Raw genomic sequence first — 99,777 nt, 5'->3', positions numbered from 1 at the left:
CATCCCCGGCATAGGCCTCGAAGGCGGTCTGTAGGTCGTCAAGCGCGTCGATCCACTCGTCCTTGTTCTTCTGTACAGTCTCGTAAAACGAGGGGCTGAACAGGTCTTCCATATCCACGTCCTCCAGATCGGCAAGTGTCTCGAGAGTGTCCAGCCGCGACGCTGTCTGCTCCCGGAAATCCGCGACGCGTTCGGCCGCCTCAACGGCGCGCTCCTGATTTTTTTCGGGCCACTCGCGAGGCTTGGATTCGGCAAGTTCGCCAAGCTGTTCTTCAAACACGCTGAGCTGTTCAAGGCCGCTCTCGCACCGTTCGTACTCCTCTGCGGCGTCGGCGCGCTCCGAGGTAGAAAGCGATTCATCGTTACGACGGCTGTTTGCGGCCGCTTGTCGTTCACGGAGGTGCGCCCGTCGTGGCTCGAGGTATTGGTTCTGTAGGCGGTCGAAGATGCTCGCGTCTAACTGATGGTAGTCGACGAGACAGCCGAAGCCCTCGCTCTTGACGTCAGAGACGAGCCGTTCGGTCGATAACCGCCAGAGGATTGGCGTTCGGTCGAACTTCGAGACGTGGTACTCGAACAGGTCGTCTTCGAGCCACGCTCGAAGGTTCGGGTACGCCTCATCGCTTGCGCTTCGATTTCCAAGTACCTCGTCGGCTTCCGCTAGGCGGTTAGTTGCATAATCGTCCCAGACACGCTCGAACTCCGCCTCAAGATGGGCAAGTAGGTCAATTTCGCCGCCGATGTTAGAGAGGGGAATGACCCCGTCGTCGGATTTATCGACAATATCGAGAACAAGATGGTGGACTAGATCTTTGACCATCTTCTCGAAATCGTCTGGTGTCCCAGTCACGGCATTGGGGTCTGGTACCTGTCTGTCATCAGGCGTCTCGACGGTTCTAAGGAATATTTCCTGTCGAACCTTCTCGAGAGCCGACTCGCTGATGTCTAGTGTATCGGTGATAGCTTTATCAGTACTTTGAGCGAGAGATTCGATCTGCATTTGATTTCGGCGACGACGCTTCTCCGCCTGTCGTGCGCTTTCTACAAGAGATTGATCTACATCTCCAGCTTCAAAGAGTAGCTCTGGCTCAACAGATGTCTTCTCTGTATGCGGATGTCCATAGAAGAAGCCTGAAGCGACATCCTCTGGGAGAAGTTCTGGGCCGATGTAATAGGGGCTCCCAATATTGTGGACATTCTGCTTTATGAAGAGTTCATATTGCTCCTTTGCGTTTTCACGGAGTTCATCTTGATTTTCAAGCTCCCGGAACCACGGTAGCATCCCGATATATCCGGACTCCCACTTCCGTTCGGGGGTAAGACATAGGATTAAACTATGGAAGATGTCGGAATTTAGCGCCCCAAGAAGTAGCCAAGAGTCAACATTATCCGCGAATAGCATATTACTCGCGTGTCCGAATAGACCACCGGGTGGGTAATATCCGAAGCGGCGACCAGTTCGTTTGATGTAAGCCCAAGTCAATCCCTCCCGGGTCTGGTAATCCATATTGCGAAGGACTGAGTTTGGAGCACGATCCACCTCAGCACCATTCCCGGCCCAATTTATTACTTCATCTACCTCTGGCAATACCCAGACGTCACCTCCTGCATTAGTGAATGGTCGGAAGTCATCACCCATTACCTCCCACTGTTTTCGGAGGAATCTATCGTTGTCTGCCGTCGCAAGTCCCTGTTTTACATCACCAATCCCTTCACCCGAAATACCGGGGACTTCTGGGTCTATTTTCAAATCGGTATCATGAAGATCGCGTACCTCGGATGGAAGGGAGTAGCAGATCGGGGTTCCCGGAATCCGATCGAACTCGTCAAGAGAAACTTCGAAGTAACGATCCACGTTATCCTGTGCATTCCCGAACGCAGTGTTCAGATACGTCGATTCTTTCTCTCCCTTCTCGCAATCGTGGAGCCTGATGAACGTTCCTGACGTACTTTTTCGATTTCCACTACGAACGACAGTTCCGACCGTCCCCACGGTCGCATTGTCGAGAATGCCATATCCGAACTCGGAAAGGAAATCAAATGAGCCTCGCTGTCCCACAAAGTCTGATCGGAACGACTCGAATGTCTGGTTGAATAGGAACGACCACGGAACGAGCATCCCTATCCGTCCGTTAGACTCTACAAGACGGTCACATACTTCGAAGAAGTTGATATAGTATTCTTGAAGGTAATCGTAATGATCGTTAGAGTATTTTCGAACCTCCTTCGGCATCCGGCCACGTGACCCGTAAGGCGGATTCATCAGCGAAACATCGTACTCTTGGGTCAGTACAACTAGTAGATTCAGGAAGCTCTTGAGGTTCTGTTCTCCGAACGAATCGCTCGTCCGTTCTTCGACGGCCCGCCGGAGAGCCTTCAAGAAGGAGTTCAACGACTGATGAGCCCCTTCGTTGTAGTCAGTGAGTTCGGACTGTGTCTTACTAGAGTCGAATACGTCCTCAAGTGTCCCACTCACATCGAGCAGGCTTCCGAGTGCCTCCGTGTGCTGAAACGTATCGATGATCTCGCTCAGCGCCTCGCGCAGATCAGTCCCCTCTCCAGTGATCTCGTCCAGCACTTCTGCACCTTCCTCGACCTCCGCCACGCGGGCGTCCGCACAGACGATGTCGACGTTGGGCATATCGAACTGGCCGTCTTCCTCTTCGGCACGCGTCCGGGCCTTCAGATACAGATTGAACGCCGAGAGCTGACACGATCGCAGGTCGATGTCGACGCCGTAGAGGTTGTGTTTGAGGATTTTTGCGGGGATCTCCGCTCGGTCGAGATCGTCCTCTTCTTCCCACCAAATTCGTTCCAACACATCGAACGCGTACAAGAGGAAATGGCCGCTCCCGCAAGCGGGGTCGATGACTCGCAATTCCGAGGGATGATCAAACTCGGGGGCGTCACCGGCTTCCTCGTCCGGGATAAGGTACGTACAGAGTTCGGGAACGGTTGGACTGTCCTCCGGCGTAACTAGGCGTTCCTTACGCTCTTCGGGATTGAGTGCCTCCGGCTCTGGTACCGTCGACTCCTGTCCTTTGGCTTCGAGATAGAGCTTCCCGAGAGAGTTGTCGGTGAGCATCCGGACAACCCAATGGGGCGTGTAGAACTGATTCGCCGGGCCCACGTCCTCCGGTTCGAGTGTGTTCTTTGCGTCGAGCGCTTCGACAACGGGACGGTTGTAGTACTCGTACACCCACCCCAGCACGTCGTCTCCTCGCCAGACCTCGTCGGAGACCTTGTCGAGCATCCCGCAGAGGTCTTCGAACGTGTCGTCGTCGGGATCGATCAGGCTGTAGACGGTCGAGCGGTCGAAGAGAATCTCGATCTCCTCGGCGAGGTCGTCGCATGCGTTCCGGTAGGCTTCGAGGACAGCCTCCTCCTCAAGCATGAACTCCTCGGTGACCAGTCGGTCTGCGGCCGGTGTGAGGCCGTCATCGCGGAAGGCCGTGACCTCGTCGTCGATAAAGTCCCGAACCTCCATACAGCGAAGCGCAGCCAGCCGATTGACGATCGTGTAGCCGACGCCAGTGATGTACTGCTTGTGGGCTTCGTCCCAATTGTGGCCATCGGCGGCTTCGAGTTCGATGGCTTCAACGAGGTCTTCCTGCTCCTCGCTCAGGGACGCGTCGTCGTCCGGCTTCTCGTCGAGATTGTACTCGTCCTCGAGCTGGTAGCGCACGTTCGCCTCGACGCGGTCGCGCATCTCGGTGACGACATCCTCGAGATGCTCGCGCTCTTCCTTGTCGAGCTGGGCTTTGCGGGGTTGAGTAGATTGTCCGTCCATACGAGAATCCGTGATGTTACAAGCAGAGTCAGCAAGATGTCTTGAAGATTGTCCATATCGGCCACCCTGCTTGCGCACATAGAGAACCTTCCCGCAAAACCAGTCATTTCGAAACAGGTCGATCTTGAGGTATGAGACTCTCAGGTCAGGTCGTCGGCACGTTCGTTCAAATTAACGAGTCTACGCACTAGCTGTTGAACCGGGAACAGCTCTCGGTGGTTGACATCTATCGTCCAGAACTCGACTTCGTTCTGGAACATATTTCCGAACTTCTCGTTGGTCTTCCTGTTGATCGTTTTTAAATTGCGAAGACAGGTCAGATTCGGAATGACAATATTGATCCGTTTGACGTTCACTCCCTCATACTTCTCTACTGTCCGGTTTATGGTCCGATGGTCGGAACCAAATAGTGTCTCGATTTCATAGACCTCTTTTGTCTTTGAATTGTAAACGTCCGGTCGAATCTCAGAGTGGGCCCAAGGCTCAGTTTCTGTCTGGACTCGCTCACGCATATCCTCCCAAGGGTGATCTCCCGCTGGATCCAGATTCTCCTGCCTGAGGAGAAAATCGACGACGAAGCACTTCAACAAATAATGGAGGTGTGATTCTTCTCCCTGATTGTGACTGGTAATCTCTTCAATTACACCGTGATCTGGCTCAATTTCCTGTTTGAATTTTTCTTCACCTGCGTGGAATAGCGTATCGAGATCACGCTGATCGGTCTCAAGATAGACCTCACCCCACGCTAGCCGAACGAGTTCTCGCTTAGCATCGTCAGGAAGGTCGCGTGCCCCGAGCGGTCGAATATTGATCGATTCGCGAATATCTTTTGTCGAACACAAGTGCTCATACAGAGCACCAGCAAATCGTTCATCGATAAAGAGCAAAAGATAGCCAAGAGTCTGTGTGAAGAACTCGTCAATGCGAAAGTGGAGACGCGTTAGATCAGCGTCACCCTTCTCTTCAATTAATTCTCGTGTAATTCCGTCCTCTTTTTTAACCCTACTGACGAACCCAAAGTATTCACTGTCCGAGTCGTCTAGTGACGAAATTCGATTCTGAACCCGAGTGGCTTCAACTGATTCCGCCTCTCCGGGAGTGAACAGATCCGCGAGTGGACGTCCACCTACGATTTGCCGAAACTGCTCTCGGCAGAGTGTTTCCAGTGTTTGCTTATATCGCTCGCTCTTTCTCGTCCCCGCCACGATGCAGACCGGTTCATCCATGCCGATAGAGCCCTCTGGCATTTCGAAAAGAAGGTCATAGAGATCCGGTGGAGTTCGCAAGCCAGCATTTCCAGCACCCCCATCGGAATCCTCTACAGGCGTGTTGATTTTCTCCCTACTATCCTTTTGTTTCTCTTCAGTTTCCGATACACTCTTGATCGCTGTATCTACCTCGGTCTGCGTTATCTCGGGATCATCTTCGATAGGCTCGACTTGCATGAGGTTTCGAGGAGGGAGGCCGACCTCTACGCTTTCGAGGGTGCTGTGAAGGGGCGTGACTGGTTGAATCCGCGTTGACTCCCAGATTCGTAGACGTGGCACGACAGGGTCAATCTCAGGGTGAGTTTTTTCGGGAAAACTCCTGCCGGTCTCAATCGTAACGGGGGTGATCCTCAGAGTCTCGCATAGTCCCGGCTTGTGCCGAACTACCGGGAGGGGTTCTGATGTGATGATGTGTGGCTGAATTCCGAATGGAAAGCGCTGGGGTTTCTGCGCATTATCGATCGCTTCTGCAGTGATCTTCTTGAACCCCACCGAATAGCTTGGCTCGGGAATTGGCTCTGCTACATCATCGCGCTGAATTTCTTCCTTTCTCTTTTCAGTATGCTTCGTTCGTTTCGCCGATTTCTTAGTCATCGCTGGGAAGGTTCGAGTCCACCACACCCGGATATTCCATTATCACACTCTCAAACCGAAACTCGCCGTTGCTATCCCGTAAGATATCCAGTTCGGATACTAAGAATCGCTTGATCTCCCGTATTCGACCATCCTCAACATCGGTGAGTTCCTCGATACGCTCCGTGTTGAGCCGGTAGCCATTCTGCTGGTCGCCGTACTTCCGCATCACGTTAAAGATCGACCTTATTTCTTCACCATAATTTGGCTCGCTAACGGCCATTTTTAATTTGTGGTCGATCCATTCACGGCGGGGATTCGGAATCTCTTGATCAAGGTATTCACTTAGAAGCCGCCGCCTTTCTTCATCATCGAAGAACTCCATAATGTCGTTGATCAAAGAAGACAGGTCGCTACTCGGGCCTCGGTGCTTAGTTGACACCTCCTCCTCACTAATCTCCAGTCCAAAACCATCTGTGAGGAACTCTTGGGTTTCCATTCGCTCGAAGAGTTCAGGATACGCGTAACGCATTTGTCGGCGCTCTTCGGGTAACAAATGAACCATCTGGCTCACATAGTTCCGAGTTGGTGAGATTGCCACCATCGCCTCAAACAGGTGTGAAAGGTGCTGTTTGAATTCCTCTTCAGAAACCGGGGCGTGCTCGGGTTCTTCTCGAGACTCTGTCTCGCTCATGTGCGATATTATCTACCACTAACACATAGAACCCCAGTACGGGACGAATAAATACACCTCCCGGCTCTCAGATTTTAGTTCACTGGTCTAGGCTCGAGTCTACCGCATCAACGCGAAGAGTCAGATACCGGAACTACTGGTTGTTGGAAACCGTGACGTCGGCCATGCAATTGAAACCAGACCATTCCATCGGATAACGTCCGTTCAGCCGTATCGGCTCAGCCATTCCAGCATCTCGAATCCAGTCACGTACCTGCCGTCACTCGAGCGTCTCCTCGACAGTTCTCCCCTCGTGGATGCGGAAGGCGTCGTGAAGTGATTCCGTCAGTTGAGCGACTCAATCACCATCACAGAGCCATCCGGTAGTTCATCCATGGCCTCCCGAATACGCCGTAGCTGCTCGTCAACACCTTCAAGCAACTGCTCGGCATCTTCGATCAATTCACCCACGCGTTCCTCACCCGGCGGGCTGGTTCCCTCTACCGAATTAACGACCTCTTGGGTGATCTCGTGGTCGGGATACTCAGACTGTAGTTCACTAGCGAGTTCCTCAAGTCGCTCATCAACCTCAAAGGGATTCTCTGCTTCGCCGAGGAGCTGTTCCACCTCCTCGATACTCGGCGGCTGCGACCGGCTAAGCATCTTGCTCACATCGGTTGTGACCGGATGGTTCGGATACTCTTCCTCCAGTCGTTCCGATGCTTCCCGAAGCTGTGACCACAGCGATGCCTCACCGTCGGCCGCTTCGAGAAGCTGCCGTGCGCGCTCGTACCGCTTGGCTTGCTGGATGATAGTCGGGTCGACGAGATCTTCCTCCAAGAGCGAACCGCCATTCCACGCAGTCTCGAAGAGTCGGTAAAGGTCGTTGATGGTGACACCGTCGAATTCGACGGCGACGCGGTCGGCAGTTTCCTTGCTGCTCACATCGTGAGCGAAAAGCCACGTTGTGAGACTGGAAACGACGCTCTCGGGCTCCTCCTCCGGCGGCGACTCTCCCGTGATGCGTTTGTACTGCTCGACGACGACGGTTCGTCTATGGGTGTCGGCCTTGTTGATTATTGCTCGAAGCTGATCGGCCTCGGGCACGTCACTACCGCCAACGATCGCTTGCATTTCTCCCGTAATGCCCGCTCCAGAGTAGAGCCGCTGCATCTCTATCGTCTGCTGGCTGAAACGTTCCCAGAGCGATTCGCTGTCTTCGCTCGATTGGAATAGATCTCTTGCCCTGTCGAAACGCTCGGTTTGCTGTTCGATCTCATCGAACACAAATTCATCTTTTTGAAGAGACTCGCCATCTAGTGCGGGCTGGAGAGCCGTCTCGAGTTTCTCTAGCGAGGCACTGTCACCGAACTCTCTGCTAACGCCCCGAAGGACACGTTTTATCAAAACACTATTATCATCTATCCAATCAGCCAGCTCCGAAAGCCATTCATCTGGGGAAGCTCCATTCGATTCTTCATTGATTAGTGTCTCGACGGTGTCTCGGATTTGCTCTGGGTCACCGGTTTCTATTGGATCAAACCGGATTTGTACGTCAGTCAGGCTCGTCTTGTTCCTGACCGCCCGGCCAATCTCACCCGGATCTTCAATTCGTTTGCCATCTCGACTGAGGGCGATTTCGTTGGCTGCTTCGAGTGTGATCAACAGAGCCGAGATGGACTCTCGTGGTGACCCGCGATACATACCGCCGCGCTGGACAGTCTGGACAAGCAAGTCTTCAGCACGAAGCGTGGTGTCATTGTGCTTCTTAAGGAATTCGTGACACCACCCATCAACGAGTTCTGCGCGGTCGGTATCCACACCGAGCGTAACAGCGTCTTTACTCGAGAGTGGCCAGTCATCAACGCCGCGGAAGAACCGCGCCATCTGCTTGGCATCCGGCACTTCCGTGATTCCGTTGGTCAGGACAAAGCGCGTCCCAGCGAACACGGACTGGACTTGTTGTTCGACAACCTGTTCGAACACATCTTCGTACCTGCCTTTCGTCCCACCGGTTCGGACATAGATGTCTGCGTCCGCCAGTTGCTCGCGAATCGTTGACTCGAGCGCCTGCTGTTCATCACGGTGGTCAGACTCTAACTCAGAATACGTTTCCGTCTCCTCTGAGAGGACTTCCTGCATCCCAATTACGTCTCGGAGGCGGTCGATCGTCGATTCCTGTAGATCGACGGCGACAAGAACATGCTCCCCTCCATCCCGCCCTTCGTTCGTCGATTGCCATGCCCCAACCTGATCGCTTACCTCGTCGTCACCAGCAAGCAGTCGTACACGGACAGCATCAAACTCTGGCGTCGGTGCTTGCTCAACCGGATCAAGGACTGAGTAGCCAAACCGGAGTGGGACTTTGCGCTCCCCTTCGAGGTCAACCTCGTGTCGACTGCCCTCAGAGAGGAGGAGGCTGCTCCCTTCCCGAAGAGTGTTCTCTAATTTGGCCGAAAGCCGATGTGACGGGATCTGCTGTGCGCGAGTCTTTGCTCGCGTCAGAATGTCTTCCTGTTCTTCAGAGACCAGCAGGTACTCTTCCTCGCCGCGGTCGTTCGTCTCCGTCAGCACCTTCCGATCATCAAAGAGATCGGAGAGCGCCGATTCGACATCATCTCGAACGGATCCGAACGACTCGTCAGTCGACTTGATCATCAGTCGGGCGAGGTTCGCCGGTGTGGATGGCACCTCAGATCGAATCTGATTCAGCAGGTAAAGTGCCTTCGCAAGGCGGACAGAGAACGCACTTTCATCGCCGCCAGCCGAGGGGATGAGTTTGTTCTCGACCATCTCCTGCACCCATAGCGGAATGTACGTCGTCTCTTCCACCAGCAGGTCGTACAACTCGTCCCACGTGACGAGTGCTCCGACCTGCTTGTCTCCCCACTCGAACCGCGTGAATAGCGAGCGGACGAGGATGAGCAACGCCCGACCCTGTACGTACTCCTCTTCGGTCACGCGTCCCCGTGGCATCAGTTGCTGAATCACCGTCCGGAGCAACCCGAGATCGTACTCGCGGAAGGGATACGACTCAACGGCATCCGGGTCGGCCCCGGCAATATCGGTGTATGCATCGAGCGTCAGGTCGGGCATTTCCCGGAGCGCGGATTCGACGACCTTTCCACCCTCGGTCTCCTTCTGTAGCCACCGCTTCCGGACGATGATCTCGGTGTCAGCACCCTCGAGCGGTTCTTGAGCGCCGTACCACGGCCGCTCCGTGACTGCGGTATCGTCGAACTCGCCGTGGATGCGCTCGATCGGATACTGTCCAGTCCCGATGACTGGCGGGTTGGGCCCGACACCCAACTCCGTCAGCGCTTCCATCGTCTCTTGGAACTCTCTGTAGCGATGCCGGCCATCGCCAATGAACAGCGCCACCTCGTCGAGCCCGATCAGCAATTCCGTCTCGGTCTCAGGCGTACTCAGCGACTCTTGCGCTGCTTCGACACGGTTGACAAGTTCGTCCGGGTCGAACTCGTCGGGGTCGACCTCCTCAATGGCGTCGTCGATCGACTGCTTGACCTCCTCCCGAGATTCGAACGGTGAGTCATCGAGTGTCGGAACGGCGTCGTAGAGCCAGCTCCGCAGCGACGCTCGCTCGTCGTACACATCTTCGAACGTCTGTCCCTCGTGTTCGATTTCCTGTAGCTGCTCCCAGCAGTCACCGTGGTTCATGTCGAGCTGCCATGCCCACTCGAGCAGCCAATTCGGGTCAGTGGGATACCCGAGTTCGCGGCCGATTGCCTCGTAAATGAGGTAGGGGAGTGGCGGCTCTTGTGACGCGTCCCGGTTGAGCAGGTTCAAGAAGACGGGCTTCAATCGGTCAACGTGAGAGTTAGCGACGCTCTCTCGGAAGGACTGGAAGCCCGGCCATCTGTTCGCCAGCTCTTCGCCAAGATCGGCAAACTCCGATTCGGTGTCTGCAGCGAACCCGATGAGCTTCAGAAGGTGCGTCTTCCCTGATCCGAACGTCGCGGAGATGTAGAGGAAGCGCGGTTCCTCGTGTGGATACTTATCGACAAGATTCCCGAGCGTGGTGAGCACGTCGCGAGCGCTGTCGGTCTCGTAGAACTCGCGAACGTCGTTTTTGGCTTGCGCTCTGGCGTTGACCTTCTGGACTTCCTCTAGTTCGCGAGTCGGAGACTGCTGGAAGATGTCGTGAATGCGTGTGTTAGTCATTGGAGATGCACCCCCTCAACCCGGCCGTCGATCTGGTGGGCCGGGTAGTAGTTGCGCGATTCCTCACCGAAGAAGCTCAGTTTGCCGCCGACGATGTCTCCGGGGAACGGAATACCGATCGTCGACTGGACGTTACGGCGATCGAGTTCGTCGAGCAGTTCTGACGCACGCGTGAACGGATAGAGGCTGCCGAGGTGCGTGAGGAGAACGACGTGTCGCTGCTGGGCTGGCGCGTCGATGTTCTCGACCATCACCGCAACAAGTTCCTCCGCTAATCGGTCTTGCATCGTTTCGGTGATGGTCGCTGGCTGGCTGTTCTCGCCGAGGTCGACCGCGAGTTCGAAGACGTCGGTTTCGACAAACAGCTCGTCCAGCCGGAGGGGTTGAACGGTTCCGTCATCTGGGAACTCCTCGGAACGATGCGGGTTCGTCGCCCACTCGGTGAGCCGTTCGGCGACCCGTCGCTCGTACTTCGGCTGGACGGGGACGATCACGAACGGATTTCGGATACCGCGCCGTCCGTCGGCGAACTGTGCGAGACGCTCTGTGAAGTCGTGGAAGGGACGTTTGGTCGTCATCGGATGATCACCCCCGATTCAGTCCGCTCGATACTGAGGTCGTGGCGTTCGACTAGCCGTTCGAGTTCCGAGTCCAGCGATTCGCGATCCGACGGGAGAACCCCAATCGCCGTGATCTCTGTAGGAGACTGATCTCCAACGAGTGTCTGTAGCTCCTCGAACGTATCTCGTAATTCGTCGATGTCGCTACCAGCAACGACGGCGAGGGGTTCGGTGTCGAGCAGTGTGTTTGTCGCTCGAATGAAGTCGTCAGCCTCAGTATTGGTCGTTCCACCGGTCACCGTCGAGACCACGTCTGAGACATCCTCGTACCACGATGCGGCGCGACGGAGTGGTGTGATGTATTTGCTCTCGAAGGCCGGCCGAACGTTCGACCCAAACTCGCTTGCGGGCTGGATCCACGGATGCTCCTGTAACTCGTCGACGAACGCATCGACCTCGGTTTCCGCTCGGAACGAGCCCCACGCGGTCTCGATCGCCTCGTCGAGGGCGGGTGAGGTAGTTTGAGCGTCGTTGAACCGATCCCAGCCATCGTGTGTCCACCATTCTCCTTCGTAGCTGTCGATGCTCTCGCGAAGCGTCTGGCTGGCCGTTTCGCACTCTTCGGTCAGCCAGTCGTACGACTGCTGGGCGAGAGTCAACTGCGAGTCGATTCGTGTGAGTGCCGGGAGACGCAAGCTCCACACTTCCTTGGCGTCGTCGTACCACTCCTGAGCGTCGTTGGTAGCTTCGACGACGTCTTCCCAGTCAGTGTCACGTGATTTGACGGCCTCTCGTCGGTCGGTTGCGCTCTGCTTCTCGGCTTCGAGCGCTTCCACGAACGATTCGAAGAGGTTACGAATGGCGCGCGTTTGGATGTCACTCTCGGCGACCAGTCTGACGTCTTCTACGAGACTCCCGAGTCGACCCGCGAGCGTGTCGTTCGCGGACTGGAGTCTAACGATTCCGTCCGGAATGGTCTCCGTCGAGTCGACGAATCCCCCCTCGCGAAGAATGCCTCGTACATCGCCATTCCCCGCGATCTTGAGACGCGTCGTCGTCAATTTGTTGAGGTCGATGACGGCGTCGAGTTCGAGGGAGTCGCCCGTTTCGTCGATCGGCAGAAAGTCCCCCTTCCGGCAGAGGCCCCAGATGATCGCACACAGCGCGGGGCGAGCGTCCTCGTACATTGGCTTCTTCTTCACGATGCCGTCGAGAATCGTTGCCATCGCGAGATTCCCGCCGCGTTGCTTCAACTGTCGGCCGGTGAAGGCGCGCACGTTATTCTGGATCGATCCCTCGTGCGTTTCAGGGTCTTCTGTCGCGACATCGATCTGCTGGGCCCACGTAGGGAGCGGGTCTTGTGCAGAGAGTCCCCGGAGTTCTTGTAAGTGCTCGTCGCCAACCTGCAACATTACGGGATGGAAGTCGTCGGGGTAGTTGACGTCGAGATACTCCTCGACTCCCGAAACCATGCCACCGATCTGATCGCCGCGATCTTTGACGTCGAACGTCCCACTCTTGAGCGCCTCGACGAGTTTGCTCTGAACACGAGCTGCGCGGTCGGAGAGGTCACGCTCGACGGACTGTGGGAGTGTGTGGTCTCCGACGGCATCTCTGAGCGACCACCACTTGATGAGACTGTCACGGAGATCGTCGAGTCCATCCTGTCCGATCGTCCACTCAAGCGGGTCGCCGTCGTAGCTGATGTCTGCTGCGGCGGGAGAAATCCCTTCGACGGCGATCTCGACATCGAGGGCGTCCTCAGCGTCGACGGTCGTGTCGAGTTCGCTCCCGTCGATACTGAATTCGTAGCGAACCGGATACTGCTCACCGGTATCCGGGTACTCAGCCGATGTCGGAAGTGAGAGGTCACGCACGATGTCCTCCCAGAGATACCCGTCCACGGCTTCGATGATGGACTGCCAGTCCGGGTTGTCGAGGTTTTTCTCGGAGGCTTCGATGATCTCACGCTCCTCCGGATGAGTGAACGCGTACTTCGGCCCGGTTTCGTCGTGCGTCGGCCGGATGAACTTTCGAAGCCGTTGGAGCGAGTCCTCAACGCGGTTCTCCATCTGGAACTGCGTCGGACCGTCGAGGTCACTCAACACGGCGACTGCGAGATTCCGCTCAGACATCGGAATCGTATCCGGAATGTGCTGGAGGAGTAACACGGCCTTCGCGACATCTACGTCGATCTTCTCCAGTTCACCTGCCTCGTACTGTTCTTCGATCTCCTCGATGACCCCCACGTCCTGTGGCGTGATGTCATCGAGTTCCGGTTCGATGAGGTCGTAGAAGTCAACCAGCGAAATGACGTGATCTTCGTTACCAGCCGTCATCCACTCTTCGAGAAGACCGTGAACAAGAGCCAGAATCGCCCGTGCGGTTCCCGAGAAAATCGACTTCGCCGGATCGTGGGCTTCCTGCCGGAGATTCGAGAGAATTTCGAGAAACAGCGGTGGCTGGTACGGCAAGAACGGGTAGAACTCGATGAGCCGCTCGCGGTCGATGTTGTCGAGCGGTGGGTCGGTGTTCTGTTCAATACCGGAGTATACGAGTAATGTCTCGGGCTCGTTACTGGTTCGGTTGAGGACGTGTTCCGTCTCTTCTCTTCCGGAGTCAGACTTTTTCAGGAGGCGCTGTGTCGATATCTCCCCAACGTGGCGGCTTGGAAGGCCAAATCGGTGGGGGAAGCGATCCTTGACGATACTGAAATCAGCCCCACGAGCTGCGAACTGTGGTTGGACGTCTTCGATTTTTGCCTGAGCGGTTGCCACCAATTGGATATCACCGTCACCAGTCTCGTCGACGCTCTCTGCAAGGGTCTGTAACTCGGTGAGCCGATCGAAGTCCGTCCCGATGAAGAGACTGACCTCGTCGAGCAGTAGTACGAGTTTGACCGGGCGTCCGAGTTCTTCTTCGCGATCGCTGCGCAGTTGTTCGAGGCGTCCAACCATGGCCTGTGGATCGAGATCGGACGGCATCAAGTCGTCTAACCCGTCTACCGTGCCGGTCTCTTGCTCGAAGAGAGTCGGGAGAACAACGTCTGCAAGCGCGTTGTACTGCTGAACGTCTTCCCAGTCGTACTTCTCGGGAGAAGCAAGCGTACTCTGGAGTGCGGTTTGAGTGTTGGCAGTCCGGTCGTTCCATGCGGCGGTCGTGCGGTACCAATCTTCGAAAAAGGCGACGTCGAGTTGCGACGAGAGCCCACCCTCGACACCGGTGAGTCGTTGCGATGTGTGAGCACCGCGGAGGACGATCTCGCTGAAGCTCAGTTTCTTTTGACCTTGATGTTTCAGGAGGTTCACTGAGATCGGGATGACCTCGTATTCATCATGAATCGATGACCACGTGGACTCGAGTGTATCCAGTTCCTGACCGTCCGTGAGCTGCGTCCAGACATCGTCGCGCTGTCGCAGCCAGTCACTATCCAACAGCCCGCGGAGCACACTGAGAAGGTGACTCTTCCCGCTCCCGTAGTACCCGTAGAGCCAGTAGTTCGCGCCCGATCGCATGTCCTCGGAACGGCCGAGCAGGCGCGAGAAGAAGTCAGACAGGAACTCCTCAGATTCTTCGGTCACGTGGTAGGTGTCGATCGATTCCAGCCGATGATCACGACCGTCATCTTCCCGGTCGATACGGACTGACTCCTCGAAATCACTCCCGACGTCGGCGGCGTACCAGTCTTCGTCCGTCATATCTCGCCCTCCCACGGGTCAGCCCAGCTGTATGTGTCATCAATCGGCTGGAGTTTCAGCTCACCGTGAATGCCGCTCGCTTCCCAGCTTGAGTCGTCGCTCACTCGTTCAGCTAAGGAGTCCCAGTACTGGTCCGGCTGGAAGAGGTAGAGCCAGCCAGTCGGTTGAGAAAGCCAGTCATCGCCGTGGGTTTCCCACGAGTAGCCTGACGCCACGAGTAGTGGCGTCGGTCCGAGGTTGGGAATTTGTCCTTGCAGGGTCTGTTGTGTATCGAGCACATCGATCTCCCGCATCACCGATCGGAGGCCTTCTCCCCAGCGCCGTGTTGTTGATTCCGCATAGCTAAACTCACTCCCGTCATCGTAATGAAACTCATTCAGGAGGCGCTCAATCGTCTCCTGATCGAAATTCAGCCCGTCGACACCAGACTTCAGAAGCCGGTCGACGTACCGGTGGGCGGCGTACTGTACGAGGGGGTCATCTTCGAGTAAGTAGAAATACAGTACCTGCGCTTTGTCGCGCACTGTTTCACACTGGTCAAGCACAGAGGGGAGTTGGACGATCGACGGGAGTTCACTGCCGACCGTCTTGAACCGGGAACTGAGAGCGCGATAGATCCCTTTCGAACTGCCGCGCGTACTCCGTTGGTCGACCCGTTCGTCGATCCATTTCTCCTCAACGACTGTCCAGTCCCGGTGCTTGGCGTACAACTGAGCAAGCGTCTCTGCTCGATCGACGAGGAGGCCGCATCGAGTAAGCGTCATCGACACTTCGTCGTGAGAAAATGTCGAGTCGAGCGACGATAGGGAAGCGCCCCTCCCGTCGGTGCGGAGAGTCATATGTCATCTCAACCCATTCACACCACTTAGTTGGTGACATCCTCGCTCGCTGTGAACACTAAGCAGAGATTTCCTGCAGTGTTATCAAGAGTGGGCGATCTTAACCAACATCACCATCTCAATAGCAGTTTTGTTGGTTAATTTTTCCACCTGTATCTGGTTTTCAAGCTGTATTGAAATGTTTAATCGCAGGGCTGAGGCGGCGATAAATCAAGTGACAGCGCCGCTTTGTAAAGATTACAGCAGCGGAACTAACCAATTTTTCGGTACGTGACGGTTCAGTCTACCACCACACCTCTCTTCCCTCTTGGTTGCATATATGCAAAGGCATTAAGTGGCTGTCTTGCATATACGCAAGTGGGTAGAGATAGATCATGTTCGAATCTGTCACCGACGCCGAAATTGAAGCCGCGATAGCACAGAAGGACGATCCCGACCACGAAGACGCCTACACCGTCGAGGAGATCCGAGACGTGCTTGACAAAATCAACGGATACATCGTCAACAACTGGAATCTCTACCAAGACGCGATCGACGTCGATGCCCAAGAGATTGTCCACGAGGACGACGGTATCATGGTTCTCGCGGATCACTCCGGTCACTTCTGGAACGAGCAGTTTAACGTCATGGACCTACCGGACGATGAGCACGGCATCCTGCAATCGATCGTCGTCTCACTCCACCACGACGCCGCACGCGCCAACTGCGATTTCTCGTGGTCGGTCGTCTACCCCGTCGTCGTCGAGAAGCCGAGTGCGTTCCGAGCTGGCGAGCAGCAGGTCCTCCGAGAGATCGCGCGTCGAACCGAAGAGTTCGGAAGCGTCGCGAGAGCGGTCGACACGCTCGCCACCGAAACGCACGGCTGGAACAAGAGCAGTTGGGCGAGCCTCACGGGACGGAACCCGTCGACAGTCAGTCGGACGACTGATAATTAACTAACTAGTATGGCAAATCAAGACCACCTTCTCCCGCCAGCATTGACGGTCTGCTCGCAGTGTGGTGCGGAACGCCGCTCGTTGTCCAAGCATTGGTCTCGCAGCGCGAGTTGCGAATATCCAAGCATCGATGAGAACCTCCACGAGTTTATACGAGGTTTACTACTTGGTGACGGATCTGTTGATGGACATAAGACCGCGATGATCGAGGTGAACTCTCGCAATCAACATCTTATCAAATGGATGCACGACCAGCTTGGTTGGCTCTCTCGCGGCGTTACCGTGACCCAACGGCAGGGAGACGATCTCTACCGGCTCCGAACGATGTCGCACCCAGATCTTGACCGGTATTGGACGTGGGCGACTGAGGTCCCGTCAGATTGGGTTTTGACACGTCGAGCGGCGCAACCGTGGTACGCCTGTGATGGCGCGATCTCCTTCACTGGGCACAATAACGACCAACGTAAGATGACTTTTTCAGCAACTGACGGCCAGTTTCGTGAAAGTGCGATATCGTTGCTCAACGAGGCTGGCTACGACGTAGGGGAGTGGAATCGACGCATATTTCTCCCTAAATCTCAGATCACTAATTGGCTAGACTGGCTGGGGGATCCCGTGCCGGGTGTGGAGCACAAGTGGGCCAAATCCCCGTCTGAATATAGTAGACGTTAGAAATAATTACTCACCTTGGGGATGAAGAGTTGATCAAGAGCAGTGTCGATTGCTGTTGTCAGCTCGTCGAGTGAGTCGAAAAAGCGGTTGCTGAGCGCTGCTTGGAGCTGTCTCCAGCATTCCTCAACCGGGTTCAACTCCGGCGAATATGACGGGAGCGTTACAAAGGCGAGGTCGTCACGGGCCGCGAGGTCTGTGACGGCCGATGCCTGAAAATACGGTGCTCCATCGAGCACAATGATCAAATCCTCTTCAAATTCTTCACATAGTGCTAAAATGAAATGTCTCGCGTGATCGGCGGTAATGTACTCTGTAAATCGAGGAAAAAAAAGCGATCTCCGTCCTTGGTGATCGCGCCGAGCAAGCACGTCCACTTTCTCTCACACAATATCGAGATAGCCGTTTGTGGTAGATTGTCTATTGGTACCATCTCAGCGTATATTGCGCAATTTGATTAGGCGGATTTTCTATTCTCTCGATGCCTAGTACGCAGCTCTCATCGACCGGCTGTTTCAGATGAGAATCTGTCCGAAGAAGAGGATTCCAACAGAGCCGCCGGACTCGAAGTTACTGATTGAAGAGTTGAACTCCTAGGTCGTTGCTGTTCCTCGCCGGTAGCTTGTGTATCACCTCCACCGTTTCAACGAGAAGTCCGCTTCGGCAGAACCGACAGGAGGACCTCCCCGTGGCTCGGGTGGCCCTCACCAAGATCACGAAGAGTCGATTCTGGGTCGCAATAGCGGCTTGGACGAGCAATCTCCAGTCGGGAGATATCTCCCCGACGCCGAACCGAATCTATAGGCGGAACAGGCCGAGTGCCTCGAGGCTTGGCTCCGAGACGGTCCACGTATGATATTTTCCAGACAGGATTGTGCGCCGCACAGATAGGGTACAATAGGCCCAAGGAAACTCTGTGCGAGCGCGCCGCTTCCAATCTCGCTTGCACGTATCCATGAGCAGCCAAACACCACGACACAAAGTCGAACGCGTTGCACAAAAATACGGGCTCGTCGGAATTGGAGACGAGCTGGTCGACAACTGGGGTTCGAAGCCGTCGGACAAGTCGGTCCGGGAGCTCGCAGCGGACTTCAATGTCGAAGTCACAGATGCTGCACTTCGCGGAGCCGGGGTCGTGCTTGACCGTGATGTCGTCAAGTCGATCGCTGAACAGCTTGCTGATGATGCAAACTCACTCACAGCATCGGCATTCACGGACCGTGACGTTGACCTAAAGACAGTCGGAGAGAGTCTGGTGACCTATCAGTCCGTCCACGACTACCTGTCTGACATCCGGAACGAAGAGTACACCGAATCTGTCCGGAGTAAATCCCAGCTGATCACCGACCTCCGGAAGTTGCAGGGGCGCGCTGAAACAGTCGATGCACAGACGGTGTCGAAACTCATTGCCCGGGAGGATGTCGATGGCCCTGCACCGAACCTCAACATCGATGTCACCGCACTGTGCCCAGTCTGTAATACCACGACGGACCTGCTGGACTATCTTGAGCATGGCGGGTGTCCGTCACCGGAGTGTTCAGATACCGCCTAGCAGAAGCTACTGAGTAATCCACCTCTGCGCTCAGTAGCTTCTCAGTCGCCGAGAGTAGGTTGTCAGTCCATTTTTCGATTGTATTCCCACGCTTGGGTGCGAACGAGCACCGGAAGGATGTCGAAGAAGCGTGGGCCGGGACTGATCACGCTGCCCTCATCCACTGTGAGCACGTCGAGCTCGACGAGCGGGCCGAGATGGTACCGCTTGAGGCTGTGGTACATCTCGGTTGCATCACTCCGTGGCACTTCGACCGCCCGCTCTTGTTGCTGGTAGGCGACGACGTGTGATGCGACATCCTGCAGTGGCATCTCCCATCTGCTGGCAGTCGCCAGACACCAGATCATCTGGCGGCGGCGAGAACTCGAGAGCAGTTGGTGGATGTCGGCATCCGATGTGAGGTGGGACTGATCACGGGAATCGATGTTACTTGTTGGTACTGCCATTGGATGTAGCGAGGGCGGTGAATTCGGCGTTAGCGAGCGGTTCAACACCAGCGACATGCCAGCCGCCTGTCGTCTGGGTATGTTCGATGAGCCACCAGCTCTGATTCTCGGTGTGTGGCCGGAGACGGAGCTTGCGGGCTGGACCAGTTGGTGGCTCAACCGACAGTTCGAAGCCAGTATCTGCGATCACTGCCCGAGAAAGCAGTGGGGGTGTGTACGACTGTTGAAGACCGTTACCGGCCTGATCGTGTTTGTTCATTGTCTTTTGTGGGCGAAACGAGCCCACCAATCAAGCACCACAAATGCGGTCCACAGCGCTCTCACTAGCGGCCACTCTCCCGTTTGTAAAACTATTCTGAGGGGATTGTGCGCCGCACAGACAGTACTGACGGGTCCCAACGGGTATGTGTGCGAGCGCGCCGCGGTGGCCCCACTCGTACACACCCATGAGCGAGACACCACAACAGCAGAAGATCGAACGTGTTGCACAGAAATACGGCCTCGAAGAGGTTGGAGACGAGCTGGTCACCTACTGGGTCGGCGACGGTCCAGATAAATCGGTTCGCGAACTCGCGGAATACGTCAATTTCCGCGTTACAGATACCGCTCTCCGGAACGCAGGCGTCATCCTCGATCGTGAAGTCGTTGAATCAATCGCTGAAAAACTCTCGGCAAGTGACGCGCCCCTCACAGAGACTGAGTTTGGCGATCACGATGTCGACTTGAGTGCGGTCAAAACGGATCTGGTCACCTACCAAACAGTGTACACGTACCTGCGGGAGGTTCGTGACATTGAGTACCCGGAGACTGTCCAGACCAAGTCCCAACGGATTGACGACCTTCGTAACCTCCACGGCCGCGTGGCGAAGGTGTCCCGGGACACGACGACCCAGCTGATCCAACAGGGCGATGTTGATGGACCTGCACCGCGCATTGAGGTTGATGCCACGGCGCTGTGTCTGGATTGCCAGACGGAGACAGACTTGCTGATCTATCTCCACAACGGCAGCTGTCCATCGCCGGAGTGTCGCAACAACGTGTGAACCGCTCCGGGGCTTGACCCCGAATTACTCGCCTTCTTCCTCTTTGACTTCCTCCCACGACTGAAGTCGTGGGCTCTCTCCTCTGTTCTCTGTAGGCCGTTATTCGCGAAGGTAGTTTAACCAACAACTCGCCCCATTTTGCCTGAAGTTGGTTAAATATTTCCTGTTCCTTCACCCGGACTCAAGCCGCGTCGAAACGTAGCTCATTATACCCGAAGAGAACTGTAGCTTGCTTCTCAATCAACTAGGTCACAACGGCCTCAGCTTAGGTGGGTAACCTGTGAGGAGAGGTATTCTTGGAGGGCGATGACTGTTTCTTCCGAGACAGCTGAGGCCCCGAAATCACTCCGAAATCCGTGTTTGAGTTCATCGCTTTCTAAGATCTCTAGTCCACGCTCAAGTTGCTCTCTGAGTGCATTATCATCCCCTCGCTGCAAGTGAGGCGTGACAGCGTCGAGGTCAATTTCTTCGGCCACTGCGAGGACATCTCGGAGATCTGTTTCACGAGCGCTGTGGAGTTTTGCTGCGATGAGGACTGCTCCATCGATAACCCTGGCAATTGTCGTCGCCGTTCTGCCGCTCACTTCCTGCTCGTGGCTGTGGTCATAGAGATAACTGAACGACCACTGTGCCTCTGTCTGGCGACACCCGGGCCCGTTCACTAGCAGGTCGAAGCCAATTGGCTGTTGCGGTGTGAGCCGTTTTTCGTACTCGATCACTTCGGTGTCGTAGAACCACTCCTTGGCGTGGTTGTCCATTTCTTCGAAGTCCCCCCGTTCAAGAAACTCAACGAACTCGGACTTTGAGTCTGGTGCGACGACGATATCGAGATCTGTAGAGAAACGAGCATTGAACGCTGAGACTGCGTAGCCGCCAACGAGAACGTATTTGTGACCCTTCTGCGTGAGCTCCTCAAGTAGTTCGATGAGTGCATCACTTCGGTTGGTGAAGCTCATGTTCGAGCTCGTTCTGTTGCTCGATACGTGACATCGAGGTTGAGGTCCTCGTACATCCGGTTGAGCATCGCCAGCGCTGACTGGAACTGGGCATAGTTCTCGTGCATATACTCGATGGACTCAGTCCGTGGAATTACCGGGTATCCCTCGACATGCTCAATATCGAGCGAGGGGCGTGGCTCGAGGACGATCTGCAGTGCCCCGTCCAGCTCGTCGCGGGGCTGTCGCTCAAATACGGTGGGAAGGCCAAACGAGTCAAAAAACGCTTCCCACGCGTCGACATCTTGCTCACGAACAGCGAGGAACAGTGGATAGTCATCTGGGTTCCGCCCAACTTGGTAGCCGCCTTGAGTCCACACGTAGACGGCGTCGATCCGCGTAAACGCGAACGGCCACTCACCAAACTGTGGGATGACGTAGGCCTCGTCGATGGAGGGGGAACTGACACCGGCGCTGGCAGCGACGAGTTCGCGCGCTGCGTCGCGGACGCGCTCGTCGACGACGGTGAGGCCGTCATTATACGAAACATAGCCTGCATCTTCCAGCTGATTGACGGCCTGTCTCACCGTCTCGTACGGTATGTGGAGGCGTTGAGAGACACGGCGGATGGAGTCGCCACTCTGGATGGCAAGGAGAGTCTGGGCCGCCGTGTTGTTTAATACCTCATACATCTTATATTTACCAATAATCCGGTAACAGTTAAAAATCTTTCTTGATTGATAGTGAAGCCACTCGCTCCATTCGTCTCAAAAGTCGTCGTGAACCTACCAGAAACACGCAGAGCGGGGGAACTGCTTCGTGGCCAGCCCGGGAGCTTCCCGCTTCGATGAGGCCACGTACGGGAATCAACGACGAGTCTCTATGAGCTCTCAGAGCGGTCGCAATCCCTGCAGACGTGGATCGGAAACATCACCGGCTTCAAGGGCTAGAAATCGGCTCACCAGACCCAATGAGGGTGCGAACTCGACGTGCAAGAACCGCAGACGGCAACTGGCCATGAACTGTCTCTCGGACACACCCGAACGTCTCGACTGAGGTGTGAATTGTCGCTGCCGGGCCGAGCTCTTGACGGAGAATATGCTCGTAGGCGGCGATCTGGAGTTCGTATCGCGATTGCGTTGCGTCGAGTGACTCATTCAACGCAATTTTGAGATCGGCCAACTGCCACTCACCATCGCCCAGATCGATGAGGATGTCGGCCTCACCATGAACTTCAACCTCAACCCCACCAGCGGTCACGAGTCCGCTCAAATCGTGGTCGACGTAGACAGCCTCCGCCGCTTGGATCTGTGCCCACAGGTCGGACGCGAGGAAGTCCGACACGACTGATGCGTGGTAGAAGCTGACGAGGCCACCACGCTCAGAATCTGGCAACATCTCGATCGACTGCGGCGTCACCTGTTTCATCGCGTCCCGAAGTGCTGTCAGAACGGGGGTGCTCCACATATCGATCTCGGCGGCCGGCATGTCTATCTCGGTGAGGGTGAGCAATGCGTCGTGGAGACAGGTTCCGACGGCTTCTGGCCCAAGCGTCTCGAACGTGATCGGGAGGTCCGCAGACACGCTGTCGGTCTCCGTGTGAATCGGCTCGTCGAGGAGGTGGGCACCCACGGTGGCGGCGACGTCGTCAGTCAGCGGATACGCCGTACTCGGATCGAGAAAGCGCGGGACCCACGGCTCCAACTGGTCGCGACGGGGTGGAACCACACTCGTCATCGATCGCGGCGTGTCGGGCGTCACACGCGTCACACCGCCGTCGACGTCATTCACGCCGATCGTGAGATCGCCGGCACTGGACGGCTCGTCGATCGGATATGTGGCTGTCTGTCCGGGTGAAAACCCGAGTGTCTCATCCAGCGTATCGAGCCAGCGGTCACGCGGCTGGGCCGTGCCGGGCAACCTCTTGGGAAGCGGGATGACGAGATGGTCACGCGCCCGAGAGAGCGCCACATACAGGAGCCGCCACGCTTCCCCACGCATGTTGGCCGCCACGGACTGGAGATGGTCGGGCCCAAGCAGGTGCGGGCCCCCACCGGCAGTGTCGTCGAGCCAGTGCTCGGTCGCCCACCGCAACCCGACATCGCGTGATGCGACGCCCTGTCGATCTCGACCGCCACCGCTTGGCGTGTAGAGTCCCCCATCAAATGGTGGCAGTTCGATCTCGGGTGCTGTCTCGACGTTTGTCGGCGGGGCCAACGCCGCAACGTTACCCTGTGTGATGAACCGCTGGGAGAACGGGCCAGTGTCCCAGAGCTTGAACCCCGGCGTTGCAAGCACAATTACGTCGTCTTGATCGCCTTTTAACCGGTGGACCGTGCTGAAAACGACGTCGGCATCGTCGGTCACGCTCGGGATATCTGGCCCCTTGTGCGGGGCCGCCCGAAACGGCGCAAGCAGATCACCGAGGTCGCCCGGTGCATACTGCGTGTCAGATTCCCACTCTTCGACAGTATTTGTGAGCGCGTCGAGCGCGGCCACCCGTTGTGCTGCCGACAGCTCGGTGAATTGGTCGCCCGGATCGGCTCGAAGGGCGAGCTGCTCGATGATGTCTTCGAGATATGTCGACGCTGGAACGCGGTGAAACCGCCCCAGCTGATCGCGAAGATCGCGCAGGCCACAGAGAACGTTCCGGGTGTCGGCGTCGAGGTCGTCGGCGGCACAGATGGCGTCGAGGTCGTAATCCGCCCGCTCGAACCGGTCGTGAAATGCTGTGAAGTCGAACGGCGAGTCCGTCAACAACGCGCGTGTCTGGGCTCGATCAGTTGGTGCAGTGAGCCAGTCACAGACAGCAAGGACCGCCTTGACCACGGGACACGCAAAGAGCCTCGAACTCGCGTTTTGCACGGTCAAGCCCGCGGCCTCGAACGCGTGCTTATACGCCTCCATCCGCGTTCGCTTTCGAAAAACGACGGTGATCGACTGTGGCTCACCGGTGTCATCCGTTAAGGTCCCATCAGCGATCCCACGAGCGAGATACTTCGCAAGGATGTTTGCCTCACCAGTACCCCTGTCAGGGTTGACCCACTGCGTAGAATCCGGGGTAGTACCACCAGTGAAGGCTGCGACGTGGATGCTTGGATCGTCGGTGGGGTTTCGATCTGCGTCGAGGCCGGGGTACGTCGTCTCGAAGTCGCTGAGTCCGCCGCGTTCCGGGTCATCGAAGACGGACCGCATGATGGTGTTGATGCCGGCGGCGATGTCTGGGGTCCCCCGGTAGGTCGTTGCGGCCGTCACCGTCGCATGGGTGTCCCAGTCGATACCGAGATACCGGCCCTTCTGGGAGGCGCTCGCGAACAGCGACGGATCGGCGTGTCGCCACAGGTAGACGCTTTGGAGTGTATCGCCGCACGCGAGGACGCGCATCGAGGAAGTGACAAGCTGGGACAGCGCCGCATGCTGGATGGTGGAGACATCTTGTGCTTCGTCGATGATCACACTATCGAGCCGCGCGTGGTACCGCTGACGAAGGGCTGTGTGCTGGTCGGTGGTCGGCCCATCGCCATCGACTGGCCAGTCACCCTCGAACACGCTTGTGACGGCAAAGGCGACGTCGGTGTGAGAGACCACGCCATACTCACGAATTAGGCTTCGGTACTGCTCGCGATACGCCTCGAGGACGTCACCAAACGCTGTCAGCGTCCCGTCCCACGCGTCGTAGAGTCGCTGGTCAGCAGCCACAATATCCTCCCACTCAGCTGCTGAGAGGGCGGCGTCGGTGTCGGCCGCGATGTCGGCGTCGGCGACGGCTGCAATCGTCGCCACGATATCCTCGCGACCGGTCGTTCGTCCTTCGGGATACACCGAGTCCTGTGTGGTACGGAGTTTGCGCTCGAAGGCCGCCGTCGAGAGCCGCTGATCGCGACAGTACCGCACGGCGTCAGCAAGCATCTCCTCAGGAGTAGCTGACCAGCCGTCATCCGGATATGCTGCTTCCAACGCGGCGATTGCGTCTTCGTGGGCGGGATCGCTCGCGACGGCGTCGTAACACGCTTTGTGCACCGTTGCCAGCAACGCCTCATTCCCAACTGTTGGTGTCTCCTCGAAGCCGAGATCGGTGGCCAGCTCGCCGAAGACATCACGCAACACGCTATCGACAGTGCCGATAAACGGCGCGTGTCGGACCCGCGTCACGAGATACGCGACGTCTGACTCGGTGAGGGACGCCGCCTCGGGGATCAACTCATGATCCACAATCTCCCGAATGTGTTCACAGACCGCCGGCCCGATCGCGGCCGCCTCGTTGGTGGTAAACGACATGACGGCCACGCTCTGGGCGGGTGTCCGATCGCCGCTGGCGTACCGCCGAATGATGGTTTCAGCCGCGATTCGCTGGACGGTCATCGATTTGCCAGCGCCGGCGACACAGTTCATCGCGAAGAGGCCCGACTCGGCGTCAACAAAGCGATCCCTGATTGTTGCCTGTGCGTTCCGGAGCGTGCGTGGGTCGTCGTTACTCATGAGATGTCTCGCTGGGTGCTGGGTCAGAGTCCCCACTCGCAGGGAGGAGCGCGGCAATCGCTGGGGGAAGCTGTGGTGTCGTGCTCACCAGTTGGGTACGGGCCTGCCCGGAGACGGTCTCCATGTTGAGTGATGCAAGAAACGGCGAGGGGTGGACATCGTCGCCGTCGCCGGTCTGTGTGTACCGTGTCACGATCACCCCACGCTCGGCGGCACGCATCGCGTCGGCGAAGTGATCGCGATCGCGGCCCTCGCCCCACATGGTTCGCGGCGCAACGATGTCTGTCTCACCAGCCCCAGAGAGGACGGCTTCCTGCAACTCGGCGGGAACGACGCTGTCAGTCTGGGCCGGCCACTCAGCAGCTGTCGCACCGACCGCGATAACGATTGGGACAGACAGCGCCCACACGTCGTTGGCCTCCATGATGTCGATGGCGCGTGCGTTTGAGTGTTCACGGCGGCCCGGGCGTTGTGTCGCCAGCAGCTCACACAGCTCCCGGACCGCGTCCCACGACCGCGAGACGGTCCCATCAGCAAGCCACTCGTCGTATTTGTGCGTGACTTGCTCGACGAGCCGTGTGACCCTGACCGTTGCTCGCGCGGCCGTCTCCGTCGTCATGAGCGCCGGTGCGTCCGCCTGCTGGCGGGCGGGCACGCTTGTCTCCCGGTACGCGTCGATCGAAGGCCCCAGAACGGCTCCAACTGTCTCGGGCGTGGGTTCGGGCTCACAATGCGCCTGTAGCCAGTCACAGTAGGTTGTGAGTCGCTCGTCGGTGGTGTGTGTCGGTATCGTCGCGGCCCACTCGGCGATCGATCGACGTCCGGAGGGAAGGGCCTCGAGGTGTGCGTGGATCGTCGACTGCTCGAGCGGCCACCCGGCTGCGTCTGTGGGCGGTGCCCACCGCTGTGTCAACGGTGCCAACAGGGGTGTGGCGGCGACGTCGCCGTCGGCAAAGAGCGTACAGAGTGCCTTCACCAGCGCGTACGGCTCTGTGCGGGTGACGCGTAACTGTGTCCAGAATACTGGCGTCACCCCGTATTGGATCGCTGCCCGGGTCAGTGGCTGTTCGTATGGATCAAGATCGCGAGCCACGACGGCGATGTCGCGGACATTCACCCCACGATCGCGTACCTCGCTGATCGTCGCCATCACGGCACGCGCCTCCTCGCGACGCGTCGGTGCAGGAAGTTCGACAACGGGACATGACGGTGCTGACAGCTCACCAGCGAGTCCCGTGCGGTGGGCGTGGGTCACAGAGTCACCTCCTGCCCGGGGTCCTCAATGGACAGGAGGTCCGGGAGTCGTGTTGTGAGGTACTCTGCGGTTCCGGGCCGGAGGTGGAGTTCGATATCTGCCGTCGTTGCCGTGCAGAGCCCATGGAGGAAGTCAACCTCTGGGGCCGGGATGCTACTCACACCAACAAACGAGATCCGCTCGATATCGGGATAGCGGTCGGTCCATCCCCCGTCGCCGCCGTCGAGGCGGCGCGTCGCTCGACGGAGGAGTGCCGTCTTCGAGACCATTTTGACGGTCCGATCGCGAAGCCACGTCTCGACGGCGAGGCCACCATCAACCAGTGTGGTCGCCTCGTCCGCAATCGGGCCTGCAAACGCATCGGTGACGTTGCGGAGCGCCGCAATCCGGTCAGGATGGAAGTTCGTCATCGATTCGAGTTCCACGCGGATCTGTTCGAGTTGTTGGGGGCCGGTGTCGTGCTGTGTGGAGAGTAGTGGGTGGAGTCCCAGCGGCTGGTCCGTCGGCTCCGACGGGAGCGACTGCAAGAGTGCAAGCCGATCGACGCGATCGAGGCTCGTCGGCGTCGTGTCTGCGGCTGTAAGCAGTTTTTCTGCAACCGTCTCTGGATCGACGAATTCAAACGCATTCTGCGGCCGTGCACGCTCCCGAAGCCGCCGTTGCAGGTTCCGTCGGTGGAGTTCGGTCGGTGCCAACACGAGTTCTGTCGGCGTCGCTGTGCGGTCAGCACGCTCGAGGAGTCGTTCCTCCTCGCCGCAGTAGGTCGAGATTTGCGAGGCAGCGTCTTGTGCAGTCGTGTGGAGGCGGAGTGTAGACATCAGCGAGATCGGAACTTTGGGTACGACAGGGTGGATGTAAGTCTCTCGCCCCGGAGCGAAAGTGGACGAGCGATCTGTCGGGCCATTCGACCAGTGTCGGGCGAGTTGAGGGGTCTCACGACAGAGAGACCATCTGGAAAGCGTCGGTGAAGCGTGGACCCCGCATCAGCCCACTCGCTGTCTCGTCGATGACGTCGGCCTCATCAAGTTCGGCGATCGTCACAAGAATCGTCTCAGTGCATGTGGCATCCGTCTCTACGGCGGCGGGAGTGCCGTGATCGAACGCGGTGAGGAACTGTGCCACCTGCTCGTGGCTCACGGGTTCTTCAAGCGTGGTGAGAAGCGTGAGAATCCACCACGCGTCTTGCCGGGCAACAAGCGTGAACAGTTCCAGTTCGTATCCTGTGGAAGTTGGGTCAGTCATAGCTGGTCGGCTATCACCACCCTCACAAACAGCCCACTGCACGTTCGCTACAGCTTCACGACCGACGGTTCGCCAGTCGCCATCACGTTGGTGTTGCTCAACCCGCCACCACCCCGGTCCATCAGTCCGGTATTCGTAGCGGATTCGACGTGTTCCCTGATCCTCCAGAGAGTACTCGATACAAACTAGTGGGGCCGAGCGGATGTCCGAGAGAGACCAATTTGTACTTTCCACATTTAATCTCGACTCGAACTAATATATAAAAGGAAATGCTAGAACGGGTATTATTACGACTATAGAAGGCTACAATATACAATTAATATCAAAATTAACATATGGATAAAACTATTTAAAATTGAGGTTAGCTGACTTAGAGCTTGTAACTAGAGAATACACCACATATAAAAATATAATATTGGTGACTAGAAATATAAATGCATCATAGATTAACCAACATGCGAATGATACCCACTTCTGCGTTGGTTAAAACAAATCGCTCCCGTGTAGATTTGTGGGACTAAACCAATCCAGCTCTGCCAAAATCCTCAATTGATAGTCTGTTCTTGAGGCCGTGTTGAATACGGAGTACGCGGCCAACACCGAACTAGGCTCAAGAAGGGCGACCGTCGTCCAGACTACCCTAGTTGCCACCCTACTGACGTTTGTAGTTACGCCGATTCTGACTCCGGCGCGTACCATGCTAAGAGCGCTCCAAGCACTCCAAGGACGCCAGCGACGAGGAAGGCCGTCTCGTAGTTCGTAGCGTCGATGAGTCGCCCGGCCGCGATGGGTGAAATAAATGCCCCCGCGAGGCCGACGCTCGTGAGGAAGGCAACGGCCGTCGCGGCGACGGCCGGCTCAACCAGTTCACGGACGTACGCGAACACGAGCCCGAGACAAAGCTGGACGGCGAAGCCGGCGACGAGCAGCGCTCCGACGACGACGGGGACCGTTCGAATCGCGGTAAACCCCGCGATGACGGGCGTCGCCACGAGGAACGAAAGCAGGACAATCGGGCGGCGGCGACCGCCGAACAGGGTATCCGAGAGGACGCCGCCGGTCACCCGCGAAACCACACCCACGGCCGGGAACAGCGCGACGAGCGCGCCGCTCAACTCCAGTGACAACTGCAGGTCGTCCGTGAGATACGACGGTGCCCAGCTGTTGACGAACAGATACAGCGCGTACCCGAGAAAGCCGAGGAGCCCAACTATCCAGACGCGGCGGTTCGTGACGACATGGCCGAGATCAGTCAGCGTCGGCGCTGACGTTCCGGTCGCGTGCCCACCACCGCGACTCATTGGCCAGAAAATAAGCAACCCCACGCATGCGATACCCGTAAAAATCGGGAAGATCGCCGGCCAGCCAAACTGTTCGGCGACAATAGGGCCAGTAACTTGCCCAATAGCGAAACCGACCGGCCCGCTCGCAGTGAACGTGGCCACGGCCGTCCCCTGCCTCGCGGGACCGAACGACCGTCCGACCATGTCGATCCCCGCGTTCCAGACGACGACGTAGGCGACACCACCCAGAACGCGTGAGGCGACAAGTGACCAGTATGCGCCAGCGGTCGCGGCCTGCCACCCCCACGCGCCGGCGACGAGCAACAGCCCAACCGCCACCGCGATGGCGTACCGGGAGTTTGTCCGGTCAAGCACGATTCCAACCGGAATGCTCGCGAGGACTGCTGTCCCGAACAGGACACTCACGAGGAGCCCGGCCTCCGACGGGCTCACCCCTAATGACTCCCGAATGAGCGGCGTCACGCTCGCCGGGACGAGTTCGTAGGCGGCAAGCGACACGGACATCAGAATCGCGCCCGTGAGCAGCCCCCAGCGAGCGCGATCGCTCGTCACGGCCGTCGTCGCATCACCGGCAGTGTCCTCACTCGACACGCCACCCCTGTTCCCCTCGCCGTCTTATGAACATAACGCGACGCGTTCGAACTCCCGCTTGTCGTACCGAATCAATATACCATCGAATGGACGAAATATCAGGCCGTCATCTGCTGCATCCATCTACTGTATCTCGCACACCGATCCTATCAATTCCCAAGGATCTCAACAAAGCCGAACTATTGGTACTCCGCATGGCCGGTACTATTGCGGAGCAGAACGGTTGTAAATCAGATGTACTTACTGCTCAATAGTCCTCATACCAGCAGCTATCTGCGTGGCACATCCTGAAAGTGTCATGACTACCAATCCCCGTTTGAGCTGTCCGAAACGTAATACCTCAATTGTGAGTCAGAGTACTAAAACATCTAGTAATCTCCGAACAAAATGGAGTTTCATATCACCGGTCCAATCCCCGCAGGGTAATCGAGGTAGAAACTCAGAGGCTCATACGATCTTTGGCTCTTGGCGGCGGCGAAACGTCTTGTTAGGAACGGCGACCGTAGCAGCAGGAGCCGTCGGTATCACATCGATTTTACCACCACGAACTGACGGTGGGAACAACACAGTTGCCGGTCAGCAGTCTCCTGAACCGACGGCAGACCCGACATTAATCGCCCATCGAGGCTTTGCGGGAGAAAATCCCGAAAACACCCTCGCTGCCGTGCGGGCAGCAACTCGTGAAGATGGGTCTGGAGAGCGCGCTGATATGATCGAACTTGATGTGGTACCAACAGCTGACGGTGATGTCGTGGTGTTTCACGACGACCACCTTGCCGGTCGTGACGGGACAGGTATGGGCCTCACCGATACCTCGGGCGTCGTCTGGGAGACGGGTACTGAAACGGTTACGAGTGCAAAAGTACTCCAAACTGAGGAAACGGTGCCGAAGCTCGATGATGTACTGGAATCAATTCCGAACGATGTTGATGTCAATATTGAACTAAAAAATCCCGGAAGTTCCGCACTTCGTTTCGATGAAAAACTAACTAGTGACGAACTCGAAACTCAACAGGAGATTTGGCGTCCGTTTGTTACCCGTGTTGTCGATATTGTTGAGGGGTACGATCACGAGGTAATCTTTTCGTCGTTTTATGAAGCGGCACTCGCTGTCGTATCAGAACAGTCAATGGCGTCAGTTGCGCCCCTCTTGTGGGAGTCAATTGAAGACGGGCTCGCAATCGCCGAAGCGTATGACGCCGATGCAATTCACCCACCGGTGGCGATGATCCGCGGGACCCCGTTTTTCGACGATTCACGCTTTGGTGATGCGAATCTCGTGCGAAGGGCACGGATTCAGGATCGCGCGGTCAACGTCTGGACCGTCGAGTCGTGGTATCAGGCGGATCGTCTCATTGAAGCCGGCGTAGATGGGTTGATTGCTGACTATTCTACCCTTCTGGCTGAGTGAGCGGTCGTTTTGTAATGGCCGGATCTGCTGTAATCCTATTCTTCAGACTTATTATTATCTGAAACAGCTGGTCACTGAAGAGTGCCCATTGGCCACTGTGTTCGTTACGAGATTCCGACTCATCGATTACTCATAAAGTCACCATGGTGTACACCGGCACAGTCTTACCCGCATTGAGTGTCTCTTAATACTATGACGGTCAACTCTCCGAGTACGAAGAGTGAGTTAGAAGATTCACTCGACATACTCGTTCGGCGGGCGCATCTTAACGGTGTGACCGTGACTGGTGGGTATGAGCTTATTGATGTTAATGAGTCTACGCCAGACTGGGATCTCACGATCATCCACCTGAAGTGAGTCGCAGTTGTCTGATGTCTGCTGGCTTTGCGCTCGAACGAAGACAGAAATCACTCCTGTCCACCTGTACTGAACGATCTACGGTCGATACTTCCGGAGTTGCGCCGTTGAACTGATCGTAATATCGCGCTTACGTAATGGATAGATTCTTCCCGTGGAGTCAGCAAATATCTCCTATGGATCAGACTGTCCTTAATCAAATCATCGGAGCCATCGCCGGTGAAGAGGGAGTTGATCCGATGAAGCTGGATATTTCCCTCCAACGCCATGTGGCAACAGACGCGATACAGGATTTGGTGAATCACGAAAGCGACGCTTGGCGCTTACAATTCGAGACACCAAATCATGTCGTAGAAGTTACAGGTAATGATAAGATCATCGTCGATGGAACACACACATCCACCGTACTGAACGGTTCGTGAGTCCTCTGTATTGACCGCAACCGGGTTGGATTATATCACTTTCTGAGGATTTCAACAGAGCCAACACAGCCTAACAATCCAGATCACTCGCAATTACCACCGAGTGTTGCGGAGTAATATATATCCCACTTAGGTAACCTATACGGGCGTATAGAACTATTAGCAGCGGTTATGACTGATGTTTGGATACGCAGACATGTATGGCACCAGATGCCGAGGAGTCGACTGGGATCTCACGTCGAAATACACTCACGACCACCGGGGCCGCGCTTGCTGCAGCAACTGGTCTCGCCGGGTGTTTGGGTGGAAACGACGGCGGGAGCAGCGCACAGTTTTCGCCGATCGCAGAGGAGCTTACCGTTTGGCACGCGATGGGGGGAACCAACGGAGAAACCCTCGATCAGATCGCTGCAGACTTCGAAGAACAGTCTGGGATCGGCGTGAATATGGAGTTTCAGGATTCCTATGAGAACGTCCTGACAAACACCCTTTCAGCGTTCGATTCCGGGAACGTCTCGGACATGCTGCAAGTCGACTCCCTGTTCGCACAACAAGTACTCGACACGGATCAGGTACGGCCTGTCGAAGAGATCCTTCCCGACGACTTCGACGCCGACATCTTCCTCGATAACGTCGCCGAGTTTTTCACTGTTGACGGCGAGCTCGCCTCGCTTCCGTTCAACAACTCAAATGCGATCATGTACATCAACCGGGACGCCTTCGAAGAGGCCGGGCTTGATCCCGACAATCCGCCACAGACGCTGGCTGAGGTTCGCAGTGCATCGGAACAGCTCGTCGACCAAGGCGTGACACAATACGGGATTACGTGGCCGAACCACGTCTGGTTCGTCGAGACGTGGTACGGGTTCGAAGGTGAGTTGCTGACAGACGCCGAAAACGGCCACGCTGGAGAACCATCGGAGTTCCGAACTCCTGAGGCCACCTACGACCTCTACGAGTGGTGGAAGGGTATGGCCGACGACGACCTCTACACCAACCCGGGAATCGAGGCGTGGGGTGAAGCAACCTCGCTGTTTATCGAACAGGAGGCCGCGATGGTGTTGACAAGCACTGCCTCGGTCGCCGGGCTCATCGCCGACTCCGAGGATTTCACCGTCGACGCCGCGCCGTACCCAAGCATCAGCGACACTCGTGTTGGCCCTGTGATCGGCGGTGCCTCCTTCTACGTTCCTGATGGGCTTCCCGAGGACCGATACACCGAAATTGGACAGCTACTCGAATACATGTCTCAGCCAGCGGTCCAAACCGAGTGGCACAAAGGATCGGGATATTACCCAATAACGCAGCCGTCAGTCGATGCGCTTCGTGAAGAGGGCTGGTTCGAAGAGAATCCGATGTACAGCGTAGCGCTTGACCAGCTCCAGAACGGTGACGCAAGCAACCCGGCAACAAAACGGGCGCTTCTCGGCCCAGCGCGGAACGTTCAAACGGTCATCCAGAATAAGTCGGTCGACATCCTGAACGCAGACAATATCGACGCCGAGATTGAGGCACTCAAAACGGAAGTCGACAGCGTGCTGTCCGAGTACTACAACTGACCGCGGAGCTACACGTATGTCCACACGCGAAATTTTTGACAGTCGGATCCAGTCCGGACTGCTGCTGTTGCCAACGCTACTCGTCTCGGTTGTCTTTCTGTATTACCCAACAGCGCTTGCTGTCCGTACGAGCTTCTTTGACTCCAGTTTCGGTCAAGGCGACGAGTTTGTCGCCCTCGAAAACTACGTCACGCTCCTCACCGACCCGGGGTATCACTCAAGCTTACTCCTTTCAATACTCTTTGCCGCCGTTGTGGTGGTCGGCGTCATCGCCGTGTCGCTGTATCTTACGTTCCTCATTCATGAGGTTGACACAGGACAGGGGCTGTATTTGATTTCCGTGATCTGGCCGTATGCACTCCCACCCGCCGTCGGCGCACTCGTATTCCTGTTCATCGCACATCCGACGCTTGGTGTGTTGACCGGTCCGATCGAAGCGGTTGGGGTTGACGTCAACTGGTTCAATAACGGTCCACAGGCGTTCGTCGTCGTCGCGCTCGCAGCGATATGGAAACAAATCGGATATAATGTGATCTTCATGATCGCAGCGATGAACAACGTCCCGAACACCTTGACCGAGACAGCAGAGCTTGACGGTGTCACCGGACTCCGGCGGCTCGTGTCAGTGTACGTGCCGATCATGACGCCGACTCTATTTTTCCTCGTGATCATCAATACCATCTACGCGTTCTTTAGTACGTTCGCGTTCGTCGATCTGCTTACGAGCGGCGGCCCCTCGAACGCCACGAACATCCTAATCTTCGACCTGTATCAAGAGGGGTTCTCCTTCTTCAACTTCGGCGTTGCGTCCGCCAAGTCTGTCGTGTTGTTCCTACTCGTTGGCGTGTTAATGTTCGTACAGTTCCGGGTAACAGACGAATACTCCTATTACGGTGCCTAACATGGGTGAGCTACTCCAATACGCGAAACGCCGCGCTGACTCGCTCCGTGGCGACAACGTAACTAAAACCACGTACGACGCGAAGCCGGGGACACATCTCCAGCTGTGGCTGCTCGTGTTCGCAGTGGTATTTCCAATTGCCGTTGCAGTAATTGTCAGCACCAAACAGACGGGTGTGGTCACGAGCCTTGGTGACCTCCTCCCGGGAAGCTATGCTGTCGAAAACTACCGTGAGGCGCTGGTTGATTACCAGTTCGGACGCTTCATGTGGAACTCGCTGGCAATGTCGGTCGTTATCGTTGTCGGGAAGCTCGTTGTATCGGTATTCGCAGCGATGGCGATCGTCTACTACCGCGTCCCGTACAAAGACCTCGTGTTCCTGTTCATTCTGTTCACACTGCTGTTGCCGGTCCCCGTGCGGTTTATTCCGCTGTTCCAGTTGATGAACGACCTCGGGTGGAGTAACACCATCCTCGCAATCACCGTGCCGTACATCGCCAGCGCCACGACAGTGTTCATCCTGCGTCAGCACTTTCTCTCAATCCCGACTTCAATCGTCGAAACGGCGAAACTCGACGGTGTCGGTCCACTCCGGTTCATGTTGTTCGTGCTGATACCGATGTCGAAAGGCGTCCTCGTTGGCGTCTCGATCATCATGTTTGTCTATGCGTGGAATCAGTACCTCTGGCCGCTGATTATCATTGATTCGGAGGCGAATCAGGTCGCACAGGTCGGTTTACAACTGCTTCAAGGCGACGTACAAGGCGGACAGCTCTCATGGTCGCTCGTGATGGCCGGTTCAACGTTGACCCTGCTACCGCCGCTGCTGTTGATGATCGTGTTCCGCAAACCGCTACTGGAGACGTTTAGCATCCAACAAAAATAACGATGACAACCGTAACACTACAGAACCTGCGCAAGGAATTCGACGATGTCGTTGCCGTCAACGGAATCGATCTTGAGATCAACCACGGTGAGTTCCTCGTGATTGTCGGGCCGAGCGGATGCGGCAAAAGCACGACACTACGTTTACTCGCCGGTCTTGAATCGACAACCGACGGTCGAATCGAGATGAACGGTCAAGACGTCACCACCGTCGAGCCAAAGGATCGGAACGTCGCGATGGTGTTCCAAAACTACGCGTTGTACCCGCATATGACCGGGCGACGCAATATCACCTTTGGAATGAAATCGAGCGGTGATTTCACCGACGAAGAAATTGATCGTCGCGTAACAGAGGCGGCCGATACCCTTGATATCGCTGATCTTCTCGATCGAAAGCCCGATGCGATGTCCGGTGGTGAACGGCAACGCGTGGCGCTCGGCCGCGCCATCGTTCGTGACCCAGATGCGTTCCTGATGGACGAACCGCTCAGTAATCTTGATGCAAAACTCCGGATCCAGATGCGTGCGGAACTGGCTCGGCTCCACTCCACGCTAGAGACAACGACAGTTTACGTCACCCACGACCAGACAGAAGCGATGACGCTTGGGGAGCGAGTCGTCGTCATGAATGATGGGCAAATCATGCAGGTTGACGAGCCACAGGTCCTGTACGACTTCCCGGCGAATCGATTCGTCGCAGAGTTTATTGGCGATCCAGCGATGAACATGATTCCCGTTGAGATCCAAGACGGACGCGCTGTCCACGAAACATTTGAGATTCCCCTCCCCTCCGGCACCGACCAGCTCAAGTCGAACCAGAATGGGGTAGGTGACGTACAAGTCATCGATGGTCAGCGTGCGATCCTTGGTATCCGACCCGAAGATCTTCACCTCTCGGATGCACAGACGGATGGCCAGTTACCGACTATCAACGCGGAAGTGAACGTACGGGAACCGCTTGGAGACAGTCTGCTCCTCCACTGTTCAATTGGTAGCACGTCATGTAACATTCAGGCAGAACCACGAACCCAAGTTACTGCTGGCGAGACGGTGTCAGTCACCTACGACCCCGCGCGTCTCCACTTATTCGATGCTGAAACAGGCGAGGCGCTCTATCACTCTGAGTCACGACAATCCACCAGCGAGCAGGCACCGTCCAAACTTTCCACTTGACATTCCCCTCACGCTGAAGATCACCGATTCTCACGGCACCGCACGCTGACTTGGGATGGTTACGGAGAATGGAGGAGAAAGCCTCGCGCTTTACAGTAGTTGCCGAATCAAATCTCGTTCCGTACTAACCGAGCTGTTGGGTTCGCACATTTCACGATCGTAGCGGATTTTTGCTGTGACAGATTCAGTGAGAGAGAGGGAACGCCGCGTTAGCGGCGTTTCCGGGCGATGCTTCTCCGCAATAAGGCGTACTCACCGGTCATCCCGGTCAGAGTCGAGTGTGAACTCAGCCGTAGTCTGTTGAGAGAACGAACCTACGGAAGATCCGTGTTGATATCTGCGGTGTCTCTGGAACTGTTTCAGCTGAAGCTAACACGTTGGCTAACACCCACAGATTGTACAACGACACCGCGAACAGAAAGTAGAACAGTCTTACCGAGAACGTCGGCGATGACGTTCTCGGGAGGAAATCGCCGAGCTGTCGATATGACGTTTCGATCCCCCAGCGGCGGCGGAATGCCGCCGCGTATGCTCTTGCTGTCGATGAGTCCACATCTAAATTCGTCACGAACCAGACGTGCTCGTCTTCGCTTGTGCGGTGCGGAACCGCGAAGACTGTGACATCTACCGACGCTGTTGGTTTGCGCTTTCGCTGCATCGTGTACTCGTCAGCAACCGTCTCAGCGCCGGCGCTGAGACGGTCTTTCATTCCACTACTCGGACGCGCACGCACGATATACTCGACATCCTGCTGTTCTAACTCTGCGACGACGTGGACTTGGTAGAATCCACGGTCGAGGTAGACGTATCGAATGGAGACATACTGTTTGGCTGTCTCGAGCAAGGAACGAACGGCTTCGCGCTTGGCGCGAAAGCCGTTCGCGTCCATCGGGACTACCGCAAGCGTAAATCGCGTGCGAGGAGCGACGATACACAATGTTGCGAAGCAAAACGCCTTGTTCGTTCCGAGATCTGGGTACGTGGTTAGGACGTGGTCAGTGTCGGCAGATCCGTAGAAGCGCCACTCGTGGAGATCGATGGCAACATCGACGAACGCGGGAAGTCGGCGCTGAGACCGGAGGACTTCGAACACTCGATCTCGGACGCCATCGAACTGGTCGGTGATGGCGTCTGTAGAGAGATTGCGCAAGTGATACAGCAGCGATTTAGCGAGCGAATTACGCGCCGTAGCGGTGATATCGACGTGCTCGTCACGATCAAGCTGGAGCGTTTTCCCATCCGTATTTGCGAACTCCTGATCAAACGCAATCCGAGAGAGGATTTCTTGGAAATCCTCTCTCGTGTACTTCCCACACGGTTTCACGCCGAATTCGAGCTCTGGGAACAGCACCGTCGACGCAGCACGGCAAACCTGTTTCGCCTCAGCTGTCTGGATCATCTGTTGACCAACACAGCCCAGCATCAAGAGCCTCAGTCAGGTTCGGCAACTACTGTTCAGCGCGGGGAGGATGTCAAGACGATACGTCCCTGTATGGACAAATCATCGTTTGGGGTAGTTCATCGCCTATATCCAGCTAAAGACAAGCTCGTTGACTCGATTGAACCACGTAGTGGGTGTCACCATCACTTTGATCCATACGCGTCGTTAAATTCCCGTTCACGGCGCATCAGCTCCTCAACACCGTGCTTGAGAATTCCCTGCCCTATTGCGGTCGGCCGATAGTACGTATAGAAACCTTGGCTGTCAGCGGTTCGCCGCTGGCGCTTGTCGACGAGCCCGACATCGACCAGTTCGTTGAGATGGTAGTGGAAATTGTGGGATTTGACATCCACCGCGGCCTTGAGATCGGCAGCACTCAGTTCGTCGTTGGCGACGAGAGTGCGGAGGATCCGGAACCGGGTCGGGTGGCCGATCGCCTGTTGCATAGCGAGATACTCTTCAAGCGTCAGCCCGCTCTCTTCGGGAAGCGGCGGTTCCGGCTGCCGAACCTCCTCTGTTGGCTGGCGATCAGTTTCGGACATTTGGGGGTGACTTGGGTGATAGTTGTGATACCACGTACTTAGTCGTTCTCGACTAGAATATTCCTTAAAATACCGGTGTTTATTCGCTGCGTACGATCACGCGCACAACGCACGGTTGGACAGCAGGCAATACGGCAGCGCTGGATGGCCGAGACCTCCTTTTCGGCCATCAAGCGTCGGTTCGGTTCCGCTGTCCGTCCTCGCGCGTGGTACCGCGAGTTCCGAAAACTCGTGTTGACCGCCGCAGTCTACAATCTCGAACAAGCATTCAAACAGTGATCCCGACGCTGTCATCGGATTCAACAAAACACTCCTTGCAGAAAGATAGATGAGTCTATCAGTTGTTTAACTGCCATGGTCGGTACCGGTGGATCGGTTAAGATACAGCCTGCTATACCGCTTCAGCGCGGTCGCTGATGGCTTCGAATATCTGCGGAACGAATGCCTCGGCGAGCGGCGACAGTTCGTAAACCCGCGTCTGTCCGTCGCGGAATTTACCGACGAGACCCGCATCTTCCAGTGTGTTAAGGTGGTGGTACAGGTCGTTCTGGCGTCGATCAAGCAAGTCTGCAAGCTCTCCACTTCCGATCTGGCCCTCCTGAGCCAGTAGATACAGGAGCGTGAATCTGGTCGATTCGCCCATCGCCTTGAATCGCTCCGCCTCACGCTCGAGGTCGAGAGAATTGTTGAGCAGTTCCGATTCGATTCGGTCGTATCCCTCTGGACGGGCTTCAACGGCCTCTTCTCGCTCATCTCTCACTCGTTCACGTTCACTCATACGTACTCGTTGAGCGGCGAGACTAATATACTTAATCGTTGTTAAGACATCTGAGAAACAGTATTGATATGATGGGAGGGCTTCGAGACGAAGATAACGCAATGTCTAATCTCGAGACGTACGAAGGAACACCGGTTCGAGACGTCATCATTGAATCCATCTCGTGGGCAAATGATTCCGATGTACTCGTATTTCTGATGGGCCCATATCGCCTGCTAGATCCATCGTATCTCTATCCCAACGGCGACGACTATCCACTACCGCCTGATCCACTCGCTCCCGAGGACGACGATGTTGCTCCCGACGAGATTCAATCGACACTCAGATCGATTTGTCGGGAAGTGTCGAACGAAACACAAGCAACGCTCTTCATCGCGAGCGATGTTGATATTCCGACAAAACAAAATGTCGCGGGTGAGGCCCTCGATGAACCCGGAATGGCGGTAATCGACCAATCGGTTGCGTTCGCGAACGCAAGTGAGGGAAACGTGTTCGTCTTCACGAAAGCTGGTCTCACGACCGGGGCTGGTGCTGAAGCAGGCGCAGTTCCGGAGTACTTCCAACTTCGAGACCCCGAATCACGTCTACGTGACCCGAAGACGTTCTGTATCTTCTCTGAAGCCGAACGGAGTAGTGATGACACGAATACGTACAATCCGACGTTTAGCAGTGCGTCCATCGATGAGATGGATGATGCGTACAGTCTTCGATTCCGATACTTCGTCAATCGAGAAGAGCTAGAAGACAAGCTCATTGATTTCATTGAATCGTACGTCACTCCGTTGTCTCATAATTGAGCGACTCTCTGTGCGAGTGCAGAATTCATCGATAAGCATCCAATGGGTGTCGTCAAAGCACGTTTGGACCAACTGCCAGATCTGGTTCAGACGATAATGTGGGATAGCGGAACAGCTACTAGTGTCGATTGCTGAACCGCCTCGAAGTTGTCGTCGATGGCTCGCCAGTGGTCATCGTGGCGAAGCTCGTAGCTGTCGGCGTCCTCGGCCAGTTCGTGAAGCGCGCCGGTACCGACATCGAGCAGCGTCATGACGAGGAGGCCCGGCGCGGTGTGACACGGGAGCCCGTCGCCGGACTGTAGGCTCGTCCCGGTCGTCGGCACCTACACTTCAGGCGGAGGAGGAGGCCAATCACTGTCTACCCGGTTACAAAACCCCCCTGTCCGCATCGTCCGCTCGCTCCGTTATTTAAATACTCCCCGGGCCCCCTTGTCCGCATAAATCTACAGAAACAGGGGGAGGGGGTATTTTTCCAGTTCATCAACAGTTAGTTAGACGCGGTGTAGTGATTTTTCGAACGATAGAGACGTTATGGCGTGGACTGTCGGATCGTCGTAAACGGCCATCGGCGCGGTGGCCCGGGGCACTGCTGCCTGCTATCTTTGTAGATTATGCGGACATGGGGGGCCCGGGGGGGTCCCGTCTAAAATGTTCATGTGTTAGTCTCGAAAGAGCCACCCGCCTCCACGACCAGCAACTCCCGCCCATATCAACCATACTTGTTCTAACCCCGTGGTAACACAACGATTTTTTGTGGACACCCCCACACCACGTTTCCGCCGTAAGTCAGAAAAGAGGGGGTGCGGGGTCGAAATCGCCGTTGATACTCGTGGAAATGCCGACTCACGCGCTAAGCCACGGGAAAAACGACGAAACCACGATAGGCGACCTCTACCTTGCTTTCGCATCTTCATCGCCGAAGACGCTTCGGCTCTTCAGTATGCCGAAGATGGATTACGGTAGGGTAGGGCGGCGGAGTGTAAAGTCGAGAGGAAAGCGGCATTTCTTTTTGATTCAGTTATACGAACGATTCGTACGTTACAGCGTCTAATTACGGCACAAGTAGGTTTTTTACTATTCCCGGCTCAAATATCTCGTCTGAGATAGCGGCAATTTACTACATCCTCCGATCCCCCCTCCCCGGCGGGTTCCAACTTACGGCGGAAACGTGGTGTGGGGGGGTTCCGTCTCACCTCAGCTCCAGTGTGGTTCCCCGATCGGCACTCTCAACGACCAATTGACATCCTCCCCCGTGCCGCCGGTGATTCTCAATCTCGAGGTCTCTACATCGCGCTCGGCTGACGACGCTGCGCCTGCATGAGTTCCTCGCTGAGTAGTTAGAGTTCTCTGCAGAGGAGACCGAGACAAACGTCGAAGACCTTCCGATACCAGACCCTCTCGACGACCGCGCCGTCGAAGAGTTGCGTCTCAGTATTAACCAACACTGGCGCACTTGATAGTAAGTTTGTTGGTTAACTATCTCGCTTCCCGATGTCGGTTGGTTCCGTGCTCGTCGTGGTCGTAGTACGTCCGTGGCCGGTCTGTGATCACTCCGAGCAGCACCACGGACCGCCTGCGCGTCGACAGTCTGTTGCCACCCGCGCTCTCCCAGACACGAGGGGCCACGAACACCACACCGCAGCCGGTGATCTCTACAATGTCGAGTTCCTCGAGACGGAGGACCGGCTTGTCGTGTTCTGGGCGAGCACGGACGAATACTGGGACGCCGCCGACGGCGATCCGCCCTGCCCGCACTGATCGAACACCACCGACATCAATACCCCGACCATGACCAAACTCCACATCACCGTCGGCGACCGAGAACGGCTCCGCCAAGACGCGCTCCAGTTCGCCCACGACGTCGCCGAAGACGATCGCGAAGTGCTCCACTCTCGTCCGGATAAGGGCAACGAGTGGATGCAGATAGTGTGCGGTGCGATCAACAGCGCGATCGACGATGTCAACATCGGCCCCTGTCCGTTCTGCGGCGAGTACGCACGTCTCACCGACGAGTACGCCCGTGGCGACATCTGTGACGACTGCCGTTGATGGAGAATAACACCTCGGGGATCTAACTGCAACTTTTTTTGCGATCAAAAAACCGCCATTCTCGTCTTTGCCCGTTCTAACTTTCTCTAAACACCGCGTTGCGACCGCGTTTAGCGACACAGACACAACTAGCGACACAAGCTAGTACAACTACGGTTGGGGAGAAGTGAAAGCGGAGGCGGCTTTCCGGTGGTGTAGAGCATGGTGTTAGTCCCCCTCTCCGTCACCGCGGTTTTTTGGCGAATAAAAACTCCCCTGTTCGATTTTCTCCATGCCGACGCGGAGTTTCTTCTTCCCCGTTCCCGACACGAGTTCGAAGGCGTCGTGAGCCTCAACGTCCTTCCTGTCGCCTTGAGCCGCCGCGGTCATGATCGTATGCGCGTAGCTGTCGGAGATCCCGTCGTCCTCTCCCGGCGTCGAGAACAGCGCCTGCACCTCGGTGTAGGTCATCCGGTACTCAGATTCCGAGTTCTCGTTTTTCTGGACGAGATGTTTCCGCACCATGATGACGCGGTTCTTTTTTGTGTTCTTCTTTTCATCGACGACGTCGCCGAGCGAGTCCATCTGCTGGCTGATCTTCTCGACCGTCGCGTTCACACGCTGGTTCGTTGCACGCTGCTCACGCGCCGCGTCAGGCAGTTCATCAACGAGCACGCGATTGACACCGCAGAGATTCGCGACGGCTTTCTTCAGCATAGCATTCTCCTCACGGAAGTTGTCCAGCTGCGTTGAGAGGGCATCCTGCCGCGCCTGCATGTCTTCGAGCTCGGACTGCGAGATCGTCGTCTCTGCATCTGTCGCGGACTGACTCTCTGATTTTTGGACGGTCTCGGTGTCCTGCTCTGCTGTGAGTTCATCTTCACCGATCACTTCTTCGTCTTTGGAAGTCACGCCTTCCACAGCTCCGGCGAGGATAAAGCCAGAGCCGGTATAATCTAACTCGTCTTCTTCTCTGGCAGTGTCGATAAGCTCTGAGGCTTCTTCGACATCAGCGGCGTCGGTGCCGATCTCGACGACTGTGGTCAACTGCGACCAACTCATCTCGGTGCTCAGGCCATCTCCGAAGCGTGTCCAGAGCGACTCCCAGTCGATCGACTCTGCGGGCTTGTGTCCGTTCGTCTCCGACGGCGAGTCCGCGCTCATGCCGCCGGAACCTCCTGAATGAGCCGGCAACGAGGGCACTCGCGCCGATCATCGCCGGGGGTGTCTATCTCTGATGAGGCTGGCAAGATCGCGTCACAGCGACTGCAGATGTTTGCGGACTGCCTGTCGAGGGCCTTGATCAGTTCTCTGTCCGATTCCGCCTTCTGTGTGGTCGACATTGGTTGTGGGTCAGGCTGCTGACTATCGCACGATCCGACGAGTTCTGAAGCATCACACCCTGTCCACCCCATGACAGAGCTGTCGCTCCGCAGTATAGGGCAAACCTTAAGACCCGCTCCAACCACACAAAGAGTGTCTAAGTCCTGTGTGGTTGGGGCCTGTGGCGTGCACCACTTGGGTCCGTGTGATGCGATGGGGGATTTCTCCCCCGCGATATTTTCTCCGACTAGGGCATGTTGTATTTTGGCGACGGGAGCAACCTTAAACGATTGGGTGGGTTCCGACACCTGTCTGACGGTCATGGCTCCCCTCCTCGAATCTCTGCCAGCCGCTGGTTGAGCAGCCCGACGCGCTTCGGCCGTGGCTAGTCTCTCTCGACCTCGACGTCCAGCGCGGCTTTGAGGTGCTTCTCCGAGTCCATGTTCCAAACGCGGACGTCGAAGTACTCGAAAGAGGTGTCGTGACATCGCTGTGCCCAGCTGTCGACCGGGATCAGGTGACGCCACGACATCGACTCGGTGATGTCTTCAGAGATCTCACCCGCGGTCTCCGACTTACTCATCGCGATCACCTAGCGCTCGCAGCTGGCGGACGCCGCTCAGCTTCGCGAGCTCACGATTCAGCTTGTCGTTCTCGGTCCGGTCGAGTTCCTGAAAGCGATCGCGGTAGTGAGACTCGGCGGCGTCGAGGCCGTCGCGCTCAACGCGGACTAGCTCCATCCAGTCGTCAGAGCCGTCGACGGACGTCACTCGACACCTCCACGCAGTATGACCTCGAGCTGGCGCTCGGGTTCCATCCGCTCGATCGTGGACTCTGCTTCAGACTGCGACATCGCCTTCGGAACCGTCTCGATCGCGCCGTTTTCACCACTCCGAGCGTGGACACACGCCGGGCAGTGCGGAACCGTCTCGTCGTCGTCTCCATACGCACGCACTAGCTGACGCGCACGCGTCGTCGTATGCCACTGCGTGATGTCTGCCCACATTCACACCGAAGCGCTGTGAGCGTCCAGTGAGCGCTTGTGAGGTGGAGGTGGAGCTGTCCGGCAGGCGGTTCGAGCTGAATATCCCCCGCGTCCAGAGATTCAGAGAGGGTCATCTGGGAGCTCATTCTGCGATCTCCAGTTGCTGTCGGGTTGCGGCCGGTCTCCCCCAGCGCAAAAAAAGAGGCCATCGACTGGGCCTACTGCATCGCCTTCACAGCGGCAACGACGAGGAAGCCGAGGAAGGCAGCCGGGTACATCAGGATGAAGCCCATCGCCGCCACGACGTTGAACACGGGGTGGACGGCGAAGCCGAGGAACGCCGACGCCGTCACCGCCGTCAACCCGAGGAAGGCGTACACCACGAACGTCGTGAACGTCGGCGTGAGAGAGAGCAGTTGCCGAACGATCTGCCAGTGGGGAGCGTCGAAGTCGGCACGGTCGAGGAGACCGCCGTCGTCATCGCTGTCGTCCTCGTCCTCGTCGAAGTCCGGAGACAGTTGGTCGGTGTCGAGCCGGGGATGTGCCATCAGGCGACCTCCTCGGTGTCGATGATCTCGCTGTCCTCCCGGTCGACGAAGAACTCCGCCCCACACGAGCAGATGTACTCCGCCCGGGTGCCGTTCTGATCGAGGAGCTCGACCTCGTTGAGTTGATGGGTCATCGCCGGAAGCGGCTGGTTGTGACACGTCCGTCGAATGCAGTCCGTCTGGAAGTCCGCGGTCTGGTTGATGGCGATGCTGCTGTCGAAGCTGCGAGTGTTGCTACTCATAGTTGACTCTCGGGTCACCTCCCTCGGGTAACCCTCGTCTCCGGGTGAGGGGTACAATGTTGATCTGGTTCGTCGGCCCGATTGGGGAGTTCGGCTGTGGTCTCGATCGGTGCCGCTGGTCCCCCACGTTAGTACATAGTACTAACGAGACAGGAGCCGAAGTTGGAGCTGGTGAGCCGACGTCGATCGGGAGTCGAACTGTAGAGTGAGACGAGTGGTGAGAAGGGGGTGTGTTGAGGTGTCGAGATCGGTGGTGATCTGGTGTCGGTAGTAGCCGGGATTCGACCGTCGTGATCTGGTGGATTCAGAGGGGTGTTTTGTTGTCTCTGCACTACGGCTGTTGTGTGGTGGGTTGGTGGCGCAAAAAAAGAGGCGGACGACCAGCCGTACTGGGTCCGTTTTGCGGCGTGGTCAGAGGTGCGTCCGACGGCAGTCCGAACAGGCGACCTCACCACCGCCGAGACGGGTCGCCGAGTCGCTGTCGCAGTAGTCGCAGCCGTCCGATGCGTCAGCCGTGTTGGCGTTGGCGATGATGGCGAAGAGGAAGGCGATTGCGAGGACGATGCTGAAGACCACGCCGATGCCGAACAGCAGCAGTGCGAGTAGTGCGTTCATTGTGTTGAAACCTCGTCTCTGGACGCCAGCAATAATGCTACCATTCGGGTGGGGCCTGCCGATGCCTCGTCGGGTTGAGGTGGCGGTCCGTTGCACCGTGTTGAGACAGAGCGAGGCCCCCTCGCTAGAGGGGTGGCTCGTGGACAGCTTTGGGTCCATCAGGAGACTGAGAGGTTTCCGCCTGAGGAGCTGAGCGGATGCTGTCGCCGAGGGACAGTCGTCGCCGGGTAGAGATGGCGAGAATCGTCGGGGGGACACCCGTCCTCGAGGTGGGTCGACCGCCGAGTCGAGATCGGGGTGGAACCGTCACCGGTCGGTCGCCGTCTGGCTGGCCGTCATGCAGTGGCCGTTCGTCGTGGCTGTGACCCAGCCGTCTGGGGGGTCGCCGTCGCCGGCGTGGCGATAGTCAGTTTCGTGAGGGGTTTCCCTCGTTGTGGATCCAGTTGTCCAGTAGCAGCCTCTCGGGTATCCAGTTCGAAGCGGCGTAGTGTCGTCGCGACTGTGGTGCTGATCGTCGTGGTGACGACCGTCACTGAGAGGCTGGGCGATACCCCGTTGGTGAGAGACGCCGGTCGGCGTCGACGAGTGGCGATCGGTATCTCGTCGGGAGTGACGCCGTCGTCGTTTGGAGTCGGTCACCGACGTCGGAGGTGAGGTCTCGCCGAGTGGTGCAGCCGTCCCCCACGGCGTCTGGTCCGGTGGTGTCTGCCAGCCGAATGGCGTCTGAATACTGAGGCCGACTGCCGGTGGATGTCTCCGAAAAGTGATACTGGTCGTGGAGTCGTGAATCGACGGGGAGATGGATCGAGGTGTCGCCGTCTGAGTGAGGTGAACGGATGTGGTGTCGTGTCGACGTCGACGTCGTCGTCCCGCCGAGGGGAGAGAGTGCCGAGTGGTGTGTGGCCGCCGGCCAGCTGGAGGTGTCCTGTGTGGTCTCGGTGACGCCGATCGGAGTCGTGAGTGTTGTCGTTGTGTTGGGTCCGACTGACCCTCGGGAAGTTCGGGGTGGTCTGTGCCTCAGTAATCTGAGAGATATCGTGGTGGAACGGATGTGGTCTGAGGCGGTCGTGGATACTGACCGCCGTCTGGATGGGAGTGGTGAGTGAGGCTGGATGCCGTGTGAGGTCCATGCTGATTCTGCTGTCCACTTCCCCCTTCCTCTCCCTCCTTCCTCTGTCTCCAGATACCCAGTCCCCTTCAGGGGATTACTGGGGTGGTCCCTGTCTACTGCTGTATCACTCTTCTTACTCTTGGCCTTCTGGCCTGAACACCCCCACCCAACAGGGGTATATCGTACCTTTTCAACACGCCGCTGCCGAAATAGCCGGTTTTCTGAGAGGGTGAAATTAAGTCCGATTCTGGAAACCCGCTGAAACGGCTATCCGCGGGTATCTCGGGTATGCGAGCCAGTCATATTGGGGGTGACTCAGTATTGGTCGATCACCCCTCCGACAATCGCATGACTGCGCCGGGATGTCGGAGGGGGGTGCTACTCGGACGATTTTTTCGCCGAAATATCGCCGTCTTCCACCCCCGTCTAGTTATTTTCACTCTAAAACGTCGACGTATCGAGATTGTGACTGTTATATGCGAAAGAAAGTCAAAAGCTGGTGTGTTTGGATTGTCTGAAGTCCGTGCCTTCATGCGATTGTCTGAGGGGTGTCCGAGGGGTGGCCGATGATTTCTAGACCCCCTAAGACATCCGCCCCCGTCTAGTTATTTTCAGGATTTCATGATCTCCCATATTCCACGCGTATATCAGTGAAATTTGACTGGTTTTGAGAATTCTCGGAATCCGGGTGAAATAGTCGGTTCGAAGACCGTGGAGTACCCCCTCGGACAATCGCATGACTGCGTCGGGGTGTCGGAGGGGTGTCGGAGGGGGTGTTGGAGGGTATTTCGGCGCTGAAAATTGGCTATGAGCAGGGGCGCGTCCAGCTGAAGAATCGGCTGTGCTATCTCTGGAGATCGGGCCGACTCAGGTGACGATCTGGGTGGGGAATTGATGGGAGATTAGTGGCTGCTGTCGGTAGCACAAACTGGTCGCCAATGGTGTATTGGACAGTGACTCGGGTGGGTGAAGTGGCACTCAATGTCGCGCCAAAACTGCATACTAAATCTGATAGCTATCGGTGTGAAGTGAGTAGCGAAAAGTGAAAACGAGGGGGCGCGGTGGCGGCTAACTACTCTTCGATCGGGAACTTATCTTCGAGGTCAACCAGCTTCTTGCCGGGGTCAGTGAGCTCCAATCCGAGCCAGCATTTGGCGCGACCACGCCCGTCGAGAGACACCTTCTTCGACGTCGGACTGATGCCGAGTTCGGCGCGGAACTTACTTGCGAATCCGCCAACACCGTACGTCGACAGGTCCAACTCATCTGCCGTTACATCAGTTTCCTTAACCAACTTGTGCGTGTTGATCTGCGCCCATGCGTTGTACGCACTCCGGAGGTCAGAGACGGGAGTGGCCCCGTCGTCTTTCCGAGCCTCATCGAGGTCGTCTTCGATCTCGAGAAGGATGTTTGCGAACTGGACCATCGGATGTGGGAAGCCATCGTCTGTGACGAGGGTTCCGTACCGGTCCATCATTGTGTCGAGTGCGATCGACGCTGTGTCAACGTCGGGTGCGTCCGCTGGCTCACTCGACTCGTCGCCATCTTCCTCACCCGACCAGTCACTATCGGCGAGCTGCGGCGGCGTGTATCCTGTCGTCTTCTCGATGTCTTTGAGAACTGGGAAGAAGGTACCCTCCGGGAGCTTCAAGGCGCGCTTGCCTGCCGTGGTACTCCCGTCGGAGTCGCCGTTCGATTCGTCGCCATCCCCGTCGGAATCTTCCTTCGAACCGTCGAATTGTTCGAGGTCGTCGGGCTCGCAAAAATCATGCTCGATCGCGTAGCCAACAACCCCCTTGAGGGGGATGGGCGTGTGCTCTGGGACGAGGTTGTTCTGGCGAGCGTAGGTCCAGAGATGGAGGTATTCCAAATCATCGAGAGTCTGACCACTTGCCGAATATTTGGGGTCGCGCTTCCCCATGTCACACAGCGCGAAATGCTGGAAGTTATAGAGGGCATTCCGCTTGTGACAGTAGGCGGTTTCGTCGTCGATCACGACGAAGTAATTCTCCGATTCACCGAAGTGTCCGAAGGGGTTTTTCCCACGGGAGCCGGGCGTGAGTCCAAGGTCGCGCAGGTCGAGTGTCCAGAGGGGGTTATGGCTCCCTGTGAGCTCGCGATAGTCACCCTCTTCGACCCGGGCTTCGATCTCCTGTGGGTCGACGTCCATCGAGTCGTTGGCGTCGTTCACCAGCCCCCCGATGGAGCCTTTCGCAGCGGGGTGCTGTGACGGGTGGATCGTGGGGATGAATCCGAACAATGAGAGGGGTGGGTAGACCCCGGGTGCTTGGGGCATCGGCTCGGCCATCTTCCCCTCTGAGCGAAGCGCATCGAAATCACCCACAGGCCACCGGTGAGTCGCCGCCATTTCATCCCGGTCTGCGTCGGGGTCAGACGGGATGATATATGGGTCGTAAATCGGGAGGTCTGCGGCGGCCCCATCGACGGTGATCGTCCCCACCGTTTGGGGGAGGTCATTGGCCGTCGGGAACCCGAGTGAATCGGGGGCCATTCCGGTCGGATATTCTCCAACTGGGTCCGCCCGATCGGCGAGCGTCTGCATCCATGCCGGGGCCGGATCGAGGTTCGCCGTCACATCGTCAGGCGGGACCGGCGTGTTCCCCAGCGACAGGCGCAGCGCCCAGTCGGCGGGCGGTGTCAAGGCGAGCCAGCCCTCTTGGAGGAAGTCGTCGAGGTCGCGTTTCTCATCGCCGAACTGCGGCAGCTCAAGGAGCCACACGTTCGTCCCACCGTAGTCCGTGTACTCGGGCTCGTCGTCGGGCACAAGCTCTGTCTGCCCGTCTGCATCGGCGCTCTGTGCGGTCTCATCCGTCTCGGTCTCTACGTCGATGGCTCCGAGCCGAGCCGCGACGGTCTCATAGAGCTCGTCGTTGTCCTCGACGAGATCGGCGTCCCCATTGAGGACTTCCTCACGGTACACTTCGGCCGACGCCCGGACGCTTCCCGTGAAGGTATCGTCCGGCGAGGGCGTGTGGGTGTCGAGTACCCGGCCCATGTTGACCGCGCTGTCGACGCCCGGCCCGTGCTGGTGGAGTTCGATCACTTCGCTGATGGGGCCTTTCGACCGGAATTCTCCCTGTGTCTCCAACAGGTGAACGGGGACTTCCTCTGCTGTCACTGGCGTCGTCTCGTCGGCGTCGACGTCGGCGTCAGCGGGCGGCCCGACACGGAGCTCCTGATCGTCGAGTTTGTCTTGGAGCGTCCCGTCGCGAGCGGCTTCGACAACCAGCTTCTGGGTGAACATCTCGTCGCCGGGGAACGCGCCCGTACAGAACAACTCACGCAGGGCCATGTCGCGTTCACACCGGCGCTCGTCGTGGTCGCGGTCTTCCTCCGCAAGGACCACCCGCTTTGGCGGGTCAGAGTCTTGGAGGAAGTACACGTCGGGGATCTCCCGGCGCTTGATGATGTCGGCGAGCACGTCACGGTGTTTCATCTTGAACGACTTCGTCACCGGCGAGATGCACGGGATGCCATGTGCGTGGGCCGTGATCGCGTCGGCCATTCCCTCGGTAATCGCGAGGGGTTCGCCCTCGACGATGGTCTCACGGCCGTAGATCGGCTCGTCGGCGATGGTGTAGTTCTTCGTCGTCGCGAGCTTGGCGTACTTCCCCTCCGTGAAGTCGTCGGTGTGGGTGCCGTATTGAGTGTCGAAGTCCGGCCGCCGCCCGATGAAGAACGCCACCTTGCCGTCCTCGTCGTAGTACGGGAAGATGTACCGCCCCCGGAAGAGACACGAGAGGTCGTTCGGGTTGTCGGGATCATCGAGCGTGGTGTAGTCGACGTACCCCTCACCCTCGTCGTTCTCGCCGTAGGCGTCGGTGGGCTTGGTGAAGAGGCCCGTCGCGACCATCGTGTGGTGACTGAACCCCTTGCTTTCGAGATGGAAGAAGAGTTCCTTCCCGAAGGAGGGAGCCCACCCAAGTTGTTTGTCGGCGACGAGCTCATCGCTCCACCCCCGGTGGTCGGCACCGAGGTACTGGTAGGCCTGTCCGTCTGCCGCGAAGTCCTCGGGCTCCCCCGTGTTGTCTGCCGCATCCTCCGTGGACTGGATGCCGGAGGTCTGTGCGTCCTCGTTCGGCGGCATCGCGTCGGCCGCCTCGGGATCTTGCTCGACGGGGTAGGCGGGGTCGGGCTCGTCGAGCGCGGTGAAGTATTCCCGCGGGGTCTCGGGCTTCCGGTAGCCCGCTTCGAACGCCTGTTCCTCGTTCCACGTGACGTTGTTGTCGATCGTCGTGTCCAACTGGCTGTGGAAGAAGCGGGCCGCCTCTTCGAGGCAGGCTTGGACCGCGCCGAGGTCCGGCGTGGGGCTCAAGCGGAGGTCTTCCGGGTCGGCGTCGACGAGCGTGCTGTTGGGCTCCGCACGGGGCTCGCCGGCCGCGGTCTGTCCCACGCGGCGCGTTTCGTCGGCGTCGCTCTGTGCGCCGGGTTGGTCGTCGGTATTCTCTCCAATTTGCTCAGGAGTTTGCTGATCAGTAATCTCTGTGGGTTCCTCAGAAGTTTGCTCAGGAGATTCCTCGTCAGTTGTCTCGGTTGGTGTGTCGCCACCGTCCGGGTCGTCATCGGAGTCGTCGTCACCAGAACCGTCGCCACCGGAGTCGGAGTCCGACTCATCATCCTCGCTCGGCGGGTACGCATCCCGGTCGAAGGCCACAGGGTCGATCTCGGGGCCTTTCTCGTCGCGTGGCGTGTTCACCTTGAGCTGGTCAGTCTCGTCGTCGCGGTACACTGTGCCGTGGTCGCAGGCAGCCTCGATCGTCGCTTCTGCCTGTTCTTGAGAGAGGTCGTGTGCATCCCAGAGGGCAAGGGTCATGCCTTGCTCCGCGAGCGGGTCATGCGGCTGGTTCCCGGCGGTGTCCAGTAGCTCATCCCAGAACACCGGGACTGTCCGCTCACCGAGTGCGAGTTGCTTCCCTTCCTCTTTGATGACGCCGGCATCGACGCCTGCACCGATCGCGGCCCGTGCCATCGGGTTTCTGAAGTCGTACTCCCGTTTAATCGCGATTACTGCCATCGAGACATTGGTGTTGGCATCGTGGTCCGTTCCGAGGGCGTCCCACACGGGAACCCAGCTGTCCCGCCGTTGCATCTCCGCGATCTCCTCGTCGGTAAGGTAATCTTGCGGAGAGTCGCGCGGTCCGGGCAGCCGGAGCGCATCCTCACCGGCGGGCATGAGCTTGTTCGTCGCAATCCCGATCTTGATCGCGTCGGCGGCCTGCGGACCACGGACACCGGGCCCGTACCGGAGTGCACCGGGCAGGTTCTCCCGGAAGATGGCCTCGGTCTGGTTCAGGTTCGCCGAGTCCCATACGTCTTGCCAGAAGTCGGCGTCGGTGGGATCTTTCGCGCCGAATTTGTCGGTGACTGCTTCGGAGTCGATTTCGATATCGTCGGGTGAGCTATTCTCGTCGATTTCGTCGCTATTGGCGATGTACTTTGTTCTCAGGTTGTTCATTGCTGCGTCGTAGGTGAATGTCAAGGCGTCAATCGGGCCCTTGCTATTGTCGTCGTCTTCTTCGAGGATGCCGACCGGCCCGGCGCTGTCGTCGTCGACGCCGAACGGGTCGTCTTCATCCACGGTCGTGTCCACGTCTGGGTCGGGTTCCTCGTCAGGCATCTCGGCCGCGTCCGTGGCCGGTGTCTCGCCCTCACCCGAGGAATTGCCGTCGTCGTGGATGCCGACCGGGTCACGGGCGTTCTCCCCGATGTCGAGAGCAGCCATTGCCCGGTAGACCGGCATGTGCTTCTCGGGGACCATCGACTCCAGCGCCTTCGAGGAGATGGTTGTGTGCTGCTCGCCGCCGGTTACGGATTCGCCGGTGTGGCTGTCGGTGTTGTTCGGAAGTTTGCTCGGCAGAACCCGGTCGGGGATGGGAACTGCCTCCCGTGTGAACCCGGCGCGGTCTAAGTCGATGTCCGTGTCATCGTCGTCATGGTCAGAGTTCTGCTGGTCAAGTGCAGCCTCCTCTGGTACTTCCTCGATGTTGGTGTACGTTCCATCAGGAGCTGTCTCCGCGTCATCCTCTGGTGGTTCCTCGTCACCGGTGGTGTCAGTCTCCTCGTCGTCGGCTTTGTCTGCTGGCGAGAGGAAATCTGGGAGCGGCGTCTGGACAATGTCCCAATCGTCTTCTGTGGGTGTCTCCTCGAACTCGCGTTCGGGGACGAACGGTTCGTAGACGGGCTGCCAGTCCTCGCAGAGATCACCGAGTGTCGGGTAGCGTTGGACTTCGCCACCGGGGTAGACGACCCACTCATTGTTGTGCTCGTCAAAGCGGCACCAGACGTCGAAGGCGTTCGTCGAGCCGAACCCTTCGTCCATCCGGAGTGCGCCCTTCTTTGCGCCGTCGGTCATGCCGTCGTACAATTGGATCTGGTCGTCGTGGGTGTGGATCCAGACCGCCTGTTTCCCTTTCTCGATGAGTGCGTGCTTGCGCTCACCGTCAGTGGGTGTCCCCAACTCAAGGTAGTCCGTCTTGTTGTAGTACAGCGGCATCGGGTCGCGCTCCGAAAGCTCACCCGCATCCTCTGTGTCCTCGTTCGGGCGCATCCGGAGATGCTTGCGGATGAACATCGGGTCGGTGAGGATGTGATTGACGCGGGCGACGGGTGCTGTCCGGTCTTTGGCCTCCATCTCTGGCGTCAGGAACATCGCCCGCTGGCCGCTCCGAGCAGCCCGGGCGAGATTCTGCAACGTGTGTGCCGGCTTTTTATACGTCGATGTCTCCGCTTCGATCGCGATGACACCGCCGTCAGAGAGCTCTGCGGCAATCGGGTAGTCGGCTTTGAACTGTTCAAGAAGCCGTGACGCCTGCTTCGTGTCGACCGTCGTGTCGATGGGTGGGTACGCCACGGCGTCGGGGAGCTCCTGTTTGTTGTCCTGCTGGACGATGCTGACCTCCATTCCGGTCGCCGACAGCATCACGAACGCCCGGCGGAGGACTTCGTTGTGTTTCTCCGTCTGGTTCCGCGAGTCGTCTTCGGCCTGCTCTAGTACCGACCGGATGCCCTTGTCGGTGATCGACAGCTCTGTCTTCGGGTCGTTGATCCGGACTTGCCCCGCGGGCGTCCCGCCGGTCCCCCGGATGTTGTCGGCTTCTTCTTCAGCCTCTTCATCGACTATCTTGACGAACTCCCGGTCGACCAGTACGCCATCGGGGAGCTCCTCGAAGTGTGTCGACGTCCGCCGGTGGAAGCCTTCGTTCGCCTCCTCGACGGTAACGGTGAGCGTCTCGTCGTCCTGCATCTCCGGTGGGTTGATGTTGAGCGCCGGTGCCGGCTCGAGTGTCTCGTACTCGCCGGGCAGCGCGTCGAGAGCGTTCTCGCGGATCTGTTTCGACCACACGGCTTCGAGGAAGCACTTCGACAGGTCGTTGTCCCCGCCGAGATGCATCAACGCGTGCTCGGACTCCTCGAGATTCTGTTCGAGCGCGTCGACGCCGTACTCTTTGAGGTTCTCGCCGATGATCTCTTCGGCCTCTTCGGGCGTCCGTCGTGCCGGGTACGGCGCGAATGTGTCCGGTGCAAGCGGGTCCGACCGCATCGGCCCGTCCTCGTCCATCGTGGAGATCGTCGTGAGCGCCGTGTACGCCGGCAGCGACATGAGCGTCCCCGAGTCGATCGAGTCGTCGTCGAACCGCTCGGCGATAATCCGAGCATCATCCACCTCCGTCACACCGAAGCTCAACAGCGTGTCCGAATTCCCGAACATCTGCTTGAGCGTCTGTGGCGCAATGTCGCGCACCTGCGAGGGGTTCTGGAGACAGGTGATGACGCCCATTTTCCCGGAGCGGGCCTTCGAGAGCATCTTGTCGAGCGCCATGTTCTCGGAGGCGATGTCGTCGAACTCGTCCATGATCGCGAAGAAGGGCTCCCGGTCAGCTTCCTCAACCTTCTCGCGCTTTCGGATGGTCGACCACACCCGGCGCATGATGCCCGTCGAGACAACCTTCCGGATCTCGTCGGACCGCACCGTATTCCGCACGAGGATGATCTTCCCTTCCTCAACGGCGTGGGAGATGTTGATTGTCCCATCGCGATGAGCCACGATCCCGCGGGAAATCGGATCCTCGACCCAGTCCTGAATCCGCCGGAGAACCGGGTCTATCTCCTCTACATCCATCTCTGCGATTTTCGTGGTGTACTCGTGGATGAAGCTCATCCCTTCTTGGCTGACCACATTTGAGAACTTCGCGCGGCTCTCGTTGTCGGCCAGTACGTAGTACATGTCCACGAGCGTGAACTTGCGTCGCGACCGGATCATCGCCCGGGCGACATTGGAGGTGATTCCCTCCATCTTCGGTCCCCAGTATTCACCCCCACGCAGGACTGCCCGGAGGTCGTTGATGATGGACTCGACTTCCCGGTCGAACTCGATTTGGGTCTCACACTCGCCCGGTTCGAGGAAGTTGATGCCTGCGACTTGGTCGTATGTCTCACTCCCCGGTTCGATCCACACGATGTCGTCCATCCGCTCCTCGGGCAACTGTGTGATGAGGTCGTCGACGGTGTCGCCCTTCGGGTCGATAAACACGAACCCGTAGTCCTTCCGGGCGATCTGGTTCATCATCATGTTCAGGGTGGTGGACTTGCCCTTGCCAGTCGACCCGAAGATCGTCATGTGCCGGAACCACGAGAACGGTTCGAGGCCGATTTCGCGGATGCCGTCCATCGGGTTGTTGTCGTAGCCGAGCCAGATGGGTTCGTCCGGGTGATGCGTGTGCGAGTGGACGAGTCGGTCGCGAACGTCGAACCCGGCGAAGATGTCTCCTTCTTGGGCGCGTCCCTTCCCGCTGGCGGTCGCCGTGAGCTCGAATGGGAAGTACCGCTGGAGGCCGGGCTCCCGGCGAAGTTGCACGTCGGTGTCGGACTGGTCGTAGGTGTAGTGACTGTGGTGGGCGGGGTTCTCGCGACCGCGTGTGTACGGGCTTGGCGGGCCCGTCGAGTCGTCAGTCGTCTCCGGCAGGTCGTCGTCGGGCGTGGCCGGGAGATCGGTGACGCCCTCGGCATCCTCGGGTGGGATATCTGGCCCACTTGGTGTTTGGGACTTGGTTGAAGATCCTGTGTCGGACTCGTCGGCGTCCGTGGCGGGTGTCTCCTCCTCGTCAGGGGTGGTGCGGGCTCCGGGTGCGCTGAAGACGTCGTCGCGAGCGTCATATTCTTCGAGGTCGATCCCGAGTTCGTCGGCCCGGCGGTTCTGGAACTTCCGGATGAGGTTGTCGGCGACGTTGTCGTTGAACTGGGATTTGATCTTCTCACGGGTCACTTCCCCGTGGATGAACTGACGATACAGCTCGTTGAATGCCTCCTGTTTCTCAGGGGATGAATCGACATCAACGGTTTTTGTGGGCCCGTCGTCGCCGTCGTCGCTATCGGTGGTGTCGTCGAAGAAGAAGCGGAGAACGGTGCCGAGTCCCTTCATGAAGATGTTGTCTTCCTCTTCGGGGGCGTCAGTACCGACGGTGTCGGTCTCCTCAGTGTGGTCGCCTGAGAGTGACGCCATCGCCGAGGCCTCGCCGCCAATTTCCGACAGGTCACGATTCACCCGCATGTCGGGTGGTTTGGTCGTGCGGTTTGCCTGTGCGGGTGGGCGGTTGCCGACGCCTTTCCGCGTCCAGTCGACGTTCGTCATGTTCACCTCCTCGCCGGGGAGGTGTGCGAGGCCGGCGAGCTCGGAGACGTTGAGTGAGGTCTGGTCGTAGGAGAACTCGCGGGCGGCCGTCCGCCGGGCGAGTTCCTTGACGCCTTGCTCTTTGAATGCGAGCGGCAGGAGCGTCTGGCCGGTCTCCTCGTTGTGGTACTGCGAGGAGAAGACGCTCCCGATGCCGTGGGCGTGGTGTTTCGCGATATCCGGTGACGAGGCGAACACGAGGAAGCGAATGTTGAGGTAGTACGCCTGCTTGCCCTCCTGATTGAGGACTTCCTCGGCGGCCCGGAGATCTTTGGCGGATGGGTCGTCAAGCCGTGGGTTCCAGTAACTCCCGTTGACGCGGCCGTAGGTCAACCCATCGTTGATCTGGTCGGCGCTCCATTCGTGGGGCATGTGTCCTTCAGTCCAGTTGGGGCCTGCCGGCGTGAACACGAACTGGACAATCGCGACCTCGTTGCTGTAGCCGACGAGCTCACTCAGGGTGCTGCGGAGTGGATCCGTCTCGAAGGCGTCTGGCCCACTCGTCCCGCGGAGTGGCCGGTACTTGTGCTGTTCGAGTTCGAGTTTCCCTCCAGCGAGGTACATGCCGGGTTCGATCTCGGGGAAGGGGTTGTCGACAGGCTTGATCTCGGAGTTGGGGTAGAGCCCGGAGACTTGCTGGCGGAACTCCCGCTGGTGGATACTATCAGGGAGTCCCCAGTGGAACTTGACCGTCTCGTCGGTCAGGACCATCTCAAAGGAGAACTTCTTGGGCTGCTCGGCGAGGTTGAACCGCTGGGCGAGCTTGGAGTGTGAGACGCTCTCGTTGTGGAACCCGGCGATGAGTTCCTCGGCGTATTTGAGACCGTCTTCTTCCTTGTGGGGCCGGACCCGATTGAGGCTGCCGGCGTAACCCTCGGCGGCCTCGTTGATTGTGTCGACGAGGACTTGGTTGATTTGCGGTGCGTCTGGTTCCCGGGCACCGAGTTGGTGGTGGCGAGGGCCTTTGAGCCAGTCTGGGAGTGTGTGGTCGTTAAAGTAGTTGAATGGGTGTAGCATTTACACACCCCCTCCGCCAGCCGAGATTACTGCTAGAGCTTGTGAAGTAGTCCTCGTACAGTCACCACTATTTGTCACCCAATGATTAGGAATCGGCCACAGAGCCAAAACAAGCCCACTACAGTGTGATCCACAGTTGCAACTCGGGGTATCACCGAATCCAGTTGATTCGAGATGTCTAGTCTGGTTCCCACGTCGGACAATTCGCAGGTTCGACCGGAGCGTGGTGTTGTTTGTACAGCTACTCTGAGTATCAGGTCTCCCTTTTATGACCGATGACGGCCAAATCTTGCGGGATTTGGCCGTCTCTGGGTTGGCTGGACACAGGGCAGATACTGGACATATCTGATGTATCATAAGTTAGTCCAATAGAGATCGCTTGGACTTGACTGGGCCTTCTCATACCATACTGTACAATCCCGTCTTTTAAAACTGTAAGGGTGGTTGCTGTGTTAATTCAAACATTCATGCTCAGTGTTTCCGAAGTTCCCTCTGAATTGGCTACCATTAGTCTTAGCCGGAACAACTGAACCTTTGCTGAGAATAGCAATAGAACGCCACTAAACAATCACCTACCTGCATTCGGATTGTCTGTTCAATCCGAGGTAGCGAACAGTGAATTGACCATGACCGAGAGCCACTACGTCGCGAGGACACTCCCAAAAATGAATGCAACACCGGCGAGCACACCACCGGCAACGAGAAGGGCGTAGTTGGCAATCGGATTCGCGGCCTTCGCTATGTCAAGCGTGTACTTGTCGTTGCGAAGAGGTTTGAACGGCTGAATCCCCATCGGGGTCAGCACATCCGCGAGAAGATGTGCACCGATCATGGTAGCGCCAACGAGGGCATCAAATGAGGAAGCAAGGCGCCGGCTATGAGCCCAGTAGAGCTCACACCGACGACAAGGCCGGTAACAGCGAATGCGGACGCAACGAGTAACATGAACCAGATGGTGTGCGTCGGACCGCGGTATTGAACAGATGGCACACGCTGATCCAAGTCGGGAAGCATCGACCCCTCCACCACGTCAGCACCACCAACAATCGCAAGTTCACTAGCACCGAAGGCGGTAAGGACAAACCCCACTGGCGAATAGACAGCAAGAGACGCGCCGTAGTGGCCGGGACGATGCACACTTGGAATGATCGGGTGGAATGGACTCCGATGAGCTAGTCAGGCACTGTGGTCGATATACTTCGCTTCCCATTCGGCCCGTGCCTCAATCTCCCTCGTGCCCCGGCGAGTAGTTGTATACTCGTTTGTTCGTCGATCACGCTGACTTTTTTCGACAAGTCCTTTCTCAACAAGCGTGTCGAGATTCGGATAGAGACGTCCATGGTGGATCTCTTTTTCATAATAATCCTCGAGCTCGTCTTTGATCGCGAGACCGTGTGGATCATCAAGGCCGGCGATTACGTATAGCAAGTCCCGCTGAAAGCCTGTGAGGTCGTACATACTTTCTCTTACGTATTCGAGTTTTGAAATACTACTGGTTTATGAAATGATGTTATGACAACACATCAGACGAACGGTTTACCCAAGAATAGCTCTGGGGTGTGCTCTGTTGAATCCGATGACGGGACGGGCATCACAATTTCCGAAGACACGAGTATCTAACTCTTCGTCGTCGAGGAGTTGGATCGATTTCCCTAGTGACTCCGATCTCCTCGTTCTCTGCAAGTTTCTATCTCTGTTCTCTCGACAGCGCTCCTAAAACGAATATGGAGTGACCAGATCCCGACGCATTCTGCGGATTCAACAGGGCCCACCAGTCAGAATCCTCCTCATTGAATGGTTGGACTGCGTAGATCTCTAAGCCCGTTGAAGTCTCATATCAAGTATGCGCCACCGTGGGAGAAAGGAAGTGGAACCTCAGCGGTTGCAGGGTGAAGTGAACGAAAACAGCAGTTAATCGAGTTCGCCGTACCCGTCTCCTCTCATGAGTTCTGCAACGGCCTCCACATTGTCGAACGCCGCGAGAAGTGCATACTCACGGGCGTCTGTCTTCGCGATATCATCGGCCCCGAGCTCCGTAGCAAGCCGGCTACGAAACTCCGCTTCTCGGGAGACGACTTCATCGCGAGCGAAGATCTCAAGCCGATTGTCTCGTTCGTCTCCGACATTACTCCGACGTACGAAGTACGGATACTGATGGCTGCTCGTCTGGTGTGCTCCGGTATCGCTGGCCGGCGGGGTAGTCGGCGTGCTCTTCTCGCTGGGACTGTTCGCATTCTTTGTTCCTCGGGAGGTCCGGGATTCATCTACTTCGGCAGAAGTGGCTACCTCGGGTTCCTGATCATCTTCCTCCTCGTTCGCGATATCATCGGGTTTCTCTGGTTCGTCATCTGCTTCTTCCTCCTCGTCACCGAAGTTGAGGTTCCCTGACCCAGATTTGAATGAATCTCCCCCCATTAGTCAGCCACCTCCGGTTCAGTCGTGAGGTTGAACCGCATCGTCTCAGTCCCGTAGTCATCGATATCTAGGACGAGTTCATCGTCGACATCTACACCGAACGTCTCCGTCGCAATGAATCCCGCCAGCTGCCATAGCTTCTCCAGCGTTTCGAGTTCACGGTCGGGCACTCTTCGCTCACCTTTCTCCGTGATCATCTCGCCGTCCTCCTCGTAGGTCTTCCACCTCTCTTCGACTACTTTGAACGCAGAGCCACGGGCTTCCCACATAGCGTCCATCAGACTCTCTCGTGACCCGATAGAGACTGGCGTTGCAAAGGAGTCCGTATTTTCGAACTGATCGCGATACTGCTTGTGGGCGTTCGTCTGCCCAACCCCGGACGGAACCACGCACGAAAGCCCGATTTCGATGTCCAGCGCAGTCTCCATGTTTCCGACCATCTCCTCAAGACCATCGAGGCTGAGACTTCCCTTCCCAGCTGGCTTAACGGGTGCTACCAGTGTCCGAAGCGCGTAGATAGCATTGTACAGGAGGTCTTCGGCGCGCGCGTTGGGGTCGATGAGGACTGCGTCGTACGTTTCGTTCAACTGCTCTCGCTCCCAGAGGAGATTGTATAGAAGCTCGAAGCGGGGGTACTCGTCCCGAGAGATACCCTTCATCCCCGTTTCATAGGAGATCTTCTGCTCAAGGTTGGAGGTGAAGTCCCCCAACATGTCGTGGCTCGGAATTATGTCGATGCCCTCCTCAGAGGTCTCGATGAGGTCGTCGAAGTCGCTATCAGGCATTTCCAGAATGTGCTTTACGAGATTGTCTGCATCCGGGTTCCCACGGTTCTCTCCGACGTCAAAGAGTGAGGTGAGATTTCCTGTCTGTGGGTCTAAGTCGATCACGAGGACATCAAGCCCCATCCGCTTGAACGCGACCGCGAGGTTTGCTGTCATGGTCGTTTTGTACGTCCCCCCGGACTCAGCGTAGATGACAGTCGTTATCATATACCGACTCATATGATTGCCTGTTACATATATCTGTGTCAGACATTCGGGACTACAATCTGTAACGAATATCTAGAACATCTTTCTGTAACAACGATCTGTATTTATTTTGGAACTAGAAGCTGTACTGATGAGATCCCGATTTTGAAGCATGCACCTGATAGAACTATCTAGAATAACCATCTATTACAGACATCTGTAACAGACATCTGTAATAGATGCCTGTTATATATCAATAATCAAACCGAGTGCCTCAGAGCGGGACCTAGAGGTGGATCACTCATTCCACGAAAGCTGGTCAATAGTTGGAAACTCATCCTTTGCTGTCTGGGGCGGATTATAGTATCGGGATTTAATATCGTAGTACCCAAATTCAGGAGGAATACGAGCGCACGCCTTGGCCAGATTTTCGTCCGCTGTGTGGGTAATCACGCGGATTCGAGCATTCGCATCGAACAATCGAACTGCCAACGCGACTACTGCTGCATCCTGCCAGTTGTTCGTCTCTGGATACTTGCTTTGCTGATTGAGAAATCCATCTGCAACGAACCGTGCTTTCTCAACCGGTCCAGCGTTACTATCGAATCCCGCTGTGCGGTTACCGGGGAGCGGTGAGGCTACCCGCAGCCACCCTTCTTCGATAGCCATATCGAGGTACGGATTCGCCGGTGAGTCAGCACTCCCGGTATCCGCCAGTTCGTGGTAGACTGCTGCTGGCACCCAAATTTCTGTTCCGATTTCCTCTACGGCAGTTTTGAGTGATTGTAGGTGCGGACTGGGGTGCTTTCCCAAGTTCCGAAACATCACCGTGTCCGCAATATTCGCAGTATAAATCCTCGTCATTCGGTCTACTTGTCGTCAAATTCCTCGAGGAGATCGCCTTCGTTCTCATCGAAATCATCTGGTGTGTACGTCGTCGGGCCCGACTCGTCGTCACCAAGATCGAGAATCGAATAGATGGCTTCGACAAGATCATACGCAGTTCCAGAAGAAAGGTCTGCGAGGCTCGCGATCTGCCGGATTGTGACATCTCCCTCACTGTGTGCTTTCACGAGGTCGTATGCGAGTGCGAACGTGACGATGCCGTGGTCTTCGAGAACCCGCTCGATCGCTGGATATTCGTTCTTCTGTGCGATCGCTTCGATAAGTTCAGGTGTAATCGAGACTTCTGTCTCGCGGACTGTCAATGTCAGTTCGAACTTTTCAGCGGTGTATACGGCGGTTCTGCTATCATGATCAACTTTGCTGATCAGGCCCGCCTGTTCCAGTTTATGCAGATAGTCGTACACCGTCTTCTTCGAGACTGTCGTTGTTTCAACGAGTTCAGGGCCCGTGGTAGTCCCGGACCGCCAAATCGATGTATAGAGACTAGCGAGAGACGGGTTCTCGAGTAATTCTGCGAAGGTAGGGATTCCGGTGATCATCCCCGGAGTGTCACCCGCGTTTCGCACGTGTTCTGTATCGTAGCTCATCTTGTATAGAGTTACGAAACTAGAAACTATAAACGTTTGCCACGGAACTGAGTCACTATAGTTTGGATAAGAAGAGGAGAGATGGGATTTTCGCGATGAGTGAGAATCAGTTCTGCTGTGATGCAGCTAGATACGGCAAATCGTTCCACAAGCGCGCTAGTCGTCACCAACGCTGAACTGCGTGTGTTCACTCACAGTGTTCAAGACGACGCTCGTATTGGATTCTTGTACATCTGCATCGGCCAAGATGCGCTTGATCTGGTTGTTCATATCGTCGGAATCTGTGAACTTTCCAATCGCGATGATGTCGTAATCGCCAGTCGTCTCATACACACTCACCATCTGCGGTTCATCGCGAAGCGCGTCTGTAATATCCGGTAGCCCGGGGCCATCGACTTTGAGCTGGAGAATGGCAGTCACGTCGTAGCCAAGTTTGCTGTAATCGACAATTGGCGTGTATCCCTCAATTGCACCTGCGTCTTCGAGATCTGCCAAATGGTTCGAGACCGTTGTCACAGAAACATCGAGCTGATCACCGAGACTTCGTAAACTCTCACGTCCGTTTCCAAGAAGGGCATTCACTAATTCCGTATCGAGATTTTCGTACGCCATAGTATCTTCTCCACTTGTGACGTGTATAACGGTTCGGCTCTGCTGTGATTTTGTCCTCAGATCGAATCTACGTGACCTCATCCTGCCGGGAGATTTTTAATATTTTGCGGAAATTAAAATACATGGCTGAATCCGCAGTATCACATTCACACCCGCTTGATACGATGCTAGCCGTCTCCGACGTGATTCGGAACGACCGGCTCGCCAAACTGTATGCTCGTGTCCTCGAACTTGACTCGCCAACCGTCAAGGAACTGTCTGAGGGCATCAAGAGTTCGACGACAACCATTTACGAGGATATCAAACATCTCGTGGAGATCAATCTCTTGGAGCGGGTTACGGAGACGCAACCGTACCGCTATCGAGCGAGTCAGGTTGATATGACGATTCAGGCCGGCGGGGAGACGTTCCAGATCACGCCGACGCTCCTCGTTGCTCTCGCGGAACGCCACTCGAACGAGAATATTAGCCTCTATATCGACCGTCACGGTGTCAGCGGACTCGTAACAGCGATCGAATACGGTCGGGCGTACACGCAGTCGAAAATGAACGCTCGGATCATGGCCCGTGAACAAGAGATCCCTGTTCTTGAAGCAGAAACCATCCTCCAAGAACTTCAGGAGATCATTCTGGAGGCTGAGCCTGACATCTCGACAAGCCTCAATATTGAGGAGCTTGACGCTGCTGTCGACGAACGACCAGACGAATAATATTCGTGCCAGTGCAACTGTTCCCATCTGTGGAGAGTCATGTCCGTCGAAAACCGGTACCAGTTCTCTGGATGATCGCTTTCTGACGGACTGACCACAGAGGATACGGCCACCATTCGTTGTTGATCTCGACAGAGCTCTACTGATCACTGACTCGCTGGTCTGTCTGTGAAAACGCCTCTGTCGCCATGTCGGCGCGCTCAGCCGCCTCGATATGCTGGTAGGCCTTGCGGACCTGTTCCTCACTATTGTCGAGATACCGGGCTGCCGCGGCGTAGCCGAACTGTCGAACAAGCACTTCTCCGACACCCCGACGCCCGCCGTGTAGTTCGAGATAGTCGCCATCGAGTGAGAGGTCCAGTTCGTCGCGACGCTCGGCGAGTGTGTCGTGTGTCCAGAGCCGTTCCATGATCGACCGGGCACCGTCGGTGGTGAGCGGCTTCGGCGCGTCGAGGTCGTGCTCAGCAGCGACGATCAGGTCAGGTGCCCCGTTTCGAACACGCTCGATCGCGCTGTCGCGGAGACCGACAGTGGCGAGTCCTTTGGCGACGTGTGAGGCGAGCGAGGGGCGGTGTAGCGTCGTGAACACCGGCCACGAGTCCGGCACGTCCAGCACCTCAGCGTACCGCTGTAACGGGCCGATAACGGGCTCAGGGAGTGATGCCTCCTTCCACTCACGGCTCTTTCGGAACACGGTGACGCTGCTGTCTGCGAACGACACGTCACGCCAGCGAATCCCGTTCCGACCGTCGCGGTCTTCTTTCGGTGCCGAGAGGAACTCCGAGCCGCGCAGGCCCGTGTAGGCGACAACATACACGAGCGCCTGCTCACGACACCGCTGGTAGGCCTCGAACCGGGCGCGCTGTTTGGCCTGCCACGTCTCGCTTTCCGGGTCGCCTCGATCGGCGTGAGGCACCTCGATCGCGCCGAGCGCATCGAACGCTTCGGACACACGCCGGTCGACGAACTGCGTGATCAGGTCGCGGTGGATCGGTTCCCACGCCTGCTGGTCACCCGGCCGGCGGCCGTCGTTCTCCGGCAGCGGGTCTTCGGCGTCTGACTCGCGGGCGTAGTGGCGCGGGATGTATCCCTGCGCGTGCGCCCACCCGCACCATGACGCGACGTGCGCGTAGTAGGTGAGCACGGTGCCGGCGGTGTTCCCTTCCGACGAGAGGTACCGCGCGTAGTCCGAGAACACCGTCGTGTCGAGGTCCGCGAATCGGACGGTGTCGCCGTCGACGATACCCGACCACGACTCGGGCGGGGAGGCGTTCGCACTATCGCTTCTCTGACCGAGACACCATTCCTTGAATCGATTTATTTCACGCTTGGCGTCCGTCCGGTACGCGCCGTCCTCGCCAGCATCACCCTTCCCCTTGTCCGTGAGAAATTTCGTAAACGTGTCGTCGATCGCGGTCTCAACGGAGCGGCGGCCCGTCATTGGCCCTCCGGAGTGTGGGGGTCGTGGCGTCGGAACGCCGCTCCAGCAGCGACAGTCGGGCTAGAGCGTGCGTCGGTGGAAGGATCGGCCATGATTCTGATTCTGCCTCGATTGGGGCCACGGGTAGGAGGCACTAAGAGTTTACTCTGTCTTACTCAACTAAGACAAAGTAAGTAATCTTGGCGAATATGAGAGTCTGTGAGTGGTTATCGAGTGATATTGGCCGCGAGAGCCTATCTGGACGAACGAAGAGACATTTATATTGTATATCGCTATATTGATTTCCCGCTGCGGCTGACGCGGCTACTCAACCCCCCTTTTGTTCCCGTGGGAATGACCCGCCTTCTGGCGAATTCTAGTGTTAATTATCACTTCCACACCGCTCTGGCTACGCTTATACCCCCGGCGACCGTTGTTTCATCCGGATGTCTATTGAACACACTACATCCCAAAAAGCAGCGGAGGCGGGCGAGTAATGGCGGTTCGGAAGTCCAAGATACCAGACACATGGGCCAAGCGAAGGACAGCCGCAAACCAGAACTCGAAGACTGCCCGAGAAAGAATAAAGCGTGACCTGAATCGTGATCGGTCAGCTCTCGTTCAACAGACAGACATCAACGCGTTCACAGTCTACGCGCAAGGGTCGTACAAGAACTACACAAACACGAGAGGGTCGAGCGATCTCGATCTGATCGTACAACTCAGATCTCCGTGGAAGCGGGACCTCAGCGATCTCACCGCTGAGGGGCGTGAGCGATACAACGATGATAACTCGCCGGCTGATTACGGCTACGACGACGGCTTTCGCGATAGTGTTGTACAGGCCCTGCGACAATTCTATCGCGAAAACCGGCTGAAGGACCCCATCGATAATTCTGGGAAGGCGATCGAAATCTCGGGTCGTCATAACCCGCTTCCCATCGACGTAGACGTGGTCGCCGCTCAGGAATACCGCATCTACCACACCTATCCCGAAGATGGAGACCCCGAATACACAGAAGGGATGGTGTTCAAGCCGCTCGTGGGTGACGAGTGGTGGGTCAACTTCCCGAAAGTACACTACGAGAACGGGAACGCGAAACACGACAACTTCCGCGAGACAGTTCGGATGTTCAAAAACGCCCGAGGCCACTACAACGACAACCACTGGTTCAATCTCGACACGCCCTCATACTACATCGAGTGCCTGATCTACAATGTGCCCGACCACGTACTGAAAACGTCCGATCTCACCGACCGCTTCGACGACGTGCTCTCGTGGTTCGAACGGGACAGCATAGACCTCGCTGACTTCGATCAGGTGTCAGAGATGGAGGCCCTGTTCGGAGACGAGAACACGCAGTGGAACACCGACGACGCTGAGGAGTACATCGAGAAGATGCGGACGATGTTCGACGATCTCTAATGCGCGGGACCCACGGGTTCTCGACCGACCAACCCCGACGCCGCCGTGTCACACTCTTTGGGTTCGGTGCAGCGGGTGTCCTGATAGCCGACAATCTCGGTTCATCGATCGCCTCATTCACAGGATATGGTTTCTTCGCCAACGTGACGATTTCGTTCGTACTGGCGTCGACAGCGGTGTACTTCGTCGTTGCGAGGGGGCTGTGGAACATCTGGCCTATTTCACTAGCTATCGGCTCACCACCAGACCTTAGCGGCGAGTGGACCGGCCACCTCTACACAGACACGGACGAGTACGACGACGAAGACGTGGTTGCCATCAACGAACTCGGATACGGTCTCGTGAAGATGGAGGCGACTTTGCGGATCAGGCAGTCGTGGGACCGGATTCTCGTTGAGTTGGTTGGCCCGAACTCGACTTCAAAGAGCACGGGTGCGACCATCCTGTTCGACGATGGGCCACCGACGCTAACCTACAATTACGACAATGGAGGTGATGACTTCCATGACGAGTTGGACCAGCACGCGGGGACGACTACGATCGAGTACGATTCTGAAACAGAAACACTCGAAGGGACATACTACACAGGGCCAAAGCGAGAGAATTACGGCCGTCTGGAGGTAGAACGCACTCTCTAACGGCTTAACTGATTTACCGATCCGAACCACTTCCACTTTCGCCGCCCATCCATGGCTCACCCCTTTTAGACGGCTTTCCATCTATGCCACTATGCGCTCCTCTCGACGACCGACCGCCGATTTCCCAAAGCTCACACCGGGCGTTACGCTCGTCGACGTCGACAATGACCTCGGTGTCACTCCCGTGCAGGCGCTGCTTCTCGATCAGGTGCTCGGTGGTGACGGCCGAGCGTACTGGGTGGATGGTGCAAACAGAGCGAACACGACACAGCTTCGCGAACTGGCACCGGCCGACCGTGTGCTCGATCGGATCGACATCGCTCGGGGGTTCACGGCCCATCAACATACGTCGCTACTCGATCGGCTCGCCGGGCGTCTCGATAGTCACGACCAGCCGTCGGTCGTCGTCGCAACCGGCCTCGACCGGATGTACCGTGACGCCGATATCGAGGACGAGCTCGCCACCCAGATGTTCATTCGCGCGATTGCGTCGATCGCCCGGATCGCGCGCGTCCACAATGTTCCGGTCGTCGTTACGCGGTGTCGCGAGGACGACTTCTCGCGGCCGCTGCAGCGCGCTGCCGAGACGCACCTCCAGTGCCGGGCAACGCCCTGTGGACCACGGTTCGAAGACACTGCAGGCGACGTGGAGACGCTCGTCTACCATACGGACGACGGCTGGATACAGACAACACTCGCGTACTGGCAAGAGGTCCTCGAACACCGCGCTCGGATACACGGGGCGACGACACTCGAACGCGCCGCCGGCCCCGTCGGGGTGCAGTAATGGGTCGGACAAACCCGACATATCGCGATCGCCTCGGGGCGATCGAAGACGAGTGGAGCGCGTATCGCCGAGCGCTCCGCCGGCGCGATCAGGAGACCTTCGATCGGCTGTTTGTGTACGCTCGCGACCACGCAGACGCCGCAGGCACCCTCAACCACTCGGACCCGCTCGCCCCGGTGTGGATGGCGATCGCGATCGAACAGGACCGGCAGATCAGCGAACTGGAGGCACGCGTCGACGAGCTCACTGACGGAGAGCCGTGACCCTCACACTGGACTTTCTCGGGGACGGTCGCGTCGCCAAGTGGACGCTCACACCCGACGGCGTCGCTCGCGAGGTCCACGACGACTACCGACCGACGTTGTTCGTCGGGGACGCGCCGAACGACCTCTACGGGCGAACGGGCGGTCCTGAGCCAACACCGCCGAGCCGGGACGGGCTCTCGGACGCACTGAACGAACTCCGGTCGTTTCTCGGCGGGCAACAGGCGGTCGCCGGCCTCGACGTCGAGTCGCACCGGCAGACGTTCCGGACGGATGCCCGCCCACTCCTTTGTGTTTACGCCACGTCGATCTCGGCCTCAGTATCGAACGCCTGCGTCCGGCGCGCCTCCAGCAGGCGGCGCGTCCCGGTACCACTGTCGAGCGGCACCATGACTAGCAGGCCGGGCGCGGCGTGACACGGGAGGCCGTCGCCGGTTTGTAACCCTGTCTCGGTTACCGGCACCTGTACACGGTACCCATTCTCCGAGTGTTGGATTTGAGTGTTGATCCCACGATGGATCGACTCAGTCTTGTAGGTTACAACCGCGACCAGCTTGGCATCGTCACGCGATTCATTTTCTGATCAACCACGAACAATACGCACGCAGATTAACCTGATTCCGATCACGCTGATTTACACGCCTCGACGACGAGCTCGGGGTCATCGACTAGTTGATTCACCGTGTGGGCTCCCTTCCCCTTCCCGCGCCCCTTCCGGTCTTGCTCGATCAGCGAGAGGAATGCCAGTTCGGAGAGCAGATCGCGGACGCGGCGGATCTTGAGCGGGTCTGTCCCCTCGCGTTCACAGACGACCTCGTACGCGGAGTATACCTGTTTCGAGGGGATCATGGCGTCGGTTTCGGCCGACTGCTGCATCTGGAGTGCCAGCCCTTGGAGCAAATGTTTCGAATGTTCGGGTTGCTTTCCAATTAGTTCGGCGAGACGCGCTTCCTCTTCGCGTTCATGGGCCTCGTCAACGTACTCAACACGGACCACGTCGTCGCCGTGCTCGTCAGCAATTTCACCGGCGTACCGGAGAATGTCGATCGCCTTCCGGGCGTCGCCGTGTTCTCTGGCCGCGAGCGCTGCCACCTTCGGAATCACCTCATCGTCTAGGACGCCATCTCTGAACGCGTCCGCCCGTGAGGAAAGGATCGCGCGGAGTTGGTTCGCGTCATACGGCGGGAACACAAAGTCTCGCTCGGAGAGACTCGACTTGACGCGCTCATTGAGCGACTGTTTGTATCGGATCTTGTTACTGATCCCGATGATGCCGAGCGTGCTCTCCGAGACCTTCCCGGCTTCGGCCGCTCGGGATAGTTGCATGAGAATATTGTCATCTTCAAGCTTGTCTATCTCGTCGAGAATGATGATCCCCACGTCGAGGCAGGTATCGAGGATCGTCCAGAGGCGACGGTAGTAATCAGATGTAGAAACGCCTGATGCCGGGACCGACACGGCAGTTATCTCAGTCATGTTGAATGACTCGGCGATCGCCCGGACAACCTGCGTCTCAGTGGATTCCTGAAAACAATCGATGTACGCCACGTCGACAGAAACACCATTCTCGGAAGCAGCGTCGATCAGATCCTGTGTGATGTACTTCGAGCAGAGACTCTTGCCAGTCCCCGTTTTTCCGTAGATCAGCACATTATTCGGTGTCCCCCCGCGCTGCGCGTCCTTTATTGCGTTCGCGAGGTTACCGAGTTCCTCCTCGCGACCGATGATGCGGTCACCTTCCGGAAGGTGATTAACCCGCAGCAGTTCCTTATCGGCGAAGATCGGGTCGGGATCGCCGAAATATGACTCTGTGTCGCTCATGCGAAAATGCACTCAGGCAATCTATATATATCTTCGGCACCGGATTGCCGCTGTAAACACGACGGTATCGTGACGATGGTGACGAAACCCCGTTGTATCTGGCGTTTTTGTCGCGGTCTGCAACCAACGCTCTAATTTCAAACCCCTCAGTGCCGCTGTAAACACAGGATCGGTGGGACACGCACACCCCGGATTGCCGCTGTAAACACAGGATCGGTGGGACACGCACACCCCGGATTGCCGCTGTAAACTCGAATGATGCGAGTCCTCTACTTGAAGCCATCCTTGACATGAGAAATCGGTCGCGAGAGACACGAACACTCTCATACTTCTCGTCCAGAATGAGAGCAGTTACTCTGCAGTTCCTGTCTTCGACGCCAAAACGACATGGCGTCTCAGTAAGCCAAAATTGTGGTACGGTAACTTACAGCACGATATGCAATAAAGCTACTGGTTGCGTAAGTGTGCGAGGACAGCTCTGACAAGACAATTATCGGTATTTCGCCGGGTGGAGTCTATATTACGAGTGTTTACAGCGGCAACGTGGGGTGTGAGCCGGCTATGATGACGGGCCGGACTCGCAACGGGATTTTACAGCGGCAACGTGGGGTGTCGGCCGTGGCGTTATCGTGTGTCGTCCCGACGGTTGTCGTTTCACTCCCCACGGTGTAGGCTGTAGATTAGCCACGCCCCAATAGGAGGCGGATTCGGAGCGGTGACGACAACAATCGCGACGGCGCCGATGAGAGCAAGGAATAGTTCGGGAGCGACAACCGCGGGTGCTGTTCGTTACTATCATATAGTAACAACGGATAAGCGATGGAGTCTTTCGAACCTGACCCCGGCGTACACCGAAGAACTGTTTACTTCTTCCTGAGCAATTGACGAGAAGATGGCTGAACGAGTGGATCTTAATCGTCTCAAATCACCTTACGCCCTTTTTGCCCTTGGAACAGCAGGGTTGATCCTACTCATTCTCACCTTTATTATCGAAGTCCGAATCATATTCGAGAATCCTGCTTTTGGCGATATCACAGGTATTCTCCGGAGCCTTTGGAGCCTCATTCTCGCGGTTGCAACTCTTGGTTCGTTTGCTCTTGCTGTTCATAGCTATCGACGCGACGATGATCCCAGTGGCCCCTCGACACAGTTCAGTGTCAGGGGTAGAAAGCACGATATTGACTTTCATGTACATATCGAAGAATCCGATGAGTCGAATGAGTCAACACACCATCAAGAAGAAGGTGAAGAGGATGACGAGGGACCGCATCCAGATTCGGTACCCGAATACGAAGAAGCAGGAGACTCAGAAGAGCTCTAAAGTTCGATTTGACGGGTTAGCCATTCTCGTGCGGCCGCCGAGAGCATGGCCTCCCACGAACTGAACCCTGTATGCTTGTCGACGTACCTATCAAACTCGTCCTCGTCGATCTTCTGAAAGTCCTCTTCTGATTCGACAGTCCAGCGGCTCTCATCGAAGAATTCAGAAATCGAATCGAAGTCCGTATTTGTGGCCATGAACCCGTCGGTGAACAACTCCCCCATCGGGATATCTTGCTCAACATCGACCGAAGTAGATAGCTCCTCCAGCTGATCAGTGAGTTCTTCGAACCCCTCGATCTGGACGCTCATACAATCATAATGGCCCAGCGAGGTATTAAATCACAGGGCTGTGGCATACAGCGGCCCTACAGTATTGTCCAGCTTCACGCATTGTGAACAGTACCACACACACCCGGGGGTGCCTCATTTTGCTTCTTGGGCTCACACATTCTGTGAATTCTCAAATCCACGTCAGTACGGCACAATATACAGATTAACGACAATTTACACTCGACACCCGGGGTGATCCGTCTATTCTGTTTTGACCAGCTCTACTCGTCAGGGCTGACTGGTGATTTATATTGGGACCTAACTTGGTTTCCATCTCGCCACTGCCAGTAGTAGTAGCGATTGTCGTTAATTTCCTTGATTGTGATCGTCGCTTTTGCAGGGACATCGTCTGGGAGATCGTCCGCTTCGTCTCGGTCTGGCTCCTCCTCGCGATGTGTCTCCCGTTCTTTGCGTTCAGCCAGCTCCTCGGCGTACGTAGCAATATCTCGGAGTTGCTTAGGAGTGGACTGGTTCAACGCGTCGACTAGCTCCGCTGAGAGGCTTGTCGGTGGGATCGGTGGCTCCTCTGACATCGGCTGCTCCGTTGTTAACCAACAAAGAGTCCAAACTCATAGTCTTGTTGGTTAAGACTGTGAGGTTCGCTCCCGTATCTATATTTACAGACACAGCGTATTCGGCTTCGTCGACCGTGGCCGGTACGCCCCTACGTTCGACCCAGAGAAATCTTCCGTGCGTGGCGGGCGACACTCCTCCCCAGAGAAACGAACCGGCCGGTGACTCTCCGAGCACTCAAACCGACGCACGATCGCAGCCCCATTCCCAACCCACCTCATCATGACCCGAACACTCCACGTCCAGATCACATCCGCGGATCGTAGCGGCCTCGAGGAGCGGCTCGAAGCGATCGACGCCGGTGACGACGTCGAACCCGGTGAACCAACGCTGTCGATCGAGGACCTCGAGACGTTCGGCCGCGTCTTTCGGTCGACCAATCTCGAACTCCTCGAAGCAATCGTTGCACACGAACCAGAGAGCATCTGTGAACTCGCTCGCCTTGTCGACCGGAACCCACCGGAGGTTCTCGACAACGTGAACGAGCTGGCCGACTACGGCCTTCTCGAGCTCGAAGAGAACGGCAGCGCGAAGCGCCCCGTCGTATGGTACGACGAGATCGACGCGGACCTCCCGCTCACGCCGCCGTCGAGTCGGGAGGGTAAGGCGAACGCTTGAGCGCTGAGAGGCCAACGCTCGACGACGTTGATTCTGAGGTTCCTCGCCCTGACAGCCACTACCACATTGATCAAGCTGTCGACTGGTTCTGCGTCGACGACGAACTGGGCGCCCTGCCTCGTCTCACCTTGGCTCGCAACACCTGTCTCCTCGTCACGGGCGACTCACCAGCCGTCGTCCGCCTGAGTGAGCGTGATGGTTCGCCTGATCTGGGGAGCGTCGTTCGTATCCGTTTCAGTGCTCATTACGCATATTACCTGAGCAGTGTGATATGTATCCGGTCGGTGAACGAGCAGCCTTGGGTGCTAAACAGTACTCAACAAAGCCACAAAACCAAAATTCTCTTAACTGACTAGTTAGTAAGTTCTCGTAACATGGGTTCTGAGAGCACTACTGAGATTATGGGAGCGACTGGCCGTGCGCTTTGTGAGTACGGCTACGCTGATCTCACCATGCAACGAATTGCTGATGAGTCATCAGTAACATCTGCAGCAATCCACTACCACTTTGACACGAAAGAGGAGTTATTGAACGCGTTTCTCGACGACCTGCTAGAGCGGTTTGAGTCACGAGTCGCGTGCGAGGCTCGTGACCCCCGCGAGCGGTTGAGTGAGTTTCTTGCTGCCGTTTTTGAGAAGCCATCGTCTGAGAACGACGACTTCCCGGTCGCACTGATGGAGCTTAAAGCGCAGGCACCGCACCACGACCTCTTCCGTGAACGGTTCATCGAACTCGACGACGCGGTGCGTGATGTCGTCGAGACAGCCGTGCGTGATGGCATCGAAGCTGGATACTTTGACGAGGTAGATCCCGAAACGGTTGCGTACGTTGTCGCAACGATCATCAATGGCTCTCACGTCCGAATGGTGGCACTCGGTGAGGAACCTGACCGAACACGAGAAGCTGTTGAGCGAACGCTGGCACGGTACATCGGGTGGACGCCAAGTCAGGGGGTGACAGCGTGAATCTGTTCAAGGGGCAAGACGAACTGAACCTCACCGACGGCGAGATACTCAAGCCGCTGGTGTACCTGTCGCTACCAATCGTCATTACGAACCTTCTGCAGACCGCCTACAACCTTGCAGATACGTTCTGGTTGGGTCAGTATTCGACAGACGCGCTAGCAGCGATCTCCTTCGGATTCCCGATGGTGTTTTTATTGATCTCGCTCGGGATGGGTCTGTCAGTCGCAGGGAGCGTCCTCGTCGCACAACACACCGGAGCTGGCGAAACAGCGCAGGCCGAGTACGCAGCCTCACAGACAGTGGCCTTCGCATTCGGGGGGTCCGTACTATTAGGACTGGCCGGCTACCCGCTTGTCCGTCCATTTCTACGATTTCTCGGGGCTTCACCGGATGTGCTCCCGGGAGCGACGGCCTACATGCAGGTGATCGCACTCGGCTTACCCTTCATGTTCGGCTTCTTCGTGTTCATTTCGCTCATGCGTGGAGCTGGTGACACCATCACACCAATGCTCGTCATGTTGGGAACGGTGATCATCAACGTCGTCCTCGATCCCTTCCTGATTAACGGGTGGGATGTCGGGCCCGTTGCTGTCCCCGAGCTAGGTATCCAAGGCGCAGCCGTGGCCACGGTCTTTTCGCGAAGCATCGCGATGGTCGTTGGATTAGGCATCATGCTGTCGGGGAGCAGGGGGATCCAGATTCATCTCATAGATCTTGTTCCCGACTTCCAATACCTCAAGAAAATTTTAAAAATCGGCGTCCCGGCTAGCATCGAGGGGACCGGCCGGGCGCTCTCTATCAACGCCTTGCTCATCGTCGTCGGGCTGTTCTCGACAACCGTCGTCGCGGCGTTCGGTATTGGGACTCGGGTGTTCTCGGTGATTTTTCTGCCGGCGATCGCCGTGGCACGCGGAGTTGAAACAATGAGCGGGCAGAACATCGGGGCAGGAAAATACGATCGTGCCGAACAGGCAAACTACGTCGCCGCGAAGGGCCTGTTCGCCATTCTCGCGCTGATGGGTGTGGTGATCTTCTTCCTACCACAACCCATCGTTGCCGTGTTCACGAATGATCCAGCTGTTGTCGCTGAAGGCGCGACCTTCCTCCGGTACGTGGCATTGTCTTTCGGCTTTATCGGAATCATGCGAGCTTTCACAGGTGGGTTCCGAGGTGCGGGAAAGACGCTTGTCGCTGCTGCAATTTCTATTCTCACTCTCGCTGGTCTTCGGCTCCCAATCGCGTACATCGCGTCGCAGTACCGCTTGCCGCTGCCGTTCGCTGATGCGGTGTTCGGTGTTCGCGGTATTTGGATTGCGTTCTTCATTTCAAACATCGCTGGTGCGATCATCGCGTGGGCATGGTTTCGGCGAGGGACGTGGCGTGACGGTGATGTCCGCAGACAAGAGGGCCCTGAAAGATCGGAGTTCGACGATGGGGTTGAGGTACAGGCGGTCGATGACTGAGTATCTTGGCCAGATCGAATCTGCTGTATAAGGAAATCGCGCAGATCGCAGTCAGTGAGCAGAATCACGTTCGCAGTCGACACCACGAGCTAAAGGATAGTAAGGGGGCACAGAGGTGGTCGCATGCAGGCAGGCAGGGAATGTTTGCCACCTCTGTCAGGGACCAACTGTCCCCAATACACCGACCAGCGCCACTCCGTGAATACTTTTTGGCTTGGGGGTTCCGCGTGACTCCGTCTAGACACTATCAATCCGTTTCATCGACCAATCCCGCGCCTGAAAGCGCGTATGCAGTCACATGTCTCAGCTAGACGCCCCAGACAACGGCGAGGAGTAGTTGCTGCGGACCACCCACTCGCAGGAAGTTGGTGAATGCGTACCCACCGGGGCCATACACCATGAGGTTCGTCTGGTAGCCGACCGGTGTTATAAACGACGCCGAGAATGCGGAGTTCGTCCGGGGGATGCGGCACGCTGCTACTCTAGCTCGATGCCGAGACGCTCAGCGGCTTCCTCGGTGGTGATGAGCTCGTCATCATCGGCATCGTCGAGGGCCTCGCCTCGTTCGGGGAGCACCGCTGCTTCATCAGGGAGCACCTCAGCTTCATCGACTTCCTCTGGCTGTTCCCCGTCGACTGCCATGTCCGTCCATTTCGAACCTGTACGTATAAGCCTTGAAACACAGCAAAAACTAGTGTTAGAACCGCTAGTCCGCATGTATCCGGGAGAATCGGGACGGATTCGAGAACGATCCGACCGTCGGGAGAATCCCTGATCGACGCCGAACTCGCAGTGTTCGAAGGTCCCGTCGGCGACCTTGCCGATCGCGTGAGTGAGTCTCCCCCGAGAAGTCGGAGCTCACCGCGGGGGCGAGCCCCCACGTCGATGGCCTTCCGATCCCGGTCGAGAGAGGCCCCTGTGTTAGAGCCGTTGCTCAGTGGTACTAAGGACACATCGAAACAGTCGTGCTACTCGTCGACGACAGTCGCCTCTTCAGGCGGTGCAATCTCGAGTTCGGCAGCGCCACGCTCGATCTCCTCAGGCGTCGTCCCCTCAGCATCGGCGAGGAGCTCACTGAGCTGCTCGTCCGAGACCATGTCGGCGTCAGACGGGGCTTCACGGCTCATACCACGTTTTGCCCGGTACGCAGCATAAACATAGGCCTCTATTTAGGGCAGGTCAGTCCTCCCGCTCCCACCATCCATCTATCTTTTGCGCGCCGATATCGACGGTTGCGGTGACCCCACACGAACAGTGGATACCGACGGTGCCGGGGTGGGTCGTGATTGGGCCTTTCTCTTGTCCGCAACCGGGGCAGCTGACGCGGAAGATGTCGCCCATACAGCATCGATCCGTTTGGTTCCGAAAAGCCGCTCCGTTCGATCTTAACCAACAGTTGACGGTTCGGCTACCGAGTTGTTGGTTAAGACTGAAACCGCAGGACGTGGGGGTGATGGAGACAGTGTTCGAGATAGTTCTTGAAATATCGAAATATTGCCGTTACCATACACGTCCAGAAAACAGTTCCTTCTAGTTTTAAGCGCTTCTTACGGCTTAATTCGGCAATATCCTTGATCTGACAGTCTCATTGATAGTTTGAATTACTGATGCGGACGACATTTTTGTTAAACCGGAGCCACTACTGTTGAGTATGAGTTCAGAAACGATTGATGAGGTCGGCCCACGCGTCACTCCGAAGCCCCCCGAAACTGTCCAAGAAATTCTCAAGGATGCACCCGAGGCCGCACAGGCAAATATGGAGCGCGCCGAGGCAATCCTAGGCGCGTTAGAGGAAGACGACGTTCCCGACAAATACGACACGGAGGGCGAATGGGGATTCGCATTCACCGGGGTGCTCGCTCAACATCCCGAGACATTCAAAAACTGGTGGGCTGAGGAAGGCCAAGTGTTTGAGGGCGGAAACCTTGGCCGTGGATTCAAAGAGCTCTTAGGGGCCGTCGTGGCCCATGAACGCGGAGCAGCGATTTGTATCGCATGGCACACCACGAGCGCTGCAATCGAAGACGTTGATGCAGACCGGTTCGCCGTCGCAGCCGATTTCGATGCTCGCAAGGACGAGCTCCCTGACGATGAGCGTGTCGCCATTGAATTCGCTCGAAAAAGCGTCGAATCGCCCGCAGATGTGACCGACGCAGATATTGCGGAGTTGCGAGACCACGGTTATGACGACGCAGATATCGTGGAACTCACGACGACCGCCGGAACAGCTGCCAAATTCGCTAACTTCGCATTGACTCTCGATATCTGAAGACTGCCGATTTAACGCTCTTGTGTAGAGCTGCCGAAAGATGATTTGACATTTTGAATACCTGTCTTAGTCCGGCGATCTGAGTCTCAGTTGGCTACTTAATTCGCTGCCGGATACAACTCAACGACCCCTTTCCGCGTTTCTATATATGAGCGAGACTGAAGCCGCGGGACGTGGTGGTGATGGGGACAGTGTTTGAGATAGTCTTTTTTATCCCGAAAAGTAGACACACATTTACCGGGAACGCGGTGTGTAGCCCTTTCACCGCAGTTTACAACCCGATCCTTCCGCCTCGAAGCCGGGTAAGCACGTCTCGATCGTCGATCGATCGCGGCTCACACCTCAGTATCAATGTTTTGTAAAGTGTATACCGATATAATAATTCTACTCCACCCCGAGCTCTTCCTCGATCGAAGACTCCCCCAGCGCTGCCCGGATGGCTGCCGGGTAGTACTCCTCGTTCTTCGGCATATCCTCCCCATGCTGACGTCGCCACTCGACGTTCAACTCCGAGTACCGCAACTGTAGATCCTCGACGAGCTCCTCTGGAAGGTACATATTCACGTTCTTCCGTTCCCGGACAGTACCACCGCTCTCCTCGCTCTCTGCGGTCTTTGTGCTCTTAGACATCTCTGGTGTTTCCTTTCTCTTTGAGCTCTTTGGGCTCTTTGACGTATTTGGCGTATCCGACGTCTCTACGCTTTCTGACTCCTGCTCGCTCTCAAAGGGTGCATCGTCGCGATTGTCGTCGCGGTCATAGCGATCCTGCCACGGGTCTCGGTCCCGTTTTTTCTCCCCGTTGTCGTCAGTCATCGACAAAGCCCTCCAAGTGCTCGGCGACATCGAGGTAGACCGACTCCATGTCACTATCCTCATCGTGCTCGAAGATCGACACACCTGCGTTCCACGCACGTTGAAGGGCAACTCGCTTTCTGATCTCAAAGACCTCACATCTCTCTCTGTCCTCAAAGACATCTTTGAACCATTCCATCATCTCTTCGGCCTCACCGTCGACGCCGACCTCGTTCGCGACGAGTGCAAGCTCATCGACCTCACCAAACGCCGACTCGATGCTCCGGAGCTGCTTGAACAGGAGTTCGATCGCGCGGATGCTGGTCGACTTTGCCTGCGCCGGAATCAGGACGTTCCCCGTCGCGACGATCGCGTTGTCGGTGAGCACACCGAGGTTTGGCGGGCAGTCGACGAGGACGAAGTCCCAACGCCCGTCAGCATCGCTCTCGTTGAGAAGCATATCGAGCCGCTCCTCGCGTTTCATCACGTTCGCGAGCTCGTCCTCGGCGTTGATCATGCGCTCGTGGCTCGGGACGACGTCGACCTCCTGATGTTCGACAACCAGCTGCTCGAGGTCGCCCATCCGGTCAATATCAGGGAGGACGTCGAACAGTGAGTCGCGATCGGAATCGTCGTAGAGCTCCTCAAATCCGAGTCCCTCAGTCGCATGACCTTGGGGATCAAGATCGATCACAAGGACATCGTGGCCGCGTTGGTTCAGCGCGCCGGCGACGTTCAGCGTCGTGGTCGTCTTTCCAGCACCCCCTTTCTGGTTGGTAACTCCTATTCTCATAGATGTCTTTGCCCTCAAAGAGCGTAGAGATGTCGAAGAGTCTTAATAGTGCGTCAGACGTTCATACTCATCTAAGTATCCGGATTCATCGCTGGAGAAACACAATTCTAGGGTCGCTCTTCTATAGGAGATTGCTGATACTACCGAGCTGTCGCTATGGAGTCAAAGAGGACAAAGGCACCGCTAATGCGGTGCCAAACACGAATGATTCCACTGGATGTTCTTGAAGCGTAATTTGCGCAGTGGGCCTGTTACGTCAGGTTCGCTGGCGCGACAGTGGCTCTATCGGGGGATCAAAAGATCGTCTCACACAGTATTTCCGCGCGTTCTAACTCAGACGTTCGTCTCGAAACACGGGCCTAATTACAAGTGAAATCATTCAATGTTAACTCACTATCTCCATTTGTCAGATCACTATCACTAGTGCAAGTCACATAAGCATCTCCAGCCGCATCCAGTAGTCGAACAGTTACCCCGACGTTGCTTGGCCCACTATTACCTGACCCCGTATTGAAGGCTTCATCAAAGCTACCGGCCATCGGTATTCTCCTCGAATTTAGCGTTCCACTGTCGTCTGTAAGTTCTATCTCTATATCTCCATTAGAATCAACATTATCAACAGTACCACTCACGCTGATATCTCGGATCGCATCCTGACCCTTATTATAATCATCAACAGATGCGGTAAGCGAGGTGAAGGATGGCTGGCTACCGCTGCCACCATCACCACCATCCGTTCCACCATCGCCACCATCTGTTCCACCATCACTACCTGATCCATCGGGGATGCTTGCAGCATCGTTCTGCGTCGGCTCATCAGGGTCTTGCTGCACGCCAACGGTATCTACAGTCAGCCTATCGGGTGTTGTATTGAGCGTTAGGTTGTATATGTTGAAGCCGCCGACACCGTCGGTGTCTGTGTCCGTCACGCCGACGTAGACACTACTATTGGTCGGAAGATCAGTCTTGGATTCCCAGTCGCTTTCATTCAATCGCGTCGGGATCGTCACGGTGAGATCACCAGTGGGAATCTCACCAGTAACATTCTGCGCTGGGCGGAGTTCAAGCGTCACCCGGCCGGTTCCGCTTCGTTGGAACTCTCGTTGAACAGCCGTAATTTGCACATCTCGACCATCAACGAGCGCCTGATCTTCGATCACCGCGATTCCGCCCCCCTCACCGCGAGCGTCAACGTACAGCACGGACGCGTCGTACCACGTTGGAGACCGATCGAGTTCGTTGTACCCCGGCCGATACTGGATAAACCGAGTTGGGATTGTTATGGTCCCGTCTGGTGTGCCACTCCCGTTTGAGATCGTGATCGGATACGACTGTGTCGTCCGTAGGGTTCCGGCTGGCGCTGGCGGATTTATCGAAAAGGTGCGGGTTGAGTAGGTAGTGCCCAGCTGGACTGTCTGATACTGTGGCTGGTCGATACTGCCAGCTTGTAGAATACTCGCTCTAAGCTCGACAAGGTCGTTACGGACTTCTCCCGAGTGTTGGAACTCCGTCTCCGCATTCTGCTGTGGAACAACCTCTACCTGATACACTGAGAGCGTCAGAATCAGGAATCCGAAGAGAATAACCACTCCGATGACCGGTGCGACAGCACGGTCGTCGTCTACTAATAGTGAGGTAATTGGTTGGGTGTTCATTGTGGGTTCGATTGAACAGCCATGGTCCGTTCTGTTCGGGGCCAGAGCGCTAGTCGGAGATCCGCAGGGCTGGGGGCGATGTACAGGAGCCAGTACCCTACCGCAAGACGGTGAAGATAGTATGGATCTGCGGTTTGGATTTGCTGCCAGACTCCAGTTTGGATAGCGATGACAGCAACCACACTCCCACCAAGTAGTGGGGCAAGCGCAATCATGCGAAGGGTGGCTTTTGACGGCATTCGGTCAAAATCAAGGCGAAGTCGGAATGGAACCCATGAGACACGTTCGACAGAAAGTGGGCAAGCAATCCGACCGACTGCCAAATGCGTTAATTCGTGAGCAGCCATCGCAAAAGCCGGTAGACCGAAAACAAGAGAAAATGTCTGAAACCAATTCATGGTTAGTAACTATCTCCGAGATATTTAAGTCTGATACCACCGAACGCACCCTAATTGTTGATGTATATCAAATAACTTAGTATGAACAGAACAACAATATTGTCTCCATTTCGGGATCAGCCAACCAAATCTCCGGTTGAGCACCCACATCGATCAAGCGAACCCGAGCTCGCGAGCAGCGTTCGCCGAAATAGTGATCCCACTCTCCCCGTGTGAGACATGGCTGGAGACGGATTCGCTGATTAGTTTATGTAGATCTGCGATATATGATTTCGGGCGCTCCTCTTGGATGCGTGTCGTCGCCTTTGTCTCGAAATGGGCACCGCGGTGCGCAACATACACCTCGACAAACCGGCGCCGGATCGACTTGGGGCTCTCCCAGACGACCGCTGGGACGGCATTAAGGGCCGTCTTTGCGCCCTTCGGGGCGCCCATCGCAACGAGACACCGCCCGAGTACCGAAGCGTCCGTTGCCGGGTACAGTTCAGTCGCGCGTCCGTCGCTGTTCACATGGCGACAGTGTGCGTCGACGCCGACCGCCGTGAACGCCGCTTCGATTGTCTCATGATCAACCCGACGTCCGATCGTGATTGCAGGAACGAACGTTTCGTTGATACTCCCACCCGCGAGGACGTGGGCGAGCAGCTTAACAAGAGCACCTGCCATGTCACATTCGGGATCGAGCCAGCCGTTCGCACTCGCCGTCTCAATCCCGCGCACCGGATCGGGTCGTCCACCGTTGAGCCACGGCCGAACCCGCCCTGCCGGTAGTTCCAGCGCGGTTCCCACCGCTGTCCGGCCAGCATTCGGGTGCTCGGCGGCGTACGCCTGCACGCGCTGGTAGTCCTCGACCTTTTCCCACGGGTCGGGGTAGACGCGATCGGAGTAGGTCCGCGCGATCGAGCGCGCCGTCGGTTCCATGTGGTGTATGTTGACAGCCTGAGAGATACGTCTTGCGGGCCTATTTTCATATTAGATACTTAGGTCGGTGTATTTATCACTCCACTCCCCGTTAATCAATTCATACCAACAGACAAAGCGAGGATCCGGGTGGCTGGACCACCCGACTCGGCTACGCAACACAGGACGCCTCAATGGGCACCTGTTGAACTGCGCCCGAGTGTAGTTAACCTTCGTATTTGTCCCGTTGGCGACACAACAAAACAATGAACCTCAAAACAGCATTTCAGGACAGTGAACGGGCCGTTAGTCCTGTTATAGGCGTTATACTCATGGTCGCAATAACTGTAATTTTAGCGGCCGTGATCGGGACGTTCGTACTCGGGCTCGGTGACCAAATCGGCCAGAACGCAAATGCCGGAGTCTCAGTTACTGAAAATGCATCCAATAGCAGTGCTGTCGTAACGCTCGTTGACAAAGGAAACACAGCAAACGTTACTGTTTCCGGTTCGAGTGACGCAACGCTTACTGACGTAGGCGATAGTGCAGATGTGGGCTTCGACACTAATGGTCGGATCCAAGTAATCGGAGTCCTTCCCGACGGCACAGAAACAGTCATTCGGACGATTGAACAATAGACACTACCAACGGGCACTCTTTTTTGTAAAACGCACTCACTAATGTGAAGTTCACAGAAACAGCAGGGTGTGATAAGACAGTCTACACACCTCAGTAGCTTCTGGAGAACCGGTATCTGAGAGAGGAACGTTATCACCGCCACTTAGAAACAGCAACAGCAGTCCTCTCAACCAATATCAAAAAACTATGCTAACTGTTCTAACAGATTCAGTTTTAATTATACATGCCAGCAGTGACATTGGACCACAGCGGATCTGCCACTATAAGAGTGCTGTCGGCCATTCAGGTCAAAGATTATCAAGTGTCACTATCTGACAAAGCATTCTCGGCTAGTTTTTCTGCGGCTTGTGTTCTGTGTCGAAGCGGCTAACGAGAAAACTAGAAAGTTTATCCTCGTGAATCTCACCGTCTACTTGCTTGTTGAAGTGCACATCCTCAGCGAGCAGACGTTCTAACTAACGGCTATATGAAATACTGAATTTGAGTTTCCGACTTTGTTAATGAAATCGGAATCTCAAATGGGTAAGCGGCACAATTAGCGCTACGAGCTACTTAAATAGATGAGCGAATCGGTGGATTCGGAAACTCAAAGCGAGCAACCCGTGTCTGGCTTACGCCCGAGCAGGTGGTTTCACACAGTCGAAATAGCATTACTGTGTCTTAGCAACGATTGATACTGTGGCATCCCCTCTGGGAAGATTGGGTTTCGGGAGCGGTGTGGGGTCGCCGCCCCCTACCCAGTAATGAGATGGCCCGTAGCGTCGATCGGACCGTGGTGGCGAACCTCGAGCGGTTTGTGTTCAGTGTTGGACTTCTGCCCAACGCTTATAGCGTTGGCCGGTGTCCCAACAGATGAGAGATGGCCCGGAAACCGCTGTTCCAGTACACCCACATCGAGGCCGGTCTCGTCGAGAACGTCGTGCTCCGGCCGACCGACGACACCGAGACGTACCCCTCGGGCTGGAAGTACACGCTCCATCTGGGCACTCTCGACGACCTCACGCTCGTCCGATACGACAACTCCCACGAGGACACGAAGGGCCACGAACACCACACCGCAGCCGGTGACCTCGACGACGTCGAGTTCCCCGGAATGGAGGACCGGCTTGTTGAGTTCTGGGCGAGCGCGGACGAGTACTGGGACGCCGTCGGCGGCGATCCGCCCCGGCCGCACTGATCGAACACCACCCGACACACCCCGACCATGACCACACTCCACATCACCGTCGACGACCGAGAACAGCTCCGTCAGGACGCGCTCCAGTTCGTCCAAGACGTCGAGGCCGACAATCTCGACGATCAGGATGGAACAGCAACGCTCCAGTTCGGCACCTACGACGACTTCGTCGACAGTCTCACGCCGCTGCGCCTCGAGCTCATTCGGGCGATCGCGGAAGAGGTGCCCGAGAGCATGCGCGAGGCAGCGCGTCTCGTCGAGCGTGACGTGTCCGACGTCCACTCGGACCTGAAGCAGCTGGAAGTACTGGGCATCCTCACGCTCGAAGAGGGCGGGCCCAGCGGTGCGATTCAACCCGTCGTTCCGTTCGACCGCATCGAGGTCCACATCGACTACCCGCTCATCGATAGCGGAGACGCCGATGGTACACCCGCGAGCACGTAGTCACCACCCACCGCTCTCGGAGTGTTGTAAGGTTCTCTCAGAGTAGGCTGTACTGAGCGATCCGGCGTACTCGAATTGGGAGATGATTCCGTGCGGGATACGCGCTCTGTATCTTGCACGCCACTCAGAACATCACTTGGAACTGGTAGGATTCCCACCGGTTAGTTCGCACTCTTTAGTAACCGGGCGTTCGGACGATGATTTGTCTGAAGAATACTGAGGTATGCCGAACGCCGCTATCTACTCTGAAATCTGAAAGTGTTCTATCTCATCTGATCCACACTGGGGACACTCATCTGCGCCCGACGCAAGATTCTCACCGCACTGGCGACACTCCACGACCACCTCTGTCTCGTCACCGGGCAGTAGCCGAGTAAGTACTGTGCGGATACTCATGAGTCTGCTTTGTTGAATCCGATGACGGCGTGGGGATCACTGTTTGAGAGCCTGTTCGAGGTTGAAGACTGCGGCGATCAACACGAGCTCGCGGAACTCGCGGTACCACGCGCGAGGGTGGACAGCGGGGCCGAACCGACGCTTGATGGCCGAAAAGGCGGTCTCGGCCATCCAGCGCTGGTCGTATAGCCCGCTGTCCAACCGTGCGTTGTGCGCGTGATCGTACGCAGCGAACAACCGATGACGCAGCAGGGGCCGGACGCCCTCTGATCGGAGGGCGTCCCGGAGAGATTGGTCGTCATAGCCCTTGTCACCGGCGAGACTCTCTATTTTCTCGGTGTTACGAAGGGCGACTCGACGGCCAGTTTGCGTATCGTGAGGCCAGTGTGCCGAGCAGTGAATATCGAGGATGGCACACGAGTTTGTATCGACGAGTGCCGTCGTTTTGAGCGTGCGTATGTGGCGATCCGAGCGGTGTTGATAATGTCTCGATGCCGTTTCGCGGTCGAAGAATGTGGCATCGATGGCACCGTGCGAGCCCGGATCGCAGATGGTCGCGGACTCCCGAAGGAAACCGCGCCACACGGACATGGGCACCCTCTCAAACGACCGGTACAGCGTTGAGGGTGCGGGAAATGCCGTCCGCGATAGCTGTAAAAGACCACGAACGCGATCCATTTCACTCGCCCAATCGACGATTTCGCGGTACGTCGCATCCATATGAACCCGCAAAAAGTGGAGCGTGACATGCTTCCAGCCGGGAAATCCGTGGCCAGTCGGATCACTCACCGCCGTTGGACTGGCGGCACAGCGCTTTTGAGCCAGCGACGCGGCTTGCTTAACGAAGCGGAAGAGGAGTTTGGACACATTCGGCTCTTCCGCTTCGCTTCCACCTTCAGAGCGACGCTATCCCGCCGCCTTCTGCGGATTCAACAGAGCAGTTCAGTCAAGATTCTCAACCTTTTGTTCGAGCCGCTCGAGTCGCTCGTTGAGATCCTCGTCAGGCTCAGCAGCGGGCTCGTTCAGTGGGCGAACATCTTCAAGAGCGGCATCGACGCGGTCGTCGTTGGTCTCACCGCGAAGATACAGATCCGGGCGGTCGTTATACAGTTCCCGGAGTGTGCTCGCGGCGACACCAGTATCGTCGGCGACGCCGGCGATCGATTCTCCACCGGCGATCCGTTCCATGCCGGCTCGAACCCGAAGGTACTCCTCCGTGTTAACCCGGAGAAACCCATCAACAACCTCGAAGCCGGTCGGTGGCCGGCCGGTCCATTTGCCGGCCTCTTGAGCTACCTTGATCCCTGATTGGATCCGGCGGACTTTCTGTTTCTGTTCGATTCGGGCGAGGTCACCCATGAGCCCAGCGATCATTTGTGTTACCGCCTGATCGACCATGCTGTCGTCGACGTCAAGCTCGAGCCCAACCTCTAGATCCCGGACGCTCGTCTCGTGTTCAAGAGCGTACTGTAGAAAGCTGTGGATCTCGCCACCACCGAGCCGAGAGAGTCGGGATAACTCATGAACAACGACGACGTCGACTTCCCCATCAGCGATCGCTTCACGGAGACGGTGATACTCTACACCCCCCTCGTCATCAGTCCCGGAAATAATATCGGCGAATCGCTCGACGCTTGCGTCAGGATACTCCTCACCGATAAACCCCTCGAGCTCGCGGATCTGTCGCTCGTGGTCTTGGCGGTCGGTCGAGACGCGGGCATACAACGCGACGTGGGTCACACTTTCCGTTTCGGCCGGGTGTGTATATATTAATATCCCCCTTTTCGTGGTTGTCTGTTAGCACTACCTTTTCGGCGCTGTTGAGATCCGTTGTCTTGTAAGAAGGAGTATTGGAACAGCAGCTTCTGTTGAAGCCTTATTCTTCAGACACAAAATAGGCTGAAACATCTGGTCGCTGAAGACTGCGTATTGATCACTAACTCAGAAGGGGTTCGCTTGATTCGTACTCATATATTTCGAGAGATCGGGCCGTCCCTGCCAGTAGTTTTTCGAGACCGCTCCCGCCAAATTGACAAAAAACGCCATTAGACTATCATCGCCCGTCTCAAGGAAGGCTAATTTCTCACCATCATCGGTTGGTTTTTTTATCATAATGTATTCCCCCAACACACAGATCATATCTGCGCATTGCTCTGAAGGCACCTGCTCATTTTGATAAAAATCTAATACGTTCTTCTTGAAGGTGGACTTTGAGGGACCTTCGTATGAAAATACACAGGAATAGAGATGATCTGGAACCTGACCTATCGACATAACAGGAGTAATATCTTTATTGAGTTGTTTAATTGAGAGGACCTTTGAGAGCGCAGTATCCAATTGACTGGACAGGTCAGTTTTCACCTCAATATGTGCCATCACACCTGCACTAAGGAAATGCTTGGATGAACCATACTCTAACACAGGAAGCTGTTCATCATATATTACTACGTCAGCTTGATCACTGATTCCTCCGCTCGAATCAATTATCTCCCCATCTCCGAAGACAAACTTCTCTGGATAAATATTGTTCAGAAAATTTTCTACGAAAAACTCTCTTGCGCCGCCTGCAGTTCCACTATGTTCAAAACCAGCGGACCGCTCATATTCGCTTTCCAAGATATCCGAAGTACTTCTAAAATATTCATCAAATTTTGACATACTGGTCATTAAATTGCCTGCGGTATAATTTTTAGTGGGTGTATTTATATACCCTGTACTGACCGTGACCAAATCGGTAAATGTCTGTTGCAGATGATAACAGGTAGTCGGCCTCCCCGAAATCTAGTTTGCCCGGCCCAGAAACCCACCAAAAGCTTACTTTCAAGTGCTGATAAACTCCAGTCGGAAGGATCTATGTCACACGCTCCTTCCACCCCTTCTACTAAACGATCCGGCTTGTGTGCGAGAAGTCTTCTATAACCACTAGTCCGTGCTAATCAGCAACTTCTAGACTTCTTCACGGGGGTTGTGCTCGACGACATCCGCGAACGCAACGTTTTCGCGAACCTGTCGCATCTCAACCGTGACGCGGTCTCCAATGTTCGTCTTGGGGACGATCACGACGTAGCCGCGCTCGACTTTCGCGATCCCGTCACCTTGGTCACCGAGGTTCTCGATCTCAACCTCCCGCTGCTCACCTTCCTCGACAGGTGGGCCCTCGAAGTCCTGCTGCTGATCTTCGTGGTCAGCAGGTTGGATGGAGTCAGTCGTCTCTGTATCGTCAGCATTCGACGCTGACGTCGAAATAAGCGCAACACGGTATGTCTCATCTTCAGCGATTGTCTCGGTGGCTATCTCACGCTCCGGGACGGTAATATGGTAGCTGCCGTCGTCGTGCTCAACAGTTCCCGTATACAACGTCTGGAGCGTCTCAGAAATTTTCATAGATTGCGTTATATACTGACTCGTGCTGGATAATTTGTTTCTAGCGTTCCTGCTGTCTCAACTGCTTACCGCCGTTGCGGCCGAGCGATCGTGGATGTTAGGCCTTATCGCCGCGCTCGAACACGGCAGCAAGGTCGTCAAGAAGCTCCTGTGGTGACCGACCATCACCACGAGACGGGAGTGGTGCTTCCCAACATTCGATCTCGAGTGTGCACGCATTCGATACTGGCTCTGGCTCAGTTACCACGTTGAAAATTCCGGTGCGATAGATCGTCAGTAGTCGCTGATCATGCACACCGACATAGTCGATGCCGGCCCGATTCAAGACTGCTGGAATATCGGCCGGCTCAGACAGCGAGACTGAGGTGCTTGGCGACGCCGAGTCGCTCATACTTTCGCTTCGTCCATCACATCGATAAAGCCCTGCCTTGAGGAACAATCTCTAGGCAGTATCTGGCCAGTTCCTGTGGCTGGTGTGTCATCCCCAACGAGTACTGGTGTGGGACAGTTCTCCCTCAACTACAGCTCTGACAGTATCCTGCTGGAAACTGGCGACCCACCAGTTGAACAAGGAAGGGAGGATATCTCCTAATCAAAGCTAGTGAGCCTCCTGACTTGATCGGACAGGGTCAGAATCTACAACGAGAGCGTGAGACAGTAATTCTCTACTTCGGGTGCGAGTGAGATAATCTGCTCTCGACGCCGGAGTTCGTTGCGACGCGTTTCGATCCTGTCCTCAAGCTGTTCAAGACGTTCCTGTTGACCACGGATCGCGATGTCCATGTCCGAGCCGGCGTCGGCTTTGCGTTCGTATTCTTCGATGAAGGACTCGATCCGGTCTCGCTCTGACTGTGCATATTCTTCGAGGTTCTCCAGCTCGCGAGCGGTCTCGTCGTGGCGCTTCTCCTGAAGTTGGTTTTTGATCTCGGTGACTCGCGCGCTCACGTACCGATCGGCAGCCGCCCGCAGGTCGGATTGCGCGTCGAGAACTGTCCGAAGCGCGTCGACGTCGGGTTTGGCTGCGATTGAGTCACCCTCAACAACGCGTTCACCAAGTGCCTGCTGTGCGTCCTCGTGTGCAGCATCCACGAAGACGGGGATGGTTTCTTCCCGAATCACGTCGCCGGTGCCGTCCTCGAACGCCACGCGATAGTGGTAGGTGATCCCCGGCGTGTCGACGAACGGCAAGAGTTTGAGTCCGACCTCACCGCGCTCATCCTCCAACACGCGTGCCATGAGCCGTTGCAGGACGTCCGTATCGGGAGCGAGATAGGTGATATCCTCGTGCTCCATCGCGAAGTCGCGGTCGAACGTGAACGGACCGAACGTCGAATCGTGGCCCGGCGAGGCGATCCCGTCCGGCAACGCGGCTTGATAGAGGTTGGTGCCCCGCTTTTCGAAGTCGCCGCCAAAGGCCTCGACGGCCCGCTCGAAGAACTCGCGAATATCGCCTTCGCTCCCGTAGACATCCGCTGACTCGTCGACGACCTGCTGAATCTGCCGGCGACTCTCCGCATCGAATGTGCTCGTATCGACGAGGCTTCGTTCGTACCACTCCTCGAGCGTCCGCTGTCGCTCTTCGATCAACTCTTCGAGCTCCGCTTTGGTCGCACTCGGCGGCTCGTCATTCTCGATCGACTCCATAATGAGCGAGTCCACGTCGATGTCGTCGAGGATGCCGAGTACGTCTGCCGTGTTTCCGAGTTGTGAGCGAATCTCTTCGACCTTGGTTTGGAGCATCTCGAAGATCTCGCTTTCGCGGGTGTCGTCGAAGAGGAAGTTCCAGACTGTGACCTCTTCTTCCTGTCCGTAACGATGGATACGGCCAATCCGCTGCTCGAGCCGGTTCGGGTTCCACGGCAGCTCGTAGTTGGCCATGATGTGGCAGCTATGCTGGAGGTCGATCCCCTCACTCGCGGCATCGGTCGCGAACAGCAGTCGCGACTGGCCGTGGTTGAACTCGTCTTCGATCCGTGCCCGTTCGTGCTTGTCGACATCGCCGTGGATCACGAGAATCTCATCGGCCCACGGCTCGTCCTCAACGTACTCGAGTAGGTAGTCGAGCGTGTCCCGATACTCTGTGAACAGTAGCAGCTTCTCGTTCGGCTGCTCTTCAAGCAATTGGGAGATGAACCGTCTGACCTTCTGGGCCTTAGAGTCGACCGGCAGATCCTCTGCCAGTGAGACGAGATCACGGAGTGTATCGATCTCTTCGTGGAGTTGTTCGTCAGTGCTGGTGACGGTCAGCCCGGCGATCTCATCTTCTGCATGCTCTTTGTCGTCCTCGTCCAAATCCTCGCCATCGAGATAGGCTCGCGCTTCCGCAGACAGGCCATCAGTCTCCGCTTCTTCATCGAGGAGATCGTCAAGCCGTCGACGGAGCGTCGCGTGAATCGCGCCGACGCTGCTCACAAGCCGTTTTTGCATGAGCGCCATCGCGAACCCGACCGCGGGTTCGTTCAGCTTCTCCGAGCGGTTGTAGACGTTTTTGACGTAGTCGGTGACCGCACGGTAGAACTGCCGCTCGTCGTGTGTCATCGAGATTGAGACCGAGTTGACCTCACGGTCTGGAAAGACCCGGTCACCCTCTTCGTCGTAGATGTCGGTCTTTCCACGTCGGATCATCACGCGATCAACCGTTTCTTGTGTGAGCTCGCGGTTCTCGGCGACAAGGAACGGGTCGATGTACTCGACGAGCGAGCGGAACGCCTCGCCTTTCCCGTCGTGTGGAGTTGCGCTGAGCAGCAGCAGCGAGTCGGAGTTTCCGGTGATGGTATCAACCATCTGTGCCGTCTTGCTCGGCGAGTCGCCTCGCTTAGCGGCTTTGTGTGCCTCGTCGACGACGACGACGTCCCAGAACGCGTCCTGTAGTGCAGGCTGGAACTCGTCTTGTCGCAGGAACGCCATACTGGTGACGAGTTGTTGCTGGTCTTGGTTCCAGATGTTGGCTTCCTCACCGAGGCGTCGACGCTCTCCGTCGACCCACGCCCGATCGGCGACCGTGAGATCGACGTCGAAGAACCGATCCATATCTCGGATCCACTTCTTCTGGAGGTGAGCCGGAACGACGAACAGGACACGATCGGCGCGATTCCGGGCGGCGAGTTCCTTGAGGATGAGCCCCGCCTCGATCGTTTTCCCGAGGCCGACGTCGTCGCCGATGAGCGCGCGCTGCCGGAGTTTCTGCATCACCCAGTTGACGGCGTCGAGCTGGTAGGGTTCGAGTCGAACGAGCGAGTTCGAGATGCTCAGGAGCTGCCCTTGTTCGTGGGCAAGCTTGAGTTTCGTCGCCTGCGTGTGGAGGTCGAACCACTGCGCGGAGACTGCTTCGTGGTCAGGATGGAGCGAATCAAGTTGGAAATCAGAAAGCGTCTCAATCCCGCTCTCAGACGGCTGGACCTCAACGTCATCCAGACACACGGTTTTGGCTTCCTCTCCTTCGATATAGGCCCGCAGATATTCGATATCGCCGACAGTCTGCGTCCGGATTACCTCGGCGGGAGTGTCATTGAGAAGCACCCGCTGGCCGGGGGATAATTGTGGAGCGCTCGTCATTAACTGATAGTGGCTGCAACGGGTGACGGCGTCTTGAATGTTCGTGGCTCTGTCGAATTCCTCAGTAGTGGATAGACGGGTGAACAGACAACGCACGATGACAAGGATGTTATAGAACCATTCTCACGGGCTCTTTTCACACTGTTAAGTTTGAATTATACGTCAGAATGGGGATGCTTGTCAATCAAAGTATTTCGGACGTAGATTATCGTTGGTTTCCTGCTTCAGTCATTCTGATTTAATAATTCACCCTACCAGCTTACAGCGATTTTCTAGAGCCATTGCCATCCGAGACCGTGTATCACAATAACTGCTACTACTCCAAAAATCGCCAGAGCCACCATGTAAAGAATCATGATAGCTCCCATTTGCTTTACCGTCATGTCATCTTCAAGAATATCTAACACTCCCATGACACTCTATCACAGCCTGACTTTATAAATGCTCACAAATATGTGGTTATCCTCTATCTTACTGTACTTATTTTAATAAATTATCCGAAGACGCACCCGCCCCCCTCCGGACGAACCGCAGTATATCCAGTAGGTGATCCGTCGACCCGATGCCTGTATTGTGCGATCGGTCGTCGTCAGGATCCGCAGGTGCCAATAAGGCACCTATTCAACAGTGTGTTCCCAAATTACTGCAGCGTTTTCGCCGATTACTTCGCTTGGTTCTGTTCCACCTGCGCCATCTTTTTTCACCTCTGTTGGGTTCCAGACTATGCGAATTGTGATCCCAGACAAGTCTCCTTCGCGACCGAGTTTTATGGTCTCCCCCGCTGTCCAATAGTTACCAACGCCAGACTGGTCCTCCCCTTCGGTCAATTTCTCGCCGACCGTTGCGAACCCACTATTTGGAGGCGTATCTGGGCCACCAATATCGACTGGCTCTGTTGCGACGATCAGCACCCGGTTTGCACGGATTCCACCTCCATGTGTGAGGGTAACCTCAAGACGCTCATTAGGACCACTTTCGTCAAGCAGTTGTTGCTCAAATGCGGCGTTTGGGGCTGGTTCTATAGTGTTGCTAAGATCGTAGAAGTATACAGAAATGGTTGTTGCTAAAACGACCACAACCGCGACCATGAGAATTGTTGCGATGACAGGAGTAACAGCGCGGTCATCCTTACTCATTAGCTCAACTAATCTCTGCTTGATAAAATATCTATAGGGTTGACAAGCTATACATTCTCTACAGAATTCATTCGAGAAACCAATCCTCAATCACCAGATATCAAGTTCATCATAGTCTATTGTAGCTGCGGCAGATGTTGGTTACACTGCGATTGACTTGCTGAAATCATCTGAATCTGATAAAAACGGCGTGCGAGATACAGAGGGTGTAGTCAACACCTGAACAATGTTATTTTCTCCGTCTATATCCTGAATTAGCCGGTAGAATTCGCCTGCGTATTGAGCGTTGAGGGTTCTACCAGCTCAAGGAGGTGTGCCAATAGTCGTGCGGTGGGTCGCCGTGGGGCCGCCATCGCAGCCGTGGTTTCCATTGGCTTTTAAACGATTATCACTTCCAGAAATGATTTGTATTCTAAGATATTTGTCCGAATATGAATCTCGTGTTGAGAGGCATAGAGCAAATAAAATATGTACTAACATGGGTATTTGTACTATTTACAAAACGAACAACTCTGAAAGGACAAAAAGAAATCACACTCCCCCACAAGACTATCAGAGTATATACATTCGACAAAGACAGTCCGGGATTAGCACAAGCAACTCCATTTGGTACAATCATATGGAACCTACATTGGACCGAGGGTCTCTCTGTTCAAGCCCAACAGCTCCTTTTAACCCACGAAGAGAGCCATAAAAACAGGAACATTATTTGGAAGGGCATCATCTATGCGCTACTTATTATTCTACTCATCGTCACGTATCAAAAAGGACAATTGATACTTGAAACCGGCTTCGGAGGATTATCAGCAGCCATGTTGATCGATACTATAGGTTCTTTGACCATGCCGTTTGTTGCATTTTTGATTGCTATCCGAGTAGAAGAAATTATAGCAGACTATCAGTCCCTACAGAAACTTGGTGAAGAACACTTTATCGAAGGTTATCGAGAGTTGTTGGGACAAGGAGACAGTACAATTACTGGTCGGATCGTGCGCAAAATCCTATACAACCACCCGAAACAGACCGTAAAATTACACGATATGCTTAATTCGTAGGCACATTCTATCGGGTGGTTCGGGATACAGATGGAGAATGTAAGATAGTTCTTGTGACGACTACAACCTCTGTATCTCTCACGGGGTTTCTGACACAATGTAGGTAGATCCGTACTGCGTGTCGGTATGTAGATCGCCTATACTGAGCGATTCGTGAGGCCCCTGTGTTGAGCGGTGGATGAATCTTCTCAAGTGTCCGCAACATGGTCGAATACTCTGTCGTTGAGAAGACACGCAAATTCGCGTAGGAGTGCGTGTCGAAGACTGAATACTCGTAATAGTCTTACAGGAAGTCGACAAGATCTACGTATGCACCAGAAAGGCCACATCGGCGCGTCGCTGCTCGTGTACGCACCGTTTGGGTTTGTTCTCTCCGCGCTCACATCAGTTGAGATGGCCTTCATCGGCGCTGCAGCCGTCGGATCAATGGCGATGGTTCCAGACCTAGATATGAAGGTACCACTGGTGAAGCACCGTGGAATAACTCACACTGTCTGGTTCGCACTCGTAGTGGGCGCTGTGTTCGGGCTCACCGGCGCTCTCCTCGGGATACAGGAGAGTATTCTCCGCGGCGTGCTGTTCGGTCTCCTTGCTTTCGGTTTCGGCACACTGACGATTATTTCACACCTACTCGCTGACGCACTCACTCCGATGGGCGTCGAGCCGTTCGCACCGCTGAGAGACGACAACTACACACTCGATCTGTTCAAGGCTGCGAACCCGATCGCGAACTATGCGATGCTCGGCCTCGGCGGCATCGTCGTCGCGGCCGCCGTCGTCGCCGGCGCTGCACTACCGGTCTGACCACTTTCGCTACTCGACCTCGTCCAAGTCTTTGAGCTGAACGGTCTTCCCACAGTGCGGACACTGCGTTCGCTCGTCGAGTTCGTTCTCTACCTCCTCGATGAACCCCGCCGTGAGGGTCGACGCCGGCAGCGCAAGCATCCCGATTCCGAGGATCGGCGTGATCGCACCGACGAACTGGCCGGCAATTGTGTCAGGATACATGTCGCCGTAGCCAACGGTCGTGAGCGCGGCGACGCCCCACCACGTCGTCACAGGGATTGACAAGAACCCCCCCCCGGCCGAGCCACATTCTCGATAAAGTACATTACCGAGCTTGAGACGACGAGCAGCAGCCCACTAGTGAACAAGGCGATGACCAATTTCTCTTTCCGGTCTTTGGAGGCCCAACCGAGCGTCTGTATCGCAGTAGAGTATCGCGCGAACTTCAGCAGTCGGAAGAAACGAACTCCCCGGGCTTGGCGTCATCGAACTGGTCCATGGAGGCGTTCCAAAGCGTCCGGTCGCACAATACAACGACATCGAGGTCCATTACTCACTCGTGACCGACGAAACGTCGACTGGACAGGCTGGGGCATGAGAGTACATTAACCAACAAAGGGTGTAGATGCCGGGTAGTTGTTGGTTAAGAATAGACCGAGCCGGACCAGTCTGTGGTAGTTCTCGAACCACGCACGGCAGGCACTGCAACCGTGCTCGACCAACCATTAGTAGGATAGATATCCCGGTCAGTTGGGTAATCTTCCCCCACTAATTATACTGGTTCGCTCTGATAGCCGCATAATGGTGACTGTCGGGGAGCTAGAAGAGCGGCTTCGTGAGCTCCGAACGTCACTCGAGGCATTGCCAGATGTCTCCGAGCCGCCGAAGGCAACACTTCGAATTCTCGGATCAGCGAGATCGGAACAGACGTGGAATACGCTGTTGGCGTACTTCCTTGATCCTGATCAGCCACACGGGTTCGGAACCGACCTTCTGACGAGTTTCTTAGACAGAGTCCAACAGGAAGCGGACTCCTCGTTCGAGTACTACCATCGCCATCTCGAGAATATCGAGGTGGAGACCGAAGTCACATCCCCGGATAACAACCGTCCTGATATTGTGCTCCGTGTCCCGGGAGACTGGTTCCTCTGTATTGAATCAAAGGTCGACTCCACCGAAGGTGACCAACAGACGACCCGATACGTCGATGACACACACATCGGAAATGAGGGGAAGGACACGTATCCTGACGATGGGCACCATTACGTATTCCTCTCGAAAAAGTACGCACCGAACTCCAACGCGGACGCGTTCGATGACTTGTATTGGCGTCACGTCATCGATAGTTTTGAGACGGTACTTGAGCGCTCACACGGGCGCTATCTGGAACGGAGCGTCAGCCAACTGCGAGAGTTCCTATCGACGATCACTCAGGTGACCACTATGGAAAGCGACGACTTCACCGAAACCCAGAAGGAGAAAATCCAGTTACTCGGAGAGTATCGAGACGATATCGACAGGTTGCTTGACGCCGCGGAATCCCTTCGGGAGCGTGCGATCGAAGACTGGCCGGAACTGTTCAAAGCTCACGTTGACGGGGAACTATGGACTGAGGAGTGGCACACCCGTCCAGACCACGGAAAGTGGGGTTGTTTGTTCAAGGACGGCTGGTACCTTGACGACGACAATCTCGAACCGACGATAGATCACACGGATACTCACGGTTCAACCGGATTCCGGGTACATTTTGTCCACCTCATTCGCAAGCGAGAATCGTTCAGCCGTGGAGAGCTCACGTTCATACTTCGGAGTCCAACGAGGGTCGACCTACGAGACGAGTTCTACCGACTCTACAACACCGATCGGTGGCAAGATCGGCTTGAAACGCCCCTCAACGATGCTGGAATCACGAACAAGGGGCAGAAGAAGGATTACACGGAGAAAACGTACGACGTCGACCAGTCAGATCTCCCAGAGAGCTACTTCGAGACGCTTGCCACAGCGTTCGCTGAGCATCAACCGCTCGCCGAAATCATCGACGAGATTGTCGCCGAGGCCACCGAGAACCTCCGCGAGGAGTGACCTCTTCTGGCGACCGACGCGCGCAGTGTCACCCTTGCGTGATACTGATGAAGTCGAGCACGAACTCTTGTGGGAGTAGGCCGCCGTGGTAGAATCGTGCGTCACCCAACCCCTGCTTTTTGAACCGCTTGAGCGGGCTCGCAAGGATGCTAACGTTAGCATCGAGATACCCTAATCGCGAGCTGGCATCGAGCAACACGCCGGGCGAATCCTCATCCACATCCTCGCCGGCGATCCACCGGCGGCCGGAGTCGGATGCCTCTGCCGGTCGCGAAATTTTCTCCGGCGACGCGTTGTCCGGGAGCAGCACGAACCCGTGGTCAGTCAGCACGTAGGCCTGATCCCACTCGCCTTGTTCGAGTTTCGTGCCGATGAACTCTGCAAGCGAGTCGACACGTCGCGCCAGCATCGCCTCAAGATCGCTGAGTTTCTTCTCGCCAATGTTGTCAAGATCGTTCTTGAAATAGGCGACTCGTGTCGACTGCCAGCCCTCATCTTCTTCGCGAGTGACCGTCCAGCCGTCACCGCCCAACAGTGACTCACGGCGGTTGACCGTCACCCGGCGGTTGTTTCGCAGCGGCTGTAACTCGCCATCGACCAACGACACATCGAACATCTGGATCTCACCCGGCGTGAGTGCGGCCTTCCCGAACTCGGTCTCTGAGGGGAGCGTCCCGAGCCAGACGTCTTCGTCGACGGCAAACTCGGGGGCGTCGGCAGAGAGGGTCGCGACGTAGTTGCGCAACTCGTCTGCGAGCCGGCGGGCGAGATCGAGGCGGAGCGCGTCGATGACGAACAGGGCGACCGTCTGGCCGCTTTCGAGCCCGTCGGACTCCTTCGTGAAGAACTGGTAGGAGTGATCCTCGTCGACGAACGGCGCACCAGCCTCAACAGTCTCTATAACGAGATCGCCAAGGTCTTCGAGATATCCGACGTATTCCGACTGGAGTTGGGTGCGGAGATCATCAAGCGTATCGGCAGCCGGATGATCGTCGGGGAGGCCAGACTCGGGCTCGCCGGCGACGACGAGGTTCAGCACCGCGTTGTCGATCTGCCACGTCCCGTCATCCGGGTCGGCGTACAGCGAGACGACGTCGTCGGTGGCGCTCTCGTCCCACGTGTCGAGTTGGTGCGCAAGGCGGGCAACCTCCGTGGCCTGTGCCCATGTCTGCGTCCACGGGCTGTCCGGGCCGTAGCCGCCGCGGTAGGTGCCACGGAAGTCCTCGCTCCCAACAAGCGCATCGTGCCGCTTCTCAGCGCGCTCGAGACACGTCTCATAGTTGCCGGCGTCGAACGAGGCGTGCCATGCCTCCCAGAGGCGACGCTCGAGCGCGGCGTCGACGATACAGTCCGCGAGTTCCCACGGGTCATCAACGTCTGTGACGACGTCGGGCCAGCTCGCCTCACCGAGGTAGCGGTCGGCGAGCAGGCTGGCCGAGGTGGTGGTGTTCAACAGCGACTTGAGCTCGGGGAGGTCGTGAGCGCCGGCCGTCTTGGCGCGGAACTCGGTCGGGAAGCGCTCGGCGTCGACGCCGGCGTGGATCAGCCACTCGGCGACAGCCCACTGACGCGTCGCCGCGACGATCCCCGCGGGGTCATCCTCGCCGGCGACCGCGTCGACGCCCTCGCTGGTCAGCAAGTCCTGCATCTGCTCGATAGTGTCGGGACTGTCGTCGATGTCACCCCAGCCGTTCTCGAGCACGAATACGACCGGGTCAGTATAGCCGCCGGTAACGATCTGCGTGCGGAGTTGCTCGAGCGTCGGGAGCTGTCCGCCGGTGAGCTGGTCGTGGAGAATCCGCGCGATCTCGCGGCGCTTTGCGGGGTCGTCCGCCTGCGTCGCGGCTTTCAGCTCCCACGCATTGAGTTGCCCGCGCTCGAACGCGTGGACGGTGAGGTCTTCGATGCTCAGCTCCACCTCGCCGCCCGTGTGCTCGACGTCGCGGAACCAGTCGAAGTTGCCCTCGGCGTCTTCGGGCTCCTTGACGTGTGGGACGTACCAGACCTGTTCGCCGTCGACTGGATCGGCACGGAGTTCCAGCGGCGTCTCCTCAGCGACTTTCAAGTGAACGCCGAGTTCATCACAGGCCTGCTCAATGATGTCCTCAAGATAGTTCCCGTCGTCCCACCAGAGGACGATCGGGTCGGACGACTCGGCTCGGTCGAACTCGCTTCGGATGACGTCTTTCGCGGCGTCGGGGAGGGTTTGTTTCGCTTGCATCTTTCAGAGCACCCTGTCCTCGACAACCTCCGGTACGATGTCCTTCTCCGCGAGCGGCTTGATATTGATCGCGACGCCGTGCTTGTGGTTCGGCTGGTAGCCAGCGGTCGTCACCTCCGAGAGAGCACGATCTTCCCAGTCGGTAGGGATGTCTGGAGCGACCGCGTCGCAGTCGTCAGCGATTTTGTTCGCCAGTTGTGTGTACTCGTCAACGTCAGTGGCGAGGTCTGCGAGCAGCTCCGGGCGTTTTGTATCGCTTGCGTCGCTTATCTGCGCCTGTCCGTCCTCCTCAAACTGGTCGAAGTAGTACGTCATGAACAGAATCCCGTTGCTCGCGTAGTGGGAAGATCCGACGAGATCGTCGTGGTACTCAAAGAGGTCGTAGAGATGTGCTTCGACGGGTTCGGAAC

Annotated in this window: 83 protein-coding genes and 4 pseudogenes; 30 read left to right on the top strand and 57 right to left on the bottom strand. The window is 56.6% G+C overall.

Annotated features, from left to right (window positions below; genetic code table 11):
- The 7 genes from pglX to DJ69_RS13030 form a co-directional block, all read right to left on the bottom strand.
- Positions 1-3,790, bottom strand: a 3,790-nt coding sequence (pglX, locus tag DJ69_RS13060) for a BREX-5 system adenine-specific DNA-methyltransferase PglX (RefSeq protein WP_099255999.1), incomplete at its 3' end; no start/stop codon positions are given.
- Between the two features lie 140 nt (positions 3,791-3,930).
- Positions 3,931-5,652, bottom strand: a complete 1,722-nt coding sequence (locus DJ69_RS17970) for a hypothetical protein (protein WP_144050446.1) — start codon at positions 5,650-5,652, stop codon at positions 3,931-3,933.
- Positions 5,645-6,325, bottom strand: a complete 681-nt coding sequence (locus DJ69_RS13050) for a hypothetical protein (RefSeq protein WP_099255997.1) — start codon at positions 6,323-6,325, stop codon at positions 5,645-5,647. The genes DJ69_RS17970 and DJ69_RS13050 overlap by 8 nt, the downstream gene beginning before the upstream one ends.
- 324 nt (positions 6,326-6,649) lie before the next feature.
- Positions 6,650-10,486 carry a hypothetical protein gene (locus tag DJ69_RS13045; protein ID WP_099255996.1) on the bottom strand — a complete coding sequence of 1,279 codons (3,837 nt, stop codon included), beginning with the start codon at positions 10,484-10,486 and terminating at the stop codon, positions 6,650-6,652.
- Positions 10,483-11,064 (bottom strand): BREX protein BrxB domain-containing protein, encoded by a 582-nt coding sequence (locus tag DJ69_RS13040; protein WP_099255995.1) that lies wholly within the window; start codon positions 11,062-11,064, stop codon positions 10,483-10,485. The genes DJ69_RS13045 and DJ69_RS13040 overlap by 4 nt, the downstream gene beginning before the upstream one ends.
- A complete protein-coding gene (locus DJ69_RS13035; protein ID WP_099256009.1) occupies positions 11,061-14,744 on the bottom strand; it encodes a hypothetical protein in 3,684 nt (1,227 codons plus the stop codon). Before DJ69_RS13035 ends, DJ69_RS13040 begins: the two co-directional genes overlap by 4 nt.
- Positions 14,741-15,583: a BrxA family protein gene (locus DJ69_RS13030; protein ID WP_099255994.1), complete on the bottom strand. Its 843-nt coding sequence runs from the start codon at positions 15,581-15,583 to the stop codon at positions 14,741-14,743. Before DJ69_RS13030 ends, DJ69_RS13035 begins: the two co-directional genes overlap by 4 nt.
- A 374-nt stretch (positions 15,584-15,957) precedes the next feature.
- Here DJ69_RS13030 and DJ69_RS13025 point away from each other — a divergent pair, with 374 nt between their 5' ends.
- Positions 15,958-16,518 carry a hypothetical protein gene (locus DJ69_RS13025; RefSeq protein WP_099255993.1) on the top strand — a complete coding sequence of 187 codons (561 nt, stop codon included), beginning with the start codon at positions 15,958-15,960 and terminating at the stop codon, positions 16,516-16,518.
- Between the two features lie 668 nt (positions 16,519-17,186).
- Here the strand turns inward: DJ69_RS13025 and DJ69_RS13020 are convergent.
- Positions 17,187-17,569: pseudogene (locus DJ69_RS13020) on the bottom strand (IS630 family transposase); the annotation flags it as partial.
- Between the two features lie 573 nt (positions 17,570-18,142).
- On the opposite strand from DJ69_RS13020, the gene rdfA (DJ69_RS13015) reads away from it, so the two are divergent.
- Positions 18,143-18,739, top strand: coding sequence for a rod-determining factor RdfA (rdfA, locus tag DJ69_RS13015; protein WP_099255992.1), 597 nt, complete (start codon positions 18,143-18,145; stop codon positions 18,737-18,739).
- A gap of 62 nt (positions 18,740-18,801) precedes the next feature.
- Here the strand turns inward: rdfA (DJ69_RS13015) and DJ69_RS19290 are convergent, their stop codons facing one another.
- Positions 18,802-19,185, bottom strand: coding sequence for a DUF7344 domain-containing protein (locus tag DJ69_RS19290; RefSeq protein WP_099255991.1), 384 nt, complete (start codon positions 19,183-19,185; stop codon positions 18,802-18,804).
- A gap of 446 nt (positions 19,186-19,631) precedes the next feature.
- Between DJ69_RS19290 and rdfA (DJ69_RS13005) the strand changes: the two genes are divergently transcribed.
- Complete coding sequence (gene rdfA, locus DJ69_RS13005; RefSeq protein WP_099255990.1) at positions 19,632-20,228, top strand: rod-determining factor RdfA; 597 nt, start codon at positions 19,632-19,634, stop codon at positions 20,226-20,228.
- A 260-nt stretch (positions 20,229-20,488) separates the two neighbouring features.
- On the opposite strand, the gene DJ69_RS13000 is transcribed toward rdfA (DJ69_RS13005), so the two are convergent.
- The 7 genes from DJ69_RS13000 to DJ69_RS12970 form a co-directional block, all read right to left on the bottom strand.
- Positions 20,489-21,184: a hypothetical protein gene (locus DJ69_RS13000; protein WP_099255989.1), complete on the bottom strand. Its 696-nt coding sequence runs from the start codon at positions 21,182-21,184 to the stop codon at positions 20,489-20,491.
- Positions 21,181-21,855 carry a MarR family transcriptional regulator gene (locus tag DJ69_RS12995; RefSeq protein WP_099255988.1) on the bottom strand — a complete coding sequence of 225 codons (675 nt, stop codon included), beginning with the start codon at positions 21,853-21,855 and terminating at the stop codon, positions 21,181-21,183. Before DJ69_RS12995 ends, DJ69_RS13000 begins: the two co-directional genes overlap by 4 nt.
- Positions 21,856-22,102: 247 nt before the next feature.
- The gene (locus tag DJ69_RS12990) at positions 22,103-25,642 is read right to left on the bottom strand and encodes a UvrD-helicase domain-containing protein (RefSeq protein ID WP_099255987.1); all 3,540 of its coding nucleotides are present in this window, start codon (positions 25,640-25,642) and stop codon (positions 22,103-22,105) included.
- A complete protein-coding gene (locus tag DJ69_RS12985) occupies positions 25,635-26,792 on the bottom strand; it encodes a PD-(D/E)XK nuclease family protein (RefSeq protein ID WP_099255986.1) in 1,158 nt (385 codons plus the stop codon). Before DJ69_RS12985 ends, DJ69_RS12990 begins: the two co-directional genes overlap by 8 nt.
- A gap of 101 nt (positions 26,793-26,893) precedes the next feature.
- The gene (locus tag DJ69_RS18910) at positions 26,894-27,715 is read right to left on the bottom strand and encodes a hypothetical protein (RefSeq protein WP_245851675.1); all 822 of its coding nucleotides are present in this window, start codon (positions 27,713-27,715) and stop codon (positions 26,894-26,896) included.
- A 115-nt stretch (positions 27,716-27,830) separates the two neighbouring features.
- The gene (locus tag DJ69_RS12975) at positions 27,831-28,139 is read right to left on the bottom strand and encodes a hypothetical protein (protein WP_099255985.1); all 309 of its coding nucleotides are present in this window, start codon (positions 28,137-28,139) and stop codon (positions 27,831-27,833) included.
- Between the two features lie 668 nt (positions 28,140-28,807).
- A complete protein-coding gene (locus tag DJ69_RS12970) occupies positions 28,808-29,947 on the bottom strand; it encodes an MFS transporter (protein ID WP_099256007.1) in 1,140 nt (379 codons plus the stop codon).
- A gap of 619 nt (positions 29,948-30,566) precedes the next feature.
- Here DJ69_RS12970 and DJ69_RS12965 point away from each other — a divergent pair.
- The 6 genes from DJ69_RS12965 to DJ69_RS12940 all read left to right on the top strand — a co-directional run bounded on the left by DJ69_RS12965 (position 30,567) and on the right by DJ69_RS12940 (position 36,742).
- Positions 30,567-31,445: a glycerophosphodiester phosphodiesterase gene (locus DJ69_RS12965; protein ID WP_394338363.1), complete on the top strand. Its 879-nt coding sequence runs from the start codon at positions 30,567-30,569 to the stop codon at positions 31,443-31,445.
- A gap of 533 nt (positions 31,446-31,978) precedes the next feature.
- Positions 31,979-32,224, top strand: a complete 246-nt coding sequence (locus DJ69_RS12960; RefSeq protein WP_099255983.1) for a HalOD1 output domain-containing protein — start codon at positions 31,979-31,981, stop codon at positions 32,222-32,224.
- 371 nt (positions 32,225-32,595) lie between these two features.
- Positions 32,596-33,783 (top strand): ABC transporter substrate-binding protein, encoded by a 1,188-nt coding sequence (locus DJ69_RS12955; RefSeq protein WP_099255982.1) that lies wholly within the window; start codon positions 32,596-32,598, stop codon positions 33,781-33,783.
- A 16-nt stretch (positions 33,784-33,799) separates the two neighbouring features.
- On the top strand, positions 33,800-34,684 hold the full coding sequence (locus DJ69_RS12950; RefSeq protein ID WP_099255981.1) for a carbohydrate ABC transporter permease: 885 nt from the start codon (positions 33,800-33,802) through the stop codon (positions 34,682-34,684).
- A gap of 1 nt (position 34,685) precedes the next feature.
- Positions 34,686-35,570, top strand: coding sequence for a carbohydrate ABC transporter permease (locus tag DJ69_RS12945; protein ID WP_099255980.1), 885 nt, complete (start codon positions 34,686-34,688; stop codon positions 35,568-35,570).
- Between the two features lie 2 nt (positions 35,571-35,572).
- Complete coding sequence (locus DJ69_RS12940) at positions 35,573-36,742, top strand: ABC transporter ATP-binding protein (RefSeq protein ID WP_099255979.1); 1,170 nt, start codon at positions 35,573-35,575, stop codon at positions 36,740-36,742.
- Between the two features lie 286 nt (positions 36,743-37,028).
- On the opposite strand, the gene DJ69_RS12935 is transcribed toward DJ69_RS12940, so the two are convergent.
- Both DJ69_RS12935 and DJ69_RS12930 read right to left on the bottom strand, forming a co-directional pair.
- Complete coding sequence (locus DJ69_RS12935; protein ID WP_099256006.1) at positions 37,029-38,141, bottom strand: transposase; 1,113 nt, start codon at positions 38,139-38,141, stop codon at positions 37,029-37,031.
- 185 nt (positions 38,142-38,326) lie between these two features.
- Positions 38,327-38,725, bottom strand: a complete 399-nt coding sequence (locus DJ69_RS12930; RefSeq protein WP_099255978.1) for a winged helix-turn-helix domain-containing protein — start codon at positions 38,723-38,725, stop codon at positions 38,327-38,329.
- 135 nt (positions 38,726-38,860) lie between these two features.
- Between DJ69_RS12930 and DJ69_RS18905 the strand changes: the two are divergent.
- Positions 38,861-39,004 (top strand): annotated as a pseudogene (locus DJ69_RS18905) (IS5/IS1182 family transposase); the annotation flags it as partial.
- A gap of 112 nt (positions 39,005-39,116) precedes the next feature.
- Here DJ69_RS18905 and DJ69_RS12920 read toward each other — a convergent pair.
- Positions 39,117-39,503, bottom strand: a complete 387-nt coding sequence (locus tag DJ69_RS12920) for an ArsR/SmtB family transcription factor (RefSeq protein WP_099255977.1) — start codon at positions 39,501-39,503, stop codon at positions 39,117-39,119.
- Positions 39,504-39,571: 68 nt separating this feature from the next.
- Here DJ69_RS12920 and DJ69_RS12915 point away from each other — a divergent pair, with 68 nt between their 5' ends.
- Complete coding sequence (locus tag DJ69_RS12915) at positions 39,572-40,300, top strand: DUF7509 family protein (protein ID WP_245851669.1); 729 nt, start codon at positions 39,572-39,574, stop codon at positions 40,298-40,300.
- Between the two features lie 86 nt (positions 40,301-40,386).
- Here DJ69_RS12915 and DJ69_RS12910 read toward each other — a convergent pair whose 3' ends face one another.
- Entirely contained in the window at positions 40,387-40,623 is a 237-nt protein-coding gene (locus DJ69_RS12910) for a hypothetical protein (protein ID WP_099255976.1), read from the bottom strand.
- Positions 40,624-41,911: 1,288 nt separating this feature from the next.
- On the opposite strand from DJ69_RS12910, the pseudogene DJ69_RS19285 reads away from it, so the two are divergent.
- Positions 41,912-42,058, top strand: a pseudogene (locus DJ69_RS19285) (toxin-antitoxin system TumE family protein); the annotation flags it as partial.
- A 30-nt stretch (positions 42,059-42,088) separates the two neighbouring features.
- Complete coding sequence (locus tag DJ69_RS18900) at positions 42,089-42,349, top strand: hypothetical protein (RefSeq protein WP_245851667.1); 261 nt, start codon at positions 42,089-42,091, stop codon at positions 42,347-42,349.
- A 207-nt stretch (positions 42,350-42,556) separates the two neighbouring features.
- Here DJ69_RS18900 and DJ69_RS12895 read toward each other — a convergent pair whose 3' ends face one another.
- From DJ69_RS12895 to lrp, 15 genes are all read right to left on the bottom strand, one after another.
- Entirely contained in the window at positions 42,557-43,492 is a 936-nt protein-coding gene (locus DJ69_RS12895) for a hypothetical protein (protein ID WP_099255974.1), read from the bottom strand.
- A gap of 544 nt (positions 43,493-44,036) precedes the next feature.
- Positions 44,037-44,234 carry a hypothetical protein gene (locus DJ69_RS12890; protein ID WP_099255973.1) on the bottom strand — a complete coding sequence of 66 codons (198 nt, stop codon included), beginning with the start codon at positions 44,232-44,234 and terminating at the stop codon, positions 44,037-44,039.
- Positions 44,227-44,421 (bottom strand): hypothetical protein, encoded by a 195-nt coding sequence (locus DJ69_RS12885; protein WP_099255972.1) that lies wholly within the window; start codon positions 44,419-44,421, stop codon positions 44,227-44,229. Before DJ69_RS12885 ends, DJ69_RS12890 begins: the two co-directional genes overlap by 8 nt.
- Positions 44,418-44,606 carry a hypothetical protein gene (locus tag DJ69_RS17960; RefSeq protein ID WP_144050444.1) on the bottom strand — a complete coding sequence of 63 codons (189 nt, stop codon included), beginning with the start codon at positions 44,604-44,606 and terminating at the stop codon, positions 44,418-44,420. Before DJ69_RS17960 ends, DJ69_RS12885 begins: the two co-directional genes overlap by 4 nt.
- 248 nt (positions 44,607-44,854) lie before the next feature.
- On the bottom strand, positions 44,855-45,184 hold the full coding sequence (locus DJ69_RS12880) for a hypothetical protein (protein WP_099255971.1): 330 nt from the start codon (positions 45,182-45,184) through the stop codon (positions 44,855-44,857).
- Positions 45,184-45,426: a hypothetical protein gene (locus DJ69_RS12875; protein WP_099255970.1), complete on the bottom strand. Its 243-nt coding sequence runs from the start codon at positions 45,424-45,426 to the stop codon at positions 45,184-45,186. The genes DJ69_RS12880 and DJ69_RS12875 overlap by 1 nt, the downstream gene beginning before the upstream one ends.
- Before the next feature lie 411 nt (positions 45,427-45,837).
- On the bottom strand, positions 45,838-46,041 hold the full coding sequence (locus tag DJ69_RS12870; protein WP_099255969.1) for a hypothetical protein: 204 nt from the start codon (positions 46,039-46,041) through the stop codon (positions 45,838-45,840).
- Positions 46,042-48,224: 2,183 nt separating this feature from the next.
- Entirely contained in the window at positions 48,225-57,857 is a 9,633-nt protein-coding gene (locus tag DJ69_RS12865) for a type IV secretion system DNA-binding domain-containing protein (RefSeq protein WP_099255968.1), read from the bottom strand.
- Between the two features lie 640 nt (positions 57,858-58,497).
- On the bottom strand, positions 58,498-58,689 hold the full coding sequence (locus tag DJ69_RS18895; protein ID WP_245851665.1) for a hypothetical protein: 192 nt from the start codon (positions 58,687-58,689) through the stop codon (positions 58,498-58,500).
- Positions 58,690-59,033: 344 nt separating this feature from the next.
- Entirely contained in the window at positions 59,034-59,315 is a 282-nt protein-coding gene (locus tag DJ69_RS12855) for a helix-turn-helix transcriptional regulator (protein ID WP_099255967.1), read from the bottom strand.
- Between the two features lie 453 nt (positions 59,316-59,768).
- Entirely contained in the window at positions 59,769-60,272 is a 504-nt protein-coding gene (locus tag DJ69_RS12850; protein ID WP_099255966.1) for a hypothetical protein, read from the bottom strand.
- On the bottom strand, positions 60,272-61,264 hold the full coding sequence (locus tag DJ69_RS12845) for a ParA family protein (protein WP_099255965.1): 993 nt from the start codon (positions 61,262-61,264) through the stop codon (positions 60,272-60,274). Before DJ69_RS12845 ends, DJ69_RS12850 begins: the two co-directional genes overlap by 1 nt.
- 276 nt (positions 61,265-61,540) lie before the next feature.
- Positions 61,541-62,098, bottom strand: coding sequence for a hypothetical protein (locus tag DJ69_RS12840; protein WP_099256004.1), 558 nt, complete (start codon positions 62,096-62,098; stop codon positions 61,541-61,543).
- A gap of 14 nt (positions 62,099-62,112) precedes the next feature.
- On the bottom strand, positions 62,113-62,736 hold the full coding sequence (locus DJ69_RS12835) for a winged helix-turn-helix domain-containing protein (RefSeq protein ID WP_180271820.1): 624 nt from the start codon (positions 62,734-62,736) through the stop codon (positions 62,113-62,115).
- Positions 62,737-62,892: 156 nt separating this feature from the next.
- The gene (gene lrp, locus DJ69_RS12830; RefSeq protein WP_099255963.1) at positions 62,893-63,348 is read right to left on the bottom strand and encodes an HTH-type transcriptional regulator Lrp; all 456 of its coding nucleotides are present in this window, start codon (positions 63,346-63,348) and stop codon (positions 62,893-62,895) included.
- A gap of 122 nt (positions 63,349-63,470) precedes the next feature.
- On the opposite strand from lrp, the gene DJ69_RS12825 reads away from it, so the two are divergent.
- Entirely contained in the window at positions 63,471-64,058 is a 588-nt protein-coding gene (locus tag DJ69_RS12825; protein ID WP_099255962.1) for a DUF7437 domain-containing protein, read from the top strand.
- A 139-nt stretch (positions 64,059-64,197) separates the two neighbouring features.
- Here the strand turns inward: DJ69_RS12825 and DJ69_RS12820 are convergent, their stop codons facing one another.
- Positions 64,198-65,499 (bottom strand): site-specific recombinase, encoded by a 1,302-nt coding sequence (locus tag DJ69_RS12820; protein ID WP_099255961.1) that lies wholly within the window; start codon positions 65,497-65,499, stop codon positions 64,198-64,200.
- 475 nt (positions 65,500-65,974) lie between these two features.
- On the opposite strand from DJ69_RS12820, the gene DJ69_RS12815 reads away from it, so the two are divergent.
- From DJ69_RS12815 to DJ69_RS12795, 5 genes are all read left to right on the top strand, one after another.
- Positions 65,975-66,904 (top strand): nucleotidyltransferase family protein, encoded by a 930-nt coding sequence (locus tag DJ69_RS12815; protein ID WP_218962320.1) that lies wholly within the window; start codon positions 65,975-65,977, stop codon positions 66,902-66,904.
- Entirely contained in the window at positions 66,904-67,542 is a 639-nt protein-coding gene (locus DJ69_RS12810; protein WP_099255960.1) for a Cap15 family cyclic dinucleotide receptor domain-containing protein, read from the top strand. Before DJ69_RS12815 ends, DJ69_RS12810 begins: the two co-directional genes overlap by 1 nt.
- 91 nt (positions 67,543-67,633) lie before the next feature.
- Positions 67,634-68,329, top strand: coding sequence for a P-loop NTPase family protein (locus tag DJ69_RS12805; RefSeq protein WP_099255959.1), 696 nt, complete (start codon positions 67,634-67,636; stop codon positions 68,327-68,329).
- A complete protein-coding gene (locus tag DJ69_RS12800; protein WP_099255958.1) occupies positions 68,329-68,592 on the top strand; it encodes a hypothetical protein in 264 nt (87 codons plus the stop codon). The genes DJ69_RS12805 and DJ69_RS12800 overlap by 1 nt, the downstream gene beginning before the upstream one ends.
- Complete coding sequence (locus DJ69_RS12795; protein WP_245851661.1) at positions 68,589-69,008, top strand: hypothetical protein; 420 nt, start codon at positions 68,589-68,591, stop codon at positions 69,006-69,008. Before DJ69_RS12800 ends, DJ69_RS12795 begins: the two co-directional genes overlap by 4 nt.
- A 208-nt stretch (positions 69,009-69,216) precedes the next feature.
- Here DJ69_RS12795 and DJ69_RS12790 read toward each other — a convergent pair whose 3' ends face one another.
- Positions 69,217-70,413 (bottom strand): Cdc6/Cdc18 family protein, encoded by a 1,197-nt coding sequence (locus tag DJ69_RS12790; protein ID WP_099255957.1) that lies wholly within the window; start codon positions 70,411-70,413, stop codon positions 69,217-69,219.
- 892 nt (positions 70,414-71,305) lie between these two features.
- On the opposite strand from DJ69_RS12790, the gene DJ69_RS17955 reads away from it, so the two are divergent.
- A complete protein-coding gene (locus DJ69_RS17955) occupies positions 71,306-71,734 on the top strand; it encodes a hypothetical protein (protein WP_144050443.1) in 429 nt (142 codons plus the stop codon).
- Here DJ69_RS17955 and DJ69_RS12785 read toward each other — a convergent pair.
- Entirely contained in the window at positions 71,731-72,045 is a 315-nt protein-coding gene (locus DJ69_RS12785) for a hypothetical protein (protein ID WP_099255956.1), read from the bottom strand. The two genes, DJ69_RS17955 and DJ69_RS12785, sit on opposite strands and share 4 nt — an antisense overlap.
- A 242-nt stretch (positions 72,046-72,287) precedes the next feature.
- Positions 72,288-72,599, bottom strand: coding sequence for a hypothetical protein (locus tag DJ69_RS12780; protein ID WP_099255955.1), 312 nt, complete (start codon positions 72,597-72,599; stop codon positions 72,288-72,290).
- Between the two features lie 262 nt (positions 72,600-72,861).
- Between DJ69_RS12780 and DJ69_RS12775 the strand changes: the two genes are divergently transcribed.
- From DJ69_RS12775 to DJ69_RS12760, 3 genes are all read left to right on the top strand, one after another.
- Positions 72,862-73,257 (top strand): HVO_A0114 family putative DNA-binding protein, encoded by a 396-nt coding sequence (locus DJ69_RS12775; RefSeq protein WP_099255954.1) that lies wholly within the window; start codon positions 72,862-72,864, stop codon positions 73,255-73,257.
- A gap of 374 nt (positions 73,258-73,631) precedes the next feature.
- The gene (locus DJ69_RS12765) at positions 73,632-74,222 is read left to right on the top strand and encodes a TetR/AcrR family transcriptional regulator (RefSeq protein ID WP_099255953.1); all 591 of its coding nucleotides are present in this window, start codon (positions 73,632-73,634) and stop codon (positions 74,220-74,222) included.
- Positions 74,219-75,685 carry an MATE family efflux transporter gene (locus DJ69_RS12760; protein ID WP_099256002.1) on the top strand — a complete coding sequence of 489 codons (1,467 nt, stop codon included), beginning with the start codon at positions 74,219-74,221 and terminating at the stop codon, positions 75,683-75,685. The genes DJ69_RS12765 and DJ69_RS12760 overlap by 4 nt, the downstream gene beginning before the upstream one ends.
- A 477-nt stretch (positions 75,686-76,162) precedes the next feature.
- On the opposite strand, the gene DJ69_RS18485 is transcribed toward DJ69_RS12760, so the two are convergent.
- The 3 genes from DJ69_RS18485 to DJ69_RS18475 form a co-directional block, all read right to left on the bottom strand.
- On the bottom strand, positions 76,163-76,327 hold the full coding sequence (locus DJ69_RS18485) for a hypothetical protein (RefSeq protein WP_180271819.1): 165 nt from the start codon (positions 76,325-76,327) through the stop codon (positions 76,163-76,165).
- Positions 76,328-76,653: 326 nt separating this feature from the next.
- On the bottom strand, positions 76,654-76,812 hold the full coding sequence (locus tag DJ69_RS18480) for a hypothetical protein (protein WP_245851659.1): 159 nt from the start codon (positions 76,810-76,812) through the stop codon (positions 76,654-76,656).
- A gap of 52 nt (positions 76,813-76,864) precedes the next feature.
- Positions 76,865-77,026, bottom strand: a complete 162-nt coding sequence (locus tag DJ69_RS18475) for a hypothetical protein (protein ID WP_180271818.1) — start codon at positions 77,024-77,026, stop codon at positions 76,865-76,867.
- Between the two features lie 310 nt (positions 77,027-77,336).
- Here DJ69_RS18475 and DJ69_RS12755 point away from each other — a divergent pair, with 310 nt between their 5' ends.
- Positions 77,337-77,954: a carboxymuconolactone decarboxylase family protein gene (locus tag DJ69_RS12755; protein WP_099255952.1), complete on the top strand. Its 618-nt coding sequence runs from the start codon at positions 77,337-77,339 to the stop codon at positions 77,952-77,954.
- Between the two features lie 384 nt (positions 77,955-78,338).
- On the opposite strand, the gene DJ69_RS18470 is transcribed toward DJ69_RS12755, so the two are convergent.
- The 4 genes from DJ69_RS18470 to DJ69_RS12735 form a co-directional block, all read right to left on the bottom strand.
- On the bottom strand, positions 78,339-78,767 hold the full coding sequence (locus DJ69_RS18470; protein WP_180271817.1) for a hypothetical protein: 429 nt from the start codon (positions 78,765-78,767) through the stop codon (positions 78,339-78,341).
- Entirely contained in the window at positions 78,760-79,539 is a 780-nt protein-coding gene (locus DJ69_RS12745) for a ParA family protein (protein ID WP_099255951.1), read from the bottom strand. Before DJ69_RS12745 ends, DJ69_RS18470 begins: the two co-directional genes overlap by 8 nt.
- A 359-nt stretch (positions 79,540-79,898) precedes the next feature.
- The gene (locus DJ69_RS17950; protein WP_144050442.1) at positions 79,899-81,194 is read right to left on the bottom strand and encodes a hypothetical protein; all 1,296 of its coding nucleotides are present in this window, start codon (positions 81,192-81,194) and stop codon (positions 79,899-79,901) included.
- 551 nt (positions 81,195-81,745) lie between these two features.
- Positions 81,746-82,513, bottom strand: a complete 768-nt coding sequence (locus DJ69_RS12735; protein WP_099255949.1) for a hypothetical protein — start codon at positions 82,511-82,513, stop codon at positions 81,746-81,748.
- 245 nt (positions 82,514-82,758) lie between these two features.
- Here DJ69_RS12735 and DJ69_RS12730 point away from each other — a divergent pair, with 245 nt between their 5' ends.
- The 3 genes from DJ69_RS12730 to DJ69_RS12720 all read left to right on the top strand — a co-directional run bounded on the left by DJ69_RS12730 (position 82,759) and on the right by DJ69_RS12720 (position 84,752).
- Positions 82,759-83,130 (top strand): type IV pilin, encoded by a 372-nt coding sequence (locus tag DJ69_RS12730; protein ID WP_099255948.1) that lies wholly within the window; start codon positions 82,759-82,761, stop codon positions 83,128-83,130.
- Positions 83,131-83,990: 860 nt separating this feature from the next.
- The gene (locus DJ69_RS12725; RefSeq protein WP_049933527.1) at positions 83,991-84,308 is read left to right on the top strand and encodes a toxin-antitoxin system TumE family protein; all 318 of its coding nucleotides are present in this window, start codon (positions 83,991-83,993) and stop codon (positions 84,306-84,308) included.
- A 27-nt stretch (positions 84,309-84,335) separates the two neighbouring features.
- Complete coding sequence (locus DJ69_RS12720) at positions 84,336-84,752, top strand: HVO_A0114 family putative DNA-binding protein (RefSeq protein ID WP_099255947.1); 417 nt, start codon at positions 84,336-84,338, stop codon at positions 84,750-84,752.
- A gap of 432 nt (positions 84,753-85,184) precedes the next feature.
- On the opposite strand, the gene DJ69_RS12715 is transcribed toward DJ69_RS12720, so the two are convergent.
- The 8 genes from DJ69_RS12715 to DJ69_RS12695 form a co-directional block, all read right to left on the bottom strand.
- Positions 85,185-86,015, bottom strand: coding sequence for an IS5 family transposase (locus DJ69_RS12715; protein ID WP_099255946.1), 831 nt, complete (start codon positions 86,013-86,015; stop codon positions 85,185-85,187).
- A gap of 75 nt (positions 86,016-86,090) precedes the next feature.
- On the bottom strand, positions 86,091-86,888 hold the full coding sequence (locus DJ69_RS12710; RefSeq protein ID WP_180271816.1) for a recombinase family protein: 798 nt from the start codon (positions 86,886-86,888) through the stop codon (positions 86,091-86,093).
- Between the two features lie 201 nt (positions 86,889-87,089).
- Positions 87,090-87,806, bottom strand: coding sequence for a DUF6602 domain-containing protein (locus DJ69_RS17945; RefSeq protein ID WP_144050441.1), 717 nt, complete (start codon positions 87,804-87,806; stop codon positions 87,090-87,092).
- A gap of 288 nt (positions 87,807-88,094) precedes the next feature.
- Entirely contained in the window at positions 88,095-88,532 is a 438-nt protein-coding gene (locus tag DJ69_RS12705; protein WP_099255945.1) for a TRAM domain-containing protein, read from the bottom strand.
- A gap of 97 nt (positions 88,533-88,629) precedes the next feature.
- On the bottom strand, positions 88,630-88,923 hold the full coding sequence (locus tag DJ69_RS17940; RefSeq protein WP_144050440.1) for a hypothetical protein: 294 nt from the start codon (positions 88,921-88,923) through the stop codon (positions 88,630-88,632).
- A gap of 245 nt (positions 88,924-89,168) precedes the next feature.
- On the bottom strand, positions 89,169-92,087 hold the full coding sequence (locus DJ69_RS12700) for a helicase-related protein (RefSeq protein WP_099255944.1): 2,919 nt from the start codon (positions 92,085-92,087) through the stop codon (positions 89,169-89,171).
- A gap of 272 nt (positions 92,088-92,359) precedes the next feature.
- Complete coding sequence (locus tag DJ69_RS18465; RefSeq protein WP_180271815.1) at positions 92,360-92,500, bottom strand: hypothetical protein; 141 nt, start codon at positions 92,498-92,500, stop codon at positions 92,360-92,362.
- Positions 92,501-92,704: 204 nt separating this feature from the next.
- Complete coding sequence (locus tag DJ69_RS12695; protein ID WP_099255943.1) at positions 92,705-93,223, bottom strand: type IV pilin; 519 nt, start codon at positions 93,221-93,223, stop codon at positions 92,705-92,707.
- A gap of 431 nt (positions 93,224-93,654) precedes the next feature.
- Between DJ69_RS12695 and DJ69_RS17935 the strand changes: the two genes are divergently transcribed.
- Both DJ69_RS17935 and DJ69_RS12690 read left to right on the top strand, forming a co-directional pair.
- Positions 93,655-94,278: a hypothetical protein gene (locus DJ69_RS17935; RefSeq protein ID WP_144050439.1), complete on the top strand. Its 624-nt coding sequence runs from the start codon at positions 93,655-93,657 to the stop codon at positions 94,276-94,278.
- 309 nt (positions 94,279-94,587) lie between these two features.
- Positions 94,588-95,082: a metal-dependent hydrolase gene (locus DJ69_RS12690; protein WP_099255942.1), complete on the top strand. Its 495-nt coding sequence runs from the start codon at positions 94,588-94,590 to the stop codon at positions 95,080-95,082.
- Between the two features lie 9 nt (positions 95,083-95,091).
- Here the strand turns inward: DJ69_RS12690 and DJ69_RS12685 are convergent, their stop codons facing one another.
- Positions 95,092-95,349, bottom strand: coding sequence for a potassium channel family protein (locus DJ69_RS12685; RefSeq protein WP_099255941.1), 258 nt, complete (start codon positions 95,347-95,349; stop codon positions 95,092-95,094).
- A gap of 516 nt (positions 95,350-95,865) precedes the next feature.
- Here DJ69_RS12685 and DJ69_RS12680 point away from each other — a divergent pair.
- Positions 95,866-97,146: a PD-(D/E)XK nuclease family protein gene (locus tag DJ69_RS12680; protein ID WP_099255940.1), complete on the top strand. Its 1,281-nt coding sequence runs from the start codon at positions 95,866-95,868 to the stop codon at positions 97,144-97,146.
- Between the two features lie 28 nt (positions 97,147-97,174).
- Here DJ69_RS12680 and pglZ read toward each other — a convergent pair whose 3' ends face one another.
- Entirely contained in the window at positions 97,175-99,367 is a 2,193-nt protein-coding gene (gene pglZ, locus DJ69_RS12675; RefSeq protein ID WP_099255939.1) for a BREX-5 system phosphatase PglZ, read from the bottom strand.
- A 3-nt stretch (positions 99,368-99,370) separates the two neighbouring features.
- Positions 99,371-99,777: pseudogene (locus tag DJ69_RS18460) on the bottom strand (BREX-5 system adenine-specific DNA-methyltransferase PglX); the annotation flags it as partial.

Origin of the sequence: Halorubrum persicum (genome assembly GCF_002727125.1) — an archaeon.
Classification (GTDB): Archaea; Halobacteriota; Halobacteria; order Halobacteriales; family Haloferacaceae; genus Halorubrum; species Halorubrum persicum.
The sequence above is the reverse complement of the archived record's forward strand: the minus strand, read 5'-3'. Positions and strand labels throughout refer to the sequence as shown.

What these genes read in the sequence shown, in the direction of transcription:
- DJ69_RS12935 (WP_099256006.1), bottom strand. Translation starts at nt 38,141, where the DNA reads ATGATCCAGACAGCTGAGGCGAAACAGGTTTGCCGTGCTGCGTCGACG.
- DJ69_RS12765 (WP_099255953.1), top strand. Translation starts at nt 73,632, where the DNA reads ATGGGTTCTGAGAGCACTACTGAGATTATGGGAGCGACTGGCCGTGCG.
- DJ69_RS18910 (WP_245851675.1), bottom strand. Translation starts at nt 27,715, where the DNA reads ATGTCTACACTCCGCCTCCACACGACTGCACAAGACGCTGCCTCGCAA.
- DJ69_RS12850 (WP_099255966.1), bottom strand. Translation starts at nt 60,272, where the DNA reads ATGGGGGGAGATTCATTCAAATCTGGGTCAGGGAACCTCAACTTCGGT.
- DJ69_RS12870 (WP_099255969.1), bottom strand. Translation starts at nt 46,041, where the DNA reads ATGAACGCACTACTCGCACTGCTGCTGTTCGGCATCGGCGTGGTCTTC.
- DJ69_RS12720 (WP_099255947.1), top strand. Translation starts at nt 84,336, where the DNA reads ATGACCACACTCCACATCACCGTCGACGACCGAGAACAGCTCCGTCAG.
- DJ69_RS18470 (WP_180271817.1), bottom strand. Translation starts at nt 78,767, where the DNA reads ATGACTGACGACAACGGGGAGAAAAAACGGGACCGAGACCCGTGGCAG.
- DJ69_RS12775 (WP_099255954.1), top strand. Translation starts at nt 72,862, where the DNA reads ATGACCCGAACACTCCACGTCCAGATCACATCCGCGGATCGTAGCGGC.
- DJ69_RS17935 (WP_144050439.1), top strand. Translation starts at nt 93,655, where the DNA reads ATGAATCTCGTGTTGAGAGGCATAGAGCAAATAAAATATGTACTAACA.
- DJ69_RS18895 (WP_245851665.1), bottom strand. Translation starts at nt 58,689, where the DNA reads ATGATCGGTGCACATCTTCTCGCGGATGTGCTGACCCCGATGGGGATT.
- DJ69_RS12990 (WP_099255987.1), bottom strand. Translation starts at nt 25,642, where the DNA reads ATGAGTAACGACGACCCACGCACGCTCCGGAACGCACAGGCAACAATC.
- DJ69_RS13030 (WP_099255994.1), bottom strand. Translation starts at nt 15,583, where the DNA reads ATGACTCTCCGCACCGACGGGAGGGGCGCTTCCCTATCGTCGCTCGAC.
- DJ69_RS12985 (WP_099255986.1), bottom strand. Translation starts at nt 26,792, where the DNA reads ATGGCGACGATCAGCGAGGTACGCGATCGTGGGGTGAATGTCCGCGAC.
- DJ69_RS12705 (WP_099255945.1), bottom strand. Translation starts at nt 88,532, where the DNA reads ATGAAAATTTCTGAGACGCTCCAGACGTTGTATACGGGAACTGTTGAG.
- DJ69_RS12970 (WP_099256007.1), bottom strand. Translation starts at nt 29,947, where the DNA reads ATGTCCGTGTCGCTTGCCGCCTACGAACTCGTCCCGGCGAGCGTGACG.
- DJ69_RS12875 (WP_099255970.1), bottom strand. Translation starts at nt 45,426, where the DNA reads ATGAGTAGCAACACTCGCAGCTTCGACAGCAGCATCGCCATCAACCAG.
- DJ69_RS12790 (WP_099255957.1), bottom strand. Translation starts at nt 70,413, where the DNA reads ATGAGCGACACAGAGTCATATTTCGGCGATCCCGACCCGATCTTCGCC.
- DJ69_RS13035 (WP_099256009.1), bottom strand. Translation starts at nt 14,744, where the DNA reads ATGACGGACGAAGACTGGTACGCCGCCGACGTCGGGAGTGATTTCGAG.
- DJ69_RS13050 (WP_099255997.1), bottom strand. Translation starts at nt 6,325, where the DNA reads ATGAGCGAGACAGAGTCTCGAGAAGAACCCGAGCACGCCCCGGTTTCT.
- DJ69_RS12930 (WP_099255978.1), bottom strand. Translation starts at nt 38,725, where the DNA reads ATGTCCGAAACTGATCGCCAGCCAACAGAGGAGGTTCGGCAGCCGGAA.
- DJ69_RS12890 (WP_099255973.1), bottom strand. Translation starts at nt 44,234, where the DNA reads ATGAGTAAGTCGGAGACCGCGGGTGAGATCTCTGAAGACATCACCGAG.
- DJ69_RS12865 (WP_099255968.1), bottom strand. Translation starts at nt 57,857, where the DNA reads ATGCTACACCCATTCAACTACTTTAACGACCACACACTCCCAGACTGG.
- DJ69_RS17955 (WP_144050443.1), top strand. Translation starts at nt 71,306, where the DNA reads ATGGCTGAACGAGTGGATCTTAATCGTCTCAAATCACCTTACGCCCTT.
- DJ69_RS18485 (WP_180271819.1), bottom strand. Translation starts at nt 76,327, where the DNA reads ATGGCAGTCGACGGGGAACAGCCAGAGGAAGTCGATGAAGCTGAGGTG.
- DJ69_RS12730 (WP_099255948.1), top strand. Translation starts at nt 82,759, where the DNA reads ATGAACCTCAAAACAGCATTTCAGGACAGTGAACGGGCCGTTAGTCCT.
- DJ69_RS12955 (WP_099255982.1), top strand. Translation starts at nt 32,596, where the DNA reads ATGGGGGGAACCAACGGAGAAACCCTCGATCAGATCGCTGCAGACTTC.
- DJ69_RS12680 (WP_099255940.1), top strand. Translation starts at nt 95,866, where the DNA reads ATGGTGACTGTCGGGGAGCTAGAAGAGCGGCTTCGTGAGCTCCGAACG.
- DJ69_RS12825 (WP_099255962.1), top strand. Translation starts at nt 63,471, where the DNA reads ATGGCTGAATCCGCAGTATCACATTCACACCCGCTTGATACGATGCTA.
- DJ69_RS12820 (WP_099255961.1), bottom strand. Translation starts at nt 65,499, where the DNA reads ATGACGGGCCGCCGCTCCGTTGAGACCGCGATCGACGACACGTTTACG.
- lrp (WP_099255963.1), bottom strand. Translation starts at nt 63,348, where the DNA reads ATGGCGTACGAAAATCTCGATACGGAATTAGTGAATGCCCTTCTTGGA.
- DJ69_RS17945 (WP_144050441.1), bottom strand. Translation starts at nt 87,806, where the DNA reads ATGTCAAAATTTGATGAATATTTTAGAAGTACTTCGGATATCTTGGAA.
- DJ69_RS13040 (WP_099255995.1), bottom strand. Translation starts at nt 11,064, where the DNA reads ATGACGACCAAACGTCCCTTCCACGACTTCACAGAGCGTCTCGCACAG.
- DJ69_RS12995 (WP_099255988.1), bottom strand. Translation starts at nt 21,855, where the DNA reads ATGTATGAGGTATTAAACAACACGGCGGCCCAGACTCTCCTTGCCATC.
- DJ69_RS17950 (WP_144050442.1), bottom strand. Translation starts at nt 81,194, where the DNA reads ATGAACACCCAACCAATTACCTCACTATTAGTAGACGACGACCGTGCT.
- DJ69_RS12755 (WP_099255952.1), top strand. Translation starts at nt 77,337, where the DNA reads ATGAGTTCAGAAACGATTGATGAGGTCGGCCCACGCGTCACTCCGAAG.
- DJ69_RS12780 (WP_099255955.1), bottom strand. Translation starts at nt 72,599, where the DNA reads ATGTCAGAGGAGCCACCGATCCCACCGACAAGCCTCTCAGCGGAGCTA.
- DJ69_RS12745 (WP_099255951.1), bottom strand. Translation starts at nt 79,539, where the DNA reads ATGAGAATAGGAGTTACCAACCAGAAAGGGGGTGCTGGAAAGACGACC.
- DJ69_RS12810 (WP_099255960.1), top strand. Translation starts at nt 66,904, where the DNA reads ATGCGCGGGACCCACGGGTTCTCGACCGACCAACCCCGACGCCGCCGT.
- DJ69_RS12785 (WP_099255956.1), bottom strand. Translation starts at nt 72,045, where the DNA reads ATGAGCGTCCAGATCGAGGGGTTCGAAGAACTCACTGATCAGCTGGAG.
- DJ69_RS12880 (WP_099255971.1), bottom strand. Translation starts at nt 45,184, where the DNA reads ATGGCACATCCCCGGCTCGACACCGACCAACTGTCTCCGGACTTCGAC.
- DJ69_RS13045 (WP_099255996.1), bottom strand. Translation starts at nt 10,486, where the DNA reads ATGACTAACACACGCATTCACGACATCTTCCAGCAGTCTCCGACTCGC.
- DJ69_RS18475 (WP_180271818.1), bottom strand. Translation starts at nt 77,026, where the DNA reads ATGGGCGACATCTTCCGCGTCAGCTGCCCCGGTTGCGGACAAGAGAAA.
- DJ69_RS12855 (WP_099255967.1), bottom strand. Translation starts at nt 59,315, where the DNA reads ATGTACGACCTCACAGGCTTTCAGCGGGACTTGCTATACGTAATCGCC.
- DJ69_RS12920 (WP_099255977.1), bottom strand. Translation starts at nt 39,503, where the DNA reads ATGAGTGAACGTGAACGAGTGAGAGATGAGCGAGAAGAGGCCGTTGAA.
- DJ69_RS12975 (WP_099255985.1), bottom strand. Translation starts at nt 28,139, where the DNA reads ATGACTGACCCAACTTCCACAGGATACGAACTGGAACTGTTCACGCTT.
- DJ69_RS18900 (WP_245851667.1), top strand. Translation starts at nt 42,089, where the DNA reads ATGACCAAACTCCACATCACCGTCGGCGACCGAGAACGGCTCCGCCAA.
- DJ69_RS19290 (WP_099255991.1), bottom strand. Translation starts at nt 19,185, where the DNA reads ATGGCAGTACCAACAAGTAACATCGATTCCCGTGATCAGTCCCACCTC.
- DJ69_RS18480 (WP_245851659.1), bottom strand. Translation starts at nt 76,812, where the DNA reads ATGAGCCGTGAAGCCCCGTCTGACGCCGACATGGTCTCGGACGAGCAG.
- DJ69_RS12815 (WP_218962320.1), top strand. Translation starts at nt 65,975, where the DNA reads ATGGCGGTTCGGAAGTCCAAGATACCAGACACATGGGCCAAGCGAAGG.
- DJ69_RS18465 (WP_180271815.1), bottom strand. Translation starts at nt 92,500, where the DNA reads ATGGGAGTGTTAGATATTCTTGAAGATGACATGACGGTAAAGCAAATG.
- DJ69_RS12725 (WP_049933527.1), top strand. Translation starts at nt 83,991, where the DNA reads ATGGCCCGGAAACCGCTGTTCCAGTACACCCACATCGAGGCCGGTCTC.
- DJ69_RS12945 (WP_099255980.1), top strand. Translation starts at nt 34,686, where the DNA reads ATGGGTGAGCTACTCCAATACGCGAAACGCCGCGCTGACTCGCTCCGT.
- DJ69_RS12835 (WP_180271820.1), bottom strand. Translation starts at nt 62,736, where the DNA reads ATGAGCTACGATACAGAACACGTGCGAAACGCGGGTGACACTCCGGGG.
- DJ69_RS12700 (WP_099255944.1), bottom strand. Translation starts at nt 92,087, where the DNA reads ATGACGAGCGCTCCACAATTATCCCCCGGCCAGCGGGTGCTTCTCAAT.
- DJ69_RS12960 (WP_099255983.1), top strand. Translation starts at nt 31,979, where the DNA reads ATGGATCAGACTGTCCTTAATCAAATCATCGGAGCCATCGCCGGTGAA.
- DJ69_RS12735 (WP_099255949.1), bottom strand. Translation starts at nt 82,513, where the DNA reads ATGGAACCGACGGCGCGCTCGATCGCGCGGACCTACTCCGATCGCGTC.
- DJ69_RS12895 (WP_099255974.1), bottom strand. Translation starts at nt 43,492, where the DNA reads ATGAGCGCGGACTCGCCGTCGGAGACGAACGGACACAAGCCCGCAGAG.
- rdfA (WP_099255990.1), top strand. Translation starts at nt 19,632, where the DNA reads ATGAGCGAGACACCACAACAGCAGAAGATCGAACGTGTTGCACAGAAA.
- DJ69_RS17940 (WP_144050440.1), bottom strand. Translation starts at nt 88,923, where the DNA reads ATGAGCGACTCGGCGTCGCCAAGCACCTCAGTCTCGCTGTCTGAGCCG.
- DJ69_RS17970 (WP_144050446.1), bottom strand. Translation starts at nt 5,652, where the DNA reads ATGACTAAGAAATCGGCGAAACGAACGAAGCATACTGAAAAGAGAAAG.
- DJ69_RS13025 (WP_099255993.1), top strand. Translation starts at nt 15,958, where the DNA reads ATGTTCGAATCTGTCACCGACGCCGAAATTGAAGCCGCGATAGCACAG.
- DJ69_RS12845 (WP_099255965.1), bottom strand. Translation starts at nt 61,264, where the DNA reads ATGATAACGACTGTCATCTACGCTGAGTCCGGGGGGACGTACAAAACG.
- rdfA (WP_099255992.1), top strand. Translation starts at nt 18,143, where the DNA reads ATGAGCAGCCAAACACCACGACACAAAGTCGAACGCGTTGCACAAAAA.
- pglZ (WP_099255939.1), bottom strand. Translation starts at nt 99,367, where the DNA reads ATGCAAGCGAAACAAACCCTCCCCGACGCCGCGAAAGACGTCATCCGA.
- DJ69_RS12805 (WP_099255959.1), top strand. Translation starts at nt 67,634, where the DNA reads ATGCGCTCCTCTCGACGACCGACCGCCGATTTCCCAAAGCTCACACCG.
- DJ69_RS12940 (WP_099255979.1), top strand. Translation starts at nt 35,573, where the DNA reads ATGACAACCGTAACACTACAGAACCTGCGCAAGGAATTCGACGATGTC.
- DJ69_RS12950 (WP_099255981.1), top strand. Translation starts at nt 33,800, where the DNA reads ATGTCCACACGCGAAATTTTTGACAGTCGGATCCAGTCCGGACTGCTG.
- DJ69_RS13000 (WP_099255989.1), bottom strand. Translation starts at nt 21,184, where the DNA reads ATGAGCTTCACCAACCGAAGTGATGCACTCATCGAACTACTTGAGGAG.
- DJ69_RS12915 (WP_245851669.1), top strand. Translation starts at nt 39,572, where the DNA reads ATGATGGGAGGGCTTCGAGACGAAGATAACGCAATGTCTAATCTCGAG.
- DJ69_RS12690 (WP_099255942.1), top strand. Translation starts at nt 94,588, where the DNA reads ATGCACCAGAAAGGCCACATCGGCGCGTCGCTGCTCGTGTACGCACCG.
- DJ69_RS12800 (WP_099255958.1), top strand. Translation starts at nt 68,329, where the DNA reads ATGGGTCGGACAAACCCGACATATCGCGATCGCCTCGGGGCGATCGAA.
- DJ69_RS12695 (WP_099255943.1), bottom strand. Translation starts at nt 93,223, where the DNA reads ATGAGTAAGGATGACCGCGCTGTTACTCCTGTCATCGCAACAATTCTC.